Source organism: Polaromonas sp. P2_G11 (assembly GCF_056403595.1).
Genome location: NZ_JBFUFE010000002.1, coordinates 458,803 through 571,249, shown reverse-complemented (window position 1 = coordinate 571,249; position 112,447 = coordinate 458,803). Strand labels below are relative to the sequence as shown.

Annotated in this window: 110 protein-coding genes (2 of these 110 running past the window's edge); 34 read left to right on the top strand and 76 right to left on the bottom strand. The window is 61.1% G+C overall.

The features are described from left to right. From hflK to AC1DWQ_RS09165, 15 genes are all read right to left on the bottom strand, one after another. Positions 1–1,146, bottom strand: the 5' portion of a protein-coding gene (gene hflK, locus AC1DWQ_RS09235; protein ID WP_477669360.1) for an FtsH protease activity modulator HflK. 279 nt of this gene lie to the left of the window's left edge; only the first 1,146 of its 1,425 coding nucleotides appear in the window; the start codon lies at positions 1,144–1,146; the stop codon falls past the left edge of the window. Between the two features lie 57 nt (positions 1,147–1,203). Beyond that, entirely contained in the window at positions 1,204–2,364 is a 1,161-nt protein-coding gene (gene hflX / locus AC1DWQ_RS09230) for a GTPase HflX (protein ID WP_457306705.1), read from the bottom strand. 17 nt (positions 2,365–2,381) lie between these two features. Next, on the bottom strand, positions 2,382–2,651 hold the full coding sequence (gene hfq, locus AC1DWQ_RS09225) for an RNA chaperone Hfq (RefSeq protein WP_411883131.1): 270 nt from the start codon (positions 2,649–2,651) through the stop codon (positions 2,382–2,384). Positions 2,652–2,702: 51 nt separating this feature from the next. Beyond that, complete coding sequence (gene der / locus AC1DWQ_RS09220; RefSeq protein WP_477669359.1) at positions 2,703–4,046, bottom strand: ribosome biogenesis GTPase Der; 1,344 nt, start codon at positions 4,044–4,046, stop codon at positions 2,703–2,705. A 29-nt stretch (positions 4,047–4,075) separates the two neighbouring features. After that, positions 4,076–5,230 carry an outer membrane protein assembly factor BamB gene (gene bamB, locus AC1DWQ_RS09215; protein ID WP_477669358.1) on the bottom strand — a complete coding sequence of 385 codons (1,155 nt, stop codon included), beginning with the start codon at positions 5,228–5,230 and terminating at the stop codon, positions 4,076–4,078. Then, on the bottom strand, positions 5,227–5,919 hold the full coding sequence (locus AC1DWQ_RS09210; protein ID WP_477669357.1) for a YfgM family protein: 693 nt from the start codon (positions 5,917–5,919) through the stop codon (positions 5,227–5,229). The genes bamB and AC1DWQ_RS09210 overlap by 4 nt, the downstream gene beginning before the upstream one ends. Before the next feature lie 92 nt (positions 5,920–6,011). Beyond that, positions 6,012–7,361 carry a histidine--tRNA ligase gene (hisS, locus tag AC1DWQ_RS09205; RefSeq protein ID WP_477669356.1) on the bottom strand — a complete coding sequence of 450 codons (1,350 nt, stop codon included), beginning with the start codon at positions 7,359–7,361 and terminating at the stop codon, positions 6,012–6,014. Positions 7,362–7,366: 5 nt separating this feature from the next. Continuing rightward, on the bottom strand, positions 7,367–8,644 hold the full coding sequence (ispG, locus tag AC1DWQ_RS09200; RefSeq protein ID WP_477669355.1) for a flavodoxin-dependent (E)-4-hydroxy-3-methylbut-2-enyl-diphosphate synthase: 1,278 nt from the start codon (positions 8,642–8,644) through the stop codon (positions 7,367–7,369). Beyond that, complete coding sequence (locus AC1DWQ_RS09195) at positions 8,644–9,654, bottom strand: RodZ domain-containing protein (RefSeq protein ID WP_477669354.1); 1,011 nt, start codon at positions 9,652–9,654, stop codon at positions 8,644–8,646. Before AC1DWQ_RS09195 ends, ispG begins: the two co-directional genes overlap by 1 nt. Further along, positions 9,647–10,456 carry a type IV pilus biogenesis/stability protein PilW gene (gene pilW / locus AC1DWQ_RS09190; RefSeq protein ID WP_457280670.1) on the bottom strand — a complete coding sequence of 270 codons (810 nt, stop codon included), beginning with the start codon at positions 10,454–10,456 and terminating at the stop codon, positions 9,647–9,649. The genes AC1DWQ_RS09195 and pilW overlap by 8 nt, the downstream gene beginning before the upstream one ends. Further along, complete coding sequence (gene rlmN, locus AC1DWQ_RS09185; RefSeq protein ID WP_457280669.1) at positions 10,453–11,601, bottom strand: dual-specificity RNA methyltransferase RlmN; 1,149 nt, start codon at positions 11,599–11,601, stop codon at positions 10,453–10,455. Before rlmN ends, pilW begins: the two co-directional genes overlap by 4 nt. Before the next feature lie 79 nt (positions 11,602–11,680). Further along, on the bottom strand, positions 11,681–12,106 hold the full coding sequence (gene ndk / locus AC1DWQ_RS09180) for a nucleoside-diphosphate kinase (protein WP_477669353.1): 426 nt from the start codon (positions 12,104–12,106) through the stop codon (positions 11,681–11,683). A 124-nt stretch (positions 12,107–12,230) separates the two neighbouring features. Then, the gene (locus tag AC1DWQ_RS09175; RefSeq protein WP_477669352.1) at positions 12,231–13,841 is read right to left on the bottom strand and encodes a pseudouridine synthase; all 1,611 of its coding nucleotides are present in this window, start codon (positions 13,839–13,841) and stop codon (positions 12,231–12,233) included. A 3-nt stretch (positions 13,842–13,844) separates the two neighbouring features. Further along, on the bottom strand, positions 13,845–14,618 hold the full coding sequence (gene scpB / locus AC1DWQ_RS09170; protein ID WP_477669351.1) for an SMC-Scp complex subunit ScpB: 774 nt from the start codon (positions 14,616–14,618) through the stop codon (positions 13,845–13,847). 124 nt (positions 14,619–14,742) lie between these two features. After that, positions 14,743–15,777, bottom strand: a complete 1,035-nt coding sequence (locus AC1DWQ_RS09165; RefSeq protein ID WP_477669350.1) for an RluA family pseudouridine synthase — start codon at positions 15,775–15,777, stop codon at positions 14,743–14,745. Between the two features lie 17 nt (positions 15,778–15,794). Between AC1DWQ_RS09165 and AC1DWQ_RS09160 the strand changes: the two genes are divergently transcribed. Then, complete coding sequence (locus tag AC1DWQ_RS09160; RefSeq protein ID WP_477669349.1) at positions 15,795–16,619, top strand: outer membrane protein assembly factor BamD; 825 nt, start codon at positions 15,795–15,797, stop codon at positions 16,617–16,619. On the opposite strand, the gene AC1DWQ_RS09155 is transcribed toward AC1DWQ_RS09160, so the two are convergent. Beyond that, on the bottom strand, positions 16,582–18,588 hold the full coding sequence (locus AC1DWQ_RS09155; protein WP_477669348.1) for an ATP-dependent DNA helicase: 2,007 nt from the start codon (positions 18,586–18,588) through the stop codon (positions 16,582–16,584). The genes AC1DWQ_RS09160 and AC1DWQ_RS09155 overlap by 38 nt on opposite strands. Next, positions 18,588–18,791 carry a DUF465 domain-containing protein gene (locus AC1DWQ_RS09150; protein WP_457280662.1) on the bottom strand — a complete coding sequence of 68 codons (204 nt, stop codon included), beginning with the start codon at positions 18,789–18,791 and terminating at the stop codon, positions 18,588–18,590. Before AC1DWQ_RS09150 ends, AC1DWQ_RS09155 begins: the two co-directional genes overlap by 1 nt. 83 nt (positions 18,792–18,874) lie before the next feature. On the opposite strand from AC1DWQ_RS09150, the gene AC1DWQ_RS09145 reads away from it, so the two are divergent. Next, positions 18,875–19,660: a PP2C family protein-serine/threonine phosphatase gene (locus AC1DWQ_RS09145; RefSeq protein ID WP_477669618.1), complete on the top strand. Its 786-nt coding sequence runs from the start codon at positions 18,875–18,877 to the stop codon at positions 19,658–19,660. On the opposite strand, the gene AC1DWQ_RS09140 is transcribed toward AC1DWQ_RS09145, so the two are convergent. The 14 genes from AC1DWQ_RS09140 to AC1DWQ_RS09075 all read right to left on the bottom strand — a co-directional run bounded on the left by AC1DWQ_RS09140 (position 19,649) and on the right by AC1DWQ_RS09075 (position 35,095). Next, positions 19,649–20,308 (bottom strand): hypothetical protein, encoded by a 660-nt coding sequence (locus AC1DWQ_RS09140; protein ID WP_477669347.1) that lies wholly within the window; start codon positions 20,306–20,308, stop codon positions 19,649–19,651. The genes AC1DWQ_RS09145 and AC1DWQ_RS09140 overlap by 12 nt on opposite strands. Then, positions 20,305–21,408 (bottom strand): cell division protein ZapE, encoded by a 1,104-nt coding sequence (gene zapE / locus AC1DWQ_RS09135; protein WP_477665908.1) that lies wholly within the window; start codon positions 21,406–21,408, stop codon positions 20,305–20,307. The genes AC1DWQ_RS09140 and zapE overlap by 4 nt, the downstream gene beginning before the upstream one ends. A gap of 19 nt (positions 21,409–21,427) precedes the next feature. Beyond that, positions 21,428–22,855, bottom strand: a complete 1,428-nt coding sequence (gene lpdA, locus AC1DWQ_RS09130) for a dihydrolipoyl dehydrogenase (RefSeq protein ID WP_477669346.1) — start codon at positions 22,853–22,855, stop codon at positions 21,428–21,430. A gap of 6 nt (positions 22,856–22,861) precedes the next feature. Beyond that, positions 22,862–23,335: a hypothetical protein gene (locus AC1DWQ_RS09125; protein ID WP_477669345.1), complete on the bottom strand. Its 474-nt coding sequence runs from the start codon at positions 23,333–23,335 to the stop codon at positions 22,862–22,864. An 8-nt stretch (positions 23,336–23,343) separates the two neighbouring features. After that, positions 23,344–24,612, bottom strand: coding sequence for a 2-oxoglutarate dehydrogenase complex dihydrolipoyllysine-residue succinyltransferase (gene odhB, locus AC1DWQ_RS09120; RefSeq protein ID WP_477651148.1), 1,269 nt, complete (start codon positions 24,610–24,612; stop codon positions 23,344–23,346). Positions 24,613–24,669: 57 nt separating this feature from the next. Further along, the gene (locus AC1DWQ_RS09115) at positions 24,670–27,558 is read right to left on the bottom strand and encodes a 2-oxoglutarate dehydrogenase E1 component (RefSeq protein WP_477669344.1); all 2,889 of its coding nucleotides are present in this window, start codon (positions 27,556–27,558) and stop codon (positions 24,670–24,672) included. A 276-nt stretch (positions 27,559–27,834) separates the two neighbouring features. Continuing rightward, a complete protein-coding gene (gene soxB / locus AC1DWQ_RS09110) occupies positions 27,835–29,553 on the bottom strand; it encodes a thiosulfohydrolase SoxB (RefSeq protein WP_477669343.1) in 1,719 nt (572 codons plus the stop codon). Positions 29,554–29,659: 106 nt separating this feature from the next. Beyond that, entirely contained in the window at positions 29,660–30,319 is a 660-nt protein-coding gene (gene soxX, locus AC1DWQ_RS09105) for a sulfur oxidation c-type cytochrome SoxX (protein ID WP_477669342.1), read from the bottom strand. 18 nt (positions 30,320–30,337) lie between these two features. Continuing rightward, positions 30,338–31,144: a sulfur oxidation c-type cytochrome SoxA gene (gene soxA / locus AC1DWQ_RS09100; RefSeq protein ID WP_477669341.1), complete on the bottom strand. Its 807-nt coding sequence runs from the start codon at positions 31,142–31,144 to the stop codon at positions 30,338–30,340. Between the two features lie 62 nt (positions 31,145–31,206). Continuing rightward, positions 31,207–31,518, bottom strand: coding sequence for a thiosulfate oxidation carrier complex protein SoxZ (soxZ, locus tag AC1DWQ_RS09095; protein WP_457280652.1), 312 nt, complete (start codon positions 31,516–31,518; stop codon positions 31,207–31,209). A 50-nt stretch (positions 31,519–31,568) separates the two neighbouring features. Next, positions 31,569–32,036: a thiosulfate oxidation carrier protein SoxY gene (gene soxY / locus AC1DWQ_RS09090; RefSeq protein WP_477669340.1), complete on the bottom strand. Its 468-nt coding sequence runs from the start codon at positions 32,034–32,036 to the stop codon at positions 31,569–31,571. A 148-nt stretch (positions 32,037–32,184) separates the two neighbouring features. After that, positions 32,185–33,372 (bottom strand): c-type cytochrome, encoded by a 1,188-nt coding sequence (locus AC1DWQ_RS09085; RefSeq protein ID WP_477669339.1) that lies wholly within the window; start codon positions 33,370–33,372, stop codon positions 32,185–32,187. Beyond that, complete coding sequence (gene soxC, locus AC1DWQ_RS09080) at positions 33,359–34,693, bottom strand: sulfite dehydrogenase (RefSeq protein WP_477669338.1); 1,335 nt, start codon at positions 34,691–34,693, stop codon at positions 33,359–33,361. The genes AC1DWQ_RS09085 and soxC overlap by 14 nt, the downstream gene beginning before the upstream one ends. Positions 34,694–34,711: 18 nt before the next feature. Beyond that, positions 34,712–35,095, bottom strand: a complete 384-nt coding sequence (locus AC1DWQ_RS09075; protein ID WP_477669337.1) for an ArsR/SmtB family transcription factor — start codon at positions 35,093–35,095, stop codon at positions 34,712–34,714. Positions 35,096–35,349: 254 nt separating this feature from the next. On the opposite strand from AC1DWQ_RS09075, the gene AC1DWQ_RS09070 reads away from it, so the two are divergent. From AC1DWQ_RS09070 to AC1DWQ_RS09060, 3 genes are all read left to right on the top strand, one after another. Beyond that, complete coding sequence (locus tag AC1DWQ_RS09070) at positions 35,350–36,681, top strand: surface lipoprotein assembly modifier (protein WP_477669336.1); 1,332 nt, start codon at positions 35,350–35,352, stop codon at positions 36,679–36,681. Between the two features lie 39 nt (positions 36,682–36,720). Then, entirely contained in the window at positions 36,721–38,145 is a 1,425-nt protein-coding gene (locus AC1DWQ_RS09065; RefSeq protein WP_477669335.1) for a FecR family protein, read from the top strand. Between the two features lie 65 nt (positions 38,146–38,210). Further along, positions 38,211–39,530, top strand: coding sequence for a FecR family protein (locus AC1DWQ_RS09060; RefSeq protein WP_477669334.1), 1,320 nt, complete (start codon positions 38,211–38,213; stop codon positions 39,528–39,530). Between the two features lie 20 nt (positions 39,531–39,550). Here the strand turns inward: AC1DWQ_RS09060 and AC1DWQ_RS09055 are convergent, their stop codons facing one another. Beyond that, a complete protein-coding gene (locus AC1DWQ_RS09055; RefSeq protein ID WP_477669333.1) occupies positions 39,551–40,567 on the bottom strand; it encodes a glycosyltransferase in 1,017 nt (338 codons plus the stop codon). 86 nt (positions 40,568–40,653) lie between these two features. On the opposite strand from AC1DWQ_RS09055, the gene AC1DWQ_RS09050 reads away from it, so the two are divergent. Continuing rightward, entirely contained in the window at positions 40,654–42,819 is a 2,166-nt protein-coding gene (locus AC1DWQ_RS09050) for an O-linked N-acetylglucosamine transferase family protein (protein WP_477669332.1), read from the top strand. A 102-nt stretch (positions 42,820–42,921) separates the two neighbouring features. On the opposite strand, the gene AC1DWQ_RS09045 is transcribed toward AC1DWQ_RS09050, so the two are convergent. The 3 genes from AC1DWQ_RS09045 to AC1DWQ_RS09035 all read right to left on the bottom strand — a co-directional run bounded on the left by AC1DWQ_RS09045 (position 42,922) and on the right by AC1DWQ_RS09035 (position 46,639). Next, the gene (locus AC1DWQ_RS09045; RefSeq protein ID WP_477669331.1) at positions 42,922–43,950 is read right to left on the bottom strand and encodes an XdhC family protein; all 1,029 of its coding nucleotides are present in this window, start codon (positions 43,948–43,950) and stop codon (positions 42,922–42,924) included. Positions 43,951–44,012: 62 nt separating this feature from the next. Next, the gene (locus AC1DWQ_RS09040) at positions 44,013–46,163 is read right to left on the bottom strand and encodes a xanthine dehydrogenase family protein molybdopterin-binding subunit (protein ID WP_477669330.1); all 2,151 of its coding nucleotides are present in this window, start codon (positions 46,161–46,163) and stop codon (positions 44,013–44,015) included. An 11-nt stretch (positions 46,164–46,174) separates the two neighbouring features. Beyond that, positions 46,175–46,639 carry a (2Fe-2S)-binding protein gene (locus AC1DWQ_RS09035; protein WP_477669329.1) on the bottom strand — a complete coding sequence of 155 codons (465 nt, stop codon included), beginning with the start codon at positions 46,637–46,639 and terminating at the stop codon, positions 46,175–46,177. A 220-nt stretch (positions 46,640–46,859) separates the two neighbouring features. Here AC1DWQ_RS09035 and AC1DWQ_RS09030 point away from each other — a divergent pair, with 220 nt between their 5' ends. From AC1DWQ_RS09030 to AC1DWQ_RS09010, 5 genes are all read left to right on the top strand, one after another. Further along, a complete protein-coding gene (locus AC1DWQ_RS09030; protein ID WP_477669328.1) occupies positions 46,860–47,735 on the top strand; it encodes a lysostaphin resistance A-like protein in 876 nt (291 codons plus the stop codon). 260 nt (positions 47,736–47,995) lie between these two features. After that, positions 47,996–48,409: a hypothetical protein gene (locus tag AC1DWQ_RS09025; protein WP_477669327.1), complete on the top strand. Its 414-nt coding sequence runs from the start codon at positions 47,996–47,998 to the stop codon at positions 48,407–48,409. Positions 48,410–48,461: 52 nt separating this feature from the next. Then, the gene (locus tag AC1DWQ_RS09020) at positions 48,462–48,869 is read left to right on the top strand and encodes a hypothetical protein (protein ID WP_477669326.1); all 408 of its coding nucleotides are present in this window, start codon (positions 48,462–48,464) and stop codon (positions 48,867–48,869) included. Positions 48,870–49,194: 325 nt separating this feature from the next. After that, positions 49,195–49,692 (top strand): hypothetical protein, encoded by a 498-nt coding sequence (locus AC1DWQ_RS09015; RefSeq protein WP_477669325.1) that lies wholly within the window; start codon positions 49,195–49,197, stop codon positions 49,690–49,692. Between the two features lie 82 nt (positions 49,693–49,774). Beyond that, positions 49,775–50,335, top strand: a complete 561-nt coding sequence (locus tag AC1DWQ_RS09010; protein WP_477669324.1) for a DUF3885 domain-containing protein — start codon at positions 49,775–49,777, stop codon at positions 50,333–50,335. A 41-nt stretch (positions 50,336–50,376) separates the two neighbouring features. Here AC1DWQ_RS09010 and AC1DWQ_RS09005 read toward each other — a convergent pair whose 3' ends face one another. The 12 genes from AC1DWQ_RS09005 to AC1DWQ_RS08950 form a co-directional block, all read right to left on the bottom strand. Continuing rightward, positions 50,377–52,287: a propionate--CoA ligase gene (locus AC1DWQ_RS09005; protein WP_477669323.1), complete on the bottom strand. Its 1,911-nt coding sequence runs from the start codon at positions 52,285–52,287 to the stop codon at positions 50,377–50,379. Between the two features lie 34 nt (positions 52,288–52,321). Continuing rightward, positions 52,322–53,299 (bottom strand): acrylyl-CoA reductase (NADPH), encoded by a 978-nt coding sequence (gene acuI, locus AC1DWQ_RS09000; RefSeq protein ID WP_477669322.1) that lies wholly within the window; start codon positions 53,297–53,299, stop codon positions 52,322–52,324. A 391-nt stretch (positions 53,300–53,690) separates the two neighbouring features. Beyond that, positions 53,691–54,113, bottom strand: coding sequence for an SgcJ/EcaC family oxidoreductase (locus AC1DWQ_RS08995; protein ID WP_477669321.1), 423 nt, complete (start codon positions 54,111–54,113; stop codon positions 53,691–53,693). A 105-nt stretch (positions 54,114–54,218) separates the two neighbouring features. After that, entirely contained in the window at positions 54,219–54,890 is a 672-nt protein-coding gene (locus AC1DWQ_RS08990) for a glutathione S-transferase family protein (RefSeq protein WP_477669320.1), read from the bottom strand. Positions 54,891–55,009: 119 nt separating this feature from the next. Next, on the bottom strand, positions 55,010–55,405 hold the full coding sequence (gene arr / locus AC1DWQ_RS08985; protein WP_477669319.1) for an NAD(+)--rifampin ADP-ribosyltransferase: 396 nt from the start codon (positions 55,403–55,405) through the stop codon (positions 55,010–55,012). A gap of 93 nt (positions 55,406–55,498) precedes the next feature. Beyond that, entirely contained in the window at positions 55,499–56,011 is a 513-nt protein-coding gene (locus AC1DWQ_RS08980; RefSeq protein WP_477669318.1) for a DinB family protein, read from the bottom strand. A 175-nt stretch (positions 56,012–56,186) separates the two neighbouring features. After that, positions 56,187–56,534 (bottom strand): hypothetical protein, encoded by a 348-nt coding sequence (locus AC1DWQ_RS08975; protein WP_477669317.1) that lies wholly within the window; start codon positions 56,532–56,534, stop codon positions 56,187–56,189. A 200-nt stretch (positions 56,535–56,734) separates the two neighbouring features. Next, the gene (locus AC1DWQ_RS08970; protein WP_477669316.1) at positions 56,735–57,253 is read right to left on the bottom strand and encodes a DUF2199 domain-containing protein; all 519 of its coding nucleotides are present in this window, start codon (positions 57,251–57,253) and stop codon (positions 56,735–56,737) included. Between the two features lie 122 nt (positions 57,254–57,375). After that, positions 57,376–57,576, bottom strand: a complete 201-nt coding sequence (locus AC1DWQ_RS08965; RefSeq protein WP_477669315.1) for a hypothetical protein — start codon at positions 57,574–57,576, stop codon at positions 57,376–57,378. A 129-nt stretch (positions 57,577–57,705) separates the two neighbouring features. Continuing rightward, entirely contained in the window at positions 57,706–58,014 is a 309-nt protein-coding gene (locus tag AC1DWQ_RS08960) for a hypothetical protein (protein ID WP_477669314.1), read from the bottom strand. 365 nt (positions 58,015–58,379) lie between these two features. Further along, a complete protein-coding gene (locus AC1DWQ_RS08955) occupies positions 58,380–58,595 on the bottom strand; it encodes a hypothetical protein (protein WP_477669313.1) in 216 nt (71 codons plus the stop codon). 354 nt (positions 58,596–58,949) lie between these two features. Further along, positions 58,950–59,312, bottom strand: coding sequence for an energy transducer TonB (locus AC1DWQ_RS08950; protein ID WP_477669312.1), 363 nt, complete (start codon positions 59,310–59,312; stop codon positions 58,950–58,952). An 11-nt stretch (positions 59,313–59,323) separates the two neighbouring features. On the opposite strand from AC1DWQ_RS08950, the gene AC1DWQ_RS08945 reads away from it, so the two are divergent. Beyond that, complete coding sequence (locus AC1DWQ_RS08945; RefSeq protein WP_477669311.1) at positions 59,324–59,671, top strand: hypothetical protein; 348 nt, start codon at positions 59,324–59,326, stop codon at positions 59,669–59,671. Between the two features lie 223 nt (positions 59,672–59,894). Here AC1DWQ_RS08945 and AC1DWQ_RS08940 read toward each other — a convergent pair whose 3' ends face one another. The 5 genes from AC1DWQ_RS08940 to AC1DWQ_RS08920 form a co-directional block, all read right to left on the bottom strand. After that, positions 59,895–60,518 carry an isochorismatase family protein gene (locus AC1DWQ_RS08940; RefSeq protein ID WP_477669310.1) on the bottom strand — a complete coding sequence of 208 codons (624 nt, stop codon included), beginning with the start codon at positions 60,516–60,518 and terminating at the stop codon, positions 59,895–59,897. Between the two features lie 42 nt (positions 60,519–60,560). Further along, positions 60,561–61,184 (bottom strand): TetR/AcrR family transcriptional regulator, encoded by a 624-nt coding sequence (locus AC1DWQ_RS08935; protein ID WP_477669309.1) that lies wholly within the window; start codon positions 61,182–61,184, stop codon positions 60,561–60,563. A gap of 266 nt (positions 61,185–61,450) precedes the next feature. Then, positions 61,451–62,458 (bottom strand): Bug family tripartite tricarboxylate transporter substrate binding protein, encoded by a 1,008-nt coding sequence (locus AC1DWQ_RS08930; RefSeq protein WP_477669308.1) that lies wholly within the window; start codon positions 62,456–62,458, stop codon positions 61,451–61,453. Between the two features lie 83 nt (positions 62,459–62,541). Next, the gene (locus AC1DWQ_RS08925) at positions 62,542–62,913 is read right to left on the bottom strand and encodes an AtuA-related protein (RefSeq protein ID WP_477669307.1); all 372 of its coding nucleotides are present in this window, start codon (positions 62,911–62,913) and stop codon (positions 62,542–62,544) included. Further along, positions 62,910–64,322, bottom strand: a complete 1,413-nt coding sequence (locus AC1DWQ_RS08920; RefSeq protein ID WP_477669617.1) for an acyclic terpene utilization AtuA family protein — start codon at positions 64,320–64,322, stop codon at positions 62,910–62,912. The genes AC1DWQ_RS08925 and AC1DWQ_RS08920 overlap by 4 nt, the downstream gene beginning before the upstream one ends. A 91-nt stretch (positions 64,323–64,413) precedes the next feature. Between AC1DWQ_RS08920 and AC1DWQ_RS08915 the strand changes: the two genes are divergently transcribed. After that, entirely contained in the window at positions 64,414–65,397 is a 984-nt protein-coding gene (locus AC1DWQ_RS08915; RefSeq protein ID WP_477669616.1) for a LysR family transcriptional regulator, read from the top strand. Here AC1DWQ_RS08915 and AC1DWQ_RS08910 read toward each other — a convergent pair. Beyond that, a complete protein-coding gene (locus tag AC1DWQ_RS08910; protein ID WP_477669306.1) occupies positions 65,394–65,945 on the bottom strand; it encodes a hypothetical protein in 552 nt (183 codons plus the stop codon). The genes AC1DWQ_RS08915 and AC1DWQ_RS08910 overlap by 4 nt on opposite strands. Positions 65,946–66,329: 384 nt before the next feature. Continuing rightward, positions 66,330–66,782: a DUF2721 domain-containing protein gene (locus tag AC1DWQ_RS08905; protein ID WP_457280618.1), complete on the bottom strand. Its 453-nt coding sequence runs from the start codon at positions 66,780–66,782 to the stop codon at positions 66,330–66,332. Positions 66,783–67,013: 231 nt separating this feature from the next. Here AC1DWQ_RS08905 and AC1DWQ_RS08900 point away from each other — a divergent pair, with 231 nt between their 5' ends. After that, positions 67,014–67,781 carry a glutathione peroxidase gene (locus AC1DWQ_RS08900; RefSeq protein ID WP_477669305.1) on the top strand — a complete coding sequence of 256 codons (768 nt, stop codon included), beginning with the start codon at positions 67,014–67,016 and terminating at the stop codon, positions 67,779–67,781. Here AC1DWQ_RS08900 and AC1DWQ_RS08895 read toward each other — a convergent pair. The 4 genes from AC1DWQ_RS08895 to AC1DWQ_RS08880 all read right to left on the bottom strand — a co-directional run bounded on the left by AC1DWQ_RS08895 (position 67,774) and on the right by AC1DWQ_RS08880 (position 71,955). Further along, positions 67,774–69,114, bottom strand: coding sequence for a type II toxin-antitoxin system HipA family toxin (locus AC1DWQ_RS08895; RefSeq protein ID WP_477669304.1), 1,341 nt, complete (start codon positions 69,112–69,114; stop codon positions 67,774–67,776). The genes AC1DWQ_RS08900 and AC1DWQ_RS08895 overlap by 8 nt on opposite strands. 3 nt (positions 69,115–69,117) lie before the next feature. After that, positions 69,118–69,444: a helix-turn-helix domain-containing protein gene (locus tag AC1DWQ_RS08890; RefSeq protein WP_477669303.1), complete on the bottom strand. Its 327-nt coding sequence runs from the start codon at positions 69,442–69,444 to the stop codon at positions 69,118–69,120. A 168-nt stretch (positions 69,445–69,612) separates the two neighbouring features. Beyond that, positions 69,613–70,587 carry a tripartite tricarboxylate transporter substrate-binding protein gene (locus AC1DWQ_RS08885; RefSeq protein ID WP_477669302.1) on the bottom strand — a complete coding sequence of 325 codons (975 nt, stop codon included), beginning with the start codon at positions 70,585–70,587 and terminating at the stop codon, positions 69,613–69,615. 18 nt (positions 70,588–70,605) lie between these two features. Further along, positions 70,606–71,955, bottom strand: coding sequence for a class-II fumarase/aspartase family protein (locus tag AC1DWQ_RS08880; RefSeq protein ID WP_477669301.1), 1,350 nt, complete (start codon positions 71,953–71,955; stop codon positions 70,606–70,608). A 120-nt stretch (positions 71,956–72,075) separates the two neighbouring features. On the opposite strand from AC1DWQ_RS08880, the gene AC1DWQ_RS08875 reads away from it, so the two are divergent. Next, positions 72,076–72,936, top strand: coding sequence for a LysR substrate-binding domain-containing protein (locus tag AC1DWQ_RS08875; RefSeq protein ID WP_477669300.1), 861 nt, complete (start codon positions 72,076–72,078; stop codon positions 72,934–72,936). A gap of 29 nt (positions 72,937–72,965) precedes the next feature. Here the strand turns inward: AC1DWQ_RS08875 and AC1DWQ_RS08870 are convergent, their stop codons facing one another. The 3 genes from AC1DWQ_RS08870 to AC1DWQ_RS08860 form a co-directional block, all read right to left on the bottom strand. Beyond that, the gene (locus tag AC1DWQ_RS08870) at positions 72,966–74,225 is read right to left on the bottom strand and encodes an Hsp70 family protein (protein WP_477669299.1); all 1,260 of its coding nucleotides are present in this window, start codon (positions 74,223–74,225) and stop codon (positions 72,966–72,968) included. Then, positions 74,222–74,746 (bottom strand): hypothetical protein, encoded by a 525-nt coding sequence (locus tag AC1DWQ_RS08865; RefSeq protein WP_477669298.1) that lies wholly within the window; start codon positions 74,744–74,746, stop codon positions 74,222–74,224. Before AC1DWQ_RS08865 ends, AC1DWQ_RS08870 begins: the two co-directional genes overlap by 4 nt. 112 nt (positions 74,747–74,858) lie before the next feature. Next, positions 74,859–75,326 carry a nuclear transport factor 2 family protein gene (locus tag AC1DWQ_RS08860; protein ID WP_477669297.1) on the bottom strand — a complete coding sequence of 156 codons (468 nt, stop codon included), beginning with the start codon at positions 75,324–75,326 and terminating at the stop codon, positions 74,859–74,861. 128 nt (positions 75,327–75,454) lie between these two features. Here AC1DWQ_RS08860 and AC1DWQ_RS08855 point away from each other — a divergent pair, with 128 nt between their 5' ends. Beyond that, entirely contained in the window at positions 75,455–76,033 is a 579-nt protein-coding gene (locus AC1DWQ_RS08855; protein ID WP_477669296.1) for a TetR/AcrR family transcriptional regulator, read from the top strand. Here the strand turns inward: AC1DWQ_RS08855 and AC1DWQ_RS08850 are convergent. Both AC1DWQ_RS08850 and AC1DWQ_RS08845 read right to left on the bottom strand, forming a co-directional pair. Continuing rightward, entirely contained in the window at positions 76,030–76,488 is a 459-nt protein-coding gene (locus AC1DWQ_RS08850; RefSeq protein WP_477669295.1) for a MerR family transcriptional regulator, read from the bottom strand. The two genes, AC1DWQ_RS08855 and AC1DWQ_RS08850, sit on opposite strands and share 4 nt — an antisense overlap. An 18-nt stretch (positions 76,489–76,506) precedes the next feature. Then, on the bottom strand, positions 76,507–76,941 hold the full coding sequence (locus AC1DWQ_RS08845; protein WP_477669294.1) for a nuclear transport factor 2 family protein: 435 nt from the start codon (positions 76,939–76,941) through the stop codon (positions 76,507–76,509). 224 nt (positions 76,942–77,165) lie between these two features. Here AC1DWQ_RS08845 and AC1DWQ_RS08840 point away from each other — a divergent pair, with 224 nt between their 5' ends. After that, on the top strand, positions 77,166–77,405 hold the full coding sequence (locus tag AC1DWQ_RS08840; RefSeq protein WP_477669293.1) for a hypothetical protein: 240 nt from the start codon (positions 77,166–77,168) through the stop codon (positions 77,403–77,405). Between the two features lie 21 nt (positions 77,406–77,426). Here AC1DWQ_RS08840 and AC1DWQ_RS08835 read toward each other — a convergent pair whose 3' ends face one another. From AC1DWQ_RS08835 to AC1DWQ_RS08820, 4 genes are read right to left on the bottom strand one after another with little or no spacing between them, the layout of a single operon-like run. After that, the gene (locus tag AC1DWQ_RS08835) at positions 77,427–77,732 is read right to left on the bottom strand and encodes a hypothetical protein (protein ID WP_477669292.1); all 306 of its coding nucleotides are present in this window, start codon (positions 77,730–77,732) and stop codon (positions 77,427–77,429) included. A gap of 33 nt (positions 77,733–77,765) precedes the next feature. After that, positions 77,766–78,449 carry a hypothetical protein gene (locus tag AC1DWQ_RS08830; RefSeq protein ID WP_477669291.1) on the bottom strand — a complete coding sequence of 228 codons (684 nt, stop codon included), beginning with the start codon at positions 78,447–78,449 and terminating at the stop codon, positions 77,766–77,768. Next, complete coding sequence (locus tag AC1DWQ_RS08825; protein WP_477669290.1) at positions 78,446–79,471, bottom strand: MlaD family protein; 1,026 nt, start codon at positions 79,469–79,471, stop codon at positions 78,446–78,448. Before AC1DWQ_RS08825 ends, AC1DWQ_RS08830 begins: the two co-directional genes overlap by 4 nt. A 29-nt stretch (positions 79,472–79,500) precedes the next feature. Next, positions 79,501–80,307 (bottom strand): MlaE family ABC transporter permease, encoded by an 807-nt coding sequence (locus tag AC1DWQ_RS08820; RefSeq protein WP_477669289.1) that lies wholly within the window; start codon positions 80,305–80,307, stop codon positions 79,501–79,503. A 124-nt stretch (positions 80,308–80,431) separates the two neighbouring features. Between AC1DWQ_RS08820 and AC1DWQ_RS08815 the strand changes: the two genes are divergently transcribed. Beyond that, positions 80,432–81,082, top strand: a complete 651-nt coding sequence (locus tag AC1DWQ_RS08815; protein ID WP_477669288.1) for a LysE family transporter — start codon at positions 80,432–80,434, stop codon at positions 81,080–81,082. Between the two features lie 90 nt (positions 81,083–81,172). Here the strand turns inward: AC1DWQ_RS08815 and AC1DWQ_RS08810 are convergent, their stop codons facing one another. After that, positions 81,173–82,642 (bottom strand): aminotransferase-like domain-containing protein, encoded by a 1,470-nt coding sequence (locus AC1DWQ_RS08810; protein ID WP_477669287.1) that lies wholly within the window; start codon positions 82,640–82,642, stop codon positions 81,173–81,175. A 198-nt stretch (positions 82,643–82,840) separates the two neighbouring features. Here AC1DWQ_RS08810 and AC1DWQ_RS08805 point away from each other — a divergent pair, with 198 nt between their 5' ends. Genes AC1DWQ_RS08805 through AC1DWQ_RS08795 form a run of 3 tightly spaced genes read left to right on the top strand, consistent with a single transcriptional unit; the run spans position 82,841 to position 84,419 of the window. Further along, entirely contained in the window at positions 82,841–83,197 is a 357-nt protein-coding gene (locus AC1DWQ_RS08805; RefSeq protein ID WP_477669286.1) for a hypothetical protein, read from the top strand. Between the two features lie 48 nt (positions 83,198–83,245). Beyond that, entirely contained in the window at positions 83,246–83,893 is a 648-nt protein-coding gene (locus tag AC1DWQ_RS08800; RefSeq protein ID WP_477669285.1) for a LysE family translocator, read from the top strand. A gap of 49 nt (positions 83,894–83,942) precedes the next feature. Further along, on the top strand, positions 83,943–84,419 hold the full coding sequence (locus AC1DWQ_RS08795) for a RidA family protein (protein ID WP_477669284.1): 477 nt from the start codon (positions 83,943–83,945) through the stop codon (positions 84,417–84,419). 8 nt (positions 84,420–84,427) lie between these two features. Here the strand turns inward: AC1DWQ_RS08795 and AC1DWQ_RS08790 are convergent, their stop codons facing one another. Beyond that, positions 84,428–85,528 carry a PQQ-dependent sugar dehydrogenase gene (locus AC1DWQ_RS08790; RefSeq protein ID WP_477669615.1) on the bottom strand — a complete coding sequence of 367 codons (1,101 nt, stop codon included), beginning with the start codon at positions 85,526–85,528 and terminating at the stop codon, positions 84,428–84,430. A gap of 282 nt (positions 85,529–85,810) precedes the next feature. Between AC1DWQ_RS08790 and AC1DWQ_RS08785 the strand changes: the two genes are divergently transcribed. Then, complete coding sequence (locus AC1DWQ_RS08785) at positions 85,811–86,530, top strand: C40 family peptidase (protein WP_477669283.1); 720 nt, start codon at positions 85,811–85,813, stop codon at positions 86,528–86,530. A gap of 101 nt (positions 86,531–86,631) precedes the next feature. Here AC1DWQ_RS08785 and AC1DWQ_RS08780 read toward each other — a convergent pair whose 3' ends face one another. Together AC1DWQ_RS08780 and AC1DWQ_RS08775 are read right to left on the bottom strand one after the other, a co-directional pair. Continuing rightward, positions 86,632–91,551 carry a beta strand repeat-containing protein gene (locus AC1DWQ_RS08780; protein WP_477669282.1) on the bottom strand — a complete coding sequence of 1,640 codons (4,920 nt, stop codon included), beginning with the start codon at positions 91,549–91,551 and terminating at the stop codon, positions 86,632–86,634. 41 nt (positions 91,552–91,592) lie between these two features. After that, positions 91,593–93,296, bottom strand: a complete 1,704-nt coding sequence (locus tag AC1DWQ_RS08775; RefSeq protein WP_477669281.1) for a ShlB/FhaC/HecB family hemolysin secretion/activation protein — start codon at positions 93,294–93,296, stop codon at positions 91,593–91,595. A gap of 529 nt (positions 93,297–93,825) precedes the next feature. On the opposite strand from AC1DWQ_RS08775, the gene AC1DWQ_RS08770 reads away from it, so the two are divergent. The 12 genes from AC1DWQ_RS08770 (at position 93,826) to AC1DWQ_RS08715 (ending at position 104,811) form a co-directional block, all read left to right on the top strand. After that, positions 93,826–94,737 carry a glycosyltransferase family protein gene (locus AC1DWQ_RS08770; RefSeq protein WP_477669280.1) on the top strand — a complete coding sequence of 304 codons (912 nt, stop codon included), beginning with the start codon at positions 93,826–93,828 and terminating at the stop codon, positions 94,735–94,737. A gap of 2 nt (positions 94,738–94,739) precedes the next feature. After that, complete coding sequence (locus tag AC1DWQ_RS08765) at positions 94,740–95,864, top strand: winged helix DNA-binding domain-containing protein (RefSeq protein WP_477669279.1); 1,125 nt, start codon at positions 94,740–94,742, stop codon at positions 95,862–95,864. 166 nt (positions 95,865–96,030) lie between these two features. Then, complete coding sequence (locus AC1DWQ_RS08760) at positions 96,031–96,534, top strand: (2Fe-2S)-binding protein (RefSeq protein ID WP_477669278.1); 504 nt, start codon at positions 96,031–96,033, stop codon at positions 96,532–96,534. Continuing rightward, positions 96,531–98,738 carry a xanthine dehydrogenase family protein molybdopterin-binding subunit gene (locus AC1DWQ_RS08755; protein ID WP_477669277.1) on the top strand — a complete coding sequence of 736 codons (2,208 nt, stop codon included), beginning with the start codon at positions 96,531–96,533 and terminating at the stop codon, positions 98,736–98,738. Before AC1DWQ_RS08760 ends, AC1DWQ_RS08755 begins: the two co-directional genes overlap by 4 nt. Further along, the gene (gene soxX, locus AC1DWQ_RS08750; RefSeq protein ID WP_477669276.1) at positions 98,735–99,181 is read left to right on the top strand and encodes a sulfur oxidation c-type cytochrome SoxX; all 447 of its coding nucleotides are present in this window, start codon (positions 98,735–98,737) and stop codon (positions 99,179–99,181) included. Before AC1DWQ_RS08755 ends, soxX (AC1DWQ_RS08750) begins: the two co-directional genes overlap by 4 nt. 4 nt (positions 99,182–99,185) lie before the next feature. Continuing rightward, positions 99,186–99,659: a SoxY-related AACIE arm protein gene (locus AC1DWQ_RS08745; RefSeq protein ID WP_477669275.1), complete on the top strand. Its 474-nt coding sequence runs from the start codon at positions 99,186–99,188 to the stop codon at positions 99,657–99,659. A 183-nt stretch (positions 99,660–99,842) separates the two neighbouring features. Continuing rightward, positions 99,843–100,166 (top strand): thiosulfate oxidation carrier complex protein SoxZ, encoded by a 324-nt coding sequence (gene soxZ / locus AC1DWQ_RS08740; RefSeq protein ID WP_477669274.1) that lies wholly within the window; start codon positions 99,843–99,845, stop codon positions 100,164–100,166. A 98-nt stretch (positions 100,167–100,264) separates the two neighbouring features. After that, positions 100,265–100,936, top strand: a complete 672-nt coding sequence (gene soxA / locus AC1DWQ_RS08735; RefSeq protein WP_477669273.1) for a sulfur oxidation c-type cytochrome SoxA — start codon at positions 100,265–100,267, stop codon at positions 100,934–100,936. 346 nt (positions 100,937–101,282) lie between these two features. Continuing rightward, entirely contained in the window at positions 101,283–102,263 is a 981-nt protein-coding gene (locus AC1DWQ_RS08730; protein WP_477669272.1) for a Bug family tripartite tricarboxylate transporter substrate binding protein, read from the top strand. A 110-nt stretch (positions 102,264–102,373) separates the two neighbouring features. Then, the gene (locus tag AC1DWQ_RS08725) at positions 102,374–102,739 is read left to right on the top strand and encodes a nuclear transport factor 2 family protein (RefSeq protein WP_477669614.1); all 366 of its coding nucleotides are present in this window, start codon (positions 102,374–102,376) and stop codon (positions 102,737–102,739) included. A gap of 7 nt (positions 102,740–102,746) precedes the next feature. After that, complete coding sequence (locus AC1DWQ_RS08720; RefSeq protein WP_477669271.1) at positions 102,747–103,658, top strand: polysaccharide deacetylase family protein; 912 nt, start codon at positions 102,747–102,749, stop codon at positions 103,656–103,658. Between the two features lie 358 nt (positions 103,659–104,016). After that, the gene (locus tag AC1DWQ_RS08715; protein ID WP_477669270.1) at positions 104,017–104,811 is read left to right on the top strand and encodes a bestrophin-like domain; all 795 of its coding nucleotides are present in this window, start codon (positions 104,017–104,019) and stop codon (positions 104,809–104,811) included. A 60-nt stretch (positions 104,812–104,871) separates the two neighbouring features. Here AC1DWQ_RS08715 and AC1DWQ_RS08710 read toward each other — a convergent pair whose 3' ends face one another. The 5 genes from AC1DWQ_RS08710 to aceE form a co-directional block, all read right to left on the bottom strand. After that, positions 104,872–106,293 carry a reverse transcriptase family protein gene (locus AC1DWQ_RS08710; protein ID WP_477669269.1) on the bottom strand — a complete coding sequence of 474 codons (1,422 nt, stop codon included), beginning with the start codon at positions 106,291–106,293 and terminating at the stop codon, positions 104,872–104,874. 554 nt (positions 106,294–106,847) lie between these two features. After that, entirely contained in the window at positions 106,848–108,716 is a 1,869-nt protein-coding gene (gene lpdA / locus AC1DWQ_RS08705) for a dihydrolipoyl dehydrogenase (RefSeq protein WP_477669268.1), read from the bottom strand. Continuing rightward, positions 108,713–109,303 (bottom strand): Ntn hydrolase family protein, encoded by a 591-nt coding sequence (locus AC1DWQ_RS08700; protein WP_457280579.1) that lies wholly within the window; start codon positions 109,301–109,303, stop codon positions 108,713–108,715. The genes lpdA (AC1DWQ_RS08705) and AC1DWQ_RS08700 overlap by 4 nt, the downstream gene beginning before the upstream one ends. Positions 109,304–109,316: 13 nt before the next feature. After that, positions 109,317–110,984, bottom strand: a complete 1,668-nt coding sequence (aceF, locus tag AC1DWQ_RS08695) for a dihydrolipoyllysine-residue acetyltransferase (RefSeq protein ID WP_477669267.1) — start codon at positions 110,982–110,984, stop codon at positions 109,317–109,319. 44 nt (positions 110,985–111,028) lie between these two features. Continuing rightward, positions 111,029–112,447, bottom strand: partial view of a pyruvate dehydrogenase (acetyl-transferring), homodimeric type gene (aceE, locus tag AC1DWQ_RS08690; RefSeq protein WP_477669266.1) — the 3' portion only. It continues 1,305 nt past the right edge of the window; 1,419 of the gene's 2,724 nt are visible here — the last part of the coding sequence; its start codon lies off the right edge, out of view — the gene reads right to left on this strand; the stop codon is at positions 111,029–111,031.

The window sequence follows — 112,447 nt, the reverse complement described above, 5'->3', positions numbered from 1 at the left end:
CTGGGGCGCCTTCTGGTATTCGGTCAGCACCGAACGAAAGCGCTGGGCATCACCCTGTGCCTGGGCCACGATTTTGGCTTTGTAGGCTTCAGACTCTTCCTTGAGGCGGGACGCGGAACCCACGGCACGCGGGATCACATTGTTGGCGTATGCCTGGGCTTCGTTCTTGGCGCGTTCGCGCTCCTGGCCGGCCTTGAGCACATCGTCAAACGCTGCCTGCACCTGCTCGGGGGGGCGCACACCGCTCTGCTGAAGGTTGATGCCGACAACTTCAACGCCGACCTTGTAACGATCGAGGATGGTCTGCATCAGGGCGCGCACGCGTGGCCCGATCTGGTCACGCTCTTCCGCCAGGGCCAGGTCCATCTTCATTTTCCCGACCACTTCACGGACGGCTGTTTCGGCAGCCTGAACCACCGCCGCTGCAGGGTCCTTGCTTTCAAACAGATAGGCGCGCGCATCGTTCAGGCGGTACTGCACGGCAAACTTGATTTCAACGATGTTTTCGTCTTCAGTCAGCATGGCCGAGTCGCGCAGGCCTGTCGCCTTGATGATGACGTCACGGCCGACATCCACTGAACGGATCTGCGTGACCACAACGATTTCGTGGCGCTGCACAGGATACGGAAGCCGCCAGTTGAAGCCCGCGCCCACGGTCGAGTGGTATTTGCCAAACTGGGTGATGACGGCCTGCTGGCCTTCCTGGACAATGAAAAACCCGGTGCCCAGCCAGATCAGCACTGCGACACTGGCAATCAGTCCGACACCAATGCCGGCACTCTTCATGTCGGGCTGAAAGCCGCCGCCACTGCCGCCGTTGTTCCCACCGCCATTGCCGCGGCCAAATCCACCACGGTTGGGGTTGTTCTTGCCACCGCCAAAAAGGCCACCCAGCTTGCGGTTGAAGTCGCGCCAGAGTTCATCCAGGTCGGGTGGGCCCTGGTTGGGCCCCTGCCCCTGCGGACGGTTGGCGGGCCGGGTCGGTTGCTTGTCCTCCCGCGGAGCTTCGGGCTTGGCATCGTCAGAAGACGGTTTGTCGTCATCCCGACCCCAGCGCGGATCATTGAGGTTGAACATGCCTTGGGCGCGTTGCTTGAGCCGGCCTGGCAAGCTCGTCAAGGTCTGCAGCACGGGGTTCAGATTCATGGGATCAAACTCACTTTTTTTCGTTACACCGACATTGTGCCTAATGAAACCGCCATATCAGGCAAGGTCCTCGGCAGTTTGGGGGATTTCGTCGGCGGGCGGGTTGACCGCATAGCCAGCCAGCAGCGCCCGCAAAAGCGGCAGGCCTTCACCTGTCTGCGCACTCACGAACACCCGTTCAACGCTGCGGCTTGAGCCCTCAAACGCGTCCCTCAGTTCGAACATGTCTTGCAGGTGCAGGGGCAAGCTGTCCTTTTCAATAGCGTCCAGCTTGTTGAACACCAGTATTTGCGGCACATCGGCCGCGCCAATCTCCGAAAGCACACGCTGGACCTGCTCGATCTGCTCGAGGTAGTCGGGATTGGCGCCGTCCACCACGTGCAGCAGCAAGTCGGCATCCGCTGCTTCCTGCAGCGTTGCAGCAAAGGCATCAATCAGGCCGTGCGGCAGGTCGCGGATGAAGCCCACCGTGTCCGACAACGACACGGAACGCGCGGCGTCACCCAAATAAAGCTGCCTCGTGGTGGTATCGAGCGTTGCGAACAACTGGTCGGCCGCATAAGCACGCGCTTTGACCAGTGCATTGAAGAGCGTGGATTTTCCCGCGTTGGTGTAACCCACCAGGGAAATCGTGAAGGAATTGCGGCGCTCGCGCTGCTTTCGCTGCGTTTGCCGCTGCTTCTTGACCTTGAGCAAGCGTTCTTTGGTGCGCTTGATCGCGTCACCGATCATGCGTTTGTCGAGCTCGATCTGCTTCTCACCCGGGCCGCCGCGCACACCGGCGCCGCCGGTTTGCCGCTCCAGGTGGGACCAGCGCCGCACCAGGCGTGTAGACATGTATTGCAGCCGGGCCAGCTCAACCTGCAGCTTGCCTTCGTGACTACGCGCGCGCTGGGCAAAGATTTCAAGAATCAGCAGGGTCCGGTCGTTGACCGGCATGTCCAGGTGCCGCTCCAGGTTGCGCTGCTGCGCCGGGCTTAGGGACTGGTCGAACAGAATTTCCGTGGCGCCGGTATCCAGCGCCATCAGCTTGATTTCGTCAGCTTTTCCGCTGCCGATGAAGAGCGCGGCGTCGGGCGCCTTGCGTCTGCAGGTGACGCGCGCAACCGGCTGCAGGCCTGCTGTTTGCGCGAGCAAACCCAGTTCCTGCAGATCAGCATCAAAGTTTGGCAACCCCAGATCGACCCCTACAAGAAGGACCAGGGGTTTCGGGCTCACCGGAGCATCGTACGAACTCAGCTGGCGGGGCTTTCTTCAGACTCGTTGGTCGCGAAATTTACGGCGCGACCTGGAACGATGGTGGAAATCGCATGTTTGTAGACCATTTGGGTCACAGTGTTGCGAAGCAGAACCACATATTGATCGAAGGATTCGATCTGACCCTGCAATTTGATCCCGTTGACGAGATAAATGGAAACAGGAACATGCTCGCGACGCAAGGTGTTGAGAAATGGGTCCTGCAAGAGCTGGCCTTTGTTATTGCTCACGATATTTTCCGTGTTCAAAAGTTAATAGAACTTGACCTTACCACAGGGCGTGGCCCGGGTCATGTAGTCCTAGGCCGTTTCCTTGTCTTTAAAGGGGTTGTGGGAGCTCTTCATCTGGATGCGCAAGGGCGTGCCGACCAGGTCAAATTCCTTGCGGAAACGCCCTTCCAGATAGCGTTTGTACGACTCGGTGACGTGTTCGAGCGAATTACCGTGGATGATGATGATGGGTGGGTTCATGCCGCCCTGGTGGGCATAGCGCAGCTTGGGGCGAAAAACACCCGAGCGCTGGGGTTGCTGGAACTGCACGGCTTCCAGCAGCAGCCGGGTGAGCACGGGTGTGGACATCTTGCGATTGGCCGATGCATGGGCCTGAACAATCGACTTCCAGACAGGGCCCAGTCCCTGGCGCTTGATGGCCGAGATCGGGTGGATGGCGGCGAATTTGAGGAAGCCCAGCCGGGTCTCGATGGAGCGCTCGAGAAGCTCGCGCTGGTAGGAGTCCACAGCGTCCGACTTGTTGATGGCCAGCACCACCGAACGGCCGCTTTCGAGGATGTAGCCGGCAATGTGGGCGTCCTGGTCGGTCACGCCTTGGGTGGCATCGAGCAGCAGCAGCACTACGTTGGCGTTTTCGATGGCCTGCAGGGTCTTGACCACGGAAAACTTCTCGATGGCCTCAAAAACCTTGCCTTTGCGGCGCAGACCTGCCGTGTCAATCAGCTCAAACTTCTGCCCGGCACGCTCAAAAGGCACAGAAATGGCGTCGCGGGTTGTCCCGGGCAAATCAAAGGCCACCAGGCGTTCTTCACCCAGCCAGGTGTTGATCAATGTGGACTTCCCCACGTTGGGGCGTCCTGCCACGGCCAGACGAATCACAGAAGGATCTTGAGGCTCAGCCTCTTCGTCCGGATCCGGCAAATTGAGCGGCGCCAAGGCCATGTCAACCAGCGTGCGCATGCCCTGGCCGTGTGAGGCGGAAACCGCCAGCATCTCGCCCATGCCCAATTCAAAGAACTCGGACAGCTGCACGCCTTCAGTCATGCCCTCGGCCTTGTTAGCAGTCAGGATGGTGGGTTTGCCCAGCTTTCGCAGGTATTTGGCAATATCGTGGTCCTGCGCACTGATGCCGGCGCGGGCGTCAACGACAAAGATGACCACATCGGCTTCCGCGACCGCCTGCCGGGTCTGCTTGGCCATTTCCTTGTAAATACCGGACGCCGCATCGGGTTCAAATCCGCCGGTGTCGATCACGATGTATTCGTGGGGTCCCAGCTTCCCGTTACCGTAATGACGATCCCGCGTCAGGCCGGCAAAGTCGGCCACGATCGCATCCCGCGTCTTGGTCAGCCGGTTGAAAAGCGTCGACTTGCCCACATTCGGACGGCCGACTAGCGCTATGACAGGTTTCATCAATCAGTTTCTGGCAGGACCGTAGGCCCTTATTGAGGCTGGAAGCCGTAAACACCACCGTTTTGCGTCACGGCGATCAGCGTATTGCCAGCAAGCACGGGCGTTGCCGCAATGGCTGAGCCATCGGTAGGCAGGCGATTGAGCAGTGAGCCGTCTTCGCGGGAAAGCAGGTGGATGTAGCCGGAAAAATCGCCCATGGCGATAGAGCGCCCGACGACCACCGGCGCCGTGAGGCTGCGGTAGCGCAGGCGGTCGGTGGACCACGCACGCTCACCATCGGTGCGGCGCCAGGCGTTCACAGTGCCATCAGCTTCCGTGCCGAACAGCAGGCGATCGTCGCCATCAATGCCCTGTACACCGTTGGCCGGCTTGGCCCACAGCAGGTTGCCGCGCACAGCGTTGACGCATCCAACGCTTGCCTGGAATGCCCGCGTGCAAACGATATCGCCCTGCCGGCTGACACGTCCTACCAGGTCGACGAGCCGTTCCACGTCATTGACGCCGCGAGGCGTGGCAATCGGTGCCTCCCAACGGATGCTACCGTTGGACGGATTAAGGCCCACGAGGCGGCCGGCCAAACCTACGACCAACGTATCGCCCACCGCCAGCATGACGCCGGACTGACGAAGCACCAGGGGCTCGTTGGGCCGCTGCTGCGCCCAAAGCTTGCGACCCGTCAGCCCGTCAAAGGCCGTGACCGAACGGTCTGCGGCCAGGACAAATACCCTCAAGCCAGCCACGAAGGGAGCGGAAAATGCCTGGGCGCCCAGCTTTTGACGCCAGAGTTCCTTGCCATCCTGCAACGCGATGACTTCATTGGCCTTGGTTACCACGGCAACGACCTTGCCGTCGTTTCCAGCACCGGCGGCCAGGGGTGTATTCAGCGCAAGGCGCCAGAAATCGCGACCAGTTTGGGCATCCAGCAAAGCCACGGTGCCGTCACCACTGGCCACTGCCACGGTGTTGCCCGAAACCCCCATCTCAAGCGGGAAGTTCACCTGCCCCACGCGGGTGGTCCAGATCTGGCGCGCAGACACCAACCCAGTGACCGGCTGAAGTTCTGCGGGTTGCGGTTTTGCAGGACCGCCACCGAAAAAGGAACACCCACTCAGAATCGCTATCAAAACAATAGCTGCCGGCGCACGCACCGCTTGGACCAGAGGCCTAAAAGATTGATAAATCATTTCTTCACCTCTTTATTTGATGGCGCATCGGCCTTGGTTGTCTCTGCGCCGGGATCAACCCCCAGCGCGTTGAGCTTGACCTCAACCAGACGCCGGTACTCGGAGCGCTCGTCAAGCCCCTTGTAAGCCTTTTCGTATTCACTTTTCGCCTCTGACTTCTTACCCTGCGCTGCCAGAATATCGCCACGCCGGTCGGCGACCAATGCCGTGAAGTCCTTCGGAAATGGGCCCGAAACCTGCTGCAGGGCCTCGTCATAAGACTTCTTCTCAATCAGCAGCCCCGCCAGGCGCAACCGGGCAATGGCCTGATAGCCCTCATCAGAGGCTTTTTCAGCGACCCAATTCAGAGCAGCACGCGATGCGTCGACATTGCCTTTGTCGTAATATGCCTTGGCGGCAAGCAGTCCCGCCTGTTGAGCGTACGTTGTCCGGCCAAAACGATCCTTCATGTCGGCCAGTGAGCGGTCAATTTTTGCCACGTCACCGGACTGCACAGCGCGCTCGACTTCGTCATACATGACCGAAGCCTGGGCTGCCTGGTTACGCTGCCAGTACTGGTATCCATTCCACGCGGCAAAGGCCCCGAGCACCACAATCAGGGCCCAGGTGATCATGTCACCGTACTGCTTCCAGAAGTGCTTGAGCTCGTCAAGCTGTTCCTGTTCTTCCAAATCGAGATGTTTTGCCATAAAAGTCTTTGTTCTGCCCCGGAAATGGTGCGGATTGAGTTGGGGTGATTGTAGAGGCCCGGCCAGCACTCCAAATGGCCGGCCGTGGCGGCTCAGCCGCGCAGGCTGTGAGCCCAGGCCATGACATCCCCCAAGGGCTGGAGTGCCTGGGCCTGCAAGGCTTGGTCTTTTTCGCCCCGCAGGTGTTTGACGGCAACACAGCCTTGAGCGAACTCGGTTTCGCCAAAAATCAGGGCGTAGCGCGCACCGCTACCGTCAGCTTTCTTGAACTGGGACTTCATGCTGCCCATGCCATCGCCTGTTCCGGCGTGCATCTGCACGTTGATGCCAGCAGCGCGCAAGGCTTCGCAGGTTGCCATCACAGTTGGCATCATCTCGGCAGACGGAACGATCACGTAGGCGTCGGGGCCACTCACCGGCGGCAACACGCCCACCGCCTCAAGCAGAAGCAGCATTCGTTCCACACCCATGCCCCAGCCTACCGCAGGCGTTGGCTTGCCGCCAAGCTGCTCGAACAGGCCGTCGTAACGGCCGCCACCGCAAACCGTACCCTGTGAGCCAAGCTTGTCGGTGACCCATTCGAACACCGTGAGGTTGTAGTAATCCATGCCACGCACCAGGCGCGGATTAATGCGATAGGACAGCCCTACCGCGTCGAGCACTGCGCGCACCGCGTTCAGGTGCGCCAGCGAACCCTCGCCAAGGAAGTCCATGAGCTGCGGCGCGGCCTCCACAACGGGCTGCATGGCAGGATTTTTGGTATCGAGGATGCGCAACGGGTTGCTGTGCAGCCGGCGTTTTGCATCTTCGTCAAGCACGCCGGCATGCGCCTCAAAGTGCGTGATCAGCGCGGCACGGTGCGCCATTCGCTCGCTGGGCTGGCCCAGGCTGTTCAGTTCGAGCCGCACATGCTCCATCGGAATGCCCAGGTCGTGCAGCAGCGCTCGGCACATGAGAATTTGCTCGGCATCCACATCAGGTCCGGCAAAGCCCAGCGCTTCAACATCGATTTGGTGAAATTGGCGATAACGCCCCTTCTGTGGTCGCTCATGACGAAACAGCGGCACCGCCGACCAGACCCGTATCGGGCCGTTGTACAGCGCGTTGTGTTCGATCATCGCGCGCACAATACCGGCAGTAGCCTCAGGGCGCAACGTGAGCCGATCGCCGTTCATCGAGTCGACAAAGGAATACATCTCCTTTTCGACGATGTCGGTCACCTCGCCAAGACCACGCACAAACAGCGCGGTCGGCTCGACGATCGGCGTGCGTACATTGGCGTAGGCATAGCGGGCCATCAATGCGCGCACCTTGGCTTCGAACCACTCCCAACGAGCCGACTCCGGCGGCAGGATGTCGTTCATCCCCTTGACGCCCGTCAGTTTTTCCATTTTGGCCACGGCGGATTTTTCTACCGGGCCGGCAGCTGTTTTTTCAACCATGGGCGTTACGCAGCTTCAGCGACGGTGTGCGTGCCAAAGCGTTTTTCAATGTAATTTTCAACAATGACCTGGAACTCCTGCGCAATGTTGTCGCCACGTAGGGTCAGTCTTTTTTCACCATCAATAAACACCGGCGCGGCAGGCGCCTCGCCGGAGCCGGGCAGGCTGATGCCGATATCGGCATGTTTGCTTTCACCCGGTCCATTGACGATACAGCCCATGACGGCAACCTTGAGCCCTTCGACGCCGGGATATTGTTCGCGCCAGACAGGCATCTGCGCACGCAGAAAGTCGTCAATTTGCTTGGCCAGCTCCTGGAAGGTCGTACTGGTGGTGCGCCCGCAACCTGGGCATGCCGTCACACTGGGCACAAAGGTCCGCAAACCAAGCGCCTGGAGAATCTCTGACGCAATAACAACTTCCTGGGTGCGGGCCTCACCCGGTTGGGGCGTTAAGGAAACGCGAATGGTATCGCCAATGCCTTCTTGCAGCAGGATCGATAACGCCGTGGCAGAAGCCACCGTGCCCTTGGTAGCCATACCGGCCTCCGTCAGCCCTAGGTGAAGCACGTGATCTGTGCGCCGGGCCAATTCTCGATAAACCGAAATCAGGTCCTGAACACCGCTTACCTTGCAGGAAAGGATGATCTGATTACGAGGCATTCCCATTTCTTCAGCGCGCCGGGCGGAATCGATCGCGGACGTAATCAATGCTTCATACATGACTTGCCTGGCATCCCAAGGGACTGCACGCGCACTGTTCTCATCCATCAAGCTGGCCAGCAGTTCCTGATCAAGGCTGCCCCAGTTCACACCGATACGCACGGGTTTTTTCCAGCGCATGGCAACCTCTATCATCTGGCCAAACTGCCGGTCACGTTTGTCGCCCTTGCCAACATTTCCCGGATTGATGCGATATTTGGACAACGCCTCCGCGCAAGCGGGGTAATCCGTCAACAACCGATGGCCATTGTAATGAAAGTCCCCTATCAGTGGAACGTCGATCCCCATCCGGTCGAGTTGCTCACGCACATGCGGAACAGCCTGCGCCGCTTCCGGCGTGTTGACGGTGATGCGAACCATCTCGGAACCCGCCAACGCCAGTTCCTTGACTTGAATCGCGGTGCCAATGGCATCCACCGTGTCGGTATTGGTCATGGACTGGACGCGCACCGGCGCATCGCCGCCGACAGTCAAAATACGGCCGCCCCATGACACCTGTGACTGGAGGGAGCGCCGCGCTTTGGGAAAAGCGGACTCGATCGGAAGGCAACCCTTCGACATTATTTCACCTCAAATCGGGCAACATTATCCCTGGCCACGCTGCTCAGATCAAAAGCCTGGCCGCGCACCTGCACTTGCGTCACATCTGCCTTACCCACTACGGCGGCCAGCGGTAACGCCCCGGACGCACCCGCGACTTCTCCGGCGGTCAGGGTACGGCGCAGCACAACCGTTCCCTTGGCATCCGTCACCTCCACCCAGGATTCGCCCCTGGCGCGAAAAGTCACGATACCCGCCGGTGCCGCTGGCGATACAGGTGCAGCAACACCACTTGGCACTGGCACCGGAGCAGGCTGAACGGCTGGGCCAGGTAGAGAGGTAGTTGTCGTCACAGCAGGGCCGGTGGGAGAGCCGGCAACCGTGGCAGCACCGGCGCCTGAAAAAGTCTCATGACTCTGCTCTGTGGGGAAAACAGGCTTGACGTCGTTTACCAATCCTCCGCCCGTCATCGCCACAGCTGCGGGCAGCGGTTTGGCGGCCTCGGCGCCGCCAGCTTGCATCTCACTATCACCCTGACCCTTCGTGACATCCGGCTTGATGACTGGCAGGAAAATCAATACCAGAGCACCAAGCAGCAAAGCCAGGCCGGCCAGCACTGCAGGCTTCGAAACCTGGGTCCACACAGCAGGCCGGGGGCCTTCCCCTGGCGAGCGAAACGGTGCATTGATGCCAGCACCTTGGTATATCAGCTTGGGGGCGCTGGTTTGAGGCAGGCGTTCAAGCACAGGGGCCGCATCCAGTTTCAGGCTACGGCACACGCTGGAAGCCAGGGCCCGAACAAAAACAGCATCCGGCAGCAAGTCAAAGCGATCCAGCTCCAGCGCTTCGAGTTTTTTTACCGGAACCTTCAAGGATACGGCGAGGGCCGCGATATGTATGCCTGCAGCCTCTCTTGCCTCACGAAGCAGTGTGCCTGCCGTGGGCTCGAAGTCAGTACCCCGGTCAACGCCAGACGCAGCCATTCCAGATGTGGCCTCCCCAGCCGGTGCAACAACGTCAGCGTCACTCATTGAACGCCCCTTTGTCATAAGCAGCAGCCTCCCGGGACTGCGCAAAACGCTTTTTTAGCTGATCACCGAGCTGCCGTACCGTATCCCGGTTGTTTAATTTACGCTCGATTTTGATGCCTAGCCACAGGGTTTCAGCATTTGCAAGATCACTGTTGTTCAGTCGTCGTATGTAAAACTGTGCCCGAGTCAGATCGCCACGATCGTTCAAAAGACTAGCCAGGTTGTAACCAGTAACAGGATTTCCTGCGTCCAATTCATAAGACTGCAGGAGGCTTTGCTCGGCTTCTGCATGCTGCCCAGCACGAACCTGACAAACCCCCTGCGCCATCAGCGTTTTGGCCTTGCCTGCGTACGTTGGGTTCGCCACGGCCTGAGCAAAGAACCGAGAAGACTCGTTATAGCGTCCTTGCTGGCACATCAACCATCCATAGTTATGCGCAACATCCGCATCGCGGGGATTCAATGCAAGAGCCCTGCGAAAACTATCCTCAGCCAGAGGAATATCGTTAAGACGCATGTAAACCAGTCCGCGCAGGTTGTAGGCCTCCGCAAAAGTTGGATCCGTGGTCAGCGATTGCTTGATTTCGTCGAGAGCAACATTGGTTTGCCCCTGTTCGAAGTAGCCCGAAGCCAATTCAAGCCGAAGACGCGCACGCCTGCGCTGATCAGGTTCGTCTGATTCCGTAATAATGTCAGTGCGGTTGCCCGGAGACCCTGGAGCGCCTGCGTGATTGGCGCATCCTGCGAGCAATACTGCCAGCCAGCAGGCTGGAACCCAGATCATATTGGCGCGAAATCTCATGTACCCATCCCTTTGGCCACTACGACCTTGATTCCCCCGAGCATACCTTGCCGCTGCGCCGCCATGCGCTGATCCACACCTGTGCGGTCCTGTACATCGCCAGCCAGTTGCCCGCAAGCTGCATCGATATCGTCCCCCCGGGTTTTTCTGACGGTTGTCACAATACCCGCATCCATCAGGATTTTCGCAAATGCCATCACCTGCGGCATGTCAGAACGCTTCAACCCCGAAGCCGGAAATGGATTAAAGGGAATCAGGTTGAATTTGCAGGAGAGCCCTTGCGCCGCCTGGGCCCGAACCAGCGATACGAGCTGACGCGCATGCTCTGGCTGGTCGTTCACACCATCGAGCATGCAATACTCAAACGTGATGAAGTCCCGGGGTGCCGATGACTGATAGCGGGTACAAGCCGCAAGCAGTTCGGCTATGGGGTATTTTTTATTCAAAGGCACAAGGTTGTCGCGCAGCCCATCTTCCGGTGCATGCAGCGATACAGCCAAGGCTACCGGGCAGTCCCCGGCCAACCGATCAATCATGGGCACAACGCCCGATGTCGATACCGTCACCCGTCGGCGTGACAGGCCATAACCATGGTCGTCAAGCATGACCTTCAGGGCTGGCAGGAGCTGCGAGTAGTTCTGCAGGGGCTCACCCATGCCCATCATGACGACGTTGGAAATCACCCGTTCATCCCTGCCTAGATGCTGCCGCAGGAAATGCTCGGCAAACCATAGCTGGGAAACGATCTCTCCCGTGGTCAGGTTACGGCTGAAACCCTGGTGACCCGTGGAGCAAAACCGGCAACCGACAGCACAGCCGGCCTGCGAGGAAATGCACAAAGTTCCTCGGTCGGTTTCGGGAATAAAAACAGTTTCAATAATATCGCCTGCACCGACATCAAATAACCATTTGATGGTGCCATCGGCGGAATCGTGGCGGGAAACCACCGTGGGGCTTACGACCTGGGCTGATCCTGCCAGCTTGTCGCGCAGGGATTTTGCCAAATCCGTCATTTGCCCGAAATCTGCAACTCCTTTTTGGTGAATCCAGCGGAAAAGCTGCGTGGCCCGAAAGCGTTTTTCACCAAGCTGCCCACAAAAGGCCGCCAAACCATCCAGATCGTAGTCAAGAAGGTTGGCAGTCATCGCAGTAGGGAACCGACTGAACTGCCCCAAGCAAGCGACGGCCCTGGCTGGGTGTAGCAAAGCATGGGGCGAGACATAGTTAACGCGAGTAAACGTTCATGCCGGGAAAGAAGAAAGCAATTTCCGCCTTGGCCGTTTCGGCGGCATCCGAACCATGGACGGCATTGGCATCAATGCTGTCGGCGAAATCCGCACGAATGGTGCCGGCGGCAGCCTTCTTCGGATCGGTAGCTCCCATCAGATCACGGTTTTTCAGGATGGCGCCCTCACCTTCCAGCGCCTGGATCATGACGGGGCCGGAAATCATGAAGGAAACCAGGTCTTTGAAGAATGGGCGCTCTTTGTGCACCGCATAAAAAGCCTCAGCCTCGCCTTGCGACAAGTGAGCCATCCTGGCGGCCACAAGCTTCAAGCCAGCAGCTTCAAAACGCGCATAGATTTGCCCAATGACGTTTTTCGCCACGGCGTCGGGTTTGATGATGGAGAGAGTGCGCTCGATTGCCATGAGATTTCCTTAACTTAAATTTTTTGGAGTCGTAAATTATTCAAAAATTTGAATAAAGCCTATGATTTTAACCTGTAGGCGTATTGGCTCAAATCAACCTTGCGGTTAGAGGTGCCTCTGCGGGTCATCGATTTCCACCGCGACTCCCACCACCGCGATTGCCGCCTCCCCGGTTTCCACCACCGGCACCGCCGCGGCGCGGTCCACCGGTACCGTTTCCGCCCGTACCACCGCCCCCGCGACGCTGCTGACCCTGGCCTTGCCCCTGTCGCTGCCGGGTAAAAGTGTCCGCACCGATATAACCAAATGAAGTTTTCATCGGATCGGGCTGCGTTCCTCCGGCAGCTTTGTCACCACGGTCCTCTCGCCGTTTTTGCCCCTGCATACCATTGCCGTTGCCTTGCGGCTGGCCGGTCCGGAAGCCAACACCGGGATTGCCACCCTGGTTACGCCCCTTGCCACCGCGGCGTCGGTTTCCACGGGGTGCAGAATCGTTGAGATTCAGCGGCGGTTGCAGCTCATGTGGATCATGAATCCCCTGCTCGCCCTCCGATCCGCCTTGCGCCGGCGCTTGAGGTGGTTCGCTGTTTGGCGCTGACGGCCGCCCGCGGTCGCCGCGCTGGCGTTCATTTCTGCGCGGTCCCCGTCTCGGTGGTTCAACCCCGTCCCCATGAGTGCCGGCACCCTGCGCTCCCCCCGGTATTGCGCGAGATTCAGAACGGGTCAAAGCGCTTGTCAGGGCCCAGATATCGCGCTCATCGAGTTCGACAAACGCGCCGCGCTTAAGGCCGCGCGGGAGAACCATAGCCCCATAGCGGATGCGAATAAGGCGGCTGACAGCGTGCCCCACTGCCTCAAACATCCGTCTGACCTCACGGTTACGCCCCTCGGAAATGGTGACCTTGTACCAGCAGTTGGCGCCTTCCCCCCCTCCGGCTTCAATGGAGCTGAACTGGGCCATGCCGTCATCCAGATTCACACCTTCGAGCAGGCGTTTTTTCTCTTCGCTATTTAGCGCACCGAGCACACGAACAGCGTACTCACGCTCCAGGCCGAAACGCGGATGCATCAGCTTGTTGGCCAATTCACCCGAACTGGTCAGCAGCAGTAGGCCCTCCGTGTTCAAGTCGAGGCGACCGACCGATTGCCATTTTCCCTGGAACAGCTTGGGTAAACGACGAAAAACGGTCGGGCGGTTTTGCGGGTCATCATGTGTGACGACCTCTCCGGTGGGCTTGTGATAGGCAATCACCCTCGGCGGCGGCGGGTCGATACGCACCCGGATTGGCTTGCCATTGACTTTGACCGTATCGCCAAACTGGATGCGTTGTCCTATATGGGCAGGCTCGGCGTTGACCGAGATTCGCCCCTCCAGAATCAGTTGCTCCATCTCCAGCCGTGAACCCAGTCCCGCCTGGGCAAGCACTTTGTGCAGCTTGGGGGTTTCGGGCTGGGGCGCGAGCACTCGCTTGGGCAGTGCCAACGCAACGTCTTCCTCATCAGCATCGAATTGCCCAGTCACTACATCCTCAAATCGGATGGCACCTGGGGCTGGGGCGTTGCGGCCGGCTGAAGGCCGCGGCGCTGGAGCACGGATGGCTTGCGCGGGGCCGGACTCGGAGGGTGCTATTGCTTCCGGCAAATCTTGCACGGCTTGCTCCTCTATGAGCACTTTGTCCTGCGGCTCACGAGGTGTGTCCACAGATTCGGAAGCAGGAGGGTCTTGTTGGGTCATGATTTACATTCGGGTGGGCTCATCGCCACCGGCCTCATTGTTCTCAAGAGGCTCGGTATCACTGTCGTCAGCGACCTGTGGTTGCGTGTACAGAGTTGGCGCCTCGGCGATCTCACCAATCTCAAGCTCTTCAGCCGTGCCTGATACGGGCTCCGGCACAGCAGGTTCCAGCCGCTCAACATCTGTACCATCCATGTCCACCTCCGGCTTGCCCGCAAGTTCAGAGATGCCAAACTCAATCTGCTCGAGCATCGGAAGCTGATTCGGGCTGCCGTCCATCACAGGAAGCTGGTCCAGCGACTCGACCCCAAGGTCGTCAAGAAACTGCCGGGTGGTGGCATAAAGTGCGGGGCGGCCGACAGTTTCCCGATGGCCGATCACCTCCACCCACCCGCGGTCTTCGAGCTGCTTGAGGATCATGCTGTTGATGGTGACCCCCCGGATGTCCTCCATGTCACCGCGCGTCACCGGCTGACGATAAGCAATGATGGCCAAGGTTTCCAGTGTGGCACGGCTATAGCGCGGGGGCTTTTCGGGGTGCAGCCGGTCCAGATATTCACGCATCTGCGGCCTGCTTTGAAAACGCCATCCCGTCGCCACGTGAACAAGTTCCACGCCACGACCAGACCAATCGCTTTGCAACTCCTCAAGCACCAGCTTGAGGCTGTCCGCAGTCAATACCCCGTTAAACAGAACTCCCATTTCGCGCAGGGGCAATGGTTGCTGCGCGCAAATAAGTGCTGTTTCGAGGACGCGTTTTGCATCCGTCGTATTCATGATTGTGGTCGTTCCGAAAAAAAGCGGAAAAAAAGGCCGGGAAAACGTGGGTTCGGCGCTTGGCGCGCAGGGCACCCAATACGCAATCTCCTGATCAGGATGCCATGGTGCAGGTAGCTGAAAACTACTGGATTTGATTGTATATCAGGCCCAAACCGGCAATAGCGGCCTGAAGGTCGGCCGGAGGGTCTGACCGGAACTCCATCACTTTGCCAGTCACCGGATGCTCGAATGCCAGCCGGCACGCATGCAGCGCCTGACGCCCAAGCCCAAGAGCAGGAGCCCCCCCGTATAACTCGTCGGATACCAGGGGATGGCCAATGAAGGCCATATGGACCCGGATTTGGTGCGTACGACCAGTGTGCAGCTTGCATCTGACCAGGCAGTGCTTACCGGTGCTTTGGGACAGCGATACCACGGTGGAGGCCGGCTTCCCGGCGTTCCTATCGAGGTCCACCACGGCCATTCGCAACCGGTTGCGTGGATCCCGCCCAATGGCAGCTTCTACCTGCCGGGTTTTCCCGCCCAGCCAGGCACCGTGGGCCAGTGCGACATATTCCCGGCTCACGTCGCGGGCGGCGATCAGGCCGACCAACTGGTCCATCACCGTCCGCTGCCGGGCGACCACCATCAAACCGCTGGTTTCTTTATCAAGGCGGTGAACAATGCCGGCGCGTGGCAGGAAGACGGCCTGCGGATCATGCGCGAGCAAGCCGTTCAACAAGGTCCCGCTCCAGTTGCCGGGCGCCGGATGCACAACCAGCCCGGCAGGTTTGTTGATCACCATCAGGTAAGCGTCCTCGAACACGATATCCAGCGCCATCGCTTCAGGCCTGAATGCCTGGCTTTGCGGCGTCGGACGCAACTCAATGGCGAGTTCATCACCAGCCTTGACCTTCGTGGATGTCTTGGTGACTGTAGAGCCCCCGAGTTTCACCATGCCTGAGTCGATCAACTGCTGAAGATACGTGCGCGAGAACTCGGGCACAATGGCGGCCAACGCGCGGTCGAGACGGCTGCCATGGCTTTCGACCGGGACAGCTACCTGCCGCAACTCCACCTCGACAGCCGTATCGCCCTCCTCCAGCGCCTCATCGGGCACCTCCTCAGGTGCAGTAGCGCCCGATATAATCAATTTGCTTTGTTCTGAATCAGTCATCAAGAAGGTCGATTGCAATGTTTTCCACCAAATTATCGGTTGTTCCCAATGCAATGCCGCTTTTTGCAGCCGTTTGCGCTTTATCTTTTCTGATTGCCGGATGCTCGAGCACCCCTGCGCCCGACAAGACTGCCACATGGAGCCCCAACAAGATTTACGCCGAAGCAAAGGATGAGGCCAGTGGCGGGGCCTATGACAAGGCAATCCCGCTGTACGAAAAACTGGAAGGCCGTGCTGCAGGTACCCCCCTCGCCCAGCAAGCGCAGCTTGAGAAAGCTTATGCCCAGTACAAGGGAGGAGAACAAGCCCAGGCCATCGCGACATTGGACCGGTTTATGAGACTGCATCCGGCCAGCCCGGCCCTGGACTATGCGCTGTACCTCAAAGGCCTGGTGAACTTCAATGACAATCTCGGCATTTTCGGGTTTATCTCCCGTCAGGACTTGTCCGAAAGGGACCAAAAAGCAGCCAAGGAATCCTTTGAGTCATTCAGGGACCTTGTGACTCGCTTTCCTGAGTCAAAATACTCGCCGGATGCCCGTCTGCGGATGAGCTATATCGTGAACTCGCTAGCCCAATCCGAAGTGCATGTCGCGCGGTACTACTATTCACGGGGTGCCTACGTGGCGGCAATCAACCGTGCGCAGAGTGCTATCGCCGACTACCGCGATGTACCCGCATTGGAAGAGGCTACCTTCATTCTTTATAAGTCCTACGAAGCGCTGGGTATGGTCGAATTGCGTGACGATACCCGCCGTATCCTCGAAAAAAGCTACCCGCAAAGCGAATACTTGAGCAAGGGATTCAAGTCGGGAGACAATCCTTGGTACAAGTTCTGGTAAGAGCTTCCAGCCGGTCGAACAGCTCCTCCTCGGATGCCAACCGCCGCATCGGCGGAAGAGCTCTCAGCAAACGCCTCCCATAACCCATGGTTGTCAGGCGGCTGTCGCACACCACCAACACCCCCTGGTCACTTTCTCGGCGTATCAGGCGACCGGCACCTTGCTTGAGAGCTACCGCCGCCTCAGGCAGAAAATAGTCGTTAAAAGCGCTGCGTCCTTGTGATTCGAGAAGCTTTGAGCGCGCCTCTGCCAGCGGGTCGTTCGGAGGCGGAAAAGGCAGCTTGTCAATGACAACCAGTTGCAGCGCGTCGCCAGGCACGTCAATGCCCTCCCAAAATGACGCCGAAGCCACCAGCACGCAGCCTTTGCCGCCATTGGCATTACCTGCTCGGAAGCGTTCAATCAGCACACGCTTGGGCATGGCCCCCTGAACCAGCACCTCCATGTCCGGCGAATTCAGAAAAACCTCTCTGAGTGCATCACCAATGGTGCGCAAAGCCCGCAGTGTGGTCGTCAAAACCATGGTGCGCCCCCCGAGACGTCCCGACCATCTCGCTGCAGCTTCGGCGACTTTCATGGTGTGCGCCGGGTCTCCCGGTTTGGGGAACACCTCAGGCACATACAATGCCGCCTGCCTCTCGTAATCAAAAGGACTTCCTACCCGCAAGACCTCGGCATCTTCCAGTCCGCAAGGCTTGGTAAACCAGCTGAGCTTGTCGTCATCTCCCAGTGTGGCGGAGGTGAATATCCAGGACTTCGCCGAGCCGGCGGAGGCACCCAGCACTTTGCTTTTCACCGCCTTCGAAATATCCAGTGGCGACTCGACCAGCCGGAGCTGGGTTCCCACGTCCGCCCAGCGCACGCAGCCCGGTTCGCATGCATGAACGAAACGCTGGGCGCGTTCCGCCAGTTCCTCGGCACGCTCATGGAGGCGAACGAAATCAGGCGCGATTTCACTGACCGTATCCAGGGCGACACAAGCCCGCTCGCAGGACGTGTGAATGACTTGCAACGCACTGTTCCACTCAGCCGCATTCAACCCCTCCGGAGACTCACCCACCCATCGCAGTTTGGTGCCTGGGTACTGTTTCCCGGCACACAGACGCAGCTCGCGCGCAGCGTGCTCGACGACCGACACCACCTCCTGCCAATCCACCAGCCCGCGGGCCAGCTGCAGGCCGGTTGCCAGCATGTCCCTTGCAAAATCAAGAAGCTGGCCCGTGGTCAGGTTTGTTCCCAGAAATTGCACGCCGGTCTCGTTGAGCTGGTGCGCTTCATCGAAGATGGCGATGCGTACGGAAGGCAGCAACTCAGCGACGCCGGATTCGCGCACCGCCAGATCGGCAAAAAACAGGTGGTGGTTGATCACCACCACGTCGGCAGCCATGGCTTCCCTGCGGGCCAGGTTCACATGACAGGCCCGAAAACGCGGACAGGTGGCGCCCAGGCAATTTTCACGCGTGGAGGTCACCAGAGGAATCATCGGCGAACGTTCATCCAGCCCCGGGAGTTCGGCCAGGTCGCCGGTGCGCGTGAGCTTGGACCATTCTTCAATTTTGGCCAAGGCGCGCACGGAAACGCCGTCGGGCAAATAAGCCTCCTGGCGCGCCATTTCCATGCGGTGCAGACACAGGTAGCTGGCCCGCCCCTTGAGCAGCGCCGTGCTGACCGGAAGAGCCAGCGCCTCCACCAGCCGCGGCAAATCACGACCGAAAAGCTGGTCTTGCAAGGCCTTGGTCGCCGTCGACAACAACACACGCTCGCCGCTCAGCAAAGCGGGGACCAGGTAGGAAAAAGTTTTACCGACGCCGGTGCTGGCCTCGACCACCAAGGGATATGCACCCTCGATGGCACGTGCCACGGCCAGGGCCATTTCGGTCTGGCCGCTGCGAGGCACAAAATGCTCGGCGGCGCGTGACAGGACGCCTCCCGGCGCGAAGGCCTCTTCGACTTCAATCGCAAGGGTCATCAAGCAGGCTCTGGGGGATCCAGCGACAGCTCAAGCTGTGCAATCTGGTCACGAAGCTGCAAACGTCGCTTTTTGAGGCGCCTGAGCAACAACTCGTCAATGGGAAAGGCGTGCGCGGTCAGGTCCACCAGCGCATTGAGATCGGCGTGCTCCATTTTGAGTTCGATCAGCTGGCGTTCCGGGGAATGTAGATTTAAGTCCAAGGTTTTTTATCCGTACACGCTGCTTCGCTTGATAATACGTCGATTGCGACCATAAATCGAGCTCGCGCTTGAACGACCACACAATGTCCAAAGGTTATCGAATCACAGCGTCCACCGGTATCCATAAAGGCGATCGGGACTACCAGCAGGATCAGGTCAATCTGTTCAGTCACTCACGCATTCCCGGCTGTATGCTGGGTATCGTGGCTGACGGCATGGGAGGCCGTAGCGGAGGACGGAAGGCGTCCGATCAGGTCATGTTGACGGCCAAGCAGCTTTTTGAACGTTATGCCCCGGAAACGGACGATGCGCCTGCGATGCTCAAGCAGGTCATCGAAGAAGCCCATATCGTCATCAAACTGACGGCGATCTCGGCCGAGCAGGAACCGCACAGCACGCTGGCGGCATTTCTGATCAACCCGGGTGGGGACTGTCACTGGGTACATACCGGCGATTCAAGGATTTACCATTACCAGGGCAGCAAACTGGTACACAGGACGGTGGACCACTCGTATGTGCAGACTCTGGTGGACAAAGGCGAGATTACTGAGGAAGAAGCCAATGTCCATCCGCAGTCAAACATCCTGATGGGTTGCCTGGGTACGGAGGATGCGCCACCTATTACCCATCATTTCATCCCGCAACTCCGGCCTGAAGACGTCCTGCTGGCTTGCAGCGATGGGGTCTGGCACTATTTCAGCACCAGTGAAATGGGCTCAGCCCTGTCCATGCTGTCACCCCGTGAAGCCACTGAATTCCTGATTCAGAAAGCACGTTCCCGCGCGCGAGGCGGCGGTGACAATCTCTCGCTGGTGATTGTCAAACTCGAGCCTTTGGCCGCTGAGCCACCGACCCGCTTAGTCGGGTAAGGGTAAGGACTTCGCTGGCGGCTTGGTCTGCTTCAGACGATCTCTTTCATGCTGGGCTTTGCGCTCCAGCGCCTCCTTTTGGCGGTCGTTGAATTTTTTAGCCTCTTCCGCTGCAACGGCCTGCTTTTCGCTTCTGGACTGGGATTTTTCCTGACCGCTTTTTAATCTGGCAGCGTTCGCGTCGCTACTACCTTGCTCACCTGCCTTGGCCGCAGCGCGGTCTTCGGTTTTCTTTTTTTCTCGCTCAAGACGAGACTGAGAGTCTTCCAGAGCTTTCGCCCGACGATCCGCAGCCTCCTGCTGTTTCTCCGGTGACGATTTTTCTTCCGTTTTACGGATCTGCTCCGCACCCCTGATGCGGCGTTCCTCGTCATTGAGCGACAGCTCTTGCCGGCGAAGGTCTGCCATGGCTTCGCGCCGCCGGTCATTGACTTTTCCCAGGCAACTGTTGACGGCAAACCGGTCGTAGCAGGCAGCATCCTCAGCCAAAAATCCTGCCTCCAGCCTGTTGCGTTCGACGCTGATTCTCGTCCGCTCGGCATCAATGCTTCGCATCTGGTCAGCGGGTGCAGCCGTCTCGACCGTGGACTGCGCATTCGCGAGCACGCTTAAAGCGATGAGAAAACAGGCGGTAACCAGATGCTTCATGTGAGTGTTGTGTCCACGTTTCTGCGTTCAAGCGCCAGGAATTCCTTTGACTGCATTTCGTTGAGCCGGGAAACCGTACGGGGGAATTCGTGTACCAGCGGCCCCTCGGTGTACAACGCCTCAGGAGCGACTTCTGCCGACATGATCAACTTGACCCGGCGGTCATACAGCACATCCACCAGCCAGGTAAACCGCCGTGCCTCCGACGCCATACGCACCGGCATATGCGGTACATCGCTTAGCAGCACGGTATGAAACTGCGTGGCTATTTCCAGGTAATCGTTTTGCGAACGCGGACCACCGCACAGCGTCTTGAAGTCAAACCAGACGACTCCCCCCGCCTTGCGCCTGGCCTGGATTTGCCTGGACTCAATCTGCAATACCGGGTTCTCATCCTGAGACTCTGCCAGCGCATTAAAAGTTTCAGTCATTTCAGCATCGGCCTGAAGGCCTAGCGGGGTGTGATAGAGCTTCGCCTGGGCTAACGTGCGCCCGCGGTAGTCCGTCCCGTTGTCAACACTGATGACCTCCAGCTTGGCCTTCAGGAGTTCAATGGCCGGGAGAACACGGTCGCGATGCATGCCATTCGGATACAGCTCGTCCGGCTGAAAGTTGGAAGTTGTGACAAAGCCGACTCCATTGTCAAACAGCGCCGACAACAGACGATGAAGAATCATCGCGTCGGTGATGTCCGCCACATGAAACTCGTCAAAGCAGATGAGCCGGTATCGCTTCGCAATGCGCCGGCCCAGCTCATCCAGCGGATTCGCCGTACCCTGAAGGTCCTGCAACTCCCGGTGCACCTCGCGCATGAACTCGTGAAAGTGCAGCCGCACCTTGCGCCTGAGCGGGACAGCCCCGAAAAAGCAGTCCATCAAGAAACTTTTCCCCCTGCCAACGCCTCCGTGCATGTACACACCACGAGGGATATCAGGCCGGTTTATCAGCTTCTTGATGGCATTGGAGCGCTGCTCCTTGAACGCCGCCCACTCAGAGGCGCAACGTTCAAGCGCTTCGACTGCCCGCAACTGGGCAGGATCGCTTTGATAGCCCCGCGCCGCAAGTTCGGCGTCGTACGCCGAGCGCACCGGTTGATTCACCGACTTCTTGCCTGCGTGCTCAGAAGTTCAAGGTGCGCTTGTCGACTGCCAGCGCGGCTTCCTTGGTCGCTTCGCTCAGGGACGGATGGGCATGGCAGATGCGGGCAATGTCTTCACTGCTGGCCCGGAATTCCATGGCCACCACGCATTCGGCGATCAGTTCGCTGGCCATCGGACCGACGATGTGCACGCCGAGAATTTCATCCGTCGCGGCATCGGCCAGCATCTTCACCATCCCAGTCGTGTCACCCAGCGCGCGTGCGCGGCCGTTGGCCATAAACGGGAAAGTCCCCGCCTTGTACGCCCGGCCGGCAGCCTTGAGCTGCTCTTCGGTCTGCCCCACCCAGGCGATTTCAGGGTTGGTGTAGATCACCCAGGGAATCGTGTTGAAGTTGACGTGACCATGCTGCCCGGCAATACGCTCGGCAACCGCAACGCCCTCTTCCTCGGCCTTGTGCGCCAGCATGGGGCCGCGCACCACGTCGCCGATAGCCCAGACATTAGGCAGGCTGGTCTTGCATTCATCATCCACCACCACGGCGCCGCGCTCGTCGAGTTTCAGGCCAACGGCTTCGGGGTTCAGGCCCTGGGTGTTGGCTACCCGGCCAATGGAGATGATGAGCTTGTCCACTTCCAGGGTCTGGGCTTCACCCTTGGCATCGGTGTAGGCAACACTCACACCTTTCTTGCCGCTCTTGATCTCGCCGACCTTCACGCCGAGCGCGACTTTCAGACCCTGCTTGTCGAATGCTTTCTTTGCTTCCTTGGCGATCTGCTGATCGACTGCGCCCAGGAACGTCGGCAGGCCTTCCAGTACCGTCACGTCTGCACCCAGGCGGCGCCATACCGAGCCCATTTCCAGGCCGATCACGCCGGAGCCGATCAGGCCCAGCTTCTTGGGCACGGCGCCTATGCGCAGTGCGCCGTCATTCGACAGGATGTTTTCCTCGTCAAATGGTGCCCCCGGGAGCGCGCGGGCGTTGGAACCCGTGGCCACGACGATGTGCTTGCCGGAGATGGTTTCCTCAGCGGCACCGGCGACCTTGATGTCATAGAGGCCGTCTTTTGCAGCGACAAAGGAGCCGCGGCCGTGAAAAAAGGTGACCTTGTTCTTCTTGAACAGGTAGACGATGCCGTCGTTGTTCTGCTTGACGACAGTGTCCTTGCGGGCAAGCATCTTCGTGACATCCAGGCCCAGGCCCTTGACCTCAATGCCATGATCGGCAAAGTGGTGGCTGGCATGGTCGAAATGTTCGGACGATTGCAGCAACGCCTTGGACGGAATGCAGCCGACGTTGGTGCAGGTGCCGCCCAGGGCCGGGCCGCCTTTGGCGTTCTTCCATTCGTCGATACAGGCGACGTTGAAACCCAGTTGGGCAGCGCGAATCGCGGCAATGTAACCGCCGGGGCCGCCACCGATGACGATGACGTCGAATTGTTTAGACATATTTCTTTATTCCTTCTTGAGTTCAAACGCCCCCGCGTGGAGGACGATTCCAAATACACCGGTGCGCGCCTGCAGGCTTTCCTGCTGGGGACCTTCGCGGCCAATTTTCACGGTCGTTCCGGGCGCGGTGCTGCAGACAAACAGATGCCTGGCATCGAGGCATTCAATCCCGCCGGCGGCATGCAGCGCGGCCCAGCCGAAGCTCTCGTACTCCTCCGCGAGAAAGCGGCGCAGGGATACGGTTTCCGTAGGGGTCCGCACATCGGCAATGGTCCATCGCGCCAGGTCCATCTGGTATTTTTCAACCAGCTTCCCCGGATCAGCATCCGGCGCCTTCGCCAGTACCAGCCGGGACCCCGCCTGCGAAACGCTGACCCATTGCAGCCCGTAGTAACCGCTCCAGTTGTCGCCAGCCGACGCAGCAGCCGCAGCCAGGCCCACACTCAACGTGCAGGCCAGGCAGGCGACGAGGCGGCGCATCGACAGCCTTAGATGTCGAACAACAGGCGTGCAGGATCTTCCAGCGCTTCTTTCATCGCCACCAGGCCCAGCACAGCTTCACGACCGTCGACGATGCGGTGGTCATAGCTCATTGCCAGGTAGTTCATCGGACGGACCACGATCTGGCCGTTTTCGACCACGGCGCGGTCCTTGGTCGCATGCACGCCCAGGATCGCCGACTGCGGCGGGTTGATGATGGGCGTGGACAACATGGAGCCGAAAACACCGCCATTGGAGATCGAGAAAGTACCGCCGGACATTTCTTCAATGCCCAGCTTGCCGTCGCGTGCCTTGGCACCGTATTCGGCAATCTTCTTCTCGATGTCGGCAAAGCTCATCTGGTCTGCATTGCGCAGAATGGGCACCACCAGGCCGCGCGGGGAACCGACGGCGATGCCGATATCGAAGTAGCCGTGGTAAACGATGTCATTGCCGTCAACCGATGCGTTGAGTACAGGGTACTTCTTCAGCGCATGCACAGCGGCCTTGACGAAGAAGCTCATGAAGCCGATCTTCACGCCGTGTTCTTTTTCAAACTTTTCCTGGAAACGCTTGCGCATTTCCATCACAGGCGCCATGTTCACTTCATTGAACGTGGTCAGGATGGCGTTGGTGGCCTGCGATTGCAGCAGGCGCTCGGCGATACGCGCGCGCAGGCGGCTCATGGGCACGCGCTGCTCAGGGCGGTCACCCAGATCGGAAGGTTTGGCGGAAGCAGCAACCTGCGGCAAGGCCGCAGTAGGCACGCCTGTGGGAATGGCAACAGCAGCGGCCGGCTTGGCACCGCCAGCAGCCGCACCGAGGACATCGCCCTTGGTGACGCGACCATCCTTGCCAGTCCCGGGCACCGAGCCGGCAGCCAGGTTATTGTCGGCCATCAACTTGGCTGCAGCGGGCATGGGAACGCCAGCCATGGAACCACCGGCTGCGGGAGCAGGTGCGGAGGCCACAGCAGCGGCAGGTGCTGCAGCGGCGGCCGCCGGGGCGGCTGCAGGAGCAGCGGCACCCGCTTTGCCTTCGGTGTCGATCCGGGCAATCACCTGATCTGACACCACCGTGCCGCCGTCCGCGACGACCAGCTCGGTCAGCACGCCGGCGGAAGGCGCCGGCACTTCCAGCACCACCTTGTCGGTTTCGATCTCAATCAGGATTTCATCCACAGCGATTGCATCACCGACTTTTTTCTTCCACTGCAGCATGGTGGCCTCGGCCACGGACTCGGACAACTGGGGGACTTTGACTTCTACGATAGCCATGTTGATTCTTTCGGGTTCGTTCTTGTGTTCGTGTTCTTGGTTCGGGGAGGGGCGACCTTATTTGGTCAGCACAAAGCCCTTGAGCTTGGCAAACGCGCCGTCCACCAGCGCCTTTTGCTGCTCCTGGTGCAGGTGCGAATAACCCACAGCCGGTGATGCCGAAGCAGCACGGCCGGAATAGCCCAGTTTTTGACCTTCGAACATGTTCTCGTGGATGTAGTGCTGCACAAAGAACCAGGCACCCTGATTTTGTGGCTCGTCCTGGCACCACACGATGTCGGTGGCGTTCGGGTACTTTTTCAGCTCGGCCGCAAAAGCCTTGTGCGGGAACGGATAAAGCTGCTCAACACGAATAATGGCCGTATCGTCAATGCCCTTTTCTTCACGTTTCTTGGCCAGGTCGTAATACACCTTGCCCGAGCACGCGATGATGCGCTTGACCTTGTCTGCCTTCTTGTTGATGTCATCCTTGGTCTCGGGGATGATGGTCTGGAACCCACCCTTGGTGAATTCGGACAGCGGCGAGGTGGCGTCCTTGTTCCGCAGCAGCGACTTGGGCGTCATGATGACCAGCGGCTTGCGCAGGTTGCGCACCATCTGGCGGCGCAACACGTGGAAGATCTGGCTGGCGGTCGTCGGTTGCACCACCTGCATGTTGGTGTCCGCCGACAGTTGCATGAAACGTTCCAGGCGTGCCGAACTGTGCTCCGGGCCCTGGCCTTCATAGCCGTGCGGCAGCATCAGCGTGATACCGTTGACACGGCCCCACTTCACTTCACCGGAAGCGATGAACTGGTCGATCACGACCTGCGCGCCATTGGCGAAGTCGCCGAACTGGGCTTCCCAGATCACCAGCGTGTTCGGATCGTTCGAGGCATAGCCGTATTCAAACGCCAGAACGGCCTCTTCCGACAGGATGGAGTCGATGACAACGAACGGAGCCTGGTTGTCGGCCACGTTCTGCAGCGGCACATAGGTGCCGGTGTCGAACTTTTCGCGATTCTGGTCGTGAATGACGGCATGGCGGTGCGTGAACGTGCCGCGTCCGCAATCTTCGCCCGACAGGCGCACCGGGTAGCCACTTGCCACCAGTGAGGCAAACGCCATGTGCTCGCCCATGCCCCAGTCCACAGGGACGTCGCCGCGGCCCATGGCTGCGCGGTCGTCATACACCTTCTTGACCAGCTGATGCGGCGTCACGGTCGCGGGAATGGCCGTGATCTTGTCGGCCAGGCGCTTCCACTCGGCCATCGGGATCGCGGTGTCACCGGCATCGGTCCACTTCTTGCCCAGGTAAGGCACCCAGTCAACCGCATACTTGCTCTTGAAGTTGGTGAGAACCGGATCAAAGGTGCTCTTGCCGGCATCCAGCGCGGCGCGCGTGGCCTTGACCATGTCGTCGCCCAGGGTGTCGCCCATGCCCTGTGCCGTCAGTTTGTCGGCGTACAGGCGGCGGGTGCCGGGGTGCTGTGCAATCTTCTTGTACATCAGCGGCTGGGTCAGCGCAGGCGTGTCCTGTTCGTTGTGACCCAGCTTGCGGAAGCAGATGATGTCGACCACGACATCCTTCTGGAACTCCATGCGGAACTCGAGGGCCAGCTGGGTAGCCAGCACCACGGCTTCCGGGTCGTCGCCATTGACGTGCAGCACCGGCGCTTCAATCATCTTGACGACGTCGGAGCAGTACAGCGTCGAGCGGCTGTCGCGCGGGTCGCTGGTGGTGAAACCGATCTGGTTGTTGATCACGATGTGGACCGTTCCGCCGGTGAAATAACCGCGGGTTTCGGCCAGCGCCAGCGTTTCCATCACAACGCCCTGCCCTGCAAAAGCGGCATCACCGTGCACCAGCACCGGCAGTACCTGCAGGCCTTTGGGATCGGCGCGACGGTCCATGCGGGCGCGTACCGAACCTTCAACCACGGGATTGACGATTTCCAGGTGAGAGGGATTGAAAGCCAAAGTCAGGTGGACCGGGCCGCCAGGGGTGGTCACGTCGGAGCTGAAGCCCTGGTGGTATTTGACGTCACCGCTTGGCAGGTCTTCAGGCGCGGTGTGGTCGAACTCGGCGAACAGGTCGGCGGGGACTTTGCCCAGGGAATTGACCAGCACATTCAGGCGGCCGCGGTGGGCCATGCCGATCACTATTTCCTGCACGCCCTTGATACCGCCCTGCTGGATCAGCTCGTCCATGCAGGCGATGAAGCTTTCGCCGCCTTCCAGCGAAAAGCGCTTCTGGCCGACGTACTTGGTGTGCAGGAAACGCTCCAGGCCTTCGGCTGCGGTCAGCCGGTCCAGGATGTGGAGCTTCTTTTCCTTGGTGAAATTGGGTTTGCTGCGAATCGATTCGAGCTTTTGCTGCCACCAGCGCTTGTGGTTCTGGTCGGTCGCGTACATGTACTCGGCGCCAATCGTGCCGCAGTAGGTTTCGCGCAGCGCGTTCATGAGCTCGCGCAGGCTCATGGTGTCTTTGCCGAAGAACGTGTTGCTGGTGTTGAACACGGTTTCCTGGTCGGCGTCGCTGAAACCGTAGAAAGACGGCTCCAGTTCGGGAATCTTGTCGCGTTCGGCACGCTTGAGTGGATCCAGGTCGGCCCAGCGTGCGCCGACGTTGCGGTAGGCGGCGATCAGTTGCTGGACGGCCGTGCGCTTGCGGCCCATTTCGGAGTCGGCGCCGCTGGCGACCACAACTTTGGTCTGGCCCTGCTTGGCGCGCTCGGCAAAGGCGTTGACGACCGGCAGATGCGGAACGTCCTTGGCATTGCTGCCGTCGACGGCGGGAACGTGCTGGAGTGCGTCGAAATACTCGCGCCAGTTGTCGGGCACGCTGCCGGGGTTGGCAAGGTAGTTTTCGTACATCTCTTCGACATAGGGCGCGTTGCCGCCGAAGAGATAGGTGTTGCCTTGATAGGCTGAATAGACGGACGATGCCGTCGGGATGGAACTCATATCCGCTGACCTCCGTTTCCCTTGGGGAAACATTAGCTGGTTAAAGCTGGTTAATTAACCTTCCGCAACACGGCTGGACCGATTAGCGGATGCGACTGTGGCAGGAAGGGCCTTCAGAAACAACCCAGATTGTGCCACCGAACTGTGACAGCGGAAAGACGGTGCTCATGACCATACCCGAAAAGGCCATGGCTTCTACGCACGCCCAACGCTCCCACATACCTCTTACATGCTCTCACATGCTTCGAAGCTACTGCTGCATTTGGGGGCTGAAAGTCAGACGGCAAGGCCCGGATTGCCGGTCACACCCACAAGCCGCGGAGTGTTGGGTTTGACAGGTTGAATGACCTTTTTGGCCTTCAGATAGCTTTCCACCACCTCCCAGACCGGGGGACCGGCATTTTTGCTGGCCTCGGCCACCGGCGCCCAGCCGGCCACCTTGTAAGTCTTGCCGGCTTCGATGGGCTTGCCGCCCAGACGCATGTCCTGGATGCGCTCACCCATTTTGGCGCCGGGCTCGCAGGTGTAGGTCAAACCGCCCACACGCACCATGTCGCCGCCCTGCTGATAATACGGGTCGGGGTTGAACAGGTTGTCGCCCACGTCCTCCAGGATGGTCTTGATCATGTCGCCGCGCATGTCCGTCAGCGTGGTCCAGGGATACGTGATCGCAGTCTGGTCCATCACGTGCTCGCGCGTAATGGCCTGGCCGGGCAGCAGAGAGGTTCCCCAGCGGAATCCGGGCGAAAACGCGATCTCGGCGCCACGCACATTCATCAGGGCGTCCAGGATCAGCTGGTCAAAGCTGCCGTTGAAGTTGCCGCGGCGGTACAGCGTGCCTTCCGTCACAGCCAGTTTTTCACCCAATTTGGCGGTGTAAGGCGCCCTCACCTTGTCGATCAGCGTATTCATGGCCGCATCGGCCGGCAACAGATTGGCAAACACCGGCAGCAGCCGGTAGTTGAAACCGGCCACCTTGCCGTCCTTGACGTTGAGGTCCAGCACGCCCAAAAACTTGCCGTTGCTGCCAGCGTTGGTCACGATGGTCTGCCCGCCGGGGTTTTTGACGATGACAGGCACCGGCACGCCGTCATGGGTGTGGCCGCCCAGAATCACGTCGATCCCCGTGACACGCGAGGCCATCTTGAGGTCCACATCCATGCCGTTGTGGCTGAGCAGCACCACGGCTTGCGCTCCTTTGGCACGCGCCTCATTCACCGTTTCCTGCATCTCGCTTTCGCGGATGCCGAAAGTCCAGTTCGGCGTGAGCCAGCCAGGATTGGCGATCGGTGTGTAGGGAAAAGCCTGGCCGACGATGGCAACAGGCACGCCATTCATTTCCTTGATGACGTAGGGCTTGAACACCGGGTCGCCGAAGTCGCTGGTTTTGACGTTTTGCGCGATAAAGTCAATCTTGCCGGCAAAGTCCTGCTCGACGATTTTTTTGATGCGCTCTTCGCCATAGGTGAAGTCCCAATGGCCCGTCATCACATCCACGCCCAGCAGCCTGGCTGCATCCACCATGTCCTGGCCCTGTGTCCAGAGCGCCGTGGCGCTGCCCTGCCAGGTGTCACCGCCGTCGAGCAGTAAGGCACCCGGCCGGCCAGCCTTCAGTTGCTTTACCAGCGTTGCAAGATGTGCAAAGCCGCCCACCTTGCCGTACTGGCGCGCGGCCCGCTCAAAGTTCAGGAAGGTCAACGCATGCGCCTCGGGCGTACCCGACTTCAGGCTGGCGGCCTTGAGCAGATGTTCGCCCACCAGGTGCGGCGCCTGCCCGCGCATCGCCCCCACACCCAGATTGACGGAGGGTTCGCGGAAATAGATCGGCAGCAGCTGGGCATGGCAATCGGTCATGTGCAGCAGATGCACATTGCCGGTGCGCGGCAGCTCGTACAGGCCCGCAGCCTGGGCGGCGCCGGCCTCACGCTGGAGGGGAAAACCGGCGGCCAGCGCAGCGGCCATGACACTTGCAAACTCTCGGCGGGACAGGTTCATGGCGTTGGTCATCCTGCCCGGTTACCCAGGCAAAGCATCAGATTGCTATCAATTCAGGAGCTGCTTGCGCTCGTCACTATTGGCCTGGCGGCACAAAACACTCAAATCACTTGTTGACAGGCGAATTCGGATCCAGCAGCAGCGCCATCACGTCACGAATCTGCTGCTCGTTCAGGATGGCGGCATGGCCGAACCTCGGCATGTCGGAACACGCGTTGTAGGCTTTGGCGTTCCACAGCTTGCCCCAGGTGTACTCCACGATGGGTTTGCTCTCGGGTGACGCCGGATTGCTTACACCGCGCAGCTTGCCGTAGTTGTAAAGGCTGGGGCCGATGGAGCCGAAAGACAGCTCGGCCTTGCTGATCTGGTGGCAGTTGTAACAGCTGCCGCCATTGGCTTCGCCGGGCTTGTCGCTCCAGGTCAGGCCGCGGCCGTTCTGCGCAATTTTTTCGCCTTCACTCCAGCTACCGAGGTACTTGCCATCGGAAGGCAGTTTCACGGTTTTGAGGTTGGCTTCTTCAATGGCTTTGGCTGCTTTTTCCTCCAGCGGCTTGCCGGCGGCTTCCGAGCAGGCCTGGTTGGAAGCGTCCAGCGTCAGGCGGTCCATCTTCGCGATGCCCTGCTCACGGAAGGAGCTTTTCAGCACCTGCTGGGTGGCTTCGTCTACCTCCTGCGCCGTGGGCGCAATGGCGCAACTGGACAGGAAAAAGGCGGTCAATGCCAGGCAGGCGGAAGACAGGGCGGCTTTGGTGTAAATCGTGTTCATCAGTTCTCTCCTGCCTGATTAGCGTTTGAGGGCCGGCGCAATGGAAGCACCGCCCTTGCTGTTGACGCCCATGAACACGCCCAGGGCGATGGTGGCGTCGGAGGCGTAGCCCGGGAAAGGGAAACGCTGCTGGCGATAACAGTCATTCAGGCGGCGCTGCATGCTCCACAGATCCCCGCTTGAGACCCGGTAGGCCGGCCAGGCGCCAAAACCGTTGCCGGCGCCGGGCTGTTTGGTGAGGTTGGGCAAATCCTGCAGGCGGACACGCTTGTTGTCTTCACCATGGCAGGATGCACAGGAAAAGTCGTAAGGTCCGCCGCGCAGGTAAAACACCTTCTTGCCGACCTCGTACATCAGCTTTTCCTTGGCGTGCGACTGCGGCACCTTGAAGGTCATGTCGCGCGATTCACCCGAGATATAGGCCACCAGCGACTCGATGGACTTCTGCTCACCCGCACCGAAAGGAGTTTTGGCGATCTCGGCGGCATTAAAACCCTGCAATTGCTCCATGCAGGTCAGCAGGCGCGACTCCATGTCCTGCACCCGCTGGGTGTCGGCAAAGAAGCGCGGCAGCTCGACGAAAGCACCTTTCACCACGCCCGGGCCCTTGCCCAGGTCGCATTTTTCAAGCGAGGCATTTTTGGGGCCGCGCGCCTGTTTCCAGAGTGCCTCGCCACGGGCTTCGTACAGCTCGGCCGGGTTGCCGTCGGCCAGCATGGCGCGGTATTCGGCAATACCTTCAGCGGTGCTCTTCTGCGCCGCAGCAGGCAATGACAAGATGGCCGTGGCGGCCAGGGCCGCCAGCCCAAACAGGCTCAACTTCATCGTGGACTCCTCAAATATCGTTGTGGGGCAGCAAAGGGGGCGCGGCGGGAAACCGTCGGGATTCAGGCAATGACGGCTTCGTCGGTACGCTTGTCGCCGTGGTTGTCGACCCAGCTGACCGCGATCTTGTCGCCAGCCTTGCCACCTTTGAAGCTGAACTGCACAAAAGGGTTCTTGGAAACGGCCGTGCCCCACTGCGCGCTCATCACGGTCTTGCCGTTCCAGGTGGCGCTGATGTTCTGGATAAACCAGGCCGGGACGGTCTTGCCGGCCGCATCCTTGCGCTGGCCGCTTTCCATTTCGTGGCTCACCAGCACGCGCACGGTGGTTTTATCGCCTTGGGCCTGTGCCCGGATTCGCATCGGTTCTGACATTTTTTTCTCCTGATTTCAAGGGTTGTGGTGGTTGTCGAAGTCGGGACGGCTTAACCGCCGCAACCGCCCAAAGTCACCTTCACTTCCTTGACCGCATAAAAGTACTTGTCACCGGCCTTGGCCAGTGCATAAACATTGGATGACTGGCCCATCTTGATGTTGGTCGAGACGTTGGCGTCGGTGCCGGCGGGAATCTCGAACACGGCAGCCAGCGCGCTGGGGTTCTTTTCGACAACGAGCGCAATTTGGGTGGTGTTGGCAATGTTGCTTTGCGCGCCGACACGCACCACATTGCCGTTCTCGGCAATTTCGGGCGCCTGCAGCAGCAGGTCCTTGCTTTCAACCGGAGCGCTGGTCGCGCCCATGGCCTTGGCGGCATCTGCCAGGGACTTGCTGTCAAAAGCGGCTTTGTTCCAGCCTGGCGCGTTTTGCGCGTGGGCCGGGTTCAGCCCGGTGGCCGCTACCAGCACCAGCGCAGTGGCGCCAGAACTGCTGGCCAGAAAATCACGACGTTCCATGGTGAACTCCTTTTTTATATAACTTGAATGTCTGAAAAACTAACAACGATTGGACACAAAAACGTCAAGCCGTGGAACGGTACTTATCCCGACCACGCTGTGAAAAAGTTAAAGCCGGCTGTCTCGACATCGTCAATTTCCATGTGCCTCATTTTGACGCGCCTTGAGCCAGCCATTGGGAAATCTGCGCCGACTCCGCCGCACTCAGTGCCTGCGGCGGCATGGGGATTGCGCCCCAGACACCCTGCCCTCCGGCCTTGATTTTGCCCGAGAGGTAAACCGTCGCGTCGGCGCGGTCTTTATATTTGTTGGCTATATCCTTGAAGGATGGCCCCACCATCTTGCTGTCCATGCCATGGCAGGCGGTGCAGGTATTTTTTTGCAGCAACGGCATGACGGACGCAACGCCGGGCGCGGCGGTTTTAACGACAGCTGGCAGCTGCACAGCAACAACCGGCGTGGAGTTTGCTATCTTTTCAGGAGCTGCTTGCGCACGTCCTGTCTGGTTTGGGGCCGTATTTGATTCAAATATTCCGGCCATGGGCGGCCGGGTGGTGTCCACACCCCGGCTGGCACCCACCAGTCGCGACTGCTCGGCCAGGTTGCCATGGGCGTTGCGTGCATAGTCTGGCAAAAAGCTTTTGACCACCACCTCGCCGGCGCAATTTTTCATGCAGGCCGAGCCCTGGACATCGGGGCGCGCCGTGCCGCCCAGCTCCTTGCCCGGCCACATCGCGTGCGACGTCGTCATGCCGTTGCGGTTGGGCAAACGGGCCTGTACCTCGCGGATATTGGCGTCCGACAAGGTGAAGTTGTCGGGCAGGATATTGCCCAGGTTCAGGATGTAGGCAGTGACGGCATAAACCTCGTCGGCCGTCAATGTTTTGGGGGCATTCCACGGCATGGCGCGGTTGATGTAGTCCCAGAGCGTCGACAGCGTGGAGACTTTCATCAATGTGGTGCGGTTCGGCTGGTTGGAGCCAGGCATCAGACCATCCACGCGGCCATTCTTGATGTCTTCAGCCGTGACGCCGCCGGCAATCGGCGTGAACACTTCGGACGACTCGGCAAAACTGCCGTGGCAGGACGCACATTGCGCCTCCCAGATCACTTCACCCTGCCGTACCGAGCCCTGCCCTTTGGGCAGGCCCTTGAAGTCGGGCCGCACGTCAATGTCCCAGGCTTTGACTTCCGCCGGTGTCGCCGTGCGGCCGATGCTGGAGAGAATCACCGGTTTATCAGCAGCCGCAGCCCATTGGGTAACACCCGCCAGCAGCAGCGAGCCCATCGCAACGCGGACGCCATGAGAAACGGACAAAGCCTTAGATCTGGACATTTTTCACCTCGCCGTTTTCTTCCAGCGACCACGACTGGATGGCGTTGTTGTGATAAATGCTGCGGGACGCTCGCACTTTGCGCAGTTCGTTGTACGTCGGCTGGATCTGGCCGGTCTCGTCAACAGCGCGGCTCTGGAAAATGGCGGGTTTGCCGTCCCACACAAAATCGGCATTAAAACGCGTCAGGCATTTGGCCAACACCGGCCCCTCCAGGCGCGCCGGCGCCCAGTTGCGCCCACCGTCCACGGAAACGTCCACACGTTTGATCTTGCCCCGGCCGCTCCAGGCCAGCCCCGTGACGTTGTGAAAGCCCTTTTGCAGCAGTACCTGCCCGCCGCTGGGCGAGGTCACCACGCTTTTGACTTCCTGGATGCTGGTGTATTGCCGGTGCAGGCCGCTGGGCTGCAGGTCGACGTAATGGATCGTCTCATCCTTGGTGCCATAAGGCATGTCGCCCACCTCGATGCGCCGCAGGTATTTGATCCAGCTCACGCCCTGCACGCCCGGCACGATAAGCCGCAACGGGTAGCCGTTTTCAGGGCGCAGCATTTCGCCGTTCTGGCCATAGGCCACCAGCACCTCACCGCTCATCACCAGGCTCATGGGGATGGTGCGGGTCATGCCTGAGCCGTCGGCCCCCTCGGCCAGAATGAATTTGGCGCGCTTGAGGTCGGCACCGCACAGCTCCAGCAGGGTGCGCAAGGGCACGCCGGTGAATTCGCTGCAGCTCAGCATGCCGTGGGTGTACTGCACCGTTGGCACCGCCGAGTTGCCCCACTCCATGCCGGTGTTGGCGCCGCATTCGATGAAGTGCATGCGGCTGACGTTCGGCAGGCGCATCAACTCATCCATGCTGAACACCATGGGGCGCTTGAGCATGGCGTCATCGGAGCCATTGACCATCAGCCGGTGTTTCGATGGGTCGATGTCCCACCAGCCCTGGTGGTGGCGTTCAAAGTGCAGGCCGCTGGGGGTGATGATGCCGAAGAGGCCCTGCAATGGGCAAAAGCTCACGCTGGCCTGGCCGATGCGCGTGAGGCCCGGGCTCTCGCGGCGCTGCAGGTTTTTTTCCCATTCGCTGGGCAGGCCGTAACCACGGGCCGCCACGGGCTGGCCCAGGCCCTTGCTGTGGGCGGGAAGGTTCAGGATATTGGCATCGCCCTCCGGAGTCGCTGCCCGGGCCTGACCCACCGCCGCCACCCCGGCTGACGCAGCTGCAAACGCGCCGGCCAGAAAACCGCGGCGCCCGGCGCGCACGTCCGCTATTTGCGCCCCTGAGAGGAAATTCTCCGGCGCGCGCTGTAAAAAACGGCTCAGCATAAAGGGCGTTCTTTCGGTTCAGGCGTCTTGGGAGGCGGATCGCGGCGACAGGCTTTCGGCCGGCGACAATCCGCCCGGCTCATCCAGCTCGATGGCGATCTGGGTGCAGACACTGCGGCACAGCGCCACGGCTTTTTCGCTTTGAACGCGGTAAATCACCTGGGTGCCTTCCTTGCGCTTGGCCAGCACACCGGTGCGGTACAGCACGGCCAGATGCTGGGAAAGATTGGGCTGGGTGGTGTCGATCTCCGCCAGCAACTCATTCACGGACTTTTCACGTTCGCACAAGGCGCTCAAGACACGCAAGCGCATCGGCGTCGCGAGCACAGCGAACAACTCGGCCGCCAGCTCAAACACACGGCCTCTCTCGACTTGCGCACTGGTCTGGATCATCTCGTTCATAGCGATTTATTCTTAATATAAGTAGTTGCTGATATTAAGCCTGAAGCCGCCTCAAAAAACCCGTAAATACCCTAGGCACGCAAGGCGAACACGTAAATATGACCAACCGACCCGCCAAACGCCGAAAAGGTGTTGCCTCCATGCACTTGCGCAGGGCGGCAAAGGTGTAAAAAAGCGTTGAAAGACCCCTCATCGTGATATAAAACTTTTGTTACTTACGAGTTGTTACCCGGGACCGGTAAAACCCAATACTTATGTCTTCAAAAAAATCCTTCATCTTCAAAAGTACCGGCATCCTTCTCGCCGTCATGATGGCCGCTGCAGCGCATGCGGAAGTCGATGCACTGGTCAGTCAGGCGCGTACGCTGCTCGACCAGAGCCAGGCACAAAAAGCCTTCGATCTGCTTGAGCCCCAGGAAACCGCACGCGCAGGCGACCCCGACTTCGACACGGTGCTGGGTATCGCCGCCAACGACACAGGGCAATTCACCCGCGCCATATTCGCGCTCGAACGCGTGCTGGCGGTGCAGCCGGCCAACTCCCGTGCGCGCGCGGAGCTTGGACGGGCACTTTTTGCCGTCGGGGACAACGCCGGCTCGCGCAAGGTGTTACTGGAAGCCAAACAAGACAACATCCCGACGGAGGCCGCCGCCACCATCGACCAATTCCTGCAAGCCATTGATCGCACGGAAGAAGCCGCCCGCTCGTCCGTCAAACCGTACCTGGAAGCCAGCGTCGGCTACGACACCAATGTCAACAGCGGCCCCGGCAATCCCAATGTCGCGGTTCCGCTTTTTGGCGGCGCAATTTTCACCCTCAATGCTTCGGGTGTCGAGACCAGGGATGCCTTCATGACTCTGGGTGGCGGGCTGTCAGCCCGTTACGTCGTCGACCCGCGCTGGTCGTTGATCGCGAACGCAAGCGGCAATGCGCGCGTCAATGCCAAGTACAACGACTTCAACACCGGCCAGGTTGATGTCAACGCCGGTGCCAGCTACCGCTACGAAAAGCATGAATTCACCGGTGTCGTCCAGGCCGGCAGCTATACCGTCGCCGGATCCCGCGCGCGCGACCAGCAAGGCCTGGTCGGCGAATGGACCTACCGCATCGACGGCTTCCGCCAGTGGAGCACTTACCTGCAATGGGGCGAGTTGAGCTATCCGGGTCAATCGCTTCGTGATGCGGACCGAACCGTGCTGGGTACGTCCTACGCCCATGCATTCCGCGACGGTTTGCTGGTCTTCGGGGGTATTTATGTGGGTGCCGAGAAGGAAAAAGCCAGCGGCGTTCCGCACATGGGCCACCACCTGTTCGGCATCCGGTTGGGTACACAGAAATCCATCAGGGACGACCTCGCCTTTTTTGGCAATATCAGTTATGAAGACCGCAAATACGGTGGCACCGATCCGCTGTTCCTGGTCACCCGCACCGACAGGCAGCTCAATCTGAACCTTGGCCTCAACTGGGTCCCCGCCAAACTCTGGCGCGTGACGCCGCAGTTGTCGCTGACCTCCGTCAAGTCAAACATTGCCATTTCCGACTACAACCGCAGCCTTTTCTCCGTGACCGTGCGCCGCGACTTCTAAACCTGCCGTGCCGACTGAACACGCCCCGCCAGACACCCCATGAAAACCATCCGGGAAAGCTCTCTCAAACACGCCGCGCTGTCGGTCGTGATTGCGGCGGCCTTCCCCGCGCAATCATTCGCCGCCGAATCGGCCGGCGTGGCGCAGTTCATCGCCGGCGACGTCAACGTGCTGCGTGCGAACGGCAAAACCGAGGCGCTGACCAAGGGCAAACCGCTGGAAAGCGGCGAATCCATACTGACGAGCACCGCGGGTCGCGCCCAGGTCCGGTTTTCGGATGGCGGCCTGGTGTCACTGCAGCCCAATACCGAGTTCAAAATCGCCAATTATGTCAACGAGGCTGACCCCAAGCAGGACCGTTTCCTGGTCGACCTGTTGCGCGGCAGCATGCGGGCCATCACCGGCCTGATCGGCAAGCGCAACCGCGAGAACTACAAGGTCACTACCACCACGGCCACCATAGGTATACGCGGTTCCGGCTTCAGCGTGGGCTACAACCCGGACGGATCACTGGGCATCACGACGGAACTGGACGCCATTGAGGTCTGCAACGCCGGTGGCTGCGTCGGCCTGACGGCCGGCGAGTCGGTGCGAGTCATTAACAGCTCCGAGGCGCCAGTTCGCACCAATACACGGGCCAACGTGCCGACGCCGCCGCCCGTCCAGGAGGTGGTCGTTGCGGGGAACCAGACCACGTCCGATGGCAAGCCCGCCATTGTCCCCACCACACCCGTCAAACAGGTGTTCACCGACCTGGCCGCCGCGATTGCGTTCACCGACAGCGCGGCCAACCCGGTGGTCGAAAGCTACTACCCCGAGGCCGGCACCGCTGTGCTGACCAGCTTCCTCAGCGGCAAACCCATCGATGTCGACAGCCTCGACAGCCGCAACGTCCTGACCCAGTTCCGCAGCACGCCCGGCCTCACCACGATGGAAAAGGGCGCGCTGGGTGCGCCGTCCGATCCCGACTTCGTCGGTTGGGGCAGCTGGGTGACGGGACAAAAGTTCGTGGGAGGCTCGCCCAGCGCGATTGAATCCGTTCACTTTGTGATGGGCCGGCCGACGCCGACGGCTCAGATGCCGGCCGACAACATGCAGGGCACCTACCAGTTCGCCGGCGGCACCGCCTTCTCCAGCCTGCTGGGTGCGGGTCAGCTTGTAAGCGGTTCGCTGGTCGCCAATTTCGGCGCCTACAGCCCAGGCCAGGGCTATGGCAACCTGGACCTCACCACGCGCTTCGGCGGCAATGACTATGGCGTCAGCAGCAGCATCGACATCAACAACGCCAAAATCACTAACTCCTCGGGCGCGAATGTCACCGGCTTCTTCACCGGCAACAATGCCAGCCGTGCCGCACTGGTCTACAGCGCCTCATCGGTTACCGGCGCGGGCCCCAGCGCGGGCCAGGTTTCCGGTGCGGCCGTTTTCCAGCAGACCAGCCTGGTCGTAAGACCCCCCCTTTAAACGGGCCGTCCCCAGCCCCACAGCAGCCCAGTGCGTACCCCTTAAAAAATACCGGAGAACCCACCATGACCCCGCAGTTCAAACTAAAGCACACCGCCCTGGCCATGGCGCTGGCCGCCATTTACCCACTGCAGACCCTGGCAGCGCCTTCCGCGGGCGTGGCCCAGTTCACCACCGGCGAAGTCAGTTTGCGGCGCACGGACGGCAAGACCGACGCGCTGGTCAAAGGCAAGGATATCGAAAGCGGCCAGGCCATCATTACCGGCCTCGATGGCCGCGCCCAGGTGAAGTTCTCCGATGGCGGTGTCGTTTCGCTGCAGCCGGGAACAGAGTTCAAGGTCGCCAACTATGTAGACAAGGCCGACCCGAAGGAAGACCGCTTTCTGGTCGACCTGCTGCGCGGCAGCATGCGGGCCATCACCGGATTGATCGGCAAACGCAACCGTGAAAACTACCGTGTCACCACCACGACGGCCACCATTGGTATCCGCGGCTCTGGCTTCAATGCTGGGTACAACCCGGACGGCTCGCTGAGCGTGACAACCGAGCTGGATGCGATTGAGGTCTGCAATGCGGGGGGATGTGTCGGGCTGACGGCAGGTGAGTCTGTCCGGGTGGTCAACAACACAGACACGCCGAAACGAACGAATGTACGCCCGCCCATACCCACACCCGAACCTCCAATAGAGCCCATCATCATCAATAAAGCGGTTGTGACCGATGTCAAGCCAGTCAACACAGGCACGTTCACAAATTTCAAGTCAACCGCAACCTACCACTCGCAGGGCAATTTCGGACCTTCCACCATTTCGCCTGTTGCCACGGGCACTTCCGCAACCATTGACACCGGCAAACTGACCGCGCTCAGCGCCAATGGCAAGGATTTCACCCCCACCATCAACGCCTTTGCAGGCTCGGCGGGCTCTACCGACGCGGGCGACTTTATCGGTTGGGGTTCGTGGACCACGGGCACACGCAACCCAGGCGGCACGAACATCAATGATCTCCACTACATCATCGGCCAGCCTACCCTGGTGATGCCCACAACGGGCACCCTCAGCTACAACCTGATCGGCCAGACGCCAGTCACGGGCTACGACACCTCCGTACAGGCGGCAGTGGCCTCCGGAACCCTGACATCCGCAACGTTCAGCGTCAACTTCGGCACGGCCAAGCTGAGCATGGGCGTGGTCACGACACTTGGCGGTTTTGCGGCATCCAATATCAGTGTTGCAGGCGGGCAGTTCAGCTACTCCAACGGTGGACCGGTTTTCACCGTGGACGGTTTCTTCACCGGGGTGAATGCAAGCCGTGCCGGCATGGTTTACACCGGCACCAACGGAAACATTCGCTATTCAGGCGCAGCAGCATTTGCCGCGCCCTGATGGGGGCGGCCGGTCACCGTTCACTTGAGATAGAACGCCAGGTCGCGCTCCGTTGCGTCGGGGCCGTGCACCTGGCTGGCCCGCTCTTGCGCTGCCATGCCCAGCTGAAGCCTTAAATCCACCGAATCATTGAGCGACATCAGGGCATCGAATGCCTGCTCCTGCGAGCGGATCAAAAAACCCGAGATGCCCTGCTCGATCACTTCGGCGTAGCCGCCGTTCACGTGGGCCACTACCGGCAAACCGGCACCCATGGCCTCCAGCACCACCCGTCCATACGCCTCGAAAAAGTTTCCGGTGCGGTAGAACATCGCATCCAGTGAACGGTAAAAATCCGGCACAGACTCCGCACCCGCAGGCAGCAACTCAATGCCCTCGGTTCCGGCCAAACCCGGCGCCAGGCAGGTTCCGCCCATGACGCGAACCCGTATGCCGCGGCTGGCCAGCATGCGGTAAAGCGAAAGGTCCTGCGGGTTGTGCTTTTCCAGCAGATCACGGCTGGCACGCCCAACCGTGAAAGGCCGCGGTTGGGCTCCACCATGCGGCCATCGGGCAAAACGTTCAACGGCAACCGCTGAAAAGGGCGTGAGGTCGAGCAGGCTGGGAATGACGCGCCCGGTCAATGCCGCAGTGCGGCGCAGCCAGTCGGACACAAAAACAATCTCAGGGTCGAGGCCGGTGTATTCCCGCACGCCTTCGACAATGGCAAACAGCTGCCCCTGGTGTGAAATGTTGTGGAAAAGAATGATTCGTTGAAACCGCGTGTATTTCAGCCAGATTCCCGGCTGCAGATGCACGCCGCCTATCAGCAGCGTACCCTCCCTGGGAAACTGGTGCGCAAAGGGCTGCACGGCGGTAATGCCCTCGGGCGCGTACGCCGGGTGCACCGGCACATCGGACCACAGCTTGACCGCGCGCCTGCCGGCCAGAAGCCGCGCGAGGTCCAGCAGTTCCCGCTCCGCGCCCGTGTACAACTCGCCGAACCGGCCTAGCAGGTGCAGCGCGCCGAGGTCGGTGAAAGTGAGGCCTTGGGTCATTAGCCGCGATTATCTCCGCGCCCGCCTGAGTCCCCGAACCCACCGTGCCACATAATTCCTGCATGCACGACGGCGACACAGTTGCGATGGATAAAAACCCCCGCCCCTCTAACCGTGAGGCAGATCACGAGGCCTGGATGTCGCAAGGCAGCCAGCTGGACAGCACCGGCCAGCCCGAACTGGCGCTCGCGGCTTTTGAAAAGGCGCACGCCCTCTCGCCGACGGACGTCAATTCGGCATCTGCCTGCGCCACCCTGCTTAGCGTGCTGGATCGCCCGCAGGCCGCCTACCGAACGCTGCTGGGCGTTGAAGCATCACTGCTGCAGGACGCCGACGGCGCAGCCAACCTGGCGATTGCAGCAGAGGGTTGCGGTGACCTTGAAAAGGCCCAGGCGGCCTACGCACGGGCCCTGGAACTCAACCCCGACCACCTGCGTTCCCTGAACAACGTCGCCATCCTGGCGGCTGGCTCATCGCAGTGGGACCTGGCCATTCACTTGGCCCGCAAGTGCCTTGATCTTCAGCCCGGCCACCCGCCTTACCACGCCAACCTCGCCGAATACCTCTCAGGCGCGCGGCGCTACGCCGAGGCCGTGGAAGCCACCAGGCTTGCCCTGGCGCAATTTCCTGAACATGCCGAGCTGAGACTTCGGCACCTCGCGCTTCTGGCTTTCACCGGTGAGCTCGAAAAAGCCGACGCTGCCCTGAAAGACCTCGATGGCAACACCCGCAACCTGCTGGGTGAGTTCCTGCTGAAACTGGAAACCGCCGAAGGTGCTGCGCTGGAGGGCACCATCCATGGCAAGGCCATCGACCACGTGGCGGACGACGCGCTGCAAATCCACACCCGGCAAGCCTTCCGCAATATGGCCATCGGCGATTGGCGGCATCACCACAAGCTCACGGATATCCTGCAGAAGGCCCTGGCTGAATCCCTTGCCACCCAAAAACCCCGCGACTGGGGCGATGCGCCTTTCCACGGACTGGTACTCGCCATGGATGAAGACGCGCTGCAGCAGATGCGCCGGCAAACTCTCGACGCAGTGAAAAGCCGGCTCAAACCCTGCCCGCCGTTCAAGCGCGATTCGCGCACACGCCGCCTCCAGAGCGACAGCCGCATCCACGTCGGCCTCGCCGTGCAAAGCCTGGCCGACACCCGGCAGATGCGGGCACTTGAGCAGCAACTCGCGCTGCACGACAGTGGCCGCTTTGCCATCCAAGTCTATGCCTTCACGGGGCGCCCGCAGCCGGAGCACCTTGAGGTTTTGCGCCGCCATGCGGCCAGTGTGAATGAACTGGGGCACATGACTGACCTCGAAGCGGTGGGGCGCATCCGCCTGGACAGGCTTGATATTTACATTGAACAGGCCCTGAACCCGGCCTGGACGCGGCAGGAAATCGCCTTGATGCGAGTCGCGCCCGTGCAGCTGCGCGAGCCTGGCCTTTACAGGCATCACGTACCCGGCGCATGGGACTACACCGTGTCCGATCACTTCATCCACCCGCAGGTGGAGGAGCAAGCCGGCCCCATCGGCCGCCTTCCGCAAACTTGCTGGCCGGGAAGCTTTGGCATGGATGCCGAGCCCACGACCCCTTCCCGCGAAAAAGCCGGGTTGCCCGCGGACGCCCTGGTGCTGTGTTCATGCCTGTTGCCGCCCCTGCTGGATGCAGCCACCTTCGCCAGCTGGATGAAAGTGTTGCGGTCGCTGCCCGACGCCGTACTGTGGCTGCCTTTTTGCAGCCGGGCCGCCGCCAACCTCGTGCGCGAAGCACAGGCTGCGGGCGTGGGTGTACAGCGGCTGATCTTTTCAGCCCTTGCCGCCTGGCCCGAGATACCCGCCCACCTGGGCTGTGCCGACCTGTTCCTGGACACGTTGCGCCTCAATGCCTCGCCCGGACTGGAAGAGGCGCTGCGCCAGGGCGTTCCCGCGCTCACCTGCCCCGGCAGCAGCATGGCCGCGCGCATGGGTGCAAGCATTCTGCAGGCTGCCGGCCTGCCTGAATGCATTCTGGAAAGCCCGCAGGCTTATGTTGCGGAGGCTGTGCGGCTAGGCCGCAATCCTGAGGCGTTGCAGGAGCTGAAAACCAGGCTGCACACAGCGCGGAACAAAACACCGCCCCCTCCCCTGTTTGATGCGGCTGCGCGTGTCAAGGACCGGGAAGCCGCCTGGGCCCACATGGCGGAACGCTCGCGCGCAGGCTCGCCGCCGGTGGCGTTCGACGCGAGCGCCGCACAGGCCGTCGACACCTGATTATTTGCTATCAATACAATAGCTGCCTGCGCACACCCCTATTGGCCTGCAGGCGTTTTTTCTTCTGAATTTGCGGCTTGACCCGCCAAACTGCGGCCCTACCTACTGCGTGATAGCGCAGACTTCGCCGGTCGGCGGCAAACCAAGCTGGCTCTTGGCAGCGGCGACATTGGCCATCTGTCCTGACGTCACACCATTCTTGACGGCCGTCAGCTCCGCCAGGATGGAAATCGCAATCTCGGACGGCGTCTTGCTGCCGATGTAAAGGCCGATCGGGCCGTGCAGCTTGCCTAGCTCTTCGGCCGTCATGTCGAAGTGCTCGGCCAGCCTTTCACGGCGGCGCTGGTTGTTCAGCCGTGAGCCGATGGCGCCTACATAAAACGCCTCAGAGCGCAAAGCCTCCATCAGCGCCAGGTCGTCCAGCTTGGGGTCATGCGTCAACGCAATCACCGCGCAGCGGGCGTCCAGCTTCATGGCCTGCACCACGTCGTCGGGCATGCCGGTGGCCAGCTCCACGCCTTCTACCTGCCAGCTGTCACGGTATTCCTCGCGCGGGTCGCACACCGTCACGGCGTAGTCCATGCCCTGCGCAATCTGCGCCACAAAGCGCGACAGTTGCCCGGCGCCGATGATCAGCAGTCGCCAGCGCGGGCCGTGCAAGGTCACCAGCGCGGCTTCAGACACCTGCATGCCCTGGCTGGGCTGGGCCGCGCTGAGTGTGACGGCGCCCGTGTGCAAATCAAGGCGGCGCGCCACCAGCTCACCGGCCTGCAGACGCTGCAGCAATTCATCGATGCGGCTTGCTTTTGACAAAGGTTCTATGGCCAGCTCAATGGTGCCGCCGCAAGGCAGGCCAAAGCGGCGCGCCTCGTCGGCTGAAACGCCATAAGTGACGATGGCCGGTTGCGTCTGGCTGAGGCCCTCGCGGCGGGCCCGGTCGATCATGTCGTCTTCAATGCAGCCGCCCGACACCGAACCCACCACCCGGCCGTCTTCACAGATGGCCAGCATGGAGCCTTCAGGCCGCGGGCTGGAGCCCCAGGTTTTAAGCACAGTCACCAGTTCGCAGCGCAGGCCTGCGGCCAGCCACTGCGATGAGGTCTTCAGAACTTCGAGGTCAATGTTATCCATGCGTCAAATGCTAGCAGCCCGCAGTTTTTTCTGCCTCGGCCCGGCCTCAAAGCCCTGCGGCCTCAAGCCTTCGCCAGGTTGTCATTGAGCGGCAGCGTGCGCACCCGCTTGCCGGTGGCGGCAAACACCGCGTTGGCCACCGCGGGCGCCACCAGCGCCGTGGCCGGCTCGCCAATGCCGCCCGGCTTCTCGGTGCTGGGCACCAGGGTGATGTCCATCACCGGCGACTCATGCATGCGCAGCACGGGGTAGTCGCCGAAATTGGTCTGCTGCACCCGGCCCTTGTCTAGCGTGATCTGGTTATTCAACGCGGCTGACAGGCCAAACACAATGCTCGACTGGATCTGTGCCTGCACCGTGTCGGGGTTGACCATGCGGCCCAGGTCGGCCACCACCGTCACCTTGTGCACCGTGATCTGGTTGTCCTTCACCGACACCTCGGCCACCTGCGCCATGTAGGTGTCGTAACCCTCCATTAGCGCGATGCCGCGGCTACGCCCTGCGGGCGGCGGTGTGCCCCAGCCGGACTTGTCGGCCGCCATCTTCAGCACATTGGCAAAGCGCGGCTGCTTTTCCAGCAGCGACATGCGGTAGGCATACGGGTCCTTGCCCGCCGCCAGCGCCATCTCATCGACAAAGCTTTCATTGGCAAAGGCATTGAGCGCGTGGCTCACCGAGCGCCAGTAGCCCACACGCAGCCCGCTGTCGTGGATCACTAGGTCGTACTGCGTGTTCGGGATGTCGTATGGCATCACGCCGGCTTCGGCCATGAAGGGGTCCAGCGTGTCCTTGGGCAGGCCGAAGGCGCGCTGCGTGATGGACTGCGAGGTGACCTTGAAATTGAGCGCCACCGGCTTGCCGTCGGCTCCCAACCCGGCCGAAAGCTGGTTGACGGCCATGGGCCGGTAGAAGTCGTGCGTGGTGTCGTCCTCGCGGCTCCAGAGCAGCTTGACGGGCTTGCCCACGGCTTTGGAGATTTGCGCCGCCTGTACGATGAAGTCCAGCTCCAGCCGCCGGCCAAAGCCGCCGCCCAGGAAGGTGGTTTTCAGCGTGATGTCTTCGGGCTTGATACCCAGGGCCGCCGCCACGCTGCCTTCAGCCCCCTGCTGGAACTGCGTGGGGCCGATCAGCAGGATCTTGCCGTTCTTGTAGTCGGCCGTGAAGTTCATCGGCTCCAGCGTGGCGTGCGCCAGCAACGGCGACACGTACTCGGCTTTCAAGGTCTTGGCCGCACCCTTCATCGCGCCGGCGGTATCGCCCTTGGGCGCGATGATGGGTATCACCTTGCCGCTGTCGGCCGCCTTGCGAATGCCGTCCAGCATGCTCGCGTTGCTGATGGCCGCGACCGGGCCTTCGTCCCATTGCACCGTCAATGCCTGGCGCGCCTTGTACGCATGCCAGTAGCTGTCGGCCACCACGGCCACGCCATCGGGAATCTGCACCACGTCGATCACGCCCGGCATGGCCTTGGCCCTGGCCGCGTCAAAGCTGGTGACCTTGCCGCCGATCACCGGACATTGCTGCAGGCTGGCGTAGACCATGCCGGGTAGCTTCACGTCAATGCCGAATTCGGCTGTGCCGTTGACCTTCATCGGTGTGTCCAGCCGCTTGGTGGGTTTACCGACCACAGTGAAATCTTTCGGGTCTTTCAGCACCACTTTTTCCGGCACTGGCAGCTTCGATGCCGCCTCGGCCAGTGAACCGTAAGTCGCCTTCTTGCCGTTCGGCCCGATCACCATGCCGTTCTCAGCCTTCAGCGTCGACGCATCGACATTCCACTTCGCAGCAGCCGCCGACACCAGCATCATGCGCACCTGCGCGCCGGCGATGCGCAGCTTTTCCCAGCCGTCACGCACCGAGGTCGAGCCGCCGGTGATCTGTGCGCCCAGCAAGGCGTTGGTATAGACCTTGCCCGGAGGCGCAATCGCCACCTTGATCTTGCGCAAATCCACATTCAACTCTTCGGCAATCAACATCGGCATGGAGGTATACACGCCCTGCCCCATCTCGGAGCGCGCAGACAGCAGCGTGATGGTGTTGTCGTCGGCAATGTGCACCCAGGCATTGGGGGTGTAGAGCGTGCCCGCGGCCTGGGTTGCCAGCGGCAGGCCCAGCGTGACGCCCATCATCAACCCGCCCGTGACGGCTGATGAGGCTTTGAGGAAAGTACGGCGATCAGGGCGATCGAGGGAGACCAGTGTGTTGGCAGTCATGATCGTTCTCCTCAGGCTTTGCGCATGGTGGAAGCGGCATCCTTGATCGCCGCCTTGATACGCGGGTAGGTACCGCAGCGGCAGATGTTGCCGCTCATCGCGGCGTCAATGTCCGCGTCGCTCGGGTTCTTGTTGCCCGTGAGCAAGGCCGCCGCGCTCATCAACTGGCCCGACTGGCAGTAGCCGCACTGCGGCACATCGTGCTTGATCCACGCCACCTGCAGCGGGTGCGTGTTGTTGCGTGAAAGGCTTTCAATCGTCGCCACCTTCTGGCCCGCAGCGGCAGACAACGGCGTCTGACACGACCGCACCGGCTTGCCATTGAGGTGCACGGTACACGCGCCGCATAAGGCCGCACCACAACCGAACTTGGTACCGGTCATGCCCAGCTCATCGCGTATCACCCACAAAAGGGGTGTGTCAGATTCAGCGTTGACGGAAACGGCGCGGCCGTTCACGTTGAGTTTTGTTGTCATGTGGAGTCCCCTTTTGTTGAATCACTGTCATCACAGGATCGGGCAGGCCCCCAAAAGTCAGCTACTACCCGAAGGCCTTGCGGGACTCATGCTACGACTGCGCCTTAAGGGGTATCCGGGTAGAAACCCTTGGCTGAAACAAAGTCTCAACACTTTTTCTCAAGATGAGACAACTGATATAACTCATGCCTTACAAGAGTTTGGGAGGACCACAAAATGGATGGCGCACCGCATCGCCCCGCAGTTTCGCGACCAGAAGCCGGCCGAGGTTGGCGGCATGAATAGGGTCACAGAAAAGTACACAAGCTTCCCAACCCTGGGCCAGGCCGCGCTGATCGTTCTCGCCTTATTTCTGTTTGAATATGTCGCGCTGGTGGCGCTTGCCGATATGCTCGGGTTGCGCGGAGATGCACTCAATGGCGTATGGGGCATCGCAACAGTTCTTGGAAATGCCGGCGTCTTCAGCCTTGTGCTGCATCACAAGCAGCTGAGCTACCGGGCCTTGTTTCATGCGTCCCGAAATTCGGCAAGCGTCACCATCATGCTGTTGATGCTTCCTATCGCCATGCTGATTCCTGCACTGGTGTTGGCCATGCTGTCAGTGGATGCGGTGATGGTTTCGGCATTCCCTTTGTCAAGAGCACAGGAAATGATGTTCCAGAGAATGATGACGAACGATCCCATGTCTGTCATCACGGTTTGTATCCTGGCCCCCGTTCTGGAGGAAATGCTTTTTCGCGGCATTATCGTGCGCAGTTTTCTGGCGCAATGCCCCAGGAAATTCGCTATTTTTGCCTCAGCGACGTTATTTGGTGCCGCTCATCTGAATATTTACCAGTTCATGGTGGGATTGATTGTCGGATCTGTTCTTGCCTGGCTTTACGAACGAAGCAGGTCCTTATGGCCATGCATTGCCCTTCACTGCATGTACAACTCGACGATTTCATTCTTCTGTCAAAACTTCAGTGACAAATCCGGCAACATAGCCTTTTTCAGTGACTTGCCACTCTCGATCTGGATTGGCGCTTTTTTTCTGGCTTTTGTAGGCGCATCCGCGCTCCAGTTCATGCTTCGTGACAGAACCTTGTCGTCCTAGTGTCAGCATCGAACTTCACCATAGGGCTCATTCAGCAGAGACAGGGGGTGCAAGCGTCAACACTCAGCCCTCCGAGGCATTTTTGTTCGCCCGACCCTCTAGAATCAGCAGCGCTACGCAGCCGCTACGGCTCGATTCACCCGAACTTGAAGGCCAAGATGATCCGACGTGCACTGTCAGGGATACTTTTGCTTGCGAGTGTCTGCGCCTGGGCCAATCCCCCCGCAGCTACGGCCACACCGCAGCCAAAAGAAATACAGTTGCAAGACCCCATGCCGGGGCAAGCGCTGCTGTATCTGGTGAGAATTTCCGGAGACATGGAGACAGTGACCGTGCTGGTGGATGGCGTCAAAGTGGCCACCATGCCACCGAATAGCTATACAGCCATCGGCGTCGCGCCCGGTGCCCGGCGGCTCACCGCCGCCACCCCCGCAGGCCAGGAGCGCATTACCGAGATCAGCGTGCAGGCGGATGAACGGCGGTTTTTCTACCTGCTCGCGACTTTTTCACGGCCGGCGGGTGACTTTGGCCAGTTTTTTGGTTTGCTCGGCGCTCTTGTTCAGGAGACCCTTAACCGCCCCACCGCTACCAACGGGAATCGCGTGTGGACAGAATCCCTGGAGCCAGAAGCGAAAGGCATGATGGAAGGCATGGCGCTTGCCTTACCGGACTAGCAACGCCCTTCACGTCTCTGCCAAAGTTAAAACTGCGAATTACCAACCCCTTATGCGATCTCTGTTTTGGCGTATTTCTTTCATCAGCCTGCTGCTTCTTTGCACAAAATTCGCGCCTGCGGCTGGCTTGGGAGTCAACGACATACACCAGTTGGACGGCATTCAGGTAGATGACAAATCAGGCACCATTACGCTGGTTCTGGTCATTGACCGGCCACTGGAAGACGGCCTGACCAAACCACGCGCCATCCGCAAACTCAATGCCTATTCGGAATGGGTGCATAGCGCAGAGCTCGGCAAAGCTTTTCCTCACGCCAAAGCCGATCTGGGGATTCGCATACTTATCACGCATCCCAGGGCGCGCTCGGCCCTCGGCGAAGCTGTGCTATCGCAACTGGCCGGGCGCTGCAAAGACCTTCACTTCGAAGCGATATTCAGCCTGCGGGATACGAAATTGTGAAGCGCCTGCATAGGCGTATCCGATGATTTTGTGACGCACGGTCCTACGTGGGGGTGACCTCACCCTGCCACCCGATCCCGAATCTGCTGCAACGCCGCCGGGTCATCCATCGTCGTTAAATCCCCCGGGCCCCTGCCCTCGCACACCGCCTGGATCGCGCGGCGCAGCATCTTGCCGCTGCGGGTTTTTGGCAGCGCTAAAGCAAAGTCTCAACACATTTTTCATCAAGATGAGACATTGCCGATAGGCGCATAAAATTATGCGTTCCCAACACGCGTACTTCCGTTTTCAGCGGCTTCGGCAGATTTCACGCCTCTTCCAAAAAATGCAAAAAGAACCGTTATTTCGCAAAGTAAACACGACTGCCCGTGGCGTACATCACCACTTTGGGGGTGATTTTCGCCACGAGAGAAATACCAAAAAAGAAGTGCAATCGGAGGCGACGCGCAGCTCCATGCATGGCAAGCAGCAACGCGGCCTGGACTACACACCGCTTTTCAGGTTTCTTCTGTCAAAAATCGGCACCGACTGGAACTCTGTGCATCGTGAGGCGGTAAGCCGGCTAGACAAACCCGAGCCGATTTTCTGGCTAGTCGCACTTCATGAACACGAGAAGAAAGACTTTGTTCGCATGGGAGAGTCAAGCTACTTCAGCGGCTTGTATGTGGATGAGAAAGGGCTTCTTGCAATCGTCAACCCCGATCTGGGACCTGAAAAGATGGCGCCGCTTTGCCGGTGTTGCACTCACACCTTTAACGGTAAACCCTTCGGCAGGCCTGTAACGGACGCGTCCTTCTTCAGCGGTGACCCACTCAGCGAATAACAAAGCGGCTCCCTAACAATGCGAATACTCTCCTCCATGCGGACTGCCAGCGCCCGCCGACCGTGTCCAACTTAAGTCCAGCATGAATCCAGATCACGTTCTGCGCGCATGGAAGACCGCATTTCCGCACGCAAGCCCCGCGGGCTTCCTCTGCCGCCAGGCGATCCCACTGCGGTGGGTCCGAATACACAGCCTACCGGAGGCAAAGCGATATGCCGACTCCGACAAAGAGCGAATGGAAGTACTTCGCCGCTACAACGAAACAGCGCAAGAACTTCTGGGGCAAGACAGTAATTGCGTGCTGTTTGCAACCCAGTTCGGTGAAAAGCGATCATGGGATCCGGATGAGCAAGGCCCGCTCGACCAGCTTCCGCTCACCCACGTGATGGCCGATAGCGAAGAAGACGATGCAATGCAGTTCGTTGCGGCCAACATTACCTGGCGATCTGGAGACTTCGACCTGCTGTTAAGCGCGGTAGCTGATGACAAAACCGGCCCCGTTCTAATTTTCAATCCGGAGCGCCAAACAGCGTTTGCGCCCTACGATGGCGGCGCCGATCTATTCTTCAAATCTGAGGAAGATGCTCACCGAACCAGGCAGATGTTTCAATCCTGGTTGTCAGATCGCCCTGACGGTCTTTGAATACGGGCTAGAACGCCCGCAAACGCCCCCGCACTGCGGCCTTACCCTGCCACCCGATCCCGAATCTGCTGCAACGCCGCCGGGTCATCCATCGTCGTTAAATCCCCCGGGTCCCTGCCCTCGCACACGGCCTGGATCGCGCGGCGCAGCATCTTGCCGCTGCGGGTCTTGGGCAAGGCTGAAACGAAGTGCACGCGTGACGGTCGGGCGACAGCCCCCAAATCGCCATCCACGCGCTTCATGATCTCGCCTTCGAGCTTCATGGCCGCCGCCTTGTCGGCCAGCACGTTCGCATCCTTGGGCACAGCAAAAGCCATGGCGACCTGGCCCTTGAGCTGATCGGCCACGCCGATCACCGCCACCTCGGCGACGCCGGCATGGCCTGAAATGCTTTCTTCAATCTCGCGCGTGCCCAGGCGGTGGCCTGCGACATTGATGACGTCGTCGGTGCGGCCCAGGATGAAGTAGTAACCGTCTTCGTCGCGTATGCCCCAGTCGAAAGTGCTGTAGACCTGCTTGCCGGGCACGCTCTTCCAGTAGGTGTTGACGAAGCGCGCGTCGTCCTTCCAGATGGTTTGCATGAAGCCGGGCGGCGTCGGGCCTTCAATGACGACCACGCCTTTTTCATGGGGTTGCGTCAGCTCTTCGCCGGTGGACTCGTGCAGGATCTTGACCTTGTAGCCGTACATGGGCACGCCGGGGCTGCCGAACTTGCTGGCCTTCTTTTCAACGCCGTTGGCAATCGTGATGATGGGCCAGCCGGATTCGGTCTGCCAGTAGTTGTCGATGATGGGCACGTTCAGGCCTTCGCTGATCCAGCGGGCTGTCGGCTCATCGAGCGGTTCGCCGGCCAGGAAGAAGGCACGCAGGCTTGAGAGGTCGTGTTTTTTGAGCAGGGCCGGGTCCTGCTTTTTGAGTACGCGCACCGCGGTGGGCGCGCTGAACATGCCGGTGACCTTGTACTTTTCCACCAGGCTCCACCAGATGGCGCCGTTGGGTTGCTTGTCCATGCCTTGCGTGGGCAGGCCTTCATACATGATGGTGGCCATGCCGGCAATCAGCGGGCCGTAGATGATGTAGCTGTGGCCTACGACCCAGCCGATGTCGCTGGTCGAAAAGTAGGTTTCGCCCGCGCGGCCGTCAAAGATGTGCTTCATGCTGGCGGCCAGCGCCACGGCATAACCGCCGGTGTCGCGCTGCACGCCCTTGGGCTTGCCGGTGGTTCCGCTGGTGTAGATGGTGTAGCTGATGGCGGCGGAGTCCAGCCACACGCAGTGCACCAGCGCGTGCATGTACTTGGCGCGCAAGGTCTCCCAATGCAAATCGCGCCCGGCCACGATGGACATGGGCGCCAGGCCGCGGTCAACCAGCAGCACGGCTTCAGGCTGGTGTTTTGACAGGCGAATGGCTTCGTCGAGCAGCGGCTTGTACGCCACCACCTTGCCGCCGCGCGAGCCGGCGTCGGCGCTGATGATCACGCGCGGCGTGGCGTCGTCGATGCGCGAAGCCAGTGAGCCGCTGGCAAAGCCGCCGAACACCACGCAGTGGATGGCGCCTATGCGCGCGCAGGCCAGCATGGCAAAGGCGGCCTCGGCAATCATGGGCATGTAGATGAGCACGCGGTCGCCCTTGACCACGCCCATGGCCAGCAGGCTGGCGGCCATGCGCTGCACCTCGGCGTGCAGCTCGGCGAAGGTATAGGTTTTTTCAATACCGGTTTCGCTGGAGACATAAATCAGCGCGGGCTGGTCTGGCCGGTCTTTCAGGTGCCGGTCTACCGCGTTGTGGCACAGGTTGGTTTGCCCGCCCTCAAACCACTGGGCAAACGGCGGATTGTCGTCGTTGCAGACGCGGGTGAAGGGCTTGTGCCAGTCGATCAGTTGGGCCTGCTCGGTCCAGAAGGCCTCGGGCTGGTCGATGGACTGGCGATAAAAGTCTGCGTAGCTCGTCATGTCTCGTCTCCGTTTTTGCTTTTTGAATTCATGCTCAGATTTTGACAACGATGCGGCCGCGCACCTTGCCCGACATCAAGTCGGCGGCCTTTTCTACCGCTTTCGCCATCGAAATCTCTTCCACCATGGCCTCGAGCCTGGCAGTGTCCAGGTCTTTTGCCAACCGGTCCCAGGCCTGCTGGCGTTTGGCCAGGGGCGCCATCACGCTGTCGATGCCAGTCAGTGTGACGCTGCGCAGGATAAACGGCATCACCGTCGCCGGGAAATCCGCGCCCTGCGCGAGCCCGCAGGCCGTGACCACACCGCCATAGCGCGTCTGCGCACAGGCATTGGCCAGCGTGTGCGAGCCGACGGCGTCCACCACCGCGGCCCAGCGCTCTTTTTGCAACGGCTTGCCGGGGGCAGACAGCTCGGCCCGATCGATCACGCTGCTGGCGCCCAGTTGCCTCAGATAGGCTTCCTCACTGGCCTTGCCGGTGGCGGCCACCACGGTATAGCCCAGCTTGCCCAGCAAGGCAACGGCCACGCTGCCCACGCCACCGGTCGCGCCCGTCACCAGCACCTCGCCGTCGCCGGGTTTGGCGCCGTGCGCCTCCAGCGCCATCACGCTGAGCATGGCGGTGTAGCCCGCCGTGCCAATCGCCATGGTCTGGCGGGTGGTGAAGGCTGCCGGCAACTTCACGAGCCAGTCGCCCTGCAAACGCGCCCGCTCGGCCATCAGGCCCCAGCGCGTTTCACCCAGGCCCCAGCCGTTGTGCACAAAGCGGTCGCCGGCTTTCCAGCCGGGGTGGCTCGATTCCAGAACAGTGCCCGCGCCGTCAATGCCCGCCACCATGGGCCAGCTGCGCACCACCGGCCCCTTGTTGGTAATGGCCAGACCGTCCTTGTAGTTGAGGGTGGAGTACTCGACCTGCGCCAGCACGTCGCCCGCCGGAAGCTGGGCCTCGTCGGTGTCGGTGATGGCCGCTGAAAAGCCGGCGTCGGACTTGGTGAGCAGAAGTGACTTGAACACGGCGTTGTCTCCGGATGGGTTGTTGTCTCAAGGCCAGAAACACTGGAAAACCCGCGAAACTGAATTCTTAATTATGGATAATGGGCTTTCAGGAGGCTGACGATGCCCTTGGCACTCCGGAATTTGCTATTGTTTTAATAGCTGCTTGCGCCCGCCCCTATTGGCCTGCAGCTACTTTCCGTGCCTGAATAACGTGTATTTTGCCCTCCCGGGACCTGTTTTAGGCGCTTTTGGACTGCTTTTGGGCCTCAGGGGAACGCCTGAAGGCAGATTTTGCCGTTTTTTCAGAACAAAATTAGCCCGCAAGCCAATAAGGACCGGCGCGAGCAGCTACTCTTTTAATAGCACAAGACTCGACCGATAGAAGATGTTCTGTCAGCTCTAGACTGCGCTAGCCGCGCAAGATCGCCTCACCGGTCCGCGGGTTCACAAGGGTCACATTTTCGAGCGCCCGGATGCGCCAGATATCGTCCTGCCTCGTCAGCACGTCAATGATCAGTGTGTCCACTACGTGGAGGCCGGCCGGGTGGCTGGCGCCGGCAGCCAGGCGGCTCCAGAAATGGATGACCGCCGCCCCGTCTGCAATATGGGTGATATCGATGAGTTCGTTCTGGAGCGTGGAGTCGCGATAGATCGTTTCGTGAATGGGAACGTGCAGTGCCACGATCTCTTCAACGCCCCGGACATAGTGCCCGAAGCGATTCACGAACGTTGCGTCCTGGTCGAACAGCTCACCGAGAGCCGTCATGTCGTGGCCATTCCAGGCAGCTTGAAATGCGCGGGGCGCATCTTCAGGTTTTTTCATCCTGGTCATGGGTTTAGTCCTGCGTCTCCCGGATTGCTACGGCGCCAGGCATTTGGCATGGGGGCGGCTGGAGGCAAGTGAAGCTTGCCGGAAGACTTCCCCTCGATGGAAGGATTAGGCCGCACTGCTGCCGAAAGCATGCGGCTCATATTGAGTTACGGTACGTTGCACACTTGCGCGGGTGCCAAGCCTCGCGAGCCACTCCGCCACAGCACGATGTTCGCCAATGGCTGTTTGTCCCTCAGGGGCAAGGGAGAAGTAGCGGAGGATCGGATAGGCGTGCAGATCTGCGAGAGAGAGGGTGTTGCCGGCAAGGAACGGTGAATCTCCGACAAGAGCCGCAAGCGCTTCAAGGGCGATGCGGGACTCTTTCAATGATTTGGCAACCAGAGATTCATCGGTGGAGCCGCCTGTCATGGGCAGGCGAACCCTCTGGACAAAGACTCCCCACACCATCGGCCGATAGGCGTAGGAGTCAAGCAGCCCGATTACTTGCGCCATACGCGCCCGCTCACTCGGCGTTGGCGGTTGCAGCGATGGGCCGGGGAATGCCTCATCTACGTAACGGCAGATTGCCGCCGTCTCGTAGATCGACAGCTCTCCGTGACACAGCACGGGGATCCGTCCGAACGGATGGCGCTTGGTGTGGGCGGCAGGCACGCCACCTGGCCCGAAGATGTCGACCTCTTCGATTCGATAAGGCACGGCTTTCTCTTCGAGCGTTAGACGGGCGATCCGCGTATACACGCTGCGCGGCAAGCCATAAAGAGTTAGGGTTGATGACATGGCAAAGCAAATGACTGTGCGGCCTCACGTAAAAACAACCAGACTATCACTTTGCGGCGAAACCCCGTCAGGGGCCCTATCGCCACGACTGGATGCTCTTTTCACAGGGCTGTCTCACATCAATTGATGATTTTTCCCATGCCATTTTCTATGCGGTTTCTCAGTTGTTGAATGAACTGTGAGTCATAGGGTTCCCAGCTTTCGAGTTCGCCAACAACTTTTACAGGCAGCTTGCTTCGATAGGACCGCGTCGGGTTGCCTGGGAACTTCTTGTCTGTGACGTTGGGGTCGTTCTCAAATTCCCCTGTCGGTTCAACGATATAGACTCGCGGCCTGCCGCTGCCTTTGGCTATTTCTGCGGCAAGCCCGGCACCTTTGGAGAGGGCTGTGAAATAAATGTGATTCATCACGACGCTGTCGTCGTAATTCGATTTAAAGCCTGATGTCAGTAGATCGCCTACCTGCAATTCGGCTTTCGTGCCGTGAAAAAAAGGGCCGGTGTCCAAAGTTGCCATGGGTTGTTAAGTGCAAACGGGGTTGATACTGAGGGGGGAGTTGGACGAGGGGTTAGGCATCGTTACTGCATGCGTTGCCGTGCGCCCGCCTCGCTAACCCTTGGGTCCGAGTCGCCGCTCCGGTTCATGCCTGTGCAGAAACTTTGTCAGGGAGTCTGGCGGAGAGTCAGTGCCCATGTCTTCAAGCATCTGGCCAATGCTCCCGCGGTGATAGCCGCTGTGCGTAATGACGTGGAGCAGCATCTCTTCACAAGACATCTCGCCGCTGTCACCGTCAGTGAATGTGAAACGCACCCGATGTTTCAAACGCTCGGCGCTGACGCCGCGTACGAACTGCAGGTACCAGTCGTCTGTGGATCTCACGATCTCCCGCAACTCCGGCAAGCCCGGCGCAGGTTCAGAGTGCGTTGCCTTGAAGCGCTGCGTGGCGGCGCCGGTCAGATGGCCCTGAAAAATCTGGTCCACAACGTTGGCGTGATCGAGTGTGTGAAGCATGGCACGAAATTCATCGGGATGCTGCTGCGCATCAAACTTTTCGAGGACGGCGTGGAGCTCGGTGTTCGCCCAGGCCTTGTACTCGAACAGTGAAACGAGAATGGTGTTCATGGCAAGTGGGGCTCCTTTTAAGTTTGGTATGCGCACGCTGCGAAGCCGGTTCTGACGCTTGACGTTTTGACATGAGAGAGCCCCGCTGACGCGATACAGCACGAGACGAAACCTCGGATCAGTCTATGTACCCGCAAATCCGGCCTGCAAGAACCCGTTCATGCACCAGACGCACCTAGAGCGTCAGAACCAGCCCCTGCCCCGTCTTGACGCCAAATGAGACAAAGACAAACAGCACAGCAGCCTGCAAGGCAACGACCATGATGGAAAAACCGATGAGGGATCGGCCCGGCACGCGGAGAATCGCGGCGTACACCGCAATCCCGGCCGCAAAGGCAAACACGAAGCCCATGAACCCGCCGGACAGCTTGAAGACCACCAGGCTCACAGCGGGCGCGGTGATCGCCGCAACGGCAGCGGCTCCATAGCTGGTGTTGCCAGCGTCGACAAACCCGGCAGCCCATTTCACAGGCATCAGGGTGATGAGAGCAAAGAGGACGAGGGGGAGTAGCAGGATGGTCATGCGGTTTTCAGGGGTTGGGGCTCGCCATGATACCGGCGCGCCGGGACTTCGCTGGAAATGGCTTCGCTGTTAATCCTGTGCGGCCGCAGCGCGGATTTCTGCTGGACCTGCACCACAACGGCAGCCCGCTGCTCCTATCGAAGAAGAGGTCCAGCAGGAATGGATGTGGGCCAAACCGAACATGACCATAGTCCGCCTTCTCATTGGTGCATAGCCTTCTCTGCCAGGTACTGGGCACGTTCAACTGTAATACCCGAAAGCTGATCAACTGCCAGTTGATCAGTCTCATTGACTGTGGAATGCAAGACAACTTTGGGCCGAAAACCTCCCAGCTGTATGAAGACATCTGCGGACCTGGATTGCTCGGCTGGATACAGGTTGATCCGGTTGCAGAGCCAGCCAAAGAAGCCGTCACCTTCCAGCGGGGTGTCAAAGGTTTGAACATAGCGCTCAAAGCTCTGTTGACTTGCAGAAACCCACACCCCCCAAACAAAGGGCTCACTTACGCCATGTATTGGAATTTCCAAAACAGCCCTGACGAAATAGTCGGTTCTTTCGGTATGACGGATAACGCAAAGGTCATCGGACAGCCGCCCGATGTCTTGTTTCTGTTCATCTGTTAGCCAGGTGTATGGATCTGGCGCCTGAAATGCAAAACTCGGCGAGCCCTCATGCAACTCACCGCAGCATGAACATTTGAATGCAAAGATCGCTGCCATGGAATTAGTGGCCTAGCGTAAAGATGACCGGACGACTAACACTTGCGGCAGAGCTGCCTGCTGCTGTTGTGGGTTCGTGTCGATTGGCAAGTCAGGCCGTAAGCAGGCCGCAGCGAATTTACTCATTCGTGTCCTCTTGGAACACCGATCAAGACTGAGATGGTACCCAGCACAAACCAGGCCGCGAACGTGAAAAGTACCAGCGACATGAGAATATTGTGGCCACACATGACGCCAAGTGCAGGATGCTTTCCTTCGCAGCCGACGAAGAGAATGGCAAAGGCGATCAAGGGGCCACCCAAGAAAATGAGAATGAGTTTCACGAACTTGCTCAGCACCATGGAACGAAGCCTACCGTTGGCGGTCACCGGCAACCAACACTAGTCGCGAAACAGCAACCTGCAGCTGTGTCCGCATCGGCCGATCGGTTAGGCTTCATACCTTGACTTCCACTACTTGGTTAGAGCCTTTAATGGCTTGGCCTTCGACTTGATATACACACCATCAGCGTATGCGCCTGCACCAGAGTAGCAGTGTCCGATTTGGTAAACCTGCGCCCGATTTCCATTGAACGTTGCGATTATGGCGCAGGGAATATCCGGACTGGAGAAGAATCCTGCGCAAGAGTCTCGTGTAATTGTCAGCTCACCTTCCAGGTTACCAACCGTAGGTGCTCCAGCAATCATTTTCCCCAACGATTGCAGCTCAAAGTGGGCTCGATCCAACCCATCGGATGATTCGGTTGGAGTGTCGATGGACATATAGGCCCCATCTTTCCTTTCGTATCTCGCACCTTGCATGCAGGGAGATGCATAGGCTGACGATGAAGTAAGAACTGCGAAGGCAAAGACCGCGACAGACAGATTCAGGTGGATTGCAGAAGTCATATTAGCCCGACGTTTGGCATGAGGGGTCGGCCCAAGTGGGCTGCGGTTGCCTCTTCGATGGAAGGATCAGGCGGCATGCAATTGGCCACTTTCAGAGAATGGTCCCTCGAACCTGAAACAACCCGCGACAACCCGGGAGGGTAGGAGCCTGACGTTTGACATAAGCGCTCTGCAAGGTGCCCGTTTGAAGGAGAGGTCAGGCGACATCGGCGATGGCCAAGCGGTCCGATGTGAATATCTCAGCTTGCATGAGAACGTAGAGAGAAGAGGATGTAAAGGCCTAAGGCGATCTCGCCCAAGCCGATGAGGATCGCTGGAAGCCCTTCAACGATACGCTGCTCATTGCTATCTTCATTCCATGTGAATTTAGCTTCCCGGCGCAAGACACTCTTCACACCCGCAACGATAGATGCGAGGCCAAACAGCACGACAATGATTTTTAAAAGCAGTGCCATGAGATGCCTAACGCAATTCAGACCGCAAAAGCTGCGGTCTAACTTGACTGCTATGGTTTAACTTGGACATCGAATCCTCCCAAACCCTCTTGTTTTTGGCATTGCAGCAAATACGCTGGATTTTTATGCCTGTACAAATAATCCCATGAAGCCCTGCTCCCACTGCAGTTGATCTGTCTGCCTGATCAGCTGAGGGAGCGGATTTGATATTTGCACTATAGCCTCAGCACCGGGAAGCTTTGCGTGTACCGGTTACGTTTTTTTTCCACAGGCATGACTTGAAGCATCCGCGCGACAGGGGCACCACGGAAGTTGAGTATCTTTAGCGGGAAAATCACACGCCAACCCGGCCAGCTACTCAAGAGCGTATTTGATCGGAAGCTCCACCCAGGAATCCACGGCACGGCCCGACTTTGTTCTGGCCGGGTTGAACTTGAACTTTTTCACGCCTTCGATTGCGGCCGCATCCAGCGTGGCAGAACCCGAGCTTTGACGGAGCCGCACCTCGCCGGCGTTGCCGTTCGCCAAAACTTCCACTCGCAACCTGACAACGCCCTGCTCGTCAAGGCGCCTGGCACGCGCTGGATACGCAAGCCTTGGCGAATCGGCCTGGCTGGCGGGCCGCACAATTTCATCCGGGCCGGTGACACAAGCTGTCAGCGCCATCGACAGAGGGAAAAGGAAGAAGATGCAGAAAACGCGAAGCAGGTATTTCATTGGTACCGGGTATGGATTGCAACTGGACAAAACTCAAACGCCTTCCAGGCAGCCAAAAAGCCTCACAGATCAAGCCAGCTTGGAACCTGGCTGAAAAATACCATGGGAATCCTGCAAGCAAGACTGTTGTGCAACCCAAACCAACTGCACGCAAACCAGCCAAACGGCATGAGCAGCATCAGCAAGATGAAAGCGTCAGTCAAATAGGCGAAAGGCCGTCTCTTTCGGATCTGGATGATGAGATCGATCAGGAACGCGCCCAGCATGATGAAGGTCATGAAACCAAGAAGAATGGCGATCCCCAGGCCAGTATCTCCGTGACGCTCTTGTGTGCGTGCGTACTCGAACGCTCTTTGTGAATACAGTTGCAAAAAGAGTAGTGGCGCTATAAATGCCAGGAGCCGAATGGCTACCGGTAATGCGTAATTTCTCATTGAGGCCTGAGTTGGGATGGAGGTGGCGCTGAAGGTGGTCGGCACTCAGTGGCTGGTTATCCACCCTTGACCTGAACGTTCGACATTTTGAGCGAACCAACGGCAGACCGGGCGGGCTTATCTGTATCAGGTGTGTTTGGTCCGCACCCTACTTCACCAACCCCAGCACATCCCTGAACACCTCATGCTCAGCCGTGCGCAGCCACTCAAACGCCACCATCTCGGTCGTCACCAGTTCGGCGCCGTTGCCGGCCAGGCGGTCAAAGGCGGCATCGCGGTTGCGCTCGGTGCGTGAACTGCAGGCGTCGGTTACCACCCAGACTTCGAACTCTTCTTCCAGCAAATCAAGCGCGGTCTGCATCAGGCAGACGTGGGCTTCGCAGCCGGCGATGACGATGGTGCTTCTGCCCTCTTCCGGCTCGGGCGCCGGCTTTTGCAGGTGTTTGGGCAGGCTGCGGGCGTTGCCGCCTGTCGGCGCCTTGCGCACGGGTGGGCGCAGCAGGTCGCCCAGGCCGTCGGCCACGGCGCTGAAAAACATCTTGTCCATAGTCTTGCCACTGGCGGCTTCAATGGCGGCCTGCAATTCGGGCACGGTGGCGCCCAGGCTTTCGGGGTTTTCTTCTGTGCCCCACACCGGCACGTCCAGCAGTTTGGCCATGCGGGCCAGCTTTACGGCATTGGCCATGACGAGGTTGCCTTCAAAAATGGCGGGCATCAAAAGGGTCTGGTAGTCGACCAGCACAAGTTGGGAGTCGTCGGCGTCAAGCAGCATCGGGGGTCCTGGGGAAATTCTGGAGGCGTTCTGGAAAGAAGATCAGGCCGGGCTGCGCTGCAGGCGCTCCACCAGGCCGATCACATAAGCATCGAACAGCAGCGTGGCGTCCTGCCCGAACATGCGGATTCGACCGGTATGTTGGAGAAGCAGCAAGCCCATGCCATGCGCGAACAAGGCCGTATTTTCGCGCAATGCATCGTCGGCGCCTAAACCCATGGCCCGCAAGGCGGTTTCACAAGGCCGCAAAGCATCGTGAAGGCGGTCATTGAGCTGCTGGTTCAGCTCGGTGCCCAAGCCGCGCGGGCGCATGCCCTGCATGAGGTAAAAACCCAGGTCCAGGTCGCGCGGGTTGGCCGCAAAAAAACCAAACCAGGCACTGGCCTTGGCTTCCAGCACCTCAGCCGGGCCGCCCCGCGCCTCACCCGCAGACGCCACCACGCCATTGAGGCGCTCCAGGCACTCGGCCAGCAAGGCGCCGTAAATGGCTTCCTTGTTTTCAAAATAGGAATAGATGGCCCCGGCGGTATAGCCTGCTTCCTTGGCGATCTCGCGGATGCTGGCGCCGTCGATGCCCAGGCGTTCGAAGACGGATCGGGCGGCGTCCAGCATCAGGGTTCGGCGTAAATCGTTTTGGACCTGCTGGCGGTCTATTCGGGTTTGCATCGCCAGAATATAGGCGTGAAAGACGTCTATCCAGGGTGCGATTTCCGGTGAAAATTAACGCTTGTTCTAAAAATTAAACGTTGTTTAAATTCACTGGATGACGCCAGAAGAGCTGCCACCATCGCAGCTTCATTCGTCACATGGCCCGTCTGGCCTCGCCTGTCGCCAAGCCGGCCAGCCTGATCAGCTACTCTTTTGATAGCTGCTTGCGCCCGCCCACAAAGGGCCGGAGGCGCATTTAATTCAAATCCAGCCCCAACAAGGTGTTATTCAGGCTCGATTCCCGCGGCCTTGATGATCTTTCCCCATTTCAGCGTTTCCACCGCCTGGAACTTGCGCAAGTCTTCCGGGTTGCTGGTGAAGATTTCGGTACCGCTGGACTGGTAAAACGGTGCGGCCGAAGGGCTGCGGGCTGCCTTGACCAGCATGTCGCTGAGCTTTGCCACCACATCGGCGGGCGTGCCGGCGGGCGCGTAGGCGGCAAACCAATAGGTCATTTCATAACCCTTGACGCCGGCTTCTGCGATGGTCGGCACCTCGGGCGCCAGCGGTGAACGTTGCCGGGTGGAAACACCCAGCGCCTTGAGCTTGCCGCCCTTGACCTGCGGCAGGCCGGTCGCCATGTCGGTGATCATCATGTCGATCTGGCCGCCCAGCAGGTCCGTCACCGCGGGCGGATTGCTCTTGTAGGGAATGTTCAGGATGTAGGTGCCCGTCATCTGCTTGAACTGCTCACCCGCCACGCGGCTGGACGAGCTGCCGCTGCCAAAAGACAGCTTGCCGGGTTTCGATTTGGCCAGCGCAATGAACTCCGCCACGCTGTTGACCGGCAGTGACGGGTTGACCACCATGATCTGCCCGCCGCGGCCCAGCGCGGTCAGCGGTGCGAAGTCCTTGACCGGGTCGTAAGGCAGTTTTTTGAACAGGTGCTCATTGGCCGACTGCGTGGTGTTGGTGGTGATGAACACGGTGTAGCCGTCGGGCTTTGCCTTGGCGGCTGCCTGGGCGCCGATGAAGCTGTTGGCGCCGGGCTTGTTGTCCACCACCACGCTGACTTTGCTGTCATTGGTCACGGCCTGGCCGATGGCGCGCGCCAGCTGGTCGGTTGCGCTGCCGGCCGCAAACGGCACGACAAAGGTGATCGGCTTTTCAGGAAAGCCCTGCGCCTGAGCCGCCATGGGCACGGCGAGGGGCGCGATGGCCCATAGCGCGGCAATGCCGAGCAAGGCGGGGCGGATGCGGCTGTGTATGGATTTTTGAGTGGCGGTTTTCATGTTGTCTCCTGATGTTGTGATGAGGCGTATCTGACGTTGTTGATCTCGTCTTGGTGTCCTGGTGTCCTGGTGAATCGGTTCCGTTAAAAAGTTTGGTCTCCCCCGGCGAGCAGGCCCGCCAGCGCTGCTGGCACTTCGATAGGTAAATCCAGCAGCCAGAATGAAAGCGACTTGCCGTGCGTGTCGAGGTTGAGCGCGTCATTCACGCCGCCGTCGAGCACGTCGTCGAGCACAAAGTTCAGGGCGCCCAGCAAAGGCAGCTCAAACCGCTGCACACGACTGGGCTTGCGGTGGGCAAAGTGGCGCGCCACGGCGGCCTCCGTCACCTGCGCCCGCAGCACGGGATAAAGGTCCGGGTGCCAGGCAATCACGCTGATGTTGGACCGGTTGCCTTTGTCGCCGGTTCGCCCGTGCGCGGCGCGGTACAGCGGGACCGTGATCATGGCCTGGCTCATGCGGCCTCCCCTGCGGTAGCCAGCGCTGCGGTATCGAGCATCCTGAACGACACCTTCACAGCGTCTCGGGGCACCAGGCAGGGCAAGGTGTTGAGCCTTGGTGTCAGTGCCGTGCGCACGCCGCCGCCGCCGGCCGGTCCGCAGCAGTACAGGGCGGTGACTTCCCGCGTCAGCCGCTCGGCCTCAGCGCGGTCGGTGTGTGTGGCAGCCACGCGCAGGCGTACATCGCGCGCGTCACCGGCCGGTGTTGCGGCCAGGAGGCTGCCGGCGTCGTCGCCCATGACGCTGAGCGCGCCTATCAGGTCTACCCGCAGCGCCAGGGCCGGCAGGCGCCGGCGCAGCACATCGGCCGCCAGCCGGGCGCGGGCCTCGGCGCGCGGGCCGGCGTAAGAGATTTCACCTTCGGCCAGCCAGCCGCCCTCATGGCAGAGATTGACCTTCAGGCTGGGTGGCCGGGCATGGCCGCGCACACCGCTCAGCGCCACGCGATTAGGGCCAAGCTGTTCAATCTGCGCTGCGCTGATGTCCGCCACCACATCGGGTGTGAGGTAGGCGGCAGGGTCATGCACTTCATACAACAACTGCTCCTTGACGCTGGCAAGGTTCACCAGCCCGCCTGTGTTGGCAGCCTTGCCGATGATGCAGTTGCCGTCGGCGCTGATTTCGGCAATCGGGTAGCCGACGGCGTGCAAATCGGGAACGTCCTTGTAGCCGGGGTCTGCAAAATAACCGCCGCAAACCTGCACTCCGCACTCCAGCAAATGGCCGGCCATGGTGGCGCGTGCCAGCAGGTCCCAATCATCGGCACGCCAGCCAAAGTGCGACATGGCAGGCCCGACGGCGAGCGATGGATCGGCCACGCGGCCGGCCACCACAATTTGCGCGCCGGCGTTCAGCGCAGCGGCAATCGCTTCAGCACCGATGTAGGCATTGGCACTGACCATGCGGATGCCGTCCATCGCACTGCCCAGCTGGGTGCGCAGCAGCTCGCGGTGCCGTTCTTCCGAGAGGTCATCACCTTCGACCACCGCAATACGCGGTGCAGGCAAACCCAGCTCCCGGGCCATGGCCTGGATATGCCGCGCCGCGCCCATCGGGTTGGCCGCACCGAAGTTGCTGACGATGCGGATGTGGTGCTGCAGGCAGCGCGCCAGCACGGGACGCAGCATGTCGTCCAGCAACGGCTCAAAGCCCGCGCCGGGGTCGGCACGGCGGCGCAATTGCGCCAGCGCCAGCGTGCGCTCGGCCAGCGTCTCGAAAATCAGGAAGGCCGGCCCGCCCCGCGCGATCAGGGTGTCTACCACCGGGCCGGCCGCATCCACACGGTCACCCGAAAAGCCGGCCGCGCAACCGATCAGCAGGCTGGCGGGCGGTGTGGCGGTGTGGGGAGCGAGGGCGGCAGGGATCATCATGGCCAAGCGGTGGATGCCATGAATTTAAGCCCCCGCCTTTTATTTGTAAAATGCAAAATTCCTATCGATTGACTTGAAAATCAGATTAATGGCCGCATCCACCACCACCCCGAAAAATGCGGCCCGCCTGCCCGCACGCAGCCCCAACCTGTCGACACGCCAGCTGCGGGCATTCCTGGCGCTGGCGGAGCTGAGCAGCTTTACCCGGGCCGCTGCCGCCTGCCACCTGTCGCAGCCTGCGTTCAGCGCGCTGATCCAGACCCTGGAAGCGGAGCTGAACACCCGGCTGTTTGACCGCGACACACGCAGCGTACAGCTGACGGCCGAAGGACGCTTGTTTGAAACGCCGGCGCGGCAATTGCTGGGTGACTTCAGCGCCGCGGTGGGTGAACTGAGCGATCACGTCGAGCGCCGCAAGGGACGCGTGCATGTGGCGGCCCTGCCCTCGCTTGCGGCAGGCTGGCTGCCTTCCATCTTTGCGGAGTTCAGGCAGGCCTCGCCCGGTATTGACCTGAAACTCAGCGACCTGCTGTCTGACGCCTGCATCGAGCTGGTGCGCAGCGGCAAGGCCGACTTCGCGCTTGCCTCAACGGGCGCCACGCACGCGGGCCTGACCACGCAGCTGCTTTGCACCGACCGCTTTCACCTGGTCTGCCGCACGGATCATCCCCTGGCCACGGAAAAAGTACTGACACTGAAGAAACTGGCAGCCTTCCCGTTTATCCATATGTCGCGCAACAGCAGCGTGCGCCAGGCTCTGGACGCCGCGCTGCACCCGTTGCAGACCCATACGGTGCTGGAAGTCGACCAGCTGGCGACGGTTACCGGTATGGTTGAGGCAGGCATCGGCATCAGCGTGGTGCCGGCGCTCACGCTCTTTCACTTCGAGCGAAAGAACCTGCTGACGCGGCCGCTGGCCACGCCTGGCCTGTCACGAAAAATTTATACCGTGCGCCGGCAGGAAGGCAGCCTGTCCGTGGCGGCGCAGGCATTGCATGACCTGGTCATGGAACGCATGAAAGCGTGGCAACCCGGGCCGCAGCCGAAGCGCCGCAAACCCGGAAGGCCTTAGAGAGACCCCAGGTCCTGGACGGCATCCACCACCATGCTGGTGCCCAGCGCAATCAGCAGGATGTCGGTGGCGACACGCACATACTTGTGGCCCGAGGGCGGAGGGCCCAGACGCACCACCACCGATGCAGGCACCGGGTAATACACCACGCCGGCAGGCAGCGGTTGCCCGATGGCGTATTTTTTGGCCTGGCCGGGAGGCATGCAGCCGTTGTTTTTCTTGGCAAGGCCCGGGGGGCAATGGCCGGACTTGAATTGCTTGCCGTAGTAGTCCTGGAGCACCACACGCTGCTCGGGAACAAAATAGCCGCCGACCTTGACGTCTTCGCGGTGCTTCTTGTTGCCTTTGTCTTTTTTGCCGCCGTGGTCGTCCTGGTCTGACTGCTCCACCTGGCTGTGCTTGCCGCCCTTGTCCTTGTTCTTGCCGCCGCCGGCCCATTCGGGTTTCTCGGCAAAGCTCGCGGAGCACATCAGCGCGCCTGCCATCAAAAGTGCCAGGCTGCGGCCGGTCAGGCGCAAACCTGTTGTCGGTGTGTGTGTTGTTGTCATCGTGGTTCTCCAGTGGTTTTCTATACAGGGCTCGCCGGGCACAGGCAACAAGTGCACAGCATCCCCTTTTCAACGACGGCCTGCGGTTACCGTTGACAGGACTTTCACCTGCCGCGCTGCACGCTGCGGGCACGTCCGCACGGGCGTGCCGCTACACGCAGAGCTGCACAATTCTGGCGGCGAAACACAGCATGGGGATGTAAGGAAACAAGCTGTTTCACAGTCATACGTTGTCACGTATCTGGAGGTCTGGCGTTTTCTGCCGGCCACAATTACGACAGGAGAAAAACCTGACTGCTATATTTTTTATAGCTTCTCGCGCTTGTTCCAATTGGCCTGCAGGCATTTAAGACCTGCAAAACAATCAAACCTCAAATCACCGCGCTATTTTTTCGGCTCGGCAAACTTGAGCAGGCGTGTGGCCAGCAGCGTTTCAGCCAGGAAACAAACCAGCGCGAGAAGAAAGCACACCACGCCCGACAGAAAACAGACAGTGGCAATGCGCAGGGTCGGCAACTCACTCGTCTCACCCAAAAACAGCAGGATGATGGTAGTGCCGATCAGCATGGCGCAAAAGGTCAGAAAGGCGATGCAGATGTTGACCAACCAGCCACGCTGGCGCAACTCGCGCAGTTCGGCATACATGCGGTGCGCGCGGGCCTCTTCCACGCCGCCGGTCTCCAGCCGGTTCTCCAGGAAACGCGCGCGGTCGATGATGCGCGCCAGCCGCCCGGCGACGGCGGCGATCATTCCCGAAACAGCGGTGAGCAAAAACACCGGCGCCACTGCCAGTTGAATACCGTGGGTGACCGTTGCAAGGTCGGGCGCAAAGTTCATGCGGGGCTCCGGGGGTTCATGAAACGGGTATTGTCATGCAAACATCAGGCCAGCAGGCCTGCCGGTCGCCTGCCTTTGCGGACGATGCCCTACACGGATGTCGTCGCTGTCCGACAGCCCGCGGTGTGCGGTCGTCCCCACAATGAACTCCAAGGCAGTGCCCGCGTTGCCTTTTTCCCTGCGACCGCCATCGCGGCACAGCACCGAATTATTTCCACCAAAGGATTTCCCATGCTCGCCAATAACGAAGGACAGCGCGTCCCTGACGTGACCTTCAAGACACGCCAGAACGACCAGTGGGTTGACGTGAAAAGCACTGAACTGTTTGCCGGGAAAAACGTCGTGGTTTTTTCGCTGCCCGGCGCCTACACGCCCACCTGCTCTTCCACCCATTTGCCGCGCTTTAATGCGCTGGCCAATACCTTCAAGGCCCATGGCATTGACGACGTGGTCTGCTTCTCGGTCAATGACGCCTTTGTGATGAACGAATGGGGCAAGGCGCAGGAGGCCGGCAATATCACCTTGATTCCGGACGGCAATGGCGACTTCTCCAAAGGCATGGGCATGCTGGTCGACAAAAGCGATCTCGGCTTCGGCAAGCGCTCCTGGCGCTATTCCATGCTGGTGCGCGATGGCGTGATCAAGAAGATGTTCATCGAGCCCGAGAAGGAAGGCGACCCCTTCGAGGTTTCGGACGCCGACACCATGCTCAAGTACCTTGCACCGCAAGCCGTGGCGCCCGAGCCCATCACCCTCTTCAGCAAGCCGGGCTGCCCGTTTTGCGCGAAAGCCCGGGCCATGCTGGACGAAGCAGGTCTTAGCTACGAGGAGATCACCTTGGGCCAGGGCATCACCACCAGCACGCTGCAAGCGGTTGCAGGCGCGGGAACGGCGCCACAAGTATTCGCAGGCGGGAAAAAAATCGGCGGGTCGGAGGACCTGCAAGCCTGGTTGAAAGAGTCCCGACCAGAGCCGGAACCACGCCAGTTTCTCAGCTAGCCGGCTGCAGCACTTTCGCCCTGCGCCGGGCGCGCCAGCTGACCACCGCTTCGCAGGCGTCAAAGTGCTTGAGCAGGTTCTGCTTTTGCCGCTCGAGCAGCGAACTGGCGGCAATCATCTGCGGCCATGACTCACACGCTTTTCCCACTGCTTCATTGAGCACACCGCGCACGCGCGTTTCAAACATGCCCGTGGCGTTGCAAAAACTGCGCAGCGTTTTGGCGGTCAGCCTGGCCTGCTTTTCACCACCGGGCACAAAGCGCAGCGCGTGGCCCCTGCCGCCCAGGTAGGCCGCGTACGCCACCACGTCGTAGGCCGGAGACAGCTCGGGCGTGCGGCCACCCGGGTACACCACACCGAAGTTTTTGACGTGGGCGTCATAGTTGCCGAGCATTTCATTGACCATCACGCGGCGGATCAATTCTTCTGCAGCGCCCTCACCCAGGTGCGCCTCCAGGCTCATGCCTTCACGCAACGTCCGGGCCATGGCGGCGTAGGTTGCAGCGGGATGCGTGTATTTTTCTTCCGGCTGGATGCGCAGGATCTGCGCAAAGTCTTCGCAATGAATGTGGCCCTCAGGCCCGCGGTCAAAGCGCTTGACGGCGAGGAAATGCCGGCTTTCGCCAAGTACAAAGGGTTGCTCGGCGACGATCTCGTCCATGGGCGCCAGCCAGGCCTGGCACACGTTCACGCCGGCTGCCCGCGCAAGCCGCAGGGAAAGCTCTTCCACTTCGGGCAACAGGGCAAATTCGGCTGTGGGCAGCTTGGCGATGATGTGGATGCCTTGCGCGTCGCGGGTGCGCGCCACGTAGCGACCCGGCTGCTGCACCAGCGCCAGCTTGGGCTGAACGCCCGACAGCGATGTCGCGTCGGGCAAAGGATCGGCCGTGACGGACATTTCGAGCGCATCGTTGTGCTGTGTCACCACCCCTGCCAGCGCATCGGCATCAAGGTGCGCGGGATAGGCATACACATTGCCCGGCAAGTCTGTGCCGCAGGCAGCCAGCATGTCGAAATGGTCGTTCGGCCCGCAACCGCGCAACTGCTCCAGGTGGCGGCGCAGCGGCCCTTCGGGCAGCAGGTTCTGGAAGAAGGCCGGCAGGCGCCCGCCTTCGGCATTGAAGAATGGCGTGTTCACATAACTGCGCCAGAAAATCTCCCGGCGCTGTGGGTCGTCGTCGGTGGCAGCCCAGGAGAACACCGGCGAATCCGGGTTGGACCAAAAAACCTCGTCTGGAATGAAACGTGTGAGCGCGCTGCTGCCCGTGCCGTACTGGAACAGCAGGCCGGCACGCAAGGTGCCGATATAAATATCGAGCGCCAGAACGTTCATGGATTAGGGCCTGACGTTCTTGATGTTTGCCCCAGCGAGCTGGGAAGTTTCGGCCACGATGCGGTCCACCCGCGACAAGGCCGGCGCCGGCCCTTCGGCGGCTTGCGCCTGCAGCCCTGCAGCCACCACCTTGGGCAGCAGCAGCACCTCCAGCCCAAGCTGGTCGGCAATGGCCATCAGCGTGGTCACGCGTGGCGCCGTCTTGCCTTGCAAAACGCTGCGCACCGACAAAGGCGTCAGCCCCGTGCTTTCGGCAACGGCCTGGTAATCCAGCCCCAGGCGCTGGCGCTGGCTTTCCAGGTTGGCTGCAACTTCAGACAATGTTTTCATAGATAGAAAAATATCGTTTCTTGTTAAAACGATAGTATTTTATCTAATCAAACAACAAATATCAATACTAAACTAGCGTTTCATACAAAAACAATACTTAACCATCTATTACCGAGAGACTGACTTAATCCCTGCAGCGTCGCCGCATGCATGGGACAGCACGAACAGCTAGTCGGCATAAACACCGGCCGCCTTGATGATGGGCCCCCACCGGGCAATTTCGTTGCCCAGAAAGCTGCGGTGCCCGGCCAGCGTGGCACGGTCATCCTCCACGACCTGTATGCCTGAGGCAATTTGCGCCTGCCTGAAGGCAGGTGTTTTCATGGCCGTCCGCAGCACATCATTGAGCCGTTGCTGGATGTGCGGTGGCGTGTCCTTCGGCGCATAAAGGGCAAACCAGATGCTCAGCTCGACACCCGAAATACCGAACCGTGCCATGGTCGGAACGGCGGCGAGCGACGTGCCGGTCAGGGGTTTGGCGGAGGTCACGGCAATTGCCTTGAGCTTGCCGGCCTGGATATGGCCGACCGTCGTAGGGGTGGGGTCACAGATCATGTCCACATGCCCGCCAAGCAGGTCCGCCACTGCGGGCGCACTGCCACGGTAGGGCACGGTCGTAATGCTGACTTTCAATGAAGACTGGAGCAGCAAGCCGCACAGGTGCGATGACGAGCCCACACCGGCGTGCGCCAGCCTCACCTGCGGCTGCCGGGCCATCCAGCGGATGAGGCTCACCAAGGAGTCCACGGGCACCTGCGGCCGCGCAACCAGCACCAGAGGCGTGTCGACCACCACTCCCAGCGGCGCGAAATCCACATCCGGCTTGAAGCCCAGGTTCCGGTACAGCGCCGGTGAAGTCGCCATGCCGATGTGCCCCATCAGCAGCGTGTGACCATCGGCTGGAGCCCGCATGGCGATGACCGTGCCGAGGTTACCGCCGGCGCCGGACAGATTCTGGATAACCACAGGCTGGCGCAGCTGGGCCTGCATGGGCACGGCAAGCTCCCTGGCCAGTTTGTCCATGGGCCCCCCGGCCGCAAAGGGCACGATCAGGGTGACCGGTTTGGTGGGATAGGCCTCCTGAGCGCACGCAGACGCAGCGCAGAAGGCGAGCATGAAGGCAATGCAGATGGCTCTGGTCATAAATCCCCCTCGGGTTGGTTAAACGGATACGGATTGCGTTGCCAGGCCCCCGGCGGCAGGCGGCGGCCTGCGCGATGCGTCCACCTCGCGCGCACCAAAAGACAGGTGTTCGTTCACATCAAGCAGCGCATTCACTGCGGCTTCGTCCAGCCCGCACTGCAAGCCCACCAGGGCAGCCGCTATCGATACGCCCTCCACCCTGGACTTCTGGCAGGCACGGGCAACCAGTTCATGCGCGCGGTTCAGGCCGATGCGCCTGGCCAGCGCCATCTGCACGGTCTCGGTGACGATCGCCCCGTCTGTGAGGGCCACATTGCGCGCCATCCTTGCGGAGTCCACCACCAGTTCGTCCAGCATGGTCGTGGCCTGTGCCAGAAGGGCTCCCATCAGGGAGAAGCACAGCGGCACTGCATGCAGCTCGACATACCAGGCGTCCAGCGACCTTTCGTTCTCCACGAGCGCCGCGTCCAGCATCATCGGAGCCGTGTGGAACAGCATTCTCGACAGGGCGACGACGGACGACGCCGCGACCGGATTGTTTTTCTGCGGCATGGTGCTGCTGGCGCCCCTGCCAGCGGCAAAAGCCACTTCACCGACTTCCGTGCTGGAAAGCATCAGCAGGTCCCGGCCGATCTTTCCGAGCGTCGCAGCGATCTGCGACAAAAGAAGCACCGCCTCGGCCGGGCCGTCACGCATGCAATGCCACGCAACATCCGGTTCATTCAACCCCAGCTTTTGCATCAGGCGCCGGCGTGTTTCATGCCCCGCGCCGGAGAACGAAGCCAGCGTGCCCACGGCGCCACCCAGCTGCCCGGTCGCCACGCGCGGCACAGCCTCTGCAAGCCGGTCCATCTGCCGCAGCACGCCCGAATTCCAGACCGCAGCCTTGAAGCCGAACGTGACGGGCAACGCATGCTGCTGATTGGTCCGTCCGGCCTGGATGGTGCGCTGGTGGGCCGTGGCCAATGCGCCCAGCGCCCCCGAAAATTGCGCCAGCGAATCGCCGATCAGTGCGAATGCTTCCTGCATCTGAAGCGCCAGTGCGCAATCCATCACGTCCTGGGTCGTTGCGCCATAGTGGACATACTGGCCCAGGTCACCGCGGCACAGCTTGACCACCTGGTTCACCAGCCCCACCATGGGCAGGCCGACCATGCGTGTCTTCTGCCTGAGTTGCGCAAAATCAATGTTTTCGACGTGGGCAACGCGACAGATTTCATCAGCCGCATCCTGAGGAATCACACCCAGTTCAGCCTGCACGGCGGCAAGTTCACGCTCGAAACGAAGGCAGCGGTCGACAAAATTCCGCTCCGAAAAAATGCCCGCGATGGCCCCGCCGTCATGCAAATCACTGAAGAGCTGGTTCATTCGTCAGGCCCTTTGCGTTGCCACAGATGTTGCTAGGTGAAACAAACTGTATCCAATATGATGTCTCGGTAAAAACGATTTGTTGTGATCCCTCCGTTCTCTTTTAGCGATGGGTTGACCATGAATGTTCTGGGCCTGAAAACGTTTGCCGCCGTCGCCAGCCAGGGCGGCATTACCTCTGCCGCGCAAACGCTGCACACCGTGCAATCCAACATCACCCAGCGCATCCGGATGCTGGAATCGGAGTTGGGCCTGGCGCTTTTCAAGCGCCATAGCCGGGGCATGGAACTGACGCGGGCAGGCCAGCGGCTGCTGCCCTATGCCAACCGCATCGTGGCGCTGATGGATGAAGCGCAGGCCGCGGCCAAAGGAGAGGAAGACGCTCCAGCTGTCCTAACAATCGGCTCAATGGAGACCACCGCTGCGGTCCGGCTGCCCTCGCTGCTTGCCGCATACCGCCGCGTGCTTCCGCAGGTGGCCATCTCGCTGGAAACCGGCCCGACCGCGACGCTGATCGAGGCCGTGCTCACGCGGCGCCTGGACGGCGCGTTCATCGCCGGCCCGCTCAACAACCATGCGCTGGTCAGCCTGGTCGCGTTCGAAGAAGAACTGGTGCTCGTCTCGTCTGCCAGCTGGGTGCGCCCCAGTGAGCTCGGCAGGCGCCTGGAAAACGGCGCGGCGGCGATCATGTTCAAGACCGGCTGCTCTTATCGCCAGCGGTTCGAACAGCTTCTGAGCGAGCGCGGCTGGCCCAGGTACACCCGGCTTGAAATGGGCACACTGGAAGGCATCCTGGGCTGTGTTGCCGCAGAGGTCGGCATCTCGCTGCTTCCACGGTCCATTGTCGAAAACGCGGCCAACAGGTCCGCCTTACGCTGCCATCCATCGACCGGCAAGAAATACGCCGTCAAAACACTTTTTATCCGCCGGCGCGACGAGCATCCCGGCGAAGCCTTGCAGCAATTCATGAACCTGCTGTAAGCCAAGCGCATGGCATCAGAACACAGCCCCTAACCAAATTTGCGCGCTGCATCCAGCGCCAGCCCGGCGCCGATGCTGCCGAAACGGTCGCCTTCCACACTGCGTGCCTGCGGCAGCAATGCTGAAATTTGCTCACGCAGCAAAGGCACGCCGCTGGAGCCGCCGGTGAAAAATACGGTATCAATGTCGTCGGCGTTGACAACCGCGTCCTTGACCAGCCCCATCACGGTACGCGCCACGGTGCCGACCAGTTCACTGATGGCCGCGTCGAAATCGGGCCGGTGCAGGGTCAAGGTCTCGCCCGGTGCAATGCGCCCCAGGTCCATGGTGGTTTCAGGCGCGTCAGAAAGCGCGATCTTGGCCGCTTCCACCTGCATGGCCAGCCAGTGCCCTGCCCGTTCGCGCACCAGGTTTTGCAGGCGGTCCAGTTTGTCTTTCTCGATTGCGCCGCGCCGGATATCGCTGATCTGCGTCCACGACTTCTTGCTGTAGACCTGGTTGATGGTGTGCCAGGTTGCCAGGTTGAAGTACTGGGCCGATGGCACCTGCAACCCGCTGTGAAGCAGGCTGCCCAGGCCCAGCGTGGGCATCACGCTCGCAAGGCTCAGGTATTTGTCGAAGTCGGTGCCGCCTATGTGCACGCCGCCGCTGGCCAAAATATCATCACGCCTGTCTGCCTTGCGGGCACGCTCGGGCGACAGGCGCACCAGCGCGAAGTCCGAGGTGCCGCCGCCAATGTCAACCACCAGCACAAGCTCTTCACGCCTGATCTGCGACTCGTAGTCGAACGCCGCCGCAATCGGCTCGTACTGAAAGGCAATTTCTTTGAGGCCCACCGCGTGCGCGATTTCGGCCAACGTGTTTTCAGCCCGTTTGTCAGCCGCAGCGTCGTCATCCACAAAAAATACGGGGCGGCCCAGCACGGCCTGGTTGAAGGGCTGGTCTGCAGCTTTTTCAGCGCGGTGCTTGAGCTCGCCAATGAACTGTGCCAGCAGCACACGAAACGGCAGCGCGCGGCCGGCGACCTCGGTGTGCTCATCAATCATGGCCGTGCCGAGCAGGCTTTTGAGCGAACGCATCAGGCGGCCTTCATGGCCGGCCAGGTAATCGGCCAGCGCCGCCCGGCCATAGCTGACGTGCTCGTCTTCGGCATGGAAAAACACCACCGACGGCAGCGTCGGTTTGCCGTCTTCAAGCGTCAGCAACGCGGCTTGCCCGGGCCGGCTCCAGCCCGCAGTGGAGTTGGAGGTGCCGAAGTCGATCCCGCAGGCGCTGGACGCGGCGCTCACCGCCCGGCCGGCTTGGCGAAGCCGCTTTCGGCCCACGCCACGGCGCTGGCGCGGTTGAGCTTGAAGGACGGCGCCACGCGCACCTGCGCGAGCTCTTCGCCCGTTTCGTCGGCGGCGCTGAGCAGGCCGTGCGGGTTGTCTTCGTCCGGAACGATGTCGAGCGAAACCGTGATGCGCGCTGCATTGGCCGTCACGGTGATGCTTTGGTGCAGCGTGGCATGCAGCTGTTGCTCATGCCTGCGCACAAATTCGGAAGCAGTTTTGACCAGCGTGCTGAAAGCCGGGCCATCCAGCGGCTTGGGATTTTTCTTGTCGCGGCCCATGGTCCACGGGCCGACCAGCGCGGGCTCGGGTTCGCCGTCCTTGATCATGGCGACAGCCCAGCCGTCGTCGTCTTCGTTCTTGATGACCTTGGCCGTCCAGCCGTCACCGCACCAAAGGCGCGGCTCCTGGATGTTTGGCGGGGTGTCGTGGAGAGATTCATCGGCCGGGCCGGCCGGCAGGGTGCGGGAGTCAATCAAAACGCAGGTCACTCGGGTCGGGCACCCCGGCAGCGGGGCCAGGGGCAAATTCAGGTGTACGCACCGCCTTCAAATAACACGGTGCGCCTCGGACCCGGATTTTACCGCCCGCTCACAAACCCAGGTCGCTCAAGCCCGGATGGTCGTCGGGCCGGCGCCCCAGCGGCCAGTGAAACTTGCGTTCGGCGGGCTTGATGGGCAGGTCGTTGATGCTGGCGTGGCGCACGGCCATCAGGCCGTTCCCGTCGAACTCCCAGTTTTCATTGCCGTAGGAGCGGAACCAGTTGCCCGCATCGTCGTGCCACTCGTAGGCAAAACGCACGGCAATGCGGTTGCCGCCAAAGGCCCAGAGTTCCTTGATGAGGCGGTAGTCCAGCTCGCGCACCCATTTGCGCGACAGCAGGCCCGCGATTTCTTCGCGCCCCGTGACGAACTCGGCGCGGTTACGCCATTTGCTTTGCGGCGTGTAGGCCATGGAAACACGCTGCGGCTCACGCGTGTTCCAGCCGTCTTCGGCGGCACGGACTTTCTGCACGGCGGTTTCAAACGTAAAGGGGGGAAGCGGTGGCCGTGATTCCATGAAGATCTCCTGGGGTTGAACAAAATGGGCGAAATGGGCAGAAAACCAGATGTAGACAGATTTGTCTACTTTGATGAAATTCTGTCACATGTAGACAGATCTGTCTATGTCGCATCTACAATGACGCCATGGACCTCTCCACCCTCCCCGCACGCGAGCGAATCCTCGTCACGGCACACGAACTTTTCTACCGCGACGGCCTGCGCGCCACCGGCATCGACCGCATCATTGCCGAGTCGGGCGTGGCCAAGCTCACCTTCTACCGGCACTTTCCCAGCAAGGACGAGTTGATCCGCACCTTCCTGGACTACCGGCATGAACGCTGGATGGGCTGGTTTGTCGACGCGCTGGGCCGCCATGGCGCGCGACCCGGCGGCGGGCTGGCGCCGCTGGTGCAGGCCATGGCCGAATGGTTTGCCGACCCGGCGTTTCGCGGTTGCGCTTTCATCAACGCCGTGGCGGAAGTGGGCGGCACCCTGCCGGGTGTGGCAGACATTGCACGCCGGCACAAGCAGGACATGCAGCAGGTCATTGCCGATTTGCTGCCCGGTGGCGCGGGCCAGGCAGAGGCGGCGCGGGCAGCCGCGCTGGCAGTGGACGGCGCCATCGTACGGGCGCAGATGGACGGCGCTGACGCGGCGCTGGCGGGCCTGCGCCTATTGCTGAACGGGCTGGACAGTCCGGCCGGCAAAGCGGGCGGCCGCTAGGTTTTTCCAGGCCGGCGCGATTTTTCTTTGGGCCGCGACGCAAGCGCAACACCCGCACGCTCAGCCACCTTCACGGCGGGGCGTTTGCCCGACGCCACCCACTCGCCGTAAAAGTCGATCTTGCTGTCCAGCAGCTTGAGTGCCAGTTGCCATTCGGCAATCATGTCCTTGACCTGCGCGCGGTGCGCGGCCAGCAGCGCCTGCCGCTGCCTGAGCGTGCTGCTGCCCTGCTTGACCAGCGCGGTGTACTCCCGCATTTCGGCAATCGACATGCCGGTGCGCCGCAGCCGGTCCATCAGGTCCAGCCAGCTGATGTGCAGATCGCCATAGACGCGTCGGCCGCCGGCGTCGCGCGTCACGCCGGGGATCAGACCCTGTGCCTCATACCAGCGTATGGTGTGCACGCTGCGCCCGGTGCGTGCGGCAAGTTGCCCGATCAGAAAACTTTCAGCCATGCCCGACTGTATAACGGCTCAGGCGGCCAACGCGGGCGCCTCCAGCGCAGCGCTCACCAGGGCGGTGTCGAAGTACTCCGTCAGCTCTTTCATTTGCCCGCCTTCCATGCGGCAAACATAGCAATAGCGGTTGTTGTAGGCCTTGCCGGCATGGGTGGTAACTTGCCCGCGGAACTCGATGACGACCATGTCGCCGTCGGCCATGACGCGCTCTGTGGTGCTGACATAGGGCGTGGCGAACTGGGCAAACAGCGGCCGCAGCAGCTCGGTGACGACGGCCTGCTTGCCGCGGTAGGTGCGCGACCAGGGCGTGCTGCCCTCAAGGGTCCAGCAGAAATCGTCTGCCATGGCGTCGACAAATGCCTGGCCGTTGCCTTTGTCCAGTTCAGCCATGACCTCCTGCATGCGCAGGCGGTTGGCCGCTGTGATGTCGGTGGTGGGTGCTGCACTCATGATGAAACTCCTTGAAGGCTTCTTCGCATCGACTGCGAAGTGGGTATGAAGTGGGTAAAGGCCGGCAACATTGCCAGGGCCCTGAAAGGATTGGAATACCTTGAGTGCACTCAAGGTCAAGCCCTGGAGGCAGAATCCCGCAAAATCCACCATGAAATCGGCCGCCAGCGCAATGTGGTCAAGCGCGAGCAGCTATTTTTTTAATAGCAAACCTACAATGGCGCATGAACCCCAAAAAGCCTGCAACGAGTGAATGGGTCAGCAAGATGCTGGCGGTGCTGAAAACCGGCAACACCCCGGCAGCGCTGGCCCAGATCAAGGCCACCACCAGCAGCAAGGACTTGCAGCAATTGCACGCCGCGCTGGAGAAAGCGCAACTCCTCAAACAGCTCAAGAGCGTTGACACCGCCATTTCCGACCAGTTGCGGGCGCTGGCCTCGCCTCGGCTGAGCCGCTCGCCCTGAACGCTTCAGGTCCGCTCCCTTTCAGGCGGGGCGGATTTCAAACTGCGCGTCGCCCATATACCGGTTCGGTCCCAGCGCGGCCGTCACGGCAGCCAGCTCGGCCGCCTGCCATTGGTTGAAGATTTCCAGTTCGTCGCTTGACAGGACATCTTCGGCCGGCGCTTCGCCGTAAGTCGCCACCAGTTTCATGTAGGCCGCGTACACCGGCCAGACCAGGCTTTCGTCTCCCAGCTCGGTTTCCACCGCCGTTCGGAAGCGTTGCTCAGCGGCCTGCAGCTCTTCTGCGGAGGCGTCTTCATAGGCGTAAAGCCTGAGGCGGTAGCTCACGGTTGTTTCTCTCAAGGCAAAACGGGACAAGGATCAGGGCGTTTGCGACTTCACCGGTGCAGGAGGCATGCCCTGCGTCAGCTCGATGCGGCGCCGCAGCTTTGCAGCTTCCTGGGTGTCGCCACCCTGCTCTGCCCGTCGCAGCTGAACGCCCAGCCAGGCCAGCAGCGGCCGGCGCCAGCCTTTCACAGACGCCGTATCAATCGCCTGGGTGATCACGGCAGGACTGGCTTTACCGGCCTGCAGCATCACGCCGGCAGCCACCAGTTTCGACAACGGGTCGGCAATGGCCGCCACAGCACCGACGTCACCAGCCGCCGCCCGGCGTTGCGCTTCAGGCAGCAAGGCAATGCCCTGCGGCTGCACCTGACCCTTGAGGTAATCAGCGTAGGCGCGCTGGGCGTCGGTGGCGTCTTCGCGCAGTTTCTCAAAACCGGTGCAGGGCTCGTCCAGCACCAGGCTGGCAACCCGGGTGGCGCAGTGCAGCAGCTCGGCGGTGGCTAACAGTTCGGCCCGGCCGGAGCGTGTCAGCTGCGTGCGGGCGCGCCCGAGTTCGGCCATCTCGACGCGGCTGTTGCCTTCCATGTAGGCGGCCACAGAGCGGTCCATCGAACCTTTGGCCTCGAGTTGCCAGTCGGGCGGTTGCGGGCCGCCGGCACAGGCGGCCAGCAGCAAGGCCGAAGTCAGCGCGGCGGCATACGTAAAGATGTTCTTCATGGCAGCTTCATCTCCGCATCGCGGGCGTCTTTGGCGAAAGGCCATTTGCGGCTGATTTCGTTGATCAACCCCTCAACCTTGCGCAGGCTGGCTTCCACGTCGGCGCGCAGCACGCCCAGGTCGTCAGTGGCATCTTTGGCGTTGCGGGTGACGGCCTGGGCGTCCTGCAGCAATGCATCCACTTTCTTGAGGCTGGTGCGGGCCTCGCCCAGCATGGCGTTGAGCTGAACCACGGTGGCCCGGGTTTCGGGCATCAGTCCCTTGTCGCCGAACACCTGGGTGTCGGTCTTGGCGGCCAGCCCGTCGAGTTTGGTGAGTAGCGAGTTGGTGCGCTCCAGCGTGGCGGCAAACTTTTTGGCCTCGGCCTCGCTGCCCAGCAACACTGTCAACGCACCGCCCGGCCCGTTCAGCCGCTCCGTCAGCGTCTGCAGGTTGGCCAGACTGGTACCCACCGCACCGCCGCTTCCCGTCAGGGTGTTGAGGTTTTCAATCAGGTCCTTGGCGGCAGCGATCACTTTGGGCACTTCGCCGGCCGCATCGCCCAGCAGCACCGTGCGTTCCGCGCCGTCGGGCAGCAGCGGGTCGTTCAACAAGCCGGTGTAGGCGCGGATGTTGGTGCCGCCGACGAGGCCGCGTACCAGCGTGAAGACGCTGGTGGTGCGCAGCCAGTGGGCGTCCTTGGCGGCCACATCCACCAATATGCGGGCCTTGCCGTCGCTGGCCAGCTCGATGCGCTTGACGCGGCCTATCGGGAAACCCGAGAAAGTCAGGTCCATGCCGACCACCACGCCTTCGGAGTCTTCGGCGATGAGCACCAGCCGCTGGGTGGACTCAAAGGCCCCGCGCGCATACATCACATAAAGGGCCGAGCCCACCACCAGCAGCAGCATGAAGATCAGGAGAAGCCGGGCCTTGAATTCCAGGTTGGCGATTTCCGCCGGCGAAGACTCCGGCTCCCGCGCGGGCTGGAGCGGATCCGGCCGGCCGTGCTCAGGGGATGAAGGGTCGTGGGGTGAGCTCATGGATTGTTATTTGGTATTTATTGAGGCGGTCAATAATAGTTGCCGACCAGCGAAGCCACTTCAATCAGCAAAATCACGGCGAACATGCGCACGAGGCCGCGCATCTCGGCGCTGGTGCGCACGCTGGCTTCGCCCATGCCGTAAAGCGCCGAGGCCATGGGGATCAGCGACACGGCCAGGCAGAAGAACAGGGTTTTGAGCACAAAGATCAGCGTGACGGAAGGGCTGAAGACCTGACCGAACAGCCGGGTATAGGCCGCCAGGCCCGACAAGGCGAAGCCGTAGGTTGCCAAATAAGCCACCACCAGCGCCACCACGCAACTAAGCGCAGCCAGCGTGATGCCGGAGAACATGCCCGCCACCACGCGCGGCAGCACCTCGCGCCGCACCGGCTCGATGCCGCGCTCGCGCATCTCGTCGAGTTCGCCGCTGGCCTGCATGGCCGTGAGTTCGGCGCCATCAGGGATGGTGCAGCGCAGCGCCACAAAAAGCGCCGCCGTCAGCGGAATAAGTTCAAGCACCAGCACGCGGATCACGACCTGCAACGCGTACTGCGACAAGCCGTAGCTCAGCGCGGTCACCAGCACGATCCGCGTGAGCACCACGGTGACCAGCGCGCACAGCAAGGTAAAGCCCAGCAGGATGGGCGCCGTGTTGATGTAGATGTGGCGGGACAGCACCGTGCGGCTTTGCGGGCTGTAGCTGGAAGGCGAGAGGGTCAGCACCAGGATGATCGCGCCCAATTTCACCAGGCGCCACCATTCGATCAGCCAGTGCTGGGCGGTACGGCGTGTTTGCGAGAGGCGGCCTTGCCAGGATGATGCTGTTGAAGCCATTGGGCCATGATACCCGCGGGCTATTGCCGTCGATGTAGGATGGCAGGCGTTTTGCGCGGCGTGGGCCAGCTCCCGGCCCACGATCACCGCCATCCTTCTTTCTTCATTTCGTCACCGTTTCATCATGGCCATTGACACCTGGACCGCCTACTTCCTCGCCTCCATCCTGATCGCGCTCTCACCCGGCTCGGGCGCGGTGCTGGCCATGAGCCATGGCCTGAGCTACGGCATGCGGCGCACGCGTGCCACCATCGCGGGCTTGCAGATCGGGCTGGTGGTGATTTTGCTGGTGGCCGGGGCGGGGGTGGGCTCATTGCTGGTGGCGTCCGAGCTGGCCTTCAGCATCGTGAAAATCCTGGGCGCGCTCTACCTCATCTATATCGGCTGGTCGCAGTGGCGCTCATCGAACGGTATAGCAGCGGAAGATGCCGGCCCCGCAGCCGATGCGAACGGTATTTCAGCGCGCAGGCGCTTTCTCACCGGCCTGCTGACCAACGTCACCAACCCCAAGGGCATTCTTTTCATGGTCGCAGTGCTGCCGCAGTTCATCAGCCCCGCCAGGCCGCTGTGGCCCCAGTTGCTGGTGATGGCGCTCACGACTGTGGCGGTCGACACCGTGGTGATGCACGGCTACGCATTTGCCGCGAGCCGTTTGCAAAAGCTGTTCAGGAACGCACGTGCGGTGCGGCTGCAAAACCGGCTGTTCGGTGGCATGTTGATGGCAGTGGGTGCGGGCCTGTTCTTTGTCAAACGCAGCCACGCTGCGGCGCATTAGACGCGTCGATCGCTATCAAAACAGTAGCTACTCGCGCATACCCCTAAAGGGCTGGAGCCCTAAAACCCTCAAAATAGCAGCGCCATGCCCTCAAGCCGGCCGGGGCCCAGCTTGCGACACAATGCCCGCCAGCTTGCGCAGGGCGCTGTCGGTCTCGCTGGAAAACGGTGAGCCGCAACTGATGCGCAGGAAGTGGTCAAAGCGGTTCGAGTTGGAAAACATGGAACCGGGCGCCACCCGTATGCCCTGCCGGATGGCGATGTCGAATACCGCCTGCGCTGAGGTACCCGCCGGCAACTCCACCCAGAGCATCATGCTGCCACGGGGCACCGACAACCGGGTTCCGGCGGGAAAGTGCGCCGCAATCGCCTCGGCCATCTGCTCGCGCTGCACGTTGAGCATGCGGCGCAGCCTGGCCAGGTGGCGGTCATAGGCGCTGGAGGCCATGAACTCGGCCACGGCCAGCTGGCCCACCATGTCGTTGGCGCGGCTTTGCGCGTACTTGAGCATCTTGATGCGCGCCTGCCAGCGTCCGCCGGCGACCCAGCCCAGACGCAGCCCGGGCGCCAGGGTCTTGCGCAGCGATGCGCAGTAAATCACCGAGCCGCTTCGGTCCCAGGCCTTGGCCGCCTTCAGCGGAATGTCGTCGGGCCCCAGCGCGCCATAGGTATCGTCTTCAATCAGCGCGACCTGCTGGCGATCACACAGTGCGACGAGCTTTTCCTTTTCGGCGTCGGGCATCACGCTGCCGAGCGGATTGTGGAAATTGGGGATCACCACCACGGCGCGTATGCGGTCGTGCGTCTGGAAGGCCAAATCCAGCGCCTCCACGGAAATCCCCAGCTTCGGGCTGGTGGGAATCTCCAGCGCGCGCAGACCCAGGCTTTCGAGGATCTGCAGCAGGCCATGGTACGTCGGTGACTCGACGGCCACGGTGTCCCCCGGCCGAGCCACCGCACGCAAGGCAACGTTCAGCGATTCAATACAGCCGTGCGTGACCAGGATGTCTTCCGCTGACAGCCGCATGCCGGCCTCCAGCGCCCGCTTGGCCAGCACGGCATTGAGCGGTGAATCGTTGAGGAAGTCCGGCGGGTTCACCAGCAGTTGCGGGTGCTTGCGCAACGCGCGCGTGGCGGCGTTTTTGAGGGCCTCGGCCGGGTACATCTCGGGCGAGCCGTAGGTGCCTGCCAGGTTGGTCACCAGCGGGTAGACATCGCATTTGGCGACGAAATCGGACACCCGGTCATGGATGCCGACGTACTGTGCCGGATCCAGCCTGTGGCCGCATTCCGGCTCGCTGGGCGGCTGGATATCCATCCGGCGACGCTTGAGCACAAAGTAGCCCGAACGCGGCCGCGCCTCCAGCAGGCCTTCGTCTTCCAGCGTGTGGCAGGCCTCCACCGCCGTCGACAGGCTGACCTGGTGCAGCCGCGTCAGCGCCCTGACGGACGGCATGCGCTGCCCCGGCATCAAAACGCCGGACTGGATCGCCTGGCGGTAATGGCTGGAGAGCTGTAAATACAGCGGTTGCGACAGGGATGGCGAGGGTTGCAGGTCCATAAACCGAATGATCCGTGAAGGGGAAGCCGGGACACAGCCACAGATGGGGCGAAATCAGACCATAACAGATGAATAAACAGTCATCTGTACCGATACAGAAAGGACTTGCCTGGCTCTGTCGGGGAAGTGCCGGTCTCTTTAACCTTGATGTCTCCTTCCCCCGTTTTTCCAGTTCACCAACCCATGAATGGAGCCGCCATGAAAGAGCACTTTGCACCTCGCCACCTTCAACTGGACGCCGGTGAGTCCCTGTTTTTTCACACCAAGGCGGGCAGCGCCCTGATCAGCACCTCGGGCACGCTGCTGGTGACCGGCACCCCGCGCTGGCTTGGCGAGCAGGTCTTTCGCGACAGCATGCCGCTGGAGGCGGGACAGTCGCATACCGTCGCCCAGACCGGATGGATCACGGTGACCGCCCAGCACGGGGGCGCAGCATGCGTGCTGAACCAAGCCTCGGCAAAAGCCCCGGGCCAGACGGGAAGCGTGCTTTTAAGGTACTTTTCAGGAATCGTGAAGGCCGTGCGCAGCTGGCTGCGTAGCGCCGAGGCTGCATAGGCGCCGCCGGAAATAAATTGCCCCCATCATTTTTTAATTGATCTCACCATGACCACTTCCGCCTGGCTGCTCTTCATCACCATTTCACTTGTCACCGCGCTCAGCCCCGGGCCGGGCATTTTGCTGGCGGTTTCCAACGCCGTGGCCTGGGGGCCGCGCAAGACGCTGTGGAGCTCCACCGGCAATGTGCTCGGCGTGTTCGCCGTCTCCACCGCGGCCATGGCGGGCCTGGGCACTTTGCTGCACACGTCGGCCTGGCTGTTCGCTGTGCTCAAGGCCGTGGGCGCCGTCTACCTCATGTACCTGGGCTGGCGGCAGTGGACCAGCAAGACCTCGATGTTCGACACGCCCCTGTCTGACGGGACACACGCCGGAACATCCGCCGGAAAAAGCAATGCAGCATTGTTCCGGCAAGGCCTGCTGGTGGCGGTGACCAATCCCAAAAGCATCCTGTTCTTCACCGCGCTGTTCCCCCAGTTCATCCACCCGGAGGCGCCGATGCTGCCGCAATTCCTGGCACTGACCAGCGCCTTCGCTGCGTGCGTGCTGGTCTCCCACTTCACCTATGTGCTGCTGGCCAAACACACCCACCAATGGTTTGGCACGCCCCGCCGGGCCCGCATTTTCAATCGCCTCTGCGGCGGTGCGTTTGGCCTGCTGGGCTTGAGCCTGCTACGGTTGAAGAGCCCTGCCTGAAACACCCACATCACGCTCCATCCAACTACATCAAGAGGAATTCCTGTCCATGGAAGATTCACGCGACACCCGGTTCGCCGCAGTGCAGGCCGAACTCGGCTACAGCTTTGACGGTGAGATCAAGATAGGCGGCAATTACGTGCCTGTCGTGCAGCACGGCGACCAGGTCTTTGTCAGCGGGCAGATTCCGCGTGTCGGCAATACCGTGGTCGTTACCGGCCGCGTGGGGTCAGAAACGTCTGTTCTGCAGGCCCAGCTGGCGGCAAAAATCTGCGCCATGCGCGCGCTGGCGCTGCTGCGGCAAAGCCTCGGCAGCCTGGACCACGTGAAGCACATTCTGCGCATCACGGTGTTTGTGCAGTCGGCGCAGGACTTCACCCAGCAGAGCGAAGTCGCCGATGCCGCGTCTGAGGTGCTGTATGCAGTACTGGGCCCGGCCGGCGCCCACACGCGTACGTCTGTCGGCGTTGTTCAGCTGCCCAAGAGTGCGTCGGTCGAAATCGATCTCATTGCAGTAGCCGGCTAGCCCTGCATTCAGCCACCGGGCAGCAGGCGTATCAGCTTGCCGTTGTTGCTGTCGGTCAGCACGTAAAGCAGCCCGTCCGGCCCCTGGCGCACATCGCGAATGCGCTCTCCGGCTTCAGACAGCAGCTTGCTTTCACGCACCACCTTGCCGGCGAACGGCGACGCCAGTTCGATCCGGTCCAGGTAGCCGAACCTGAGCGAACCCACAAACAGGTTGCCGCGCCAGGACTTGCCATAACGCTCGCTGGTCAGGAACGCCATGCCGGAAGGCGCGATGGATGGCACCCAGTAATGCAGCGGTTGCTGCATGCCGGCCTTTTCCGTCAGGCCTTCGCCGATTTTTCCGCCGCCGTAGTTTTCGCCGTAGGTAATGACCGGCCAGCCGTAGTTGGCCCCGGGCCTGGGCAGGTTGATTTCATCGCCGCCCTGCGGGCCGTGCTCATGCATCCAGAAGGTGCCGTCGGGCGCCAGCGTCGCGCCCTGGGCGTTGCGGTGGCCGTAGCTCCAGATCTCAGGCAAAGCCCCTGGTTTGCCGACAAAGGGGTTGTCCTGGGGAACCGAGCCATCTTTGTTGATGCGGACAATCTTGCCATGGTGGTTGTCCAGCTTCTGGGCGTCTTCCTTGCGGCTGAAGCGCTCACCCAGCGTGAGAAAGAGCTTGCCATCGGGCGCGCCGTTCGGTGCCGCGCGGCTTTCCACAATGCGGCAGCCGAAATGCGCCGTGCTGGCCACCTTGGGCTTCTGGCTGAAGATGATTTTGAGGTTTTCCAGCCGGGTGTCGTCAGCGCTCAGGGTGGCGCGCGCCAGCGCCGTACTGTTGCCACTACCGGTGGCGGCAGGCTCTGAAAAGCAGAAATACAGCGTTCGGTTGCGGGCAAAGTCGCTGTCGACCAGCACGTCCAGCAGGCCGCCCTGCCCGCTGGCGGCAATCTCCGGCAGGGCGGCCACCGGCGTGCCCAACTTGCCGCCCGGCCCGACGACCCGCAGGCGGCCGGGGCGCTCCGTGACCAGAAAACGCTCGCCCGGTAAAAAAGCCACGCCCCAGGGGTTTTCCAGGCCGGCCGCCACGGTTTCAGGGCGAACGCTTTGAGCCTGCGCGGGCTGGAACATCACACTGGCCGCTATCAAAAATATAGCTGCTTGCGTACGCCGGTATTGGTTTAAAGCCATATTTCACTCTAAAAAAAACGTGAAAGCACATGAATCGGCCCGTCACGCCCATTTGACCGGGAAAACCGCCTTTTGATCATTCCCAAGCCGGGCCAAGGCGGTGTAAAACATGGCATACGGGGGTAATAAATCGGGTAATCCCCTACAAATTCGTTACAAATCAATGGGTTGTCAACGTTATCAAGAAACAACATGAGTTGACGTAGGACTAATCCGTCAAGTATGCTTGGCGCCATGCGAATGATTGCCCCTGCCCTCGTCATTGCCTCTGCCGCCCTGCTGGCGGCCAGCGTGCATGCAGCACCCGGCAATTCAGGCGGCGACAACGACATGGACAAACTGCTCGCCGACAAGGGCCTGCTGACCCAGATTGACAACGTCCGCCACAGCGTCACCAACAAGGCTTCCGAGCTGGTCGTCAACGCCATGGGTTTCCTGGGCGTGCCCTACAAGCGCGGCGGCAACACCGTTGAAACGGGGTTTGACTGCAGCGGTTTTGTACGCGCCATTTACGAGCAAAGCGTCGGGCTGCTGTTGCCCCGCCGCGCCGAACAGCAAGCCGCCGCCACCCAGCGCATCGACAAGACCGAATTGCAGCCCGGCGACCTGGTGTTTTTCAACACGATGAAGCGGGCCTTCAGCCATGTCGGCATCTACATCGGCGACGGCAAGTTCATCCACTCACCCAAGCCCGGCGCTGAAGTCCGCGTCGAAAGCATGGGTGTGAGCTACTGGCAGCGCCGCTTCGACGGCGCCCGCCGCGTACAGCCATCCAACGGGGTGGCGCAAGAGGCCACACCCCGCGCGGCCGCGTTGCCCGCCCGCCCGCAACAGCCGCAAGCTACCGCATCGGACAAGCCGCCAGCTCAGGCGGCAGCCCCGCAGGTGTCGGTTGCGCGGCAGGCTGAGCTGCTGATGCAGCAGGAACAGTACCGGAATTAAACCGGAGTTAAACCGGAGTTAAGGGCACAGGCGTCGCATCGACGCTAATCTCCGGGTCAAGTCAAGCTCAGGCCCCAGCCCGGCCATTCACCGGCCAGCCCTCAATCCTTATCTCTCCCATTGCCTGGTGACATGTCCAGCTCCACAGCCTGGCCGCTATCGATGGCGTCGCCCGCTTTGGCAGGGGTGCTCGAAACCAGAGAAGTCGTACCTTCACCGGCCAGCGCCAGCTGAAGCGTCGGCGTAGCTGCCCCTGCACCGTCAGCCCCGGCCCCGGCGTTGTCAGCCACGTTATTGCCGGCCGGAATCACACGGTTATTTTCCGCATTAGACGAAAGTTGCTGATTGCCCTGCGGCTTGCCGTTGACATTGACGAGGCCGCTGCCCGAATTGGTCACCTGGCCGAAGCTGCCGCTAACGCTGCCTTTTGGCGAATCAATGCTCACCTGGGCGGATGTGCCGGAAATTTGTACCTCGGTGACGGCCTCCACGGCCATGATGGGCGCAACCACGTTGGCCACCACGGTGTCGCCGGCCAGCGATGCCGAGTTGCTGGCAGTGACCACGACATTCACGTCGCCCTGCGCCTGCACCACCACATTGTTGCCGCTGATGTTGCCGCTGACGTTGCCGGTGCTGCTGCTGATCTGCACATTGCCTTGGCTGGTGGTAGTGCCGCTTACGTCGCCCTGAGCCTGCACGACAACGTTGTTGCCGGTGATGTTGCCGCTGATGTCGCCGGTACTGCTGCTGATCTGCACATTGCCCTGGCTGGTGGTGGTGCCGCTTACGTCGCCTACGGCGGCCACCGCCACTTCGCTGGCGGTGACGTTGGCCGAGACATCGCCGCCGCTGGTGACCTGGACGGCACCCAGGCTGATGGTGGAGCCGCTCACGTCGCCGCCGGCGTTCAGAGTGTTGGACTGTGTGGCGTCCTGCCCGCGCAGCGTGTGGTTGCTCAGGGCAACACTGCCGAGTGCGTCAATGCCGTAGCCTTTTACCCACAAGGTGCTGTCCAGACTGAAGTCACTGGCCACAACCTCAAACCGGCCGAGCGCGTTGGTCTCCGTGCCGCCCGTCACCATGTGCACATTGCCGCGGGTGCTGCCCGAGCCAGCGACGAGCCGCAGCGCGCGGGCTGCGCTGCCGGCGTTTTGCACATCGCCGTTGAGCGTAATGTTGGCGCCCAGGGTTGCCAGCGTTGTGTCGCCCAGCAGGTTCACCGGGGCATTGAACAGGATGCCACCCGCACCGTCCACTGTGACGTTGCCGCTGACGCCGGAGCCGCCCGCGCCGGCATTGAGCGTCAGGCCGTGCAGGGTCGAGCCGCCGAAGTACAGGTTGTAGGGGTTGTTTACGACCACGTCCTCGGCATAGGTGCCGGCGCCTACGCGGATATTGGCGCCGGTTGCCGCATTGCCCATGGCCGTCCCGATGGACAGTGCCTGGGTCCCGCCGCCCAGAAGGTTGCCAATACCCACCTGGAAGTCCTGCGTGGCCTGCGCACCGTTCCAGCCCTGGACGTAGCTGGAACCCGCGCTACCCAGGTTGACGGCATAGTCCAGTGCATTTTGTTGCGAAGCCTGCAGCCAGGTGTACTGGTAGTTGTTGTCCGCCGTGCCGGCATTGCGTACAGCAAAGTCAAAGCCCTGAATGTTGAGCGCACCAAAGTTGAGGCTCGCTGATTCATCCTGCATGTACACCGGGTTGCGTTCGGTGAAAGAGTTGGTGTTCGCCACCGTGATGTTTTTCACCTGCTGGTTGTAATGACGGTTGGCCTGGTAAAGCGCCAGGCCGCCCCAGGCGTTGTTGCGGGTGGTCGAGTTGCTGACGGTGACGTTGGCACTGTCGGTCAGCTGGATGCCGGCGCCCTGCGTGCTGCCGGTGTTGTTGCCCACCGGGGCGCCGTCGGCCGTCACACGGTCGATCAGCGCGCCGTCAACGCCATTGAGGTCCAGCTCGGCCCGGCCCGCGCCCCGGCTGGTGACGTTGCTGATGGAGAAGTTGCGCAGCCGCGCTGATGCGTCTCCGACGGGTGCTACCTTGATGCCGTAGGACCCGGCTACGTTGGCACTCGGGCCGTAAAGTGTGAAGTCCTTCAGCGAGACATTGTCGGCTGTCACGTTGATACCGTAGCCGCTGACGCCGCGTGCGTCGATCACGGTCGATCCCTGGCCCGAACCGGCCAGCGTCACGCTACGGTCGACCACCAGCGTGGAGGGCTGCACATAAGTGCCGCCGCCCACATTGACCGTGCCGCCGGCAACCACGGCATTGACGCCTCTCTGGATGCTGCCGCTGGCCTGCGTGACATAGACATTGCCGTCCGTCCATGTCACCAGGCCTCGCCCGGTGGTGTCGAGCGCATGGGTCACGCGGTCTTCGATGGCAAAACCGTCGGCCGCACCGTCGAAGACAGCGCCGCGAGCATCAACCGCAACAGCGTCCACCGAGATGTCCTGCCCGTTGTTCTTGAACTGGGTGCCGCCGCTGATGGCGACCGTGGGCTGGCCGCCATGGCCATTGCTCATGGTTTCAAAGCGTATGCCTGTCCGGCTGGAACCCTCGATGCTGCCGCCGGAGATGTTGACGCTTTGCAGGCTGGCCGGTGCGGCCGTGTAATCGGCGCTGTCACCGGCGATTCCGCGTGTTTTGATGACCACCGCCGCAGCCGTCGGATCACCCGAACTCGCGCCAGAATTTTTGACCGTCACGTTGTCAAAATTGATCGCATTGAAGTTGTCGTATTTCAGATTGATGTCGATGCCGGCGCCATAACGTTTATGCAGCGATGAAGATGCAGGCGCCCCATAGTTGCCGGCATTCAGGACGGCGACGTTCCTGAGAGTCAGGTTGTTCGCGGTTTCAAGATAAAAGCCCTTGAAGCTGGGGCCGTCCACCGTGACGTTCTCAAACAATGCGTTCTCAAAAGAGCCCGTGGCCACCGGAGCGCCGCCGACCATCTGGTAACCGTTGTAGGTCTGCACACCGATCTGTCCGCCGGTGATGGTGCTGTTGAGCATGCGGAAGTTGTCGGCCCGGGTCGTGGTGCCGTTGCGCATGCCGAAGGTGTTGTTGTTGAAAGCCACGCGATTGACGGTCACGTCGTTGGATGTACCGTTGATGCGCAAGCCGTACAGGTAGTCGGCAATCGACAGGTCGGAGAGCGTCACGTTGGAAGCATTGTTGATAGTGACCGCGTCGCCGCTGCCTGCGGCGGCGGACTGCAGCACCGTCTGCCCCACCCCCGCGCCGTCCAGCGTCAGCGACTTGGTGATGTTGACGCTGCCGCTGTAGTTGCCGGCCGCCACGTTCACCGTGCCGCCCGTGACCACGGCATCCACGCCGCCCTGGATGCTTCCCAGCGGGGTGAGTACGCTGCCCTGTGCGCCCGAAGAGCCCGTGGTAGCCACCGTCACGTGCGTGCGGTTGGACGATGTGTACGCCTGGTCCTGCACGGACCAGCCGCCATTGGCCGCGCTCAGGTCCAGCAGAGACTGCTGCTGTGACAGGGTAGGAGCGGCAGCGATGGGCATGCTGTTGGAGACAGGGTTGGGATTCGATCCAACCACGTGCCCGTTCAGGTGCAGGTTCAGGCCCCACTCGTTGCCCACCGGGCCCTGGCTGTTGCCGGCCATGCCAATGCCGCTGCCGTCGGTGTACTGCACGGAGATGGCGCTCTTGGTATTTTCAATCCGGTTGCCTGTCACACTGCCCGTGTTGCGCCCGTCGATCAGGATGCCGTTGCGCACGTCATGGATGTTGTTGTTGCTGATCGTGAAACCGGTGACGCCATTGGCCACCGCAATGCCGCGGCTGATATTGGAGCCCCACGCATAACTTGTGTACGGCTGGTTAACAGGCCCGGCGATCTCCATCCCGGTGACCGTCACATTGTTGGCGGTAATGCTGATGCCGTTAACCTGCCCGGCATCGGGGACCACGATTTTTGCGCCGTCCAGGCCTGTCAGTGTCAGGTTGGCCTTGTTCAGGGTGACCTGCTCGGCATAAGCGCCTCCGTGAACATCTACAGAGCCCCCCGCTCCTGGTGTGCCTGTCTTTGAAATGTTGACGGCGTCCTGGATACGTGCCCCGCTGTACACATCGACCTGGCCTGCATTGCCGCTGACCTGGGTTGCGTCCAGTACCGACTTGAGAACCACCGTATGGCCGTTGACCACGATGGCATTGCTGGCTTGCTGAATGCCCTCCAGGTTGATGACGCCGGACAGCAGGTTGGCGGCATCGCCAACGCCCAGCAAGAGGGTCTCGCCGTTCAGGCTGGCATGGTTCATATTGGACACGCTCAAACCCGTTGCACCGCCCGGTATGGCGAACTCATAAAGTCCGCTGTTGAGCGACACGGTGACCGTGGCGGCGGTTGAGCCGGCCAGGGCAATCGTGCCGCCGGTGGCGGTGATGCTGCCGTGGTTGGTGACCGACGGCGCGACCAAAGCCACCAGGCCGGCATTTTGCGCGGTGATGCTGCCATGGTTGGTGATACTGCCGACGGCCCCGGTGATCTGTGCGCCGCCGGTGTTGATGAAGTTGTTGACATCAATGTTGCCCGTGGTGGCAATGAGCGAGCCCACATTGATCACGGCGTTTTGCCCGAACATCACACCATTGGGGTTCATCAGCATCACTGTTCCGTTGGCCGAAAGGCTGCCCAGTATTTGGGAAGGGCTGGCGTCACCGGTCACGCGGTTCAGCATGGCCGAGCTTGCGTTGGGCTGGTTGATCTGCACCATCTTTCCGGGGTTGATGTCGAACGAGCCCCAGTTAACCACGGCGCGGTCGGTTCCCTGGTTGATGGTGAGCTGGTTGCCCGAAACCGAGCCTGAGGCCGTGCCGGAAAACACCGTGCCGTTCTGGGGAAGGCCTGCGCCACCGGCGATGTCAACCGGCCAGCCTGGCGGCGAGAACAGCATGGCGACCGCCGCCGGAAGGGCCTTCAGCGCAAAAGATCGCCGGCGCCGGCCGGAAGTGGAAGCACTCGGGGAGTTCAGCTTAGCGTTCATGGATCACCTCTTGAGGCAAAGAAAAGTCATTGAACAAATCATCAAAAGCGCACCAGCAGCGTGCCCAGCAGCCGGGGGTCTTTTCCGTGGGGCTGGTAACTCGCGATGGGTTTGGTCAGGGGCCAGGCGATCTCCACCGCAGCCACCACGTTCCGTGGAAGGAAGAGGCGAGTCCCCAGCCCTGCCGATGCCAGGCTCTGGCTGTTGGGCATGCCCACACAAGTACAGCCCACCGTCCAGACCTTGCCGATGTCATAGAAGGCAAAGAGCTGCCATGACCTGAAGCCCGCGAAGTCCGAGGAACCGGAATAACGAGGTTCGGCGCGAAACGCCAGCCCGCGCTCACCCACCAGTTCAGCAGGCTCGTAGGCCCGCCCAAACCGCCGGCCGCCCACCGCATATTGCTCCGACGAAAGCAGGGGGGTGTTGGCCCACTGCCCGCTCAGGCCCAGCGTAAGTGCAAGGTTCGAAGCAAGAGGCTGGGTACGCTCGTAATCGAAGGTAAGTTTGTTGAACACCCCTTTGGCCCCTGCCCGGCTTTTGAGCGGATCGGATTCCTGGGTGCCACCCAGTCCCTGGCTGAAATCCACATCCAGCGAGTTCTGCCCGCCCAGGCGGTCAAGCACTCGCCACCCAAGCCCCAGGCGCAGCACACGGAGATGATCTTCAATTACCCGGGTGCCCAACACATCGGTTTGCACGTCGGTGTGCTCATACGTTGCCCTTGCAGTCACGCTCTCATTGCGGGTCCGAAGCAGCGGATACGCAGCAGAGACCGTCGTCGTGTCCGCGTTGCCACGCATATCAAACGGCGTCAGGATGTCGCCCGGACGTGTGCGAGCCCTGGACACGGCAGCGGACAGTTTGAGACCCTCTGTCGTGACTACCTGGCTATAGGAAATTTGTGCATAGGCCAGCTCGGAGTTGCCGCTGCTCATGCCCCGAAAGCGCCACTGGTCGTTGACGCCCAGCAACTGGTTGATGTTCACTTCCACGCCGATCTCGGCGGGGCCGAGGTATTTCGACCCATAGTTGTCGGCGGCAGCGAAGCCCTCGACTTTCTTCACGCTGGCGATCAGTGTGAGGTCAGCCGCACCCGGCGCATGCGCAGGGGCCAGCACGCTGCGCAACTCGACACCCGGAAAATCATTGGCGATCAGGAGGTACCGCTCAAGCACGGGGCCCTGAATGGGCCGCGACGCCCTGATCTTCTCGCCGATGGCTGCGAGCTGCTCCTTCACATGGGCACTGACATCGTCCCCCGCCCGAATGTTCACCTTGTCGATGTAGCCCTCAACCACACGCAGGGTGAGCGTACCGTCGGCGAGAGACTGCGGCGGCACCACCACCAATGACAGGATGTAGCCTGCGTTACGGTACATCGCGGTGAGCGAAGACGCGAGTTGCAGAATCTCGCTGCCGGAAATCTCCCGTCCGGTATAGCTGTCCGCATTCGCCTGAAGGACGCCACCGGGCAGTACGGTGCTGCTTTCAATATCAATGCGCCTGAGCGTGACCCTGATGGCCCTGAGTGATTCAGGCAAAGGCCCTGTTGGCTCGGTCCTGATTTCCGGAGGTGCCGCTGAGGCGCCGGGCTCGGGCTGGAAGTCAAAACGCTCGCGAACCCGGCCGGGGTCAATGGTGGATGGGGCCTGCTGCGCCAGCGCAGTTGTCGAAATGACCATGAGCACAGAAAAAGCACCAGTCCACATGCTGTGCACGCCCACATGATCGATACGCTTCATCGCCAGCCCCGTTGAAAATCAAGGTTTCCGAAGTGCCTGCAGGTGTTGTGATTCGACACTTGCGGGCTGTATTTTTTGTGAACTAATTCACGGTAACCAATTGTGAAACCTGATACAAGGGAGAAAAAGTGATTAATTACCAACGGTCTTATGTAATGATTTCGCCCCAGTTTTTGCCAAAAGGGCTTTTCTGCCCACATTACGCGGCCCTATTAGTTACATTTAGAGCCACAAATACATACATTCAGTTACCTTTGACTTACTGAAAATCTTTCTTGCCGGTGAAGAATTCCCCAGGAAATCCAGGTGCGTTGTGTAAAGTTTTGCCGCAGGTCCCCGATACCGCGCACGGATGGCATTGCCGGAACGACAAGCGCCGCCATTCGGACCGTCGAACGGCGATGACAAGATCACAGCGGCAATGACTCCCGGTCTATTTGCGGATCGCCAACGCCTGCTTGGCCCTGGCCACCTTGGCGCCTTGCGCTATAAGCTGAAGAGCAACACAAAGAAGCCGCAGGAAGACGCGTTGAAAATCCACATCTACACCGACATCGACACCTTGTTTGGCAACGCTTCGCGCTTGTGGATGGATGTTTTGGTGGAGGCAGGCCATGACGTGGAGTTCATTGACTTGGGCACCAGCACCGACGCGCCGTTGCCCGATGTCGGCCACTGCGACGTCAACCTGCTGATTGCCGGAATTTATGCACTGCCCCGTTTTGCCGTGCAGGGCCTCCCGCGCAACGGCAAGCACGTGCTGTGGATGTTTGATCCATTGACAAAGAATGCACGGGCTACCGTGCATCGGTACAAGACCGATCTTTTCGACGTCATCGCACCCGGTTTGCACGCTGTGCTGGCGATGGATTCCTCCATAGCGCGCTACCTCGCACAGCATTTCCCGGCACTTGCCACTTGCCAGCTGCCCTATATGGTGGCCGGTAAACATATGCGAACGCCCCTTCCCGAAGCACAGAGAAACCGCGACATCATCATGCTGGGCGGTGACACGCCCCGGCGGCGGGACGCCGAGCAGTACTTCGTCAACACGGCTCCTGCCCTGAAGGCCGAGTTCGTCTGGAGCGGCCTGTGGGGCGCCGCGCGCGACGCCTGCCGCGCCGGTGCGCGCATCAACCTGAACATCCATGCCGACCCGGAACACACTTACTTCGACCAGTTCCGGACATTCGAAAGCTGGGCGGCCGGCACGGCCGTCGTTTCCGACATCTTTGAGGGTGGCGAAGATTTCGGCATCGAGCCGGGCGTTCACCTGGTCATGGCAGACCTCAAGGACATGCCCCTGGCATGCGCCGACCTGCTGGCAGACGTACCCCGTCGCCAGGCCATGGTGCAGGCGTCGCAGCAACTGCTGCGCGAACGGTTCTCTCCCGCAGCCTGGCAAAGCCGCATGCTCGCCATGCTTGAAAACGTTGCCTGAGCATGGCGGAGATCTCGCGGCAGGAACTGCTCGCGCTGCGGCAGGCCAGCCAGCGCCTTGTGCCAACCGCCCCGCCTGGGGCCTCAAATTTCAAACGCGTCGATCAGGCCGTGCAGTGGTTTGGCGCCGTGCAGGCACAGGAATATGCCCACGCCCGCTGGGCAGTTGGCTCGCGCCTCGCAACCGCTGCGGCCATCACTGACGCGTCGATTGAACAGGCACTGTCCCAACGCAAGGTGGTCCGCAGCTGGGTCCTGCGCGGCACACTGCACCTGGTAGCGGCCGCCGACCTGCGCTGGCTGCTGGCCCTGGCCGCGCCGGCTTTGCTGACCCGCACCGCGGCAGCCTACCGTGAGGTTCAGCTGGATGAGGCGGCCTTCCGCAAAATCCTTCCGGCCCTCCGGCAGTGCCTGGAAGGCGGCCGGCAGCTCACACGCCTGGAACTTTTTGCTGCGCTCGCGCAGCATCGCGTCAACACTGAAGGCCATCGCGGGGGGCGCATCCTGTACCGCGCGGCCCAAGTTGGGCTGATCTGTCTGGGCGATCCGCGCGGCAAGCAGGCCACCTACACACTGCTTGATGAATGGCTGCCTCCCGGACTCGAAGCAGGCAAGGAGCTGCCTCGCGAGGACGCACTCAAACAACTGGCGCAGCGCTACTTTGCCAGCCATGGCCCCGCCACTCTGGCCGATTTTTCCTGGTGGTCAGGGCTGGCCGCCGGCGAAGCCAGGGCGGCGCTGGAGATGGCCGAAGCCGGCCTGGCACAGGCACTGTTTGACGGGAACACCGTGTGGTGGTTCAAACGCACGCCTTTACCGCCGGCTGGCAAGCCCGCGCTTCAATTACTCGCCGGCTTCGACGAATACGTGCTGGGCTACACGGACCGCAAAGCCATCATCGACAGCGAACACGCCGGCAAGCTCATGACGCCCAATGGCCTGTTCCGCCCGGCGCTGCTGGTCGGTGGGCGCGTGGCCGGCACCTGGCAGGCGGAGGTAAAAAAAGGCGCGCTCAGTATCAGCACAGCGCCCTTCGCGCCGCTGCCGCGCGGCAGCGCCGGCGCACTGCGGCTTGCCGCTCAACGCTACGCGGCTTTCACTGGCCTGCCGCTGGCAGAAGTTCACTGACGAAAAGCGCCGGTCTCACAAGGGTTTACCCGGCCGAACTTTATTGCCAAGCGCAAGTCAGCACATTACTCAGGTATAGCATTGCCGGGTGCATTTGACATGCCCCAGCGCTACTATCTCCCAGTCATCCGGCCCATCCTTCCTTCAAATATTGAGGAGCGCATCCATGGCAAAACTGAACGTCAACGGTACCGTGCGTGAGTTTGAAGTGGAGGACGACACACCGCTGCTGTGGGTCATCCGAGAACAGCTCGGGCTCACCGGCACCAAATACGGCTGCGGCATCGCGGCCTGCGGCGCCTGCACCGTGCACATTGACGGCGTGCCTACACGCAGTTGCGTGCGCCCCGTCTCGACGGTGAGTGCGAACGAAAAAATCGTGACTATTGAAGGTTTGTCGCCGGACGGCTCGCACCCCATACAAAAGGCCTGGGTTGCGCTGGACGTTCCGCAGTGCGGCTATTGCCAGTGCGGCATGGTGATGACGGCGGCGGCGCTGCTCAAGGCCAAACCGAACCCGACCGATGCCGACATCAATGAGGCGATGACCAACATCTGCCGCTGCGGCACCTACAACCGCATCCGCGCCGCCATCAAGGTTGTTGCCGCAGGTGGCAACACCAAAAGCGCGGCGCTCGCCATTCAGCACACCGACGGGAGCACGACATGAGCGCCATCCCCCTGCCCTCCGCAAACCCTCTGCGTCTCTCGCGCCGCCGCTTCCTGGCCTCGGGCGCCTCGGCCGGCCTCATCGTCGGTTTTCACATTCCGTTCGCCGGCACGGCGGCGGCCCAGGGCGCAGCCTCGCCGGAGATCAATGCCTGGGTCGTTGTGCGCCCCGACGACACAGTGGTCATCCGCATCGCCCGCTCTGAAATGGGCCAGGGCAGCCTGACCGGGCTCGCGCAACTCGTGGCAGAAGAACTGGAATGCAACTGGGCCAAAGTCACCACCGAATACCCGACACCCGGTCAGAACCTGGCGCGCAACCGGGCCTGGGGCAACTTCTCCACCGGCGGCAGCCGCGGGATCCGTGAATCGCACGACTATGTGCGCAAGGGCGGCGCCACCGCCCGAATGATGCTGGTGCAAGCCGCAGCCGATGAATGGAAGGTGCCGGCGGCCGAATGCACAGCCGCCAGCAGCGTGATTACTCACACGCCATCGGGCCGCAAAACCACCTACGGCAAAGTGACGATTGCGGCAGCCAAGGTGGCGCCCCCCACCGAGGTCAAGCTCAAAGACCCGAAAGACTGGAAGCTCGTGGGCAAGCGCCTGGCAAGGCTGGACACGCTGGACAAGGTCACCGGCAAGCAGGTGTACGGCGCGGACCTGAAACTGCCCGGCATGCTCAATGCGGCCATCAAGGACTGTCCGGTGTTCGGCGGCAAGGTCAAGAGCTTCAATGCCGCCGCGATTGAAAAGCGCCCCGGCGTGAAGAAGGTGCTGGCGGTCGGAGACAGCGCGGTGGCCGTCGTGGCCGACACCTGGTGGCGCGCCAAGACCGCACTCGACGCGCTGCCCATTGAATGGGACAACGGCCCCAACGCTTCAAATTCCAGTGCCGGCGTGGCCCAGATGCTCAAGGCCGGGCTGGACGCGCCCGACGCAGCTGTCGGCAATCAGAACGGCGACGCCAAAGCAGCGCTGGCCTCAGCAGCCAGACGCATCGAAGCGGTGTATTCCTACCCGCACCAGAACCACGCGACCATGGAGCCCATGAATGCGACGGCACGCTGGACGCCCGAGCACTGCGAAGTCTGGACGCCCACGCAAAACGGTGAAGCGGCTCTGGCGGCCACCTCGGAAGCGGCAGGGCTTCCGGCCGGCAAATGTGAGGTCTACAAAATCCACCTGGGCGGCGGCTTCGGGCGGCGCGGCGCGGTGCACGACTGGGTGCGCCAGGCCGTGGACATTGCCAAACAAATGCCGGGTGTGCCGGTCAAGCTGTTGTGGTCGCGCGAAGAAGACATGCTGCACGGCCGCTATCACCCGGTCACGCAGTGCAAGCTGCAGGCCGGACTGGACGCGCAGGGTAACGTCACCGCGCTGCACATGCGCATTTCGGGCCAGTCCATCCTGGCCGGCGTGGCGCCGCAGAACGTGCGCAACGGGCTGGACCCGGTGCAGTTCCAGGGCCTCAACGCACCAGGACCTGAAGCCTCCATTGGTTACAGCTTCCCCAACCTGCTGATCGACCATGCGATGCGAAACCCCAGCGTGCCGCCTGGCTTCTGGCGCGGCGTAAACCTGAACCAGAACACGATTTACCTCGAGTCCTTCATCGACGAAATCGCAGTTGCCACCAGGCAGGACCCGCTGGCCTTGCGGCGCAAGCTGATGACGAATCACCCCAAGCACCTGGCCGTGCTGAATGCCGTTGCCGATCGCGTCAAGTGGAACGTGCCGCCGCCCGACGTCGGCGGCCAGAAGGTCTACCGGGGCCTGGCCCAGACCATGGGCTTTGGCAGTTACGTGGCGGCCTGTGCCGAGGTGTCGGTGAGCAGCGATGGCGTGCTCAAGGTCCACCGCATCGTAGCCGCCACCGACCCGGGCTATGCGGTCAACCCGCAGCAGATCGAGGCGCAGGTCGAGGGCTCCTTTGCTTACGGCCTGTCGGCGGCGCTGTTCGGCGAATGCACACAAAAAGACGGACGTATGGAGCAGGACAACTTCAGCACCTACCCCGTCGTGCAGATGCAGCACATGCCGGCGGTGGAAACCATCATCGTCGCCTCGGGCGGGTTCTGGGGCGGCGTCGGCGAACCGACGATCGCGGTCGCCGCGCCCGCCGTTCTCAATGCCGTGTACGCGGCGACGGGCAAACGTATACGTGACCTGCCGCTGAAGAATCACGACCTCAAGAAAGCATGAACCGGCATGGTGCCATCGCCGGCGGGTTGATGATGCTGGCGCCCTGGACCGGCTTCGCGCAGCAACCCGTCCCGCCGCTGCAGGTTGTTGGCGACGCAATACCCCAGGCGTTGACGACAACGCCCGGAGACGCAGCGCGCGGCCGTGCCATCGTCGCGAGCCGCCAACACGGCCTGTGTCTGCTCTGCCATACCGGCCCCATTCCCGAAGAGCGCTTCCAGGGAAACCTGGCGCCCGACCTGGTGGGCGCGGGCACGCGCTGGAGCGAAGGCCAGCTGCGCCTGCGCATTGCCGACGCGCAGCGCCTGAATCCGGCCAGCATCATGCCCGCCTACTACCGCAACGACGGCCTGGTGCGCGTAGGTACGGCCTGGCAGGGCAAGCCCATCATGAACGCCCAGCAAATTGAAGACGTGGTGGCCTTTCTGCTCACGCTGAAGTGACCTCATGACCACAGCAGGCCGTTTTATTTCTTTTAATCGGCGCCATATTCTGGCGGGCGCGGCCAGCATGGGCCTGAGCGTCGTTTTGCGTCCCGCAGCGGCGCAGGCCGGTGAGCTGGCGGCAGCGGTGGCGGCCTATACCCAAAGCGCTCCGGTACGAGCGGGCAAAATCAAGCTTGATATAGCCGAGCTGGTCGACAACGGCAATGTGGTGCCCATCACCGTCACGGTCGAGAGTCCCATGACGGCGGCCGACCACGTGAAAAGCATTGCCGTCTTCAACGAGAAAAACCCCCAGCGCGATGTGGCCCGCTTCACGCTGGGGCCTCGCTCCGGCAAGGCCAGCGTGACAACACGCATACGCCTGGCTACCTCACAACAGCTTGTGGCCGTCGCACAGATGAGCGACGGCAGCTACTGGTCGCACACCGTCAATGTCATCGTGACCCTGGCGGCTTGTATTGAAGGCGATACGTGAGCCCCCACGGTCGCTCACTTCGTGTAGCTCCCTGCCCCCCAAGGGGGCCGCTGCGCCTGCGGTCTGGCAAAGCCAGTCCCGCGGCCCCTGCTGGCGAAGAAAAGAGCCCCCACGGTCACTCACCGCCTCTCGCCTGCAGTTCCCTGCCTCCTTCGCGGCGTGGCTCTTTGGGAGATCACTGATATGACTCGCACGCTCATCAACGCACCCGCCAGCGCCATACGCGGTGAAGTCATCGAGATACGCGCGACCATAGGCCACCCGATGGAAACCGGCTTTCGCGCCGGTGAGGACGGCAAGGTCCTGCCGCGCAACATCATCAAGACCTTCAGCTGCCGCTACAACGGTGAACTGATCTTCAGCGCTGAGCTGTTTTCGGCTGTCTCAGCCAATCCCTACCTCGCCTTCCATACCGTGGCGACCGACAGCGGCACGCTGGTGCTTCGCTGGGAAGGCGACAACGGTTTTGCGCAGACTGAAAGCATCAACCTGGCCGTCACGGGATGACGCGCATCCCCGCGGGCCTTTTGTCTTTCGTGCTGGCATGCCATGCCGGCGCACAGACCGCGCCGCCAAAAGACCTTCGCCGTTCAGGCTTTGAGGACATGAGCGCATCCACCCAGGCCATGCAGAAAGACGATGCGCTGAATCCCGGCATGTTGTGGGTCAAGGACGGCGAAGCGCTGTGGAAGCAGCCAACAGGTGCCAACGGAAAGGCGTGCATCAGCTGCCACACAACGCCGGACAGCATGCGCGGCGTGTCGGCGCGATACCCGGCGTTTGACATTCAACTCGGCCGGCCCATCACCTTGAGCCAGCGCATCAATCAGTGCCGCCAGCATCACCAGCAGGCCGCACCGCTGCGCGCCGAAAGCCAGGATCTGCTGAGCCTGGAAAGCTATGTGGCGCTGCAGTCGCGCGGTCTGCCGGTATCGCCGCCCGATGATGCCCGGCTGGAGCCTTTCCGCCAGCGCGGGCAGCAGCTTTTCGCGCAGCGCATGGGCCAGCTCAACCTGTCCTGCGCGCAGTGCCATGACGGTTTGGCCGGCAGGCGTCTGGCCAGCAGCCTGATTCCCGAGGCACATCCCACGGGCTACCCGGTGTACCGTCTCGAATGGCAGACGCTGGGTTCGCTGCAGCGCCGCATCCGCGGCTGCATGAGCGGGGTGCGTGCCGAGCCGTTTGCCTATGGCGTGCAGGAGCTGGTGGAACTGGAGCTTTACCTGAATGCCCGTGCAAAAGGCATGGCAATGGAGACGCCGGGCGTGCGGCCGTGATTTGAGCGGCAGTACTGCGGGTGCTATCAATTACATAGCATATTGAGCAAATCCGGCGAAGGGCTGCTGCGCTTTTTATCATCTCAAAACCGGACCCGTGCCGTTCGGGTCAGTGCCGGCTTTCCGTCACATGAGGCTTATGCCGTCACACGACCTGGGCCGAGTGAGGAAGGCGCCTCCTGCTGCCAGCGTCGAGGGCACAAAGAAAACCCGGCTCCAAAGCGCGAATGCCTGAACAGTCGAATTGGCACACAAGTTGCTGATCGCCAGATGTCATCAGCCGCTTCCCCGCTTTCAATCCTGTTGATGGTTGCCAATGCAGCCTTCAGCCCTTCAGGAGCACTCCATGAAACGTCGTCACGTCCTGGCCGCCGGCATCTCTGCCCTGACCGCTCCAGCATGGACAAGCGCCCAAAGCGCCTGGCCTTCGCGTGGGCCGATCAGACTGGTCGCGCAATTCCCACCGGGCGGTCTGGTTGATACCGTGTCACGCATGATGGCGCCGCACCTGTCACAGGCGCTGGGCCAGACCGTCGTGGTGGAAAACCGCGCGGGTGCGGGCGGCCTGATCGGCACCGACTACGTGTCCAAGCAGCCCGCCGACGGCTACACCCTGCTGGTCAGCCATGCGTCGGTGCACATCTATGCCACAGCCACCCGCAAAGTCATGCCCTTTGACCCGGTGAATGATTTTTCTCACATGGGCATGCTGGTTGAAGCGCCCATGGTGCTGCTGGTGCGGGCGCAGTCGCCCTTCCAGACGCTGGAGCAATACCTGGCTGCCGCCAGAACCCGGCCTGTGCGTTATGGCTCATCGGGCATCGGTTCTGCCAATCACTTGTTTGGTGAAATGCTCAAGATTGAAGGCAAGGCGCCCCAACACGACCACATCCCCTACCAAGGCAGCGCACCGGCCATGCAAGACCTGCTGGGCGGGCAGATCGACAGCCTGCTCGATCCCATCACCACCAACGTGGCCCAGCTCAAGGCCGGGTCCCTGCGCGCGCTGGCTGTCTCCACCCCCAGCCGCCTGCCGGCACTTCCCAACATTCCGACTTTTGCCGAGCTCGGCTTTCCCAAGCTGACGGGGTCCCAGTGGTTGGGCTTGTCAGCACCCAAAGGCCTGCCTGCGCCCGTACTTGCGCGGCTGACGGCACTGATCCCTGAAATTCTCGCCAAACCGGACATCGCAGCCAGACTGGAAGAAATTCAGACCCTGCCGCGCAAGAATGCGGTGGTCGGCACCGAGTTCGTTCAGTTGATCAATTCGCAGATCGACACCTGGCGCAGCGTGGCCAAGCTGGCCAACGTCGAGGTGATAACATGATTTTTCCGGCAACGACAGCCGCAGGAGCACCCTGATTGAACAGCACCAAGGCCTTTTCCAGCGATACGGCAAGCGCTGCCGATGTGGTCAATGAGTTTCTCCGGCTCATCATGCTTCCTGACCCGGTGGCCGCCAGCCGGTTCACGGCACCCGGCATGAAGATTCTTTTCACCGGTGGCCGGGCCATGAGCGCCCCCGCTGAGTGCACCAAATTTAATGCATCGCGCTACAAATGGGTGAAAAAAAGGATTGAGCGCACCGAAACGGTTGCCGCCGGCTCTAGCGGCTCCGCCCCCGACGAAGCGGTGGTCTACAGCCTGGGAACCCTGTATGGAGAATGGCCTGACGGAACGCCTTTCGAAGGCAACCGCTATGTGGACCGCTATGTCGTCAAAAGCGGGCTGATCACACACATGGACGTGTGGAACGACAGCGCCGAATGGCTGCTGGTGCGGGCAGGCCTGGCTGTGCTGTGATCAGCTGATGGCGGCAAGCTACAGCGGCGCCCTGCCGACGCACAATCGCTTTGACTACCAGGCGATCAACCAGCGCAAACCTTATCGTTGGCCCAACGGCGCTGGTCTGGCTGTCTACCTGGGTTTCAACATCGAGCACTTTGCCTTCGGCGAGGGCATGGGTGCCACCATCGGCCCGGCCAGCCCGCAGCCGGATGTCCTGAACTACAGCTGGCGCGAGTACGGAAACCGCGTGGGCAGCTGGCGCTGCCTCGAGCTGTTTGACAGCCTGGGCCTGCCGGCGGCCGCCCTGATCAACACCGCACTGTATGAACACTGCCCCGAGCTGGTGGCTGCCTGCGTAGCGCGCGGCGATGAACTGGTCGGCCATGGCCACACCAACGCCGAACGCCAGGCCGCCATGAGTGAAGCGGACGAAAGCAGCCTGCTGGTGCAGTGCCGCACGCGCATGCAACAGGAGAGCGGCCAGTCCCCCGCCGGGTGGCTTTCACCGTGGATTTCGGAAAGCCTGCATACCCCTGACCTGCTCGCTGAAAGCGGCTACGGCTACACCCTGAACTGGTGCCACGACGACCAGCCGCTGCCAATGCGCACCCGCAGCGGAAAGGCTTTGTGGGCCGTGCCTTACCCGCAGGAACTCAATGACATCCCGATGATCATTGCGCGTCAGATGGACGGCAAAGACTTTGCGCAGATGATCATCGATCAGCTTGATGAGATGCTGGAGCAATCGCAGGCCAGCAGTTCAGCACCACTGGTGATGGGCATTGCACTGCACCCCTACATCGTCGGCCAGCCTTACCGCCTGCGCCACCTGCGGCGCGCGCTTCAGCATGTCGCCGCCGCACGTGACCGGGGCCAGGTCTGGATGAGCACGCCGGGCGATATCTTCCGGCACGCCGTACAGATGGCCGCGTGAGCGGCCCCTGAAAGAGGCGCTCGTGTGCGCGCCGGAGCGCGGGCAGAGGCTTTTGCTTATTACGCGCAGGAGCTGGTGGAGCTTGAGCTGAATGTCCGCGCGAAAGGCACAGCGCTGGAGTCGCCCGGTGTACGCCCTGAGGTTCACGTAAAGCGAGTTGGCTATTAAATTGATAGCTGTTTGCGCAGTATTTACTGGCCTTGCAGTCAATTTTTACTTCGGTATATCGGGTATTGAGCCTCTGCCGCACCGCTGGCCGCGTTTTGCCGGGCAGCCGGTGCCGAAAACTTTCGGCATGCGGCCTTTGGTTATCATCCACTTCGGAGTGGAGTTCGACATAACAAGAGGGGCAGGCGCCATGTTCTACTGGATTTACGACATACCCAACTGGGTGCTGGCGCTGCTTTTTTGCGCCGTCTGCCTGGCCTACACGTGGGGCGGTCTGCTTCTGCTGCGGCCGTTGGTGCGCAAGTGGCTCGGTCCGCAGCCAGACGCCAATGACTTTGTCAGCTATTTTCTTTCGGCCTATGGGGTGTTCTACGGGCTGATGCTGGGTCTGATCGCGGTTGCCACCTACCAGAACTTCGCGGATGCGGAAAAAGCCGTGGGCAAGGAGGCAACCGCCATTGCGGCGCTGTACCGCGATCTGTCGAACTATCCGGAGCCAGCGCGCGCCACGCTGGAAGGCGGGATGAGGGACTACGTACGCTTTCTGATCGACGAAGCCTGGGCTGAACAACGGCAAGGAAGGCTGCATCCTGGTGGAACCACGCGCGTTTCAGACATTCACCGCCAACTGCTGTCATTTGCGCCCGCCAGCCGGACACAGGAAATCCTGCATGCCGAAACACTGCGGCAATTCAACAGCTTTCTGGAGGCCCGGTATGCGCGCCTGCAGATCGTCAGCACCTCCCTCTCGGGTGTGCTGTGGTGGGTGGTATGTCTGGGTGCAGCGCTGAACTTTTCGCTGCTGTGGCTGTTTTCCATGGACCGGCTGGCGCTACACCTTGTGCTGTCGGGCATCCTGGCGACTTTTGTCGGCTTGATGCTGTTTTTCATCGCCGCGATGGACAACCCCTTCCGCGGCGAAGAGAGCGTTTCGCCGGAAGCCTTGAAGCTGATTCAGGAGCGGCTGATGCCGTCCCCGCGCTAGCGCCGCGCCGGCGCAGATCAATGCAGCTGCCGTGTGCCACCTCCGCGGCCATGGCAACCCTCAGATCGACCAGTTGATCTGCCCAAACAGGCGCATGAGTCTGGCCTGCCGCGTCATGCTGAATTGCCCGACCCAACCAATCCGGCCCAGCAGGTGTGATCGAAAATCGGCAAGCCCGTCCTTGTTTTGCGAGGCTGGCCCATGCAGCACGCTTTGATGCAAACACGCTTTCAGCCGGTCGAAATCATCACGCGGAACATTTGGTCGCACATTGACCACGACTCCGGTCACGCGCTGCCGCTGATGCCGGGGCAGGCAACGCGTCTTGTCCGGATGCAGGGTAAAACCTTCGTCGCGAACGATCTCTGCAACCCAGGCGTGCAAGGCGCGAAACTGCCGTCGCAGCGACTCGGGGCCTGAAAATACCAGGTCATCGGCATAGCGCGTATAGCTCGCGCCGAACACCCAGGCCAAGCCTTCAAGCCGCAAATCGAGATTGAAAGCACAGAGGTTGGCCAGCGCCGGGGAGGTGGGCGCGCCCTGCGGCAAATGCGCGGAACCAAGGCGCTTGGCCCCTATCCAGTCAAGCCCGCCATCGTCGCGCAGACGCTCGATCACCATCCCCGCCGTGCGGTGTGTGCAGAGCGCGGTGAGACTTCGCGCCACGCCTTCGGGGTAACCCAGCGTGCGCCAGACTGCATTGATCTGGGCCGCCCCTACGCTGCCAAAGAAATCCTGCAAGTCAAAACGGATGACCACGGCTTGCCCGACGTGAGCTGCCGCATGGGTTTTGACTGAGCGGCCGACGGTAAAGCCGTGCGCGGCTTCATGCACCGGCACCTGACTGAGCAGCGTATGCAGGATGTGACGTTGCACACGCTTGAGTTCTGCCTTGGGCGTCTCCAGCAAACGCAGGCCACCTGTCTGCTTGGGCTGCAGGCTGTAGCGATAGTGTTCAACAACTGCCGGCGTCGCCGGAGCCAGCCAGCGCAGTTGCTCGCGGGAGAGCTGGAGCCAGCGCGCCAGATCGGCATCCGTAGGGATGTCGGGCAAGACACAAGCTTCCAGCCCCAACGGCCGGGGGCGCATCACCGCCGGTCGCAGGATTAACCGGCGAATTCGCGGTGGCCTTTCCGGCTCGGGGTCATCCCGGTCATCGCTTGGCTGCGAGGCTTGCGGCTCACTGGAGTCATTGGGCTCTCCGTCTTCGTCGTCGTCCTCCTCCCCAAAGGCCAGATCAAAAGCATGCGATGCCTCCAGCCGCCGCGCCAGCGAAGTGACGTCAAATTTTTGCCAGGTGATGGTCGAAAGCAAGGTCAGCGGTTCCAGTAACTCCCGAAGCCACGCGGGTCGCTGCCCGAGGGCTGCTGCGGCCCTTGCCTGAAGGGCGCCCAAGGCAGTGCCGCCCGCCTTGTCCGCGTCGGCGAGCAGTGCGCGAGCCAGGCCGCGTGCAATCAAATGTCGGAAGCTGGCTTCGCGCATGGAATTGGGTTGACGCCGGCATCCCAACCAGCAGGTCATGCGTGAGCTGGGTGCGCAGAATGCGCAGTCCGCTCACGCGCCGAAATCGCAAAGTACAAAAAAACCATGGGGGTACCCCATGGCGCGGACAGGCAGCAACGAATCGCGTCCCGCTCGCAACACTTGGAATGCTGGCGTCGTCGAAATTCTAATGGCTTGCCCTCGGCAACGAGCTGTTGTCCCGCGCTGTGAAGGTGCCAAAACAACAGGGAATGCTTTAGATGTACGTCTACGCGGCCCGCACATGTCAAAAAGAATGCCAACCAAGAGAACGCAACGCGCTATCAATTCAATAGCTGCTTGCGCTCACCTGATAAGGGTCAGAGGCATTCTTACCTGCAGATCGGTTATGGGAAGCACTAGCGCATGCAAGGCTCCAGCTAAACGTCGGCCTTGGGTTACGCAAGGCTTTTCCAGGTCGCGTTCAAACTTCAGCAATAAGAAAGCCGCGCAGCCCTTCAGGAATCTGCGCGGCCAGCTACTGATTTCGTAGCGCCTCTGGCAACTTTTCAGCGTTACTTTCGCGTTGGCGGCAAATCGGTGCAACTGCCGTGCGCCACTTCCGCCGCCATGCCGATGCTTTCGCCCAGCGTCGGGTGCGGGTGTATGGTCTTGCCGATATCGACGGCGTCGGCACCCATCTCAATGGCCAGTGCGATCTCGCCGATCATGTCGCCGGCATGCGTGCCGACAATGCCGCCACCCAGGATCCTGCCGTGGCCGTGCGCCTCAGGGCTGTCGTCAAACAGCAGCTTGGTGAAGCCTTCGTCGCGGCCATTGGCGATGGCGCGTCCGGAAGCCGTCCAGGGGAACAGGCCCTTCTTGACCTTGATACCTTCGGCCTTGGCCTGGTCTTCCGTGAGGCCGACCCATGCGACTTCGGGGTCGGTGTAAGCCACGCTGGGGATCACGCGGGCGTTGAAGGCTGCACTGGCCAGTTCCTTGTTGCCTTGCAGTTCACCGGCAATGACTTCGGCAGCCACGTGTGCTTCGTGCACGGCCTTGTGCGCCAGCATGGGCTGGCCCACGATGTCACCGATGGCGAAGATGTGCGGCACGTTGGTACGCATCTGGATATCGACCGGAATGAAGCCGCGGTCGGAGACCGTGATTCCGGCTTTTTCGGCAGCCAGTTTCTTGCCATTGGGTGTCCGGCCCACAGCTTGCAACACCAGGTCATAGGTCTGCGGGGCCGGGGCGCTGCCGCCTGCCTCCGCGGACTCAAATGTGACTTCGATGCCTGCCTTGGTGGCCTTGGCGCCCACGGTTTTGGTTTTGAGCATGATGTTGTCAAAACGCGGTGCATTCATCTTTTGCCAGACCTTGACGAGGTCGCGGTCGGCGCCCTGCATCAGGCCATCCATCATTTCGACCACATCGAGGCGTGCGCCCAGCGTGGAATACACGGTGCCCATTTCGAGGCCGATGATACCGCCGCCCAGGATCAGCATGCGCTTGGGCACCTCTTTAAGCGCCAGCGCCCCGGTGCTGTCCACCACGCGTGGATCGTTTGGCATGAAAGGCAGGCGTACAGCTTGCGAACCAGCTGCGATGATGCAGTTCTTGAATGCGATGGTCTGGCTCTTGCCGGTTTTTTCCTGGCCTTCGGCACCGCTGGTTTCTTCAACCTGCAGGTGATTGGCGCCAACGAACTGGCCCAAACCGCGCACGACGGTGACCTTGCGCATCTTGGCCATGGCCGTCAGCCCACCGGTGAGCTTGCCGACGACCTTTTCTTTATGGGTACGCAATTTATTGATGTCGAGCTTGGGCTCTCCAAAACTCACGCCGAGGGCGTCGAAATGCTTGACCTCGTCCATCACGGCGGCCACATGCAACAAGGCCTTGGAGGGAATGCAGCCGACATTCAGGCAGACGCCGCCCAACGTGGCGTAGCGCTCTACCAGCACAACCTTCAGGCCCAGATCGGCGGCACGGAAGGCGGCGGAGTAGCCGCCAGGGCCGGCGCCCAGCACCAGAACGTCGCAGTCCAGGTCGGCCGAGCCGGTGAAACTGGCCGCAACCGGAGCTGGTGCTGCGGCAGGACTTGCTACAGTTTTAGGAGCTGCTTGCGCAGGTGCTGCGGGCGCTGCAGCCTGCTTTTGTGCCGCATCTGTGGCGGGCGCAGCGGCGGCACCGGTGCTTTCCAGCGTCAGCACGACGGAGCCTTGCTTGACCTTGTCGCCCACCTTGACCTTGATGTCCTTGACCACGCCGGCCGACGAAGACGGGATTTCCATCGAGGCCTTGTCGCTTTCAACGGTGATCAGGCTCTGCTCGGCCTTGATGGTGTCGCCGGGCTTGACCAGCACTTCAATGACGGACACTTCGTCGAAGTCGCCGATGTCCGGTACCTTGATGTCGATCACAGGAGATGCACTCATTTGGAGGCTTTCAATTTAAGGGTGAATATGTCGACGGGTCCGGCGGAGTTCTTGTCGAACTCGCAACCCGCATTCAGGCCGGCCATGGCCACTTCGCGTGCGGTCTTGGCCTTGTCCCACGCGGCATGCATGGCGCCGAGCGCAAAGCTGCGGCCTGAGCCGATGCCCCAGAATTCCTTGAATTCAAAAACTTCACGGTAGCTGTAAAGACCGTAAATGCCGCTGGCATTGGCGATCACCACGGTGAACTGGCTGGACTCGTAGGGATCGTTGTCGTCTTCCTTGGTCTGCAGGAAAAACGTTTCCTTCAGCATGGGGTGCAGCTTGACGAAGGTGTCGAACACCTCGTCGCGCGAGCCCAGCTTGAGCTGCTCTTTGGGCAAGGCCGCCATGGCCTTGCGCAGCACCGGAAAATGCGCCACCGTGCCGGCCATGCCCACATAGCTCATGCCCGCGGGCGTGTCGACCTTGAATATCTTGCTGTTGGCTTCAAACCGGTGGCCCAGGCTGGTGTCGCCGAAGGTCACCAGCGTGTCGGCCGCAATGGCGACCTGCCCCGCCTTTTTGACGACTACAAGTGTTGTCATGGTTCCGCCCCGTTTAGAGGAGGACGCGGCGGAAGTCGGCGAGGATTTGGCCCAGGTAAGCGTTAAAGCGCGCAGCGCCTGCGCCGTCGATCACCCGGTGATCCCAAGCCAAAGACATCGGCAGCATCAGGCGCGGCTGGAAGGCCTTGCCGTCCCACACCGGCTCCATCTGGCTCTTGGACACGCCGAGGATGGCGACTTCCGGCGCGTTAATGATGGGCGTGAAGTAACGCCCGCCAATGCCGCCCAGTGAAGAGATGGTGAAGCTGGCGCCCTGCATTTCGGCTGGCGTCAATTTACCGTCACGCGCCTTCTTGGCCAGCTCGCCCATTTCCTGGCTGATCTGCAGCACGCCTTTTTTGTCGGCGTCTTTCAGCACGGGAACGACCAGTCCGTTGGGCGTGTCGGCAGCAAAACCGATGTGGTAATACTGCTTGTAGACGATCTGGTCGCCGTCGAGCGAGGCATTGAACTCGGGGTATTTCTTCAGGGCCGCAACGCTGGCCTTGATCAGAAAAGCCAGCATGGTGACTTTCAGCCCGGCTTTTTCGTTTTCCTTGTTGGTCGAAACGCGGAAGGCTTCCAGTTCGGTGATGTCGGCATCGTCATGGTTGGTGACGTGCGGAATCATCACGTAGTTGCGCAGCAGGTTGGCACCGCTGATCTTCTTGATGCGCGACATGTCCTTGCGCTCGACCGGGCCGAACTTGGTGAAGTCAACTTTTGGCCATGGCAGCAAATCGAGCCCTGCGCCGCCGCCCGAAGATGCGGGTGCTTTGGCGGCCTGCGCCTGGGTGCGAACGCTGCCGTCCATCACCGACTTGGTGAAGGCCTGGATGTCGTCTTGCGTGATGCGGCCTTTGGGGCCGCTGCCTTTGACTTCTGCCAGTGGCACGCCGAGTTCGCGCGCGAACTTGCGCACCGAGGGCGATGCATGCGGCAGGTTGCCCTGAGGCGCAGTGGTGGGGTTATGGGCCGGCTGGCTCGCGGGAGCAGATGAGGTTGCCGGTGCAGGGGCAGCAGCAGATGCCGCGGCAGGCACCGCAGCGGGGGCCGGTGCGGGCGCAGGCGATGCGCTCACAGCCGCAGAACCTTCCAGGATGGCCAGCAGGTCGCCGATGTTGACAACGTCGCCCATCTTGACCTTGAGCTCCTTGAGCACACCTGCGGCGGACGACGGGATTTCCATCGAGGCTTTGTCGGACTCGACGGTGATCAGCGACTGCTCAGCCTTGATGGTGTCGCCGGGTTTGACCAGGACTTCAATGACGGACACGTCCTTGAAGTCGCCGATGTCGGGCACACGGACTTCCACCGGACCGGAGGCTGCCGGGGCCGCTGCGGGTGCAGGCGCCGACGCTGCTACAGATTTGCTAGCTGCTTGCGCTGGCGCAGCGGGCGCTGCAGCCGGTTTTTCTGTTGAAGCCGGGGCGGCTTCGGCGCCGGACACTTCCAGCGTCAGGACCACGGAGCCCTGCTTGACCTTGTCGTCGAGCTTGACCTTGAGCTCCTTCACCACACCCGCGTGGCTGGAGGGGATTTCCATGGAGGCCTTGTCGGACTCCACGGTGATGAGCGACTGCTCGGCCTTCACGGTATCGCCGGGCTTGACCATCAGCTCAATCACCGTCACTTCGTCGAAATCCCCGATATCAGGAACTTGAATGTCTACCACTGCCATATTCTTGTCTCCGGTTGCTACAGGTGCTACGTCAGGGTTTTAACTCAAGCGTAAAGCGGATTGATCTTGTCGGCGTTGATGCCGTACTTTTTGATGGCCTCGGCAACCTTGGCCGCTGGGATGGTGCCCTCTTCGCTGAGCGCCTTGAGCGCCGCCACGACGATGTAGTGGCGGTTGATCTCGAAGTGCTCACGCAGCTTGCTGCGGAAGTCGCTGCGGCCAAAACCGTCGGTGCCCAGCACCTTGTAGGTACGGCCCTTGGGTACGAAGGAGCGAATCTGCTCGGCATAGGCCTTCATGTAGTCTGTGGATGCAACCACCGGGCCGGTGTGCTTCTCAAGCTGTTGGCTGACAAACGGCACGCGCTGTTTGTCGGTCGGGTGCAGCAGGTTCCAGCGTTCGCAGTCCTGGCCGTCACGGGCCAGTTCGTTGAAGCTCGGGCAGCTCCACACGTTGGCGGCAACGCCCCACTCTTTTTCAAGCAGCTCTTGCGCGGCAATGGATTCACGCAGGATGGTGCCGGAGCCGAGCAGCTGCACGCGCGGCGTGAGCTTGGCCCCCTCTTTGCAGAGGTACATGCCCTTGATGATCTGCTCTTCGGTGCCGGGCTTGAGGCCGGGCATGGCGTAGTTTTCGTTCAGCAGCGTGAGGTAGAAGTACACGTTGTCCTGCTTCTCGACCATGCGCTTGAGGCCATGGTGCAGGATGACGCCGACTTCATGGGCAAAGGTCGGGTCGTAGCTGATGCAGTTGGGAATGGTGCCGGCCAGGATGTGGCTGTGGCCGTCTTCGTGCTGCAGGCCTTCGCCGTTCAGCGTGGTGCGGCCCGAAGTGCCGCCCAGCAGGAAACCGCGCGCCTGCATGTCGCCGGCCGCCCAGGCCAGGTCGCCGACACGCTGGAAGCCGAACATCGAGTAGTACACGTAGAACGGGATCATGATCCGGTTGTTGGTGCTGTACGAGGTGGCGGCTGCGATCCAGCTGCTCATGCCACCAGCTTCGTTGATGCCCTCTTGCAGGATCTGGCCCTGCTTGTCTTCCTTGTAGTACATCACCTGGTCTTTGTCGACCGGCGTGTATTGCTGGCCGTCAGGGTTGTAGATGCCGATCTGGCGGAACAGGCCTTCCATGCCGAAGGTGCGGGCTTCATCGACCAGGATGGGCACTACGCGCGGGCCCAGGGCCTGGTCGCGCAGCAGTTGCGTGAGAAAGCGCACATACGCCTGCGTGGTCGAGATTTCGCGGCCTTCGGCCGTGGGCTCGATCACCGACTTGAAGGTCTCGAGTGCTGGCACGGTGAACTGCTCGTCGGCCTTGACGCGGCGGTGCGGCAGGTAGCCGCCCAGGGCCTTGCGGCGCTCGTGCAGGTAGCGCATCTCGGGCGTGTCGTCGGCCGGCTTGTAAAACGGGATGTCGGCGAGCTGGCTGTCGGGAATCGGGATGTTGAAGCGGTCGCGGAAGGC

Coding starts and splice junctions, on each gene's coding strand:
- AC1DWQ_RS08715 (WP_477669270.1), top strand. CDS start 104,017: ATGTTCTACTGGATTTACGACATACCCAACTGGGTGCTGGCGCTGCTT.
- AC1DWQ_RS09005 (WP_477669323.1), bottom strand. CDS start 52,287: ATGACGAGCTACGCAGACTTTTATCGCCAGTCCATCGACCAGCCCGAG.
- AC1DWQ_RS08710 (WP_477669269.1), bottom strand. CDS start 106,293: ATGCGCGAAGCCAGCTTCCGACATTTGATTGCACGCGGCCTGGCTCGC.
- AC1DWQ_RS08830 (WP_477669291.1), bottom strand. CDS start 78,449: ATGAAGAACATCTTTACGTATGCCGCCGCGCTGACTTCGGCCTTGCTG.
- AC1DWQ_RS08930 (WP_477669308.1), bottom strand. CDS start 62,458: ATGAAAACCGCCACTCAAAAATCCATACACAGCCGCATCCGCCCCGCC.
- ndk (WP_477669353.1), bottom strand. CDS start 12,106: ATGGCAATCGAGCGCACTCTCTCCATCATCAAACCCGACGCCGTGGCG.
- AC1DWQ_RS09060 (WP_477669334.1), top strand. CDS start 38,211: ATGACCCCGCAGTTCAAACTAAAGCACACCGCCCTGGCCATGGCGCTG.
- AC1DWQ_RS08980 (WP_477669318.1), bottom strand. CDS start 56,011: ATGAACACCATTCTCGTTTCACTGTTCGAGTACAAGGCCTGGGCGAAC.
- AC1DWQ_RS08880 (WP_477669301.1), bottom strand. CDS start 71,955: ATGAACCAGCTCTTCAGTGATTTGCATGACGGCGGGGCCATCGCGGGC.
- AC1DWQ_RS08720 (WP_477669271.1), top strand. CDS start 102,747: ATGGCGGCAAGCTACAGCGGCGCCCTGCCGACGCACAATCGCTTTGAC.
- soxA (WP_477669341.1), bottom strand. CDS start 31,144: ATGAAGTTGAGCCTGTTTGGGCTGGCGGCCCTGGCCGCCACGGCCATC.
- AC1DWQ_RS09055 (WP_477669333.1), bottom strand. CDS start 40,567: ATGACCCAAGGCCTCACTTTCACCGACCTCGGCGCGCTGCACCTGCTA.
- AC1DWQ_RS08820 (WP_477669289.1), bottom strand. CDS start 80,307: ATGGCTTCAACAGCATCATCCTGGCAAGGCCGCCTCTCGCAAACACGC.
- AC1DWQ_RS08970 (WP_477669316.1), bottom strand. CDS start 57,253: ATGGCAGCGATCTTTGCATTCAAATGTTCATGCTGCGGTGAGTTGCAT.
- AC1DWQ_RS08795 (WP_477669284.1), top strand. CDS start 83,943: ATGGAAGATTCACGCGACACCCGGTTCGCCGCAGTGCAGGCCGAACTC.
- AC1DWQ_RS08910 (WP_477669306.1), bottom strand. CDS start 65,945: ATGACAACAACACACACACCGACAACAGGTTTGCGCCTGACCGGCCGC.
- rlmN (WP_457280669.1), bottom strand. CDS start 11,601: ATGACTGCCAACCTTCTTGACTACGATCTGGATGGTTTGGCGGCCTTT.
- AC1DWQ_RS09155 (WP_477669348.1), bottom strand. CDS start 18,588: ATGACCCTTGCGATTGAAGTCGAAGAGGCCTTCGCGCCGGGAGGCGTC.
- AC1DWQ_RS08840 (WP_477669293.1), top strand. CDS start 77,166: ATGAACCCCAAAAAGCCTGCAACGAGTGAATGGGTCAGCAAGATGCTG.
- AC1DWQ_RS08755 (WP_477669277.1), top strand. CDS start 96,531: ATGAGCGCCATCCCCCTGCCCTCCGCAAACCCTCTGCGTCTCTCGCGC.
- aceF (WP_477669267.1), bottom strand. CDS start 110,984: ATGGCAGTGGTAGACATTCAAGTTCCTGATATCGGGGATTTCGACGAA.
- AC1DWQ_RS08935 (WP_477669309.1), bottom strand. CDS start 61,184: ATGCAAACCCGAATAGACCGCCAGCAGGTCCAAAACGATTTACGCCGA.
- AC1DWQ_RS09070 (WP_477669336.1), top strand. CDS start 35,350: ATGTCTTCAAAAAAATCCTTCATCTTCAAAAGTACCGGCATCCTTCTC.
- soxZ (WP_477669274.1), top strand. CDS start 99,843: ATGACTCGCACGCTCATCAACGCACCCGCCAGCGCCATACGCGGTGAA.
- AC1DWQ_RS09020 (WP_477669326.1), top strand. CDS start 48,462: ATGCGATCTCTGTTTTGGCGTATTTCTTTCATCAGCCTGCTGCTTCTT.
- AC1DWQ_RS09195 (WP_477669354.1), bottom strand. CDS start 9,654: ATGAGTGACGCTGACGTTGTTGCACCGGCTGGGGAGGCCACATCTGGA.
- AC1DWQ_RS08855 (WP_477669296.1), top strand. CDS start 75,455: ATGGACCTCTCCACCCTCCCCGCACGCGAGCGAATCCTCGTCACGGCA.
- AC1DWQ_RS09175 (WP_477669352.1), bottom strand. CDS start 13,841: ATGACCCAACAAGACCCTCCTGCTTCCGAATCTGTGGACACACCTCGT.
- soxY (WP_477669340.1), bottom strand. CDS start 32,036: ATGGAACGTCGTGATTTTCTGGCCAGCAGTTCTGGCGCCACTGCGCTG.
- AC1DWQ_RS08785 (WP_477669283.1), top strand. CDS start 85,811: ATGCTTGGCGCCATGCGAATGATTGCCCCTGCCCTCGTCATTGCCTCT.
- AC1DWQ_RS09045 (WP_477669331.1), bottom strand. CDS start 43,950: ATGGATAACATTGACCTCGAAGTTCTGAAGACCTCATCGCAGTGGCTG.
- AC1DWQ_RS08845 (WP_477669294.1), bottom strand. CDS start 76,941: ATGAGTGCAGCACCCACCACCGACATCACAGCGGCCAACCGCCTGCGC.
- soxZ (WP_457280652.1), bottom strand. CDS start 31,518: ATGTCAGAACCGATGCGAATCCGGGCACAGGCCCAAGGCGATAAAACC.
- AC1DWQ_RS08780 (WP_477669282.1), bottom strand. CDS start 91,551: ATGAACGCTAAGCTGAACTCCCCGAGTGCTTCCACTTCCGGCCGGCGC.
- AC1DWQ_RS08895 (WP_477669304.1), bottom strand. CDS start 69,114: ATGAACGTTCTGGCGCTCGATATTTATATCGGCACCTTGCGTGCCGGC.
- AC1DWQ_RS09085 (WP_477669339.1), bottom strand. CDS start 33,372: ATGTCCAGATCTAAGGCTTTGTCCGTTTCTCATGGCGTCCGCGTTGCG.
- AC1DWQ_RS08950 (WP_477669312.1), bottom strand. CDS start 59,312: ATGAAATACCTGCTTCGCGTTTTCTGCATCTTCTTCCTTTTCCCTCTG.
- scpB (WP_477669351.1), bottom strand. CDS start 14,618: ATGAATACGACGGATGCAAAACGCGTCCTCGAAACAGCACTTATTTGC.
- soxC (WP_477669338.1), bottom strand. CDS start 34,693: ATGCTGAGCCGTTTTTTACAGCGCGCGCCGGAGAATTTCCTCTCAGGG.
- soxA (WP_477669273.1), top strand. CDS start 100,265: ATGAGCGCATCCACCCAGGCCATGCAGAAAGACGATGCGCTGAATCCC.
- AC1DWQ_RS08810 (WP_477669287.1), bottom strand. CDS start 82,642: ATGGACCTGCAACCCTCGCCATCCCTGTCGCAACCGCTGTATTTACAG.
- AC1DWQ_RS08915 (WP_477669616.1), top strand. CDS start 64,414: ATGGCCGCATCCACCACCACCCCGAAAAATGCGGCCCGCCTGCCCGCA.
- hisS (WP_477669356.1), bottom strand. CDS start 7,361: ATGGTTGAAAAAACAGCTGCCGGCCCGGTAGAAAAATCCGCCGTGGCC.
- AC1DWQ_RS09015 (WP_477669325.1), top strand. CDS start 49,195: ATGCAAAAAGAACCGTTATTTCGCAAAGTAAACACGACTGCCCGTGGC.
- AC1DWQ_RS08945 (WP_477669311.1), top strand. CDS start 59,324: ATGGATTGCAACTGGACAAAACTCAAACGCCTTCCAGGCAGCCAAAAA.
- der (WP_477669359.1), bottom strand. CDS start 4,046: ATGAAACCTGTCATAGCGCTAGTCGGCCGTCCGAATGTGGGCAAGTCG.
- AC1DWQ_RS08875 (WP_477669300.1), top strand. CDS start 72,076: ATGAATGTTCTGGGCCTGAAAACGTTTGCCGCCGTCGCCAGCCAGGGC.
- soxB (WP_477669343.1), bottom strand. CDS start 29,553: ATGAACCTGTCCCGCCGAGAGTTTGCAAGTGTCATGGCCGCTGCGCTG.
- bamB (WP_477669358.1), bottom strand. CDS start 5,230: ATGATTTATCAATCTTTTAGGCCTCTGGTCCAAGCGGTGCGTGCGCCG.
- AC1DWQ_RS08905 (WP_457280618.1), bottom strand. CDS start 66,782: ATGAACTTTGCGCCCGACCTTGCAACGGTCACCCACGGTATTCAACTG.
- arr (WP_477669319.1), bottom strand. CDS start 55,405: ATGGCAACTTTGGACACCGGCCCTTTTTTTCACGGCACGAAAGCCGAA.
- AC1DWQ_RS08790 (WP_477669615.1), bottom strand. CDS start 85,528: ATGTTCCAGCCCGCGCAGGCTCAAAGCGTTCGCCCTGAAACCGTGGCG.
- AC1DWQ_RS08920 (WP_477669617.1), bottom strand. CDS start 64,322: ATGATCCCTGCCGCCCTCGCTCCCCACACCGCCACACCGCCCGCCAGC.
- AC1DWQ_RS09050 (WP_477669332.1), top strand. CDS start 40,654: ATGGATAAAAACCCCCGCCCCTCTAACCGTGAGGCAGATCACGAGGCC.
- soxX (WP_477669276.1), top strand. CDS start 98,735: ATGAACCGGCATGGTGCCATCGCCGGCGGGTTGATGATGCTGGCGCCC.
- AC1DWQ_RS09115 (WP_477669344.1), bottom strand. CDS start 27,558: ATGAGTTCCATCCCGACGGCATCGTCCGTCTATTCAGCCTATCAAGGC.
- AC1DWQ_RS09065 (WP_477669335.1), top strand. CDS start 36,721: ATGAAAACCATCCGGGAAAGCTCTCTCAAACACGCCGCGCTGTCGGTC.
- AC1DWQ_RS09210 (WP_477669357.1), bottom strand. CDS start 5,919: ATGGCAAAACATCTCGATTTGGAAGAACAGGAACAGCTTGACGAGCTC.
- AC1DWQ_RS09030 (WP_477669328.1), top strand. CDS start 46,860: ATGGCGCACCGCATCGCCCCGCAGTTTCGCGACCAGAAGCCGGCCGAG.
- AC1DWQ_RS09010 (WP_477669324.1), top strand. CDS start 49,775: ATGAATCCAGATCACGTTCTGCGCGCATGGAAGACCGCATTTCCGCAC.
- AC1DWQ_RS09125 (WP_477669345.1), bottom strand. CDS start 23,335: ATGCGCCGCCTCGTCGCCTGCCTGGCCTGCACGTTGAGTGTGGGCCTG.
- AC1DWQ_RS08925 (WP_477669307.1), bottom strand. CDS start 62,913: ATGAGCCAGGCCATGATCACGGTCCCGCTGTACCGCGCCGCGCACGGG.
- AC1DWQ_RS08805 (WP_477669286.1), top strand. CDS start 82,841: ATGAAAGAGCACTTTGCACCTCGCCACCTTCAACTGGACGCCGGTGAG.
- AC1DWQ_RS08900 (WP_477669305.1), top strand. CDS start 67,014: ATGCTCGCCAATAACGAAGGACAGCGCGTCCCTGACGTGACCTTCAAG.
- AC1DWQ_RS08730 (WP_477669272.1), top strand. CDS start 101,283: ATGAAACGTCGTCACGTCCTGGCCGCCGGCATCTCTGCCCTGACCGCT.
- lpdA (WP_477669346.1), bottom strand. CDS start 22,855: ATGTCTAAACAATTCGACGTCATCGTCATCGGTGGCGGCCCCGGCGGT.
- AC1DWQ_RS08890 (WP_477669303.1), bottom strand. CDS start 69,444: ATGAAAACATTGTCTGAAGTTGCAGCCAACCTGGAAAGCCAGCGCCAG.
- AC1DWQ_RS08975 (WP_477669317.1), bottom strand. CDS start 56,534: ATGACCATCCTGCTACTCCCCCTCGTCCTCTTTGCTCTCATCACCCTG.
- AC1DWQ_RS08745 (WP_477669275.1), top strand. CDS start 99,186: ATGACCACAGCAGGCCGTTTTATTTCTTTTAATCGGCGCCATATTCTG.
- odhB (WP_477651148.1), bottom strand. CDS start 24,612: ATGGCTATCGTAGAAGTCAAAGTCCCCCAGTTGTCCGAGTCCGTGGCC.
- pilW (WP_457280670.1), bottom strand. CDS start 10,456: ATGAGATTTCGCGCCAATATGATCTGGGTTCCAGCCTGCTGGCTGGCA.
- AC1DWQ_RS08885 (WP_477669302.1), bottom strand. CDS start 70,587: ATGACCAGAGCCATCTGCATTGCCTTCATGCTCGCCTTCTGCGCTGCG.
- AC1DWQ_RS08995 (WP_477669321.1), bottom strand. CDS start 54,113: ATGACCAGGATGAAAAAACCTGAAGATGCGCCCCGCGCATTTCAAGCT.
- AC1DWQ_RS08940 (WP_477669310.1), bottom strand. CDS start 60,518: ATGCTGCTTGACGCCGACGACTCCCAACTTGTGCTGGTCGACTACCAG.
- soxX (WP_477669342.1), bottom strand. CDS start 30,319: ATGAACACGATTTACACCAAAGCCGCCCTGTCTTCCGCCTGCCTGGCA.
- AC1DWQ_RS08850 (WP_477669295.1), bottom strand. CDS start 76,488: ATGGCTGAAAGTTTTCTGATCGGGCAACTTGCCGCACGCACCGGGCGC.
- AC1DWQ_RS08765 (WP_477669279.1), top strand. CDS start 94,740: ATGGCGGAGATCTCGCGGCAGGAACTGCTCGCGCTGCGGCAGGCCAGC.
- AC1DWQ_RS09075 (WP_477669337.1), bottom strand. CDS start 35,095: ATGAACGAGATGATCCAGACCAGTGCGCAAGTCGAGAGAGGCCGTGTG.
- AC1DWQ_RS08990 (WP_477669320.1), bottom strand. CDS start 54,890: ATGTCATCAACCCTAACTCTTTATGGCTTGCCGCGCAGCGTGTATACG.
- AC1DWQ_RS08725 (WP_477669614.1), top strand. CDS start 102,374: ATGCTTCCTGACCCGGTGGCCGCCAGCCGGTTCACGGCACCCGGCATG.
- AC1DWQ_RS09035 (WP_477669329.1), bottom strand. CDS start 46,639: ATGACAACAAAACTCAACGTGAACGGCCGCGCCGTTTCCGTCAACGCT.
- AC1DWQ_RS09160 (WP_477669349.1), top strand. CDS start 15,795: ATGTTTTCCACCAAATTATCGGTTGTTCCCAATGCAATGCCGCTTTTT.
- AC1DWQ_RS08825 (WP_477669290.1), bottom strand. CDS start 79,471: ATGAGCTCACCCCACGACCCTTCATCCCCTGAGCACGGCCGGCCGGAT.
- AC1DWQ_RS08815 (WP_477669288.1), top strand. CDS start 80,432: ATGGCCATTGACACCTGGACCGCCTACTTCCTCGCCTCCATCCTGATC.
- AC1DWQ_RS08960 (WP_477669314.1), bottom strand. CDS start 58,014: ATGTCCATCGACACTCCAACCGAATCATCCGATGGGTTGGATCGAGCC.
- AC1DWQ_RS09145 (WP_477669618.1), top strand. CDS start 18,875: ATGTCCAAAGGTTATCGAATCACAGCGTCCACCGGTATCCATAAAGGC.
- AC1DWQ_RS08775 (WP_477669281.1), bottom strand. CDS start 93,296: ATGAAGCGTATCGATCATGTGGGCGTGCACAGCATGTGGACTGGTGCT.
- AC1DWQ_RS08955 (WP_477669313.1), bottom strand. CDS start 58,595: ATGGCACTGCTTTTAAAAATCATTGTCGTGCTGTTTGGCCTCGCATCT.
- AC1DWQ_RS09040 (WP_477669330.1), bottom strand. CDS start 46,163: ATGACTGCCAACACACTGGTCTCCCTCGATCGCCCTGATCGCCGTACT.
- ispG (WP_477669355.1), bottom strand. CDS start 8,644: ATGTCGAAGGGTTGCCTTCCGATCGAGTCCGCTTTTCCCAAAGCGCGG.
- AC1DWQ_RS09140 (WP_477669347.1), bottom strand. CDS start 20,308: ATGAAGCATCTGGTTACCGCCTGTTTTCTCATCGCTTTAAGCGTGCTC.
- AC1DWQ_RS08700 (WP_457280579.1), bottom strand. CDS start 109,303: ATGACAACACTTGTAGTCGTCAAAAAGGCGGGGCAGGTCGCCATTGCG.
- AC1DWQ_RS08860 (WP_477669297.1), bottom strand. CDS start 75,326: ATGGAATCACGGCCACCGCTTCCCCCCTTTACGTTTGAAACCGCCGTG.
- AC1DWQ_RS08760 (WP_477669278.1), top strand. CDS start 96,031: ATGGCAAAACTGAACGTCAACGGTACCGTGCGTGAGTTTGAAGTGGAG.
- AC1DWQ_RS08800 (WP_477669285.1), top strand. CDS start 83,246: ATGACCACTTCCGCCTGGCTGCTCTTCATCACCATTTCACTTGTCACC.
- lpdA (WP_477669268.1), bottom strand. CDS start 108,716: ATGAGTGCATCTCCTGTGATCGACATCAAGGTACCGGACATCGGCGAC.
- AC1DWQ_RS09165 (WP_477669350.1), bottom strand. CDS start 15,777: ATGACTGATTCAGAACAAAGCAAATTGATTATATCGGGCGCTACTGCA.